The organism is Streptomyces sp. NPDC012510 (assembly GCF_042955065.1).
Lineage (GTDB): Bacteria > Actinomycetota > Actinomycetes > Streptomycetales > Streptomycetaceae > Streptomyces.
In genome coordinates this window covers 1-115,343 of sequence record NZ_JBIBEN010000013.1, presented here as the reverse complement: position 1 = coordinate 115,343, position 115,343 = coordinate 1, and the positions used below count along the sequence as shown (strand labels likewise).

Here is a 115,343-nt window from a genome sequence, read left to right as displayed (position 1 = left end):
AGCGACATGGCAACGGATTACGACACCCCACGCAAGACCGACGACGACGTCGACTCGGACAGCTTGGAAGAACTCAAGGCTCGCCGGAACGACAAGTCGACCTCCGCCGTGGACGTCGACGAGTTCGAGGCCGCCGAAGGCCTGGAACTGCCCGGGGCCGACCTCTCGAACGAGGAGCTGGCCGTCCGGGTGCTGCCCAAGCAGCAGGACGAGTTCACCTGCATGAGCTGCTTCCTGGTGCACCACCGCAGCCAGCTGGCCCGCGAGAAGAACGGTCAGCCGATCTGCCGCGACTGCGACTGAGGCAGGGTCGGCCGTGACTGGCTCGACCCCTCCTTGGAAGCGCCGCTCCCGCAAGGGGGCGGACCAGGGGCCGTACGACGGTTCCGACGGCGTGCGTGACGACGAGCGGGGCTCCTCCGACCAGGGAGCGGCCTCGCTCGAACGTGCGTCCGACACGGCGTCGGGGGGCGCCACGGATGAGCAGGGACGCCTGCCCGTTCCGGTGGACACTCCGGCGCCGGTCGCCACGCGACGCGCGGCCGCCGTCAGGGACGGCATCAGACAGGGCCTGAAGACCGGGGCCCGCAAGAGCGGTGAGGGAGCCAGAGCAGGGCTCGCCTACATCACCGAACGGATCATCGAGATCACCCCGCGGCTCCCCGTGCGCGATCTCGCCACCCTGCGCGCCCAGTTCCCGGGGCTGGGGCCAGAGCAGATCGCCGACAAGCTCGTCGCGGGGGCCGCGAACGCGTCCTCCACGGTGGGGGCGGGGGTGGGCGCCGCCGCGATGCTGCCGACGCCGCCCGCCATGCCCGCGGAGCTGGCCGCCGAGATCACCGGGGTCGCCGCGGTCGAGCTCAAACTCATCGCCGAGTTGCACGAGGTGTACGGCGTGCGGCCGCCGGGGAACCTGCTCCAGCGCAGCACGGCCTATCTGGATTCCTGGTCGGGGGAGCGCGGGATCGACGTGACCAAGCCGTCGACGTTCAACTCCGCGGTCGGTGGGCAGGTGAAGCGGCAACTGCGGCAGCAGATCATGAAACGGATGGTGCGGAACCTGCCGAACCTGATGCCGTTCCTGGTCGGGGCCGCGGTCGGGGCGGTGATGAACCGCCGGGACACCAAGCATCTCGCGGAACGGATCCGCAAGGATCTGCGGCGGACCCAGGTGCCGTGGGAGGCCTTGCCTGAACTACCACCGCTGGAGAAGCCGTCGGACCCCCTACGGATGGACAAGCTGCCAAAGGAACTCGGCGAAGGCTGAGCGGGATCCGGCGCCGGGACCCTCGGGTCGTGAAGTGTCGGTGCGGCCGCGATTTTGGTGGCTCGCCGAGGGCACCTGCCTGTCGCCGTCGATGTCGTGGTCGGTCGCCGGGCGGTGGTGGCGGCTGTCGGTGGCGGTGAGAGTTCGGCGAGAAAGCTCGTGCCGACGGGTGTCGAGCTGAGCGGCGAGGACGGTGGTCGGACAGCGGGGCCGGCGCCCTTTGACGAGCGCGGCATGGCGTTGTCGTCGTGGCGGCGGGGCGGTGCCTTGCGTCCCGTGGCCGGGGGATCGGTCGATGTCCCGGGTCGGCGAAACCGTGGTCGGGGCCGGGCGGGCCGCGAGTCGTCGTGGGGGTGCGGACCAGTGCCTCGTCAGGCGCCGGGCGAGCAGTGCTCACGGCTTCGTCCGGCGTGGCGCTCGTGGCTCACGGTTTCGTCCGGCGTGGCGCTCGTGGCGCTCGCGTTCGTCCGGGCGCCGGACGAGCGGCGCTCAGCCCTTCGTGGTGCTCACGCCTTCGTCTTCGCCGTCTCCAGGGCCGCTGCCAGGTGCTTCGGATCTCTCGTCGAGAGGTACAGGTACGGCGTCGGGTCGGCCGGGTCGGTGACCGGGATGCGCAGGGCCGTGGGAATGTAGGCGCGCAGGAGCATGAAGGCGTGCGGGTTGGCCTTGTGGGTCCGCCAGGCCTGGGCTTCCGCGCGGTCGAGGACCTCGGGCTCGCCGAGCGCGCTCACCGGGATCTTCGCCTCGCCCGCGATCAGGGAGTCGCCGACCACACGGATGCGGACGGAGCCGTAGGAGCTCGTCACGACCGCCGCGACCGCCGTGCCGCCCACCAGACCGCCGAGCAGCGGGAGCGTGCCGAAGGGCAGCAGGACCAGGGCCATCGAGACCCCGGTCAGGAAGCAGACGAGCCACCACGACAGGGGAGCGGTGAGGCGTTCTTCGTACGAAGAGGCGGAGAGCTGCATGGCGTCAAGCTTGGCACGCTGCCCGTCGGCCCCCGGAACAGGGGCGCTCGAGGGGAAACCCTGCCCGTAGGGACGATGGCCGGACGCTGACGGACGGGTAAGGTCTGCGGCTGTGAGAGGTACTTCCGCGACCCTGCGGCCCCCGGCGGACGCCACGGCGCCCGTACGGCATCCCGAGGCGCCCGCCCCCGGTGAGCTGCTAGGCGCGCACTACGGGCAGTGTTTCGGCTGCGGCGGCGAGCAGCCCCACGGGCTGCACCTGGAGGCCAGGGCCGGTGAGGGCGTCACTCTCACCGCCGAGTTCACCGTACGGCCCGCGCACCAGGGCGCCCCGGGCCTCGCGCACGGTGGAATCCTGGCCAGCGCGCTGGACGAGACCCTCGGCTCCCTCACCTGGCTGCTGCGCACCATCGCGGTGACCGGACGGCTGGAGACCGACTTCGTGCGGCCCGTGCCCGTCGACACCGTGCTGCACCTGAGGGCCGAGGTGACGGCGGTGGCAGGACGGAAGATCTACGCGACCGCCGAGGGACGCATCGGCGGCTCCGACGGCCCGCTCGCCGTCCGAGCCGACGCGCTCTTCATCGAGGTCAAGGTCGACCACTTCACCGACCACGGTCGCCAGGAGGAGATCCAGGCGGCCATGAACGACCCGGACCAGGTCCGGCGGGCCCGTGCCTTCGAGGTGAACCCATGAGCGGGAGCAGCACCCCCGTCGATGTGCTCGTCCGACGTGTGGACCCGGATGTCCCCTTGCCGAGCTACGCACATCCCGGCGACGCGGGCGCCGATCTGCGCACCACGCAGAGCCGGGAACTGAGGCCCGGCGAGCGGGCCGTACTCCCCACGGGGGTCTCCATCGCGCTCCCGGAGGGGTACGCGGCCTTCGTGCACCCACGGTCCGGTCTCGCCGCCCGCTGCGGCGTCGCCCTGGTGAATGCCCCGGGGACGGTTGATGCCGGGTACCGTGGGGAGATCAAGGTGATCGTGGTGAATCTCGACCCGCACGAACCCGTGCGGTTCGAGCGCTTCGACCGGATTGCCCAACTGGTCGTCCAGCAGGTCGAGAAGGTGCGCTTCCAGGAGGTGGCGGAGCTTCCCGGCTCGACGCGGGCCGAGGGGGGCTTCGGGTCCACCGGCGGTCATGCCGCCGTGGGCGACACAAGCAGCACAACGGGTGGGAATCGATACGCTTCGGTCGTATCCGACCGGGAAGGACAGTGACGTGTTCGGACGTCGCAAGAAGAAGGGTTCCGCCGAGGACGCGGCGGACGCGGCGAGCGAGGCCGAGCAGGTCGACGGCGTAGCCGGAGAAGTCGACCCTGAGGCGGACGAGGTGCGGGAGCGCGTACGCCTGGAGCCCGAGCCGCGGCCGGACGGGCCCTGGGACAGCTCCGAGGTGCGTGAGCCCGGCGAGGGCCGGGTGGACCTCGGCGGCATCTTCGTGCCCGGAGTCGACGGCATGGAGCTGCGGGTCGAGGTCGCGGGCGACGCGATCGTGGCGGCGACCGTCGTGCTGCGCGACAGCGCGGTTCAGTTGCAGGCCTTCGCCGCGCCCAAGCGCGAGGGCATCTGGGGCGAGGTCCGCGAGGAGATCGCCACCGGCATCACCCAGCAGGGCGGTGTCATCGACGAGGTCGAGGGCCCGCTGGGCTGGGAGCTGCGCGCCCAGGTGCCGGTGCAACTGCCCGACGGCACAGGTGGCTTCCAGGTCGTCCGGTTCGTCGGTGTGGACGGGCCCCGCTGGTTCCTGCGCGGAGTGATCTCCGGGCGCGGCGCGGTGGAGCCGCAGACCGCCGGACTGCTGGAGCAGATCTTCCGGGACACGGTCGTCGTCCGCGGTGACGGTCCCATGGCTCCGCGTGACCCGATCGTCCTGAAGCTGCCGAACGACGCGCAGATGGTCCCTGAAGGCGTTCAACAGGACGACCAGGGCGGGTCCCGCTTCGCCGGTGGCATGGGGCAGTTGCAGCGCGGGCCGGAGATCACGGAAGTCCGCTAGCCGCGTCGCCCCGCGGGGCCGCACAGATCTGTGGGTGTGCGGGGACTGGTCGCGCAGTCCCCCGCACCCCGTGCCGGGCCGTGTTCTGGGCCGTACTCTCCGGGTGCGGCCCTTTGCCGTGTGCGCGGTCCCTTCGGTGCCTCACACCAGGGCGCATCGCGTCGTGGGCGTATCAGGGTTGCGTCAAAGAGCGGCTCCCGTCCGCCTCGCGCCTCCTTTGCCGTAATTGTTGGCCGTAGGGTCGACGCTGTGCAGGGGGCGGTCACGGGAAGACGATGAGGGGCATGGGACACGGGAAGCTCCGGATCTACCTCGGTGCGGCACCGGGCGTCGGCAAGACGTACGCGATGCTGTCCGAAGCGCACCGGCGGGTCGAACGCGGCACCGATTGTGTGGTGGCCGTCGTGGAGCACCACGGTCGGCCGCGCACCGAGGCGATGCTGGACGGCCTCGAACGGATTCCCCGCCGGGAACTGGAGCACCGGGGCGCGATACGCACCGAGATGGACGTGGACGCCGTCCTCGGCCGGCGCCCCCGGGTGGCACTCGTCGACGAGCTGGCCCATACCAACGTCCCCGGCTCCCGCAACGACAAGCGCTGGGAGGACGTGCGGGAACTGCTCGCGGCGGGCATCGACGTGATTTCGACCGTCGACATCCAGCACCTCGAGTCGCTCGGCGATGTCGTCGAGTCCATCACCGGCGTACGGCAGGGCGAGACCGTGCCCGACGAGATGGTTCGGCGGGCCGACCAGATAGAGCTGGTCGACATGTCACCCCAGGCGCTGCGGCGGCGGATGGCGCACGGCAACATCCACCAGCCCGACGAGGTCGACGCGGCGCTGTCGAACTACTTCCGGCCCGGGAACCTGACCGCTCTGCGGGAGCTGGCGCTGCTGTGGGTGGCCGACCGGGTCGACGAGCACCTCAACGCGTACCGCAGCGAGCACGAGGTGTCGAGGATCTGGGGTTCGCGGGAGCGGATCGTGGTCGGGCTGACCGGCGGCCCCGAGGGACGGACCCTGATCCGCCGGGCCGCCCGGCTCGCCGAGAAGGGTGCGGGAGGCCAGGTCATGGCCGTGTACATCGCCGGCAGCGACGGACTCACGTCCGCCTCCCCCAAGGAACTCGCCGTCCAGCGCACGCTCGTCGAGGACCTCGGCGGCAGCTTCCACCACGTGGTCGGCGACGACATCCCGGCCGCGCTGCTGGCTTTCGCGCGCGGCGTCAACGCCACGCAGATCGTGCTCGGGGTCTCGCGGCGCAGGAGCTGGCAGTACGTGTTCGGACCGGGCGTCGGCGCCACCGTCGCCCGGGACTCCGGCCCCGACCTGGACGTGCACCTGATCACGCACGACGAGGCGGGCAAGGGGCGTGGGCTGCCCGTCGCCCGGGGCGCGCGGCTCGGGCGGGCGCGGATGGTCTGGGGCCGGCTGGTCGCGACGGCCGGCCCGCTGCTCCTCGCGTTGCTGCTGGCCACCCTCGAGACCGACCTGGGCCTCGCCAACGACATGCTGCTGTTCCTGTCGGTGACGGTGGCCGCTGCCCTGCTGGGCGGACTGCTGCCGGCTCTGGCCGCCGCCGTGCTGAGCTCGCTGCTGCTCAACTGGTTCTTCACCCCGCCGGTGCACAGCCTGACCGTCGACGACCCCGAGAACATCGTCGCCATCGTGGTCTTCATAGGGGTCGCGGTGGCGGTGGCGTCCGTGGTGGACCTTGCGGCCCGGCGCACCCAGCAGGCGGCCCGGCTGCGTGCCGAGTCGGAGATCCTGTCCTTCCTCGCGGGCAGCGTGCTGCGCGGGGAGAGCAGCCTGGAAGCCCTGCTGGAACGGGTCCGCGAGACCTTCGGCATGGAGTCGGTGGCCCTGCTGGAGCGCCGCGGCGACGCGGAGCAGTGGATCTGTGCGGGCAGCGTGGGTCGCCGGGAAGCCGTCGACCGGCCTGAGGACGCGGACGTGGACATGCCCGTCGGTGACCACAGGGCGCTCGCCCTCTCGGGGCGCGTCCTGCCGGCCGAGGACCGCCGGGTGCTGGCCGCGTTCGCCGCCCAGGCCGTCGTCGTCCTGGACCGCCGACGGCTCCAGCAGGAGGCCGACCAGGCCAAGGAACTCGCCGAGGGCAACCGCATCCGAACCGCGCTGCTGGCCGCCGTCAGCCACGACCTGCGCACCCCGCTGGCCGGCATCAAGGCAGCCGTGTCCTCCCTGCGCTCCGAGGACGTGGCCTGGTCGGAGGAGGACCGCGCCGAGCTGCTCGAAGGCATCGAGGACGGCGCCGACCGGCTCGACCACCTCGTGGGCAACCTCCTCGACATGTCCCGTCTGCGGACCGGCACGGTCACCCCGCTGATCCGTGAGATCGACCTCGACGAAGTGGTGCCGATGGCTCTCGGCGGCGTCCCCGACGGCAGCGTCGCACTGGAGATCCCCGAGAGCCTGCCCATGGTCGCCGTCGACCCAGGGCTGCTGGAGCGCTCGGTTGCCAACCTCGTAGAGAACGCCGTCAAGTACAGCCCGCCCGGCGTGCCCGTCCAGGTCTCCGCAGACGCACTCGGCGGCCGTGTAGAGGTCCGCGTCACCGACCGGGGCCCCGGCGTCCCCGACGAGGCCAAGGACCGCATCTTCGCCCCCTTCCAGCGCTACGGCGACGCCCCGCGCGGCGTCGGCGTCGGGCTGGGGCTCGCGGTGGCCCGAGGCTTCGCCGAGGCCATGGGCGGCACCCTCGAAGCCGAGGACACCCCTGGCGGCGGTCTCACCATGGTGCTCACCGTGCGCGAGGCGACGGGCGGTTGCGGGGCGGTTGGTGTGGGCGGAGAGGCGACGGACGGTTGCGGGGCGGTTGCCGCGGTGCGGGAGGTGACGGACGGTTTCGGTGCGGTTGGCCCGGCGGGGGAGGCTCCGCACGGCTCTGAGGCGGCAGGCGGGCCGAGGGAGTCGTCGGACAGTGCGCCGTTGTCGTCCGACCGGCGAGAGGGTCGGGCGGGCGCCGGACGGGGAGCGGTGGCGTACCCCGGGCCCGCCCGCCGGCCGCAGGGACTCGGCATGCCGCCGGGCAGCACGACCGGATCGGTAGAAAGGTGAACCGTATGACTCGGGTGCTCGTGGTCGACGACGACCCGCAGATCGTCCGCGCGCTCGTGATCAACCTGAAGGCCCGTGCGTACGAGGTCGACGCGGCCCACGACGGCGCGACCGCTCTCGAACTCGCGGCCGCCCGCCTCCCCGACGTCGTCGTCCTCGACCTCGGGCTGCCCGACATGGACGGCGTCGAGGTCATCAAGGGGCTGCGCGGCCGCACCCGGGTCCCGATCCTCGTCCTGTCGGCACGGCACTCCTCCGACGAGAAGGTCCAGGCCCTCGACGCCGGCGCCGACGACTACGTCACCAAGCCCTTCGGCATGGACGAGCTGCTCGCCCGGCTGCGCGCCGCCGTCCGCCGTGCCGAGCCCGTCGGCGGCGAGGAGGGCGACGTGATCGTGGAGACCGACGACTTCACCGTGGACCTGGCCGCGAAGAAGGTCACCCGAGGTGGCAAGGACGTCCGGCTGACGCCCACCGAATGGCATCTGCTGGAGGTGCTCGTCCGCAACACCGGCCGCCTGGTCGGCCAGAGGCAACTGCTGCAGGAGGTCTGGGGCCCGTCGTACGGGAAGGAGACCAACTACCTGCGGGTCTACATGGCCCAGCTACGGCGCAAGCTGGAGGGCGATCCGTCGCGGCCGAGGCACTTCATCACCGAGGCGGGCATGGGGTACCGGTTCGAGAAATGAGCCACTCGCCGCGGGCGCTTCCGGGATACCCGGGGCCCCCGACGCACGGGGGTGCGGGACTGTCGGCGGGCACCGGTACGCTTTTTGCTATGAGTGCTGTTCCTCGTTCCGAGAAGCCGGCAGGCCGGTTCCGGCGCATGCTCGACCGGCTCTCCTCGTCCCAGTCGGACCTGGAGTCGGAGGAGCTGCGCGAGGACGCCGACACCGCGGGCTGTACCCGCATCTGTGACTGCCACGACCGACAGATAGTGACGGTTACTGGTACCTTGCGCACGGTCACGCTGCGCCCCCGGGCCGGTGTCCCGGCTCTGGAGGCCGAGCTGTTCGACGGTTCGGCCGCTCTGGACGTGGTGTGGCTCGGCAGGCGCTCCATCGTCGGGATAGAGCCGGGGCGCAAGCTGATCGCATCCGGCCGGGTCTCGATGAGCCGGGGCCGTAGGGTGCTGTTCAATCCGAAGTACGAACTCAGACCGCTCGGACGGGAGTAGCCGGTGACGTCGCTCGACAAGCCGACGGAAGACGCGCAGCGCGACGTCCAGGACGCCCAGGGCGGACCGGACGGCTCTCACGACTCCAGGGCGGTGACCGAGGCCGCGCTCTTCGAGGCGTTCGGTGGCGTGCGCGGCATGGTCGAGACCGTGCTCCCGGGCCTGCTCTTCGTCTCCATCTTCACGATCAACAAGGATCTGCACGCGGCGGCTCTCGCAGCCCTGGGCATCTCCGTCCTGTTGGTCATCGTGCGGCTCGTCATGAGGGACACCGTCAAGCACGCCTTCAGCGGGGTGTTCGGGGTCGCCTTCGGTGTGGTCTTCGCGATGATGACCGGCGAGGCCAAGGACTTCTACCTGCCGGGCATGCTGTACACGCTGGGCCTCGGGCTCGCGTACATCATCACGACGCTGGCCGGTGTGCCGCTGATCGGTCTGATGCTCGGGCCGGTCTTCAAGGAAAACCTGTCCTGGCGGACTCGCAACCCCGGACGCAAGAAGGCGTACGCGAAGGCGAGCTACGCCTGGGGCGCGATCCTGCTCGGCAAGTGCGCGATCCTCTTCCCGCTCTACTGGTGGGCCGACACCACGCAACTGGGCTGGGTCCTCATCGCCCTGAAGATCCCGCCGTTCCTGCTCGCCGTCTGGCTGACCTGGATCTTCCTGGCCAAGGCGCCGGCGCCGATCGACGTCTTCGCCGAGATGGAGGCGGAGGAGCGGGCGGCGGAGGAAGAAGGGAAGGCCGCCGCCCAGTCTGCCGACTAGGCATCGGCGTGAGTGCGGGCCCACTGAGGGCCACTCCCGGGCACCTGCTGCGGCCCGACGACCTAGTCCTCAAACATCCTGAATCATCCTGAATCGTCCTCAAGCCCGGACGTACTGGACATGTGAAGGGGCGCCCCGAAACCGGTGCGCCCCTTCACTGTCGGCCCTGCGGCCCTGCGGGTCAGCTCGTCGCTTCCTCGCGGCGGACGGACAGCAGGTCCTCCAACTGTTCCTCACGGGCCTGGGCGGCCACGAAGAGGAGTTCGTCGCCCGCCTCCAGGGAGTCGTCCGGGCTGGGGGTGAGGACCCGGGTGCCGCGGATGATCGTGACCAGGGAGGTGTCCTCCGGCCACTCGACCTCGCCGACCCGCGTGCCGGCCAGGGCCGACTCGGGAGGCAGGGTCAGCTCGACCAGGTTCGCGTCGCCGTGGCTGAAGCGCAGCAGCCGGACCAGGTCACCGACGCTGACGGCCTCCTCGACCAGGGCCGACATCAGCCGCGGGGTCGACACCGCAACGTCCACGCCCCAGGACTCGTTGAACAGCCACTCGTTCTTGGGGTTGTTGACGCGGGCGACGACGCGCGGGACGCCGTACTCCGTCTTCGCCAGCAGGGAGACGACCAGGTTGACCTTGTCGTCGCCGGTCGCGGCGATGACGACGTTGCAGCGCTGGAGCGCCGCCTCGTCCAGGGACGTGATCTCGCAGGCGTCGGCCAGCAGCCACTCCGCCTGCGGGACGCGTTCGACCGAGATGGCGGTCGGCGCCTTGTCGACGAGAAGGACCTCGTGGCCGTTCTCCAGCAGTTCGCCCGCGATCGAGCGGCCGACCGCTCCGGCTCCGGCAATGGCGACCCTCATCAGTGACCGCCCTCCTCGTCGGGGCCCTCGGCGAAGGACGCCTCGACCTTCTCCACGTCGTCCGTACGCATCATCACGTGCACGAGGTCACCGTCCTGCAGCACCGTCTGGGAGGTGGGCAGAATGGCCTCTCCCAAGCGCGTCAGGAACGCGACGCGGACGCCGGTCTCCTCCTGCAACTTGCTGATCTTGTGTCCCACCCAGGCCGGGGAGGCGTGCACCTCGGCGAGCTGGACACCGCCGGTGGGGTCGCGCCACAGCGGCTCGGACCCGGCGGGCAGCAGCCGGCGGAGCATCTGGTCGGCGGTCCAGCGGACCGTGGCGACCGTCGGGATGCCCAGCCGCTGGTAGACCTCGGCGCGGCGGGGGTCGTAGATCCGGGCCGCCACGTTCTCGATGCCGAACATCTCGCGGGCGACCCGGGCGGCGATGATGTTGGAGTTGTCGCCGCTGGAGACGGCGGCGAACGCGCCCGCCTCCTCGATGCCCGCCTCGCGCAGCGTGTCGCGGTCGAAGCCGACGCCGGTGACGCGACGGCCGCCGAAACCCGAGCCCAGACGACGGAAGGCCGTGGGGTCCTGGTCGATCACGGCGACCGTGTGCCCCTGTTGCTCCAGGGTCTGGGCGAGGGTGGAACCCACTCGCCCGCAGCCCATGATGACGATGTGCACGACCGTCCTTCCGGTGTCAATAGCTACTGTTCAGCCGAAACGTCAAAATCAGGGTCTCAGACCGTCGCCCAAGCTACACACGCGCGGTCAACCAAGGGCACCCCTGTGCGGTTCCGGGTCACATCGTGGGACGTCGTCGGCTGATCCGGCGGACGCTGATCATCGTCAGGACGCCGAGTCCGACGAGGGAGGCGAGGGCGCCGATCAGCTCCGCGGTCGCGGCCTGCATGAGGTCTCCAGAGGGTGAGGGGACGGGGTCCGTCGTACGGAGTTCGTCGTGCGGAGGTTGTCGTGCTGAGGGTTGCTGAGTGTTGTCGTGCTGAGGTTCGGCGTACCGGGCTCGTCATACCGAGGTTCGTCATACCGGAGTTCGGCATACCGAGATTCGTCATATAGACATGAGGACGCCGTCCATTAGGCCGGAGGATGCGTGACATGGCGCACTTCCCGGTCGTCGACGGACGCTTTTCACCCCGGGGCCCGCCGGGATTTCACCCGGATGTGCCCAGAACCAGTCGGGGCGCTTACGATCCTCTGCGTGTCCAAACTGACCGACGTGCCCAAACGGATTCTGATCGGGCGCGCTCTGCGCAGCGACCGGCTGGGCGAAACGCTCCTGCCGAAGCGCATCGCACTCCCCGTCTTCGCCTCCGACCCGCTCTCGTCCGTGGCGTACGCACCCGGCGAGGTACTGCTGGTCCTCTCCATCACGGGCGTGTCGGCCTACCACTTCAGCCCCTGGATCGCCGTCGCGGTCGTCGTGCTGATGTTCACGGTGGTGGCGTCGTACCGGCAGAACGTGCACGCGTATCCGAGCGGTGGCGGCGACTACGAGGTGGCCAACACCAACCTCGGCCCCAAGGCCGGGCTCACCGTCGCCAGCGCGCTCCTCGTCGACTACGTCCTCACCGTCGCCGTGTCGATCTCCTCCGGCGTGGAGAACCTCGGCTCGGCCGTCCCCTTCTTCGTCGAGCACAAGGTGCTGTGCGCGATCGGCATGATCGTGCTGCTGACGCTGATGAACCTGCGCGGGGTGAAGGAGTCCGGGAAGCTCTTCGCGATCCCGACGTACGTCTTCGTCGCCGGTGTCTTCGCGATGATCGCCTGGGGCGCCTTCCGCGGTCTGGTCCTCGACGAGACCATGCGGGCGCCGACCGCCGACCTGGAGATCAAACCGGAGCACCAGGGGCTCGCCGGTTTCGCGCTGGTCTTCCTGTTGCTGCGGGCCTTCTCCTCCGGCTGTGCCGCCCTCACGGGTGTCGAGGCGATCTCCAACGGTGTCCCCGCCTTCCGCAAGCCCAAGTCGAAGAACGCGGCCACCACCCTCGCGCTGATGGGCTTCTTCGCCGTCACCATGTTCTGCGGCATCATCGGCCTCGCCATGATCACCAAGGTGCGGATGGCCGAGAACCCGGCGGTCGACCTGGTGCGCGACGGCATCCCGGTCGGTGACTCCTACGTCCAGAACCCGGTGATCTCGCAGGTCGCCGCCGCTGTCTTCGGTGACGGCACGTTCTTCTTCGTCCTGCTGGCCGCCGCCACCGCGCTGGTCCTCTTCCTCGCCGCGAACACCGCCTACAACGGCTTCCCGCTGCTCGGCTCGATCCTCGCCCAGGACCGCTACCTCCCGCGCCAGCTGCACACCCGCGGCGACCGTCTCGCCTTCTCCAACGGCATCGTGCTCCTCGCGGGCGCCGCCGTCCTCCTCGTGTGGATCTACGGCGCGGACTCCACCCGCCTGATCCAGCTCTACATCGTGGGCGTGTTCGTCTCCTTCACGCTCAGCCAGACCGGAATGGTCCGGCACTGGAACCGGCACCTGCGGACGGAGAAGGACCAGGCCAAGCGACGGCGAATGGTCCGCTCGCGTGCGATCAACGCCTTCGGTGCCTTCTTCACGGGCCTGGTGCTGATCGTCGTCCTCGTCACCAAGTTCACGCACGGCGCCTGGGTGGCCCTGCTCGGCATGGTGATCTTCTACGCGACGATGACGGCCATCCGTAAGCACTACGACCGGGTCGCCGCGGAGATCGCCGCGCCGGACGGCCCGAGCGACGACGTCGTACGGCCCTCCAGGGTCCACTCCGTGGTATTGATCTCCAGGATCCACCGCCCCACCCTGCGGGCACTCGCCTACGCCAAGCTGCTGCGCTCCCACTCCCTGGAGGCGCTCAGCGTCAACGTCGACCCGGCCGAGACCAAGGCCCTCCAGGAGGAGTGGACGCGGCGCGGCATCGACGTACCGTTGAAGGTTCTCGACTCGCCGTACCGCGAGGTCACGCGACCCGTGATCGAGTACGTCAAGGGGCTGCGCAAGGAGTCCCCGCGCGACGCGGTGTCGGTGATCATCCCCGAGTACGTGGTCGGCCACTGGTACGAGCATCTGCTGCACAACCAGAGCGCGCTCCGGCTCAAGGGCCGGCTGCTGTTCACGCCGGGTGTCATGGTGACTTCCGTGCCCTACCAGCTGGAGTCCTCCGAGGTCGCCAGGCGCCGGGCGCGCAAGCGGCAGGAGTGGACCGCGCCGGGTTCCGTCCGGCGTGGCCCGGCGGACGAGCGCTCCAAGGAGTCCTCGGCCAACAAGAGCTGACGCTCGTGGTCAACGGCCGGACGGCACCCACGTAGACTGGTGGGCTGTTGTCCGGCCGTTGCGCTTTTCCTCTCCTTGGAGTCACCCCACCATGCAGGCAGAACCGAAGAAATCGCTGGTGGGAGAGGAGTACGAGGTCGAGGTCGGCCCCGTCGCCCACGGCGGCCACTGCATCGCGCGTACCGCCGAGGGCCAGGTCCTCTTCGTACGGCACGCCCTGCCCGGCGAGCGGGTCGTGGCGCGGGTGACGGACGGCGAGGAGGGCGCGCGTTTCCTGCGGGCGGACGCGGTCTCGGTCCTGTCGGCCTCCAAGGACCGCGTCGAGGCCCCCTGCCCCTACGCCGGCCCCGGCCGCTGCGGCGGTTGCGACTGGCAGCACGCCAAGCCGGGCGCCCAGCGGCGGTTCAAGGGCGAGGTCATCGCCGAGCAGTTGCAGCGGCTCGCGGGTCTCACGCCCGAGGAAGCGGGCTGGGACGGCACGGTGATGCCGGCCGAGGGCGACAAGGTGCCGGCGGGCGAGGTTCCGGCGTGGCGGACGCGGGTGCAGTACGCGGTGGACGACTCGGGCCGGGCCGGGCTGCGCAGGCACCGCTCCCACGAGGTGGAGCCGATCGACCACTGCATGATCGCGGCGCCCGGTGTCTCCGAGCTGGGCATCGAGAAGCGCGACTGGACGGGCATGGCGTCGATCGACGCCATCGCCGCGACGGGCTCCCAGGACCGTCAGGTGATTCTTGAACCCCGGCCGGGTGCGCGGCTGCCGATCGTGGAGCTGGACAAGCCGGTGTCGGTGATGCGGGTCGAGGAGAAGGACGGGGGCGTGCACCGCGTCCACGGGCGCCCCTTCGTCCGCGAGCGCGCGGACGGCCGTACATACCGGGTGGGCAGCGGTGGTTTCTGGCAGGTGCATCCCAAGGCCGCCGACACCCTCGTCCAGGCGGTCATGCAGGGCCTGTTGCCACGCAAGGGCGACATGGCGCTGGACCTGTACTGCGGAGTGGGGTTGTTCGCCGGCGCCCTCGCCGACCGTGTCGGCGACAAGGGGGCCGTCCTCGGCATCGAGTCAGGCAAGCGGTCGGTCGAGGACGCGCGGCACAACCTCGCCGACTTCGACCGGGTACGGATCGAACAGGGCAAGGTCGAGGCGGTGTTGCCGCGGACGGGTATCACGGAGGTCGACCTCATCGTCCTGGACCCGCCCCGGGCGGGCGCGGGCCGCAAGACGGTCCAGCACCTGTCGTCCCTGCGGGCACGCCGTATCGCCTATGTGGCGTGCGATCCGGCCGCACTGGCCCGGGATCTGGGGTACTTCCGGGACGGGGGGTACCGGGTGCGGATGCTGCGGGCGTTCGATCTGTTTCCGATGACGCATCACGTGGAGTGCGTCGCCATCCTCGAACCGGCCGCAAAGGGCTCCTGACCTGCGGTTTTGTGCGTGCGTATTATGTGCGGTGTGGGCGTTACGGGCGATATCACGACGCTCGTGACGCTCATTTGCCGCTTGTTCTGATGCGGTGTCACCCAGCTCATCGTGCAGGTCATGCTGGGTGAGGAGGCGCGCTCCCGAGGGCTGGCTTTGCGGGAGCTTGAAGGGAAGTCAGCCGGGTTCAGGTGCCGTTGATTGCGGTGGCAGGCGCGCTGCTTCATGCGCTTCATGCCGTGATCGCGCGGTCGGGGCCTTCACAGATCTGTCCTGACTACGAGGATCGTGCGCTGGTGAGCCGGGAAGTCCGGTCGGCGCAGTCTTCCGGCTGCCCCGAAGGACCCGGACGTGCCCCTCTCCCCGATCCTGCTCGCCTTACTCGCGCTGCCGGCGGCCGGACGCGGCTCGCCCTTGGTATCACCCGGGACGTCGTTCTCGTCGACGGCGAGGCGGTCGCGTACGCCCAGGACGATGTCCCGGCCCCGGTGGCCGAGGGTTTCCGTGACAAGGCCGACTGGGACGCCCGTGCCGCCGGGCCCGCCTACCTCTGGTTCCGGATCCGGCCGGTGGCCGTCGAGGCGTGGCACGAGTACCCCGAGTTCCCGGACCGCCGGCTGACGACCGACGGCGTCTGGGTGACCAGGGCGGCGCAGGACGTCCGTCAGCAGTAGTCGTCCGGGGGCCCTGTCTCCACGTCCTGCTGCCGGGCGGCCTCGTCGGGTGTCCCCTGCGCTGTGGTCTCGGCGCGCCGGACATGCCGCCCTCTGCAGGGTGATCCTCTCCCCCCCCAGTTCCGAGCCCCGCCGGTGGAGTGAAGTGAACTGCATCACATGATGTCACGGCGGTGCGGGGCGCGGTGTCTTGAGGCCGAACGCCCCGAAGGAAGGGAGACAGCGCGACCGTGCTGTTCCGCTCACGCCTCGGGGAGCAGGCGAAACGACAGGAGCGAGACATGAACAAGCACCGCATCGTCGTGCTCGGGGCCGGCTACGCCGGGGCCTACGTGGCCGGGACCCTGGCCCGGCGGCTGTCCCCCCGCGATGTCGGGATCACCGTGGTCAACGCCGAGCCGGACTTCGTCCAGCGGCTGCGGCTCCACCAGCTCGCGGCCGGGCGGGAGATCGCGGCACCGTCGCTCGCCGAGGTCTTTGCGGGTACGGGGATCGACCTGCGCGTCGCCCGGGTCACCGCCGTCGACCCCGGGCGGCGGACAATGGCCCTGGACGACGGTCACGGTGGGTTCGAGCTCGGCTACGGCACGCTGGTCCACGCGCTCGGCAGCCACGGCGCCGACCACGGCGTCCCCGGGGTGGCCGAGTACGCCTTCGACGTGAGCGCCCGTCCCTCCGCGCTACGTCTGCGTGAGCGCCTGGAGATCCTGAGCGCCCGTGCGGGCGGCGGGAGCGGTGTGCTGGTGGTCGGCGACGGGCTGACCGGCATCGAGACCGCCACCGAGATCGCCGAGTCCCGGTCCGGGCTCGCGGTGACGCTGGTCGCCCGCGGCGAGCTGGGCGTCGCGCTCTCCGCCGGGGCCCGCGAGCATCTGCGCCGGGCCTGCGACCAGCTGGGCGTCACCGTCTTGGAGCACGTCACCGTCGAGGCCGTCGAGGCGGACCGGGTGCGGTGCGCCGACGGTAGGGTCCTGGCGTCCGACGCGACCGTGTGGACGGCCGGATTCATGGCCTGCCGGGTCGCCGCCACCTCCGGCCTGGAGGTAACCGAGAACGGCCGGATCGTCGTCGACCGCACCATGCTGTCGGTCTCGCACCCTGACATCTACGCCGTCGGCGACAGCGCCTTCGCCATCGGCGACAACGGGCGGCCGCTGCCGATGTCTTGCGCCTCGGCCGGCTACACCGGCAGGCAGGCCACGGAGGCGATCGTGGCCCGTTTGACCGGCCGCAAGGTCCCGAACGTCAAGCTGGACTACCACGGCAACCACATCAGCCTCGGGCGGCGGGACGGCATCCTGCAGATGGTCGACGGCGAAGCGCAGGCGAAGCCCACGTACGTGGGTGGCCGGAAGGCCGCGCGGATCAAGGCGGGCATCGTCCGGATGTCGCTGTGGGGTACCGAGCACCCGACGTTCGGCGTGCCGAAGCGCAAGCACCGCCTATCCTCCGCGCCGGACGCCGGGAAAACGGTCCGTACCCGGGAGCACGGAACCGCTGCACATGGCTGAGAACACCAGGGTCGTCGTGCACTCCGGTCCACGGGCGACCGTCGCCGGTCGCCGCCGGCCGAGCGCCGCGGGGCGTCGGCCATCGCGCGCCGGCGACCTGTCCAGGCATACGAAGAGGGAGGGGACCGAGCGATGACCGAGCACACCGCCGACCCGGCGACGGAGGTCTTCGTCGCCCACCGCAACCTGCTCTTCACCGTCGCCTACGAGATGCTCGGCTCGGCCGCCGACGCCGAGGACGTCCTCCAGGAGACCTGGCTGCGCTGGGTCCGGGTCGGACTGGAGCGGGTTGACGACCCGCGGGCGTACCTCGTCCGGATCACGACCCGACAGTCGCTCAACCGGCTGCGCGCCGTGAAGCGCCGCCGCGAGTCCTACGTCGGACAGTGGCTGCCCGAGCCGCTGCTCACCACCCCGGACGTGGCCGAGGACGTCGAGCTCGCCGAGAGCATGTCGATGGCGATGATGCTCGTCCTGGAGAGCCTCACACCGACCGAGCGGGCCGTCTTCGTCCTGAGGGAGGTCTTCGACGTCGAGTACGACGAGATCGCCGAGGCCGTCGGCAAGAGCCCCGACGCCGTCCGTCAGATCGCGCACCGCGCCCGACGGCACGTCGGCGCCCGCCGCCCCCGCAGGACCGCCTCCGCGAGCGAGGCCCGGGCCGCCCTGGAGTCCTTCCGGCGCGCCATCGAGACCGGGAACCCGCAGGACCTCCTCGACGTGCTCGCCCCCGACGTCGTCCTGCTCAGCGACGGCGGCGGCGTCAAACGGGCCGCGCTGCACCCGGTCGTCGGCGCCGAGAAGCTCGTCCGCTTCTGGCTCGGCGGCTCCGCCAAGGTCGAGGAGACCATCGCCTGGGAACTCACCGTCGTCAACGGCAGCCCCGCGCTCGCCGTGTACGTGGGCGGGGAGCTCGACGGCGTCATGGCCGCCCGCGTCGAGGACGCCCGCATCGCCGGGCTCTACTTCGTCCGCAACCCGGAGAAGCTGACCCACCTCACATCCGGGACCCCGCTCGCCCCCCGCTGACGGCGTCGGCTCGGACCCCATCCATCCACGGCACATACACGTTCTGGCCGAGGAGAGCCATGGATACTCAGGCCCCGCGCGCATCCGCGGCACCGCCGTCGCCCTGGCGGACGGTGGCCGGGGCGGTCGCGCTGCTCACGGTGGTCGTCAGCGTACTGCTCACGGCCTTCGCCTGGCCGTCGGTGCGGTCGTCCCTCCGCGACGTGCCGATCGCCGTCGCCGGGCCGCCCGCGGCGGTCGAGCGGGTCGGCTCGGCCCTCGACCGGCGGTTGCCGGGCGGCTTCGCGATCACCGAGGTCGCCGACACCGCGGCCGCCGAACGGCTGATACACGACCGGGAGGTGTACGGGGCGATCGACATCAGCTCCGGCACCCCGCAGGTCATCACCGCCTCGGCCGCCGCCCCGGCGGTCGCCCAGACTCTGCAGGGCATCGCGACCGGATTCGCTCAGGAGAAGGGGCAGAGCCCGAGCGGGACGGCCCCCGTCCGCGACCTCGTGCCCCTGCCGGCCGGTGACCCCCGAGGCGCCGGCCTGGCCGCCGGTGCCCTGCCCCTGGTCATGGGGGGCCTCCTCAGCGCGCTGGTGCTGACCCGACTCGTCCGCGGTATCGCACGCCAGGTCACCGGCACGCTCGCCTTCGCGGTCACCGGCGGCCTGGCCGTGACGGCGGTCCTGCAGTTCTGGCTCGGCTCCCTGGAGGGCTCCTACGCCGCCAACTCCGCCGCCGTCGCCCTGGCCGTCGCCGCCGTCTCCCTGAGCATCATCGGCCTGGAGTCACTCCTCGGGTACGCGGGCTTCGGCCTCGGCGCCGTCGTCATGATGCTCATCGGCAATCCCCTGTCGGGTACGTCGACCGCATCCGAGATGCTGCCCGGCTGGTCCGGTGAGCTCGGCCGACTGCTGCCGCCCGGCGCAGGCGCCCTGTTGCTGCGCTCCACCGCCTTCTTCGACGGCCGGGGCGCGGCTCACGCCGTGACCGTCCTGGTGATCTGGCTCGCGCTCGGTGCGGCGCTGTGTCTGGCAGGCGCCCTGCGCGTGCCGCGCCGCCGGCGCCGCGGTGCGACCGGGCCACGACGCCCCGCACATGCCGACGCTCTCCTTCCGGGCAGTCACCGCGGGCATACCGGCTGACCTCGCCCGCCCGCCACTGCACCCGCACCCGCTCTCCCTCCCGGCACCGAGTCAGACCAGCGCGCGGAGTTGGTCAGGGTTGAGCACGTTGTAGATGGACCGCACGCGCCCGTCAGGGGCGAGGTTCAGCGCGATGACGCCCCAGAGCCGCCCGTCGGCGAAGAGAAGGGCGGCCGGGGAACCGTTGAGCTCCACCGGCCGCGGTCGCAGGCCGGCCGGGAGCCGGAGGCCGTGGCGGCGACCAGGCGGAGGAACTTGACCCGGCCCTCGATGACGCGGAGCGCGGCGCGCGGCCTGCCGCCGCCGGCGCTCCACACTGGGTCGCCGGAAGCGAGGATGTCGACCGGTGCCGTGGCGCTCGTAATCGCGCCGCTGAACCGTGAGCACGGCGTGGGGTACCTGATCGCCGATCGTGATCCTGACCGTGATCACGGACGCGGCAGGGATCGCGATGCCGACCGTCGGCGGCAAGGACGAACTGTCGTCCTCCCTGCCGGTGCCGGGTGCGCCGGACGTGCCATTCACGCTCGACACGACGATGATCGCCCCGTACGCGTTCGCGACGGCACTGGTCGGCCCGATGGAGTCGCTGATGACCGCGAAGCTGGTCGACGACCACCGATACCCACTCCAACAAGACCCGTAAGTCCATCGGCCAGGGCGCCGCCAACATCGTCACCGGCTTCTTCGGCGGCATGGGCGGCTGCGCGATGATCGGCCAGACGATGATCAACGACGTGAAGGTCTCCGGAGCCCGCACTCGGCTGTCCACGTTCCTGGCCGGCGCGTTCCTGATGGCGTTGTGCATCGTCTTCGGGCCGGTCGTCTCCGACATCCCGATGGCCGCCCTGGTCGCCGTCATGGTGATCTTTGTCAAGCGGGTGCCCGCCTCGCTGAGGTCACCGCCGGGGCCGACCCCCATGGCACCACCGTCGTCGTCCGGGTCACTGGCGAGCTGTTCTTCGCCTCCTCGAACAAACTCGTCGGCCAGTTCGACTGCAGTGGCGATCCGAAGAACGTCGTCATCGACCTGTCCGCCGCGCACATCTGGGACGTGTCCACCGTGGCGGCCCTCGATGCCATCGAGACCAGGTACGCCCAGCAATCCGGGCGTGGGCGGCGAGGTCGGCGAGGGTCAGCGGTTCGCCGAGGCGTTCGAGGGCCCAGGCGCGGGTGGCGGCCGTGCTCGCGGCCTCGTTCTCGGGGACCGGCTGCTCGATGTACTGCGCCTGGCCGCCGTCCCGGAACGGCGGAACCACGCAGCGGCGGGCGACCGTGTTGGCCAGTCGGCTGCCGTGGTCCTTGCGCACGACGTGCAGGCAGACGTCGACGCCGGAGGCGGCTCCGGCCGAGGTCAGGATGGGGTCGTCGTCGACGAAGAGCACATCGGGGTCGAGAGCGATGTGCGGGAACATGCGCCGGAACCGGTCCGCCTGCCGCCAGTGCGTGGTCGCCTTGCGGCCGTCCAGGAGCCCGGCCGCGGCGAGCACGAAGGCGCCGGTGCAGATGGAGACGATGCGCGTGCCCGGCCGGATCCACCTGAGCGCGGCGGTGACCTCGTGCGGAAGCTCTGCGGTGACACGCGACGGCGAGATGGGCGCGACGACCACGGTGTCGGCCGTGGCCAGGGCCTCGGGGCCGTGCTCGGCGGTGATGGTGAAGTCCGCGTTGCTGCGCACCGGATGCCCGTCGACGGTGCAGGTCAGAACCTCGTACCGGCCGTCGGCTGCGCCGAAGATCCGGCTGGGGATGCCGAGTTCGAAGGGGTAGAACCCGTCGAGCGCCAGGACCACGACCCTGTGCACAGGCTGCATGGCACGATCCTATCGAAGGCTGGCCACCAGGCCATTTTCCAGGCGGACGCCCTCGGGGAAAGTGGGACACCATGAGCACTCAGCACACGATGCGCGCCATCAGCAGAGGACCAGGCGTACATCTATTTCGCCTGCCAGAGCGACAGGCTCTCCACCCCGACGACAGTGGCCCACGTCGTCATCGGCGTGGAGCACCGGGATCCATTTCATGAACCCGAGGGTGACATCAAGGCGTTGAAGGACGCCTACGCGACCGTGGCCCACTCCGTCTCGCTGGCCATGGGCAAGGAACTGCGCTGCGAGAAGAACGGTGGGCTGCCCGCGAGGCCCGTGCTGGATCCCGCGTAGCCGCTGACGTACGCGGGTACGGCCATGCTCAGGGGGCCCTTCCTGTCCGGATGAGGGCCGCCTGCTGTATGCGGTCCGCCACGGGCGAGCGGTGCACGGACCTCGTCTCCAGGGGGCACCGGCTCGCGCTCGCCCACGATTGTGACCCGGTCCGGCTCGCCGTACCGGACGGTGCGGAGAAGTCCTCCTGGGCGAAGACCGGTCGAGATGCGCGTCCCGGTCGCCCAGCCGCTCGTCGGCGGGCCGTGCTGACCCGCCAGGACCTGACCGGTGAACGCTGGGGTCACCCCTGGCCGACGGTGACGAGTGCCACATGTGGATCCTGCTGTCTATGCGGGCCCTGCTGGAGCTCAACAACCGCGTGTATATCGCACCCTCACGGCCGTGGAGTGCTGCCCGGCGACCAGGCTCGGCGGCTCGGCCGCGACGCTTCCCGGCACGATCCGCCGGAGGCTCCCGCCCAGCCGGGTATGAGCGAGACCCGGCTCGAGAGGGATCGGGAGGGCGCCCACCCAGAGGTGGGCTCCGGCGCCTCCGGCCACGGCCTCATCGCCCACATCCACCCCGACCATCGGGCATCCGCCGTCTCCTCCGGGCTCACACCTACCGGCGAACGGTACGAAGGCGAGATCCGGTGGCGCGCCGGAGTATCGGGCGATAACTCCACCGATCCATTACTCGAGAGTTGCTTGTTCTTTCCGGCAGGCAGTCGGATCCAGCCGATTCGCTACTCGTGCGTACGGGTGAGACGGGCGGCGCGAACGGACGGGTAATAGGCGTTCTCTGTCGATTGTTTCGTCATGTGCAACGGCCGATCTGGGGGTGCTGGGAGCTTGTTATTGGCCACGCCGGCTGTTCGAATGGCGTGCTGACCGCTGTCGCCGTCCGCTGTCCGAATGTTCGCCGTGGACGTTCTCATCTCGGTGCCCACCGGAAAACGTTTCGGAGGGTGTCTCGGTCCATCCGTACTGTGCACAGCGGAGACAGCGTGGTTTCGTGATCCCGCCGTTATCAGCGGAGGGACCATCAATGTTGAGCACGTCCAGTGGCAAAACGCCCCAACCGAGTACCGGTTCGCTTACAACGGAGGCCGCGATCCGCACACGGGTCGAGGTGCCGGTCCAAACTACCGACGGTTCCTGGCGGGCCGCTGAAATGATCAGTTTCACCGGGCTCGCCGACGGCCGGGAACACATCGCCGTCGTGTTCCCGGCCGAGAGCCCCGTACCCCTCGTACGCGTGCATTCGGAATGCCTCACGGGAGATGTGTTCGGCTCCGCCCGTTGCGACTGTGGACCGCAGCTGGCCGAAGGAGTGGACCAGTTCGCCGAGGAGGGGGGAATCCTGCTGTATCTCCGCCAGGAAGGGCGCGGTATCGGGCTGTACAACAAACTCGACGCCTACCGTCTGCAGGACCAGGGCCTGGACACGTTCGCCGCGAATCGGGAGCTGAACTTCTCGGACGACATGCGCGACTACCTCGTCGCCGCGCAGATGCTGAACGCCCTCGACGTACCGAGGATTCGACTGCGCACCAACAACCCCGACAAGGTCCGGCAGTTGGAGAACTACGGCATTGCCGTGGATGAGGTCGTTCCCACGGGCATCCACCAGAACGCCCGCAACGAGAACTATCTGCGGGTAAAGGCCGAGGTGGGCGGTCACACCATCCGACTTCTGGGAGAAGCCATATGATCCAGCATCGTGGACCCATCAGCGGAATCGCCGCCTGGCGGGACGAGTACGTGGCCACGGCCGGCTACGACAACCAGGTGATCTGCTGGGACCAGCGTACCGGCAGGGCGGTATCCCGCTCCTTCCATGACCATCTGGCCAACCAGTGCCAGTTCGCGCCGGACGGAAAACATCTGCTGACCTCGTCCAGCGACTACACCGCCCGCCTGTGGACCGTGCCGGACCTGCGGCTCGTCGCGGTCCTCGGAGACCAGGAGGACGACGTGGAGATGTCCGTCTTCCACCCCTCCGAAGAACTCGTCGCCACCGCCTCCCGGGACCACCGGGTGCGGGTGTACGACTTCACCGGCAAACTGCTGTACCGCTTCGAGGGGCACACCGCCGATGTCATCTCCGTCGAATGGGCCCGCGGCGTCGACGAGTTGATCTCCTCCAGCGACGACGGCACCATCAAACGCTGGTCGCTGGCGACCGGCGGGATGATCGACGACCTGGACATGGACGGCGTGGAGACCGACACCATCGCCATCTCCTCTTCGGGCACCATCTTCGCCGGCAACGACGAGGGCCAGATCATCGTCGTCGGACCCACCGAGCGCACCACGGTGCCCGCGCACGACGCGGGCATCAAGCGCCTCGTCCTCGACGACTCCCGCCACCTGCTGGTCAGCCTCTCCTACGACCGCACCATGCGGCTGTGGGACGTCTCCTCCGGCTCCCCCGAGGCCCGCGACACGACGGCCCTGCCGCACGACGTCTGGCCCCGCTCCTGCGCCTTCGCGGGCGGCACCCGCCTGGTCTTCGCCACCTTCGGCGCCACCTACCGCGGCTACGACTACCAGGCGCGCACCTGGGACACCGCCGTCGTGCCGGCCACCGGAGGCGTCAACGCGGTCCTGCCCGAGCGAGGCGGCTCCACGCTCACCATCGGCGACGCGGGCGTGCTGCGACGCGACGGCGAACCGGTCGCCGAGTCCGGCAGCCTGTGCAACTTCCTCACCCCGCTCGGCGGCCTGGTGCTCTCCGGCGGCCAGCTCGGCAAGGTCTTCGACGCGCTCACCGGCCGCGAGCTGTACCAGCACCGCTCCCCGCTGAACTGCGGCGTCGCCTTCGAGCGCGACGGCGAGAGCTACGCGGTGATCGGCGCCTACACCGGCGAGGGGCTGCTGCTGAAGCTGACCGGCGAGACCGTCGAACACGTCCGGGACCTGGAGCTGAACGTCAACGCGGTCAAGGATGTCGCCGTCTCCGGCGACTTGCTGTTCTCCGTCGCCGCCGACGCCTCCGCGACCTGGTGCCGCATCTCCACGCTGGAGAAGGTCGCCACGGTCGAAGACGCCCACGACAAGATCGCCAACGGCTGCACGGGCCTCGGTGACGGCTGGTTCGCCAGCATCAGCCGCGACCTGAAACTGCGGATCTGGAACCCCGACCGCACCGCCGACGTCGTGGACACGCCGCACACGCACTCCATCAAGTGCGTCGCCGCCGACACCGACGGCCGCCTGATCGCGACCGGCAGCTACGACGGCCACGTCGCGGTCTACGATCGGGCCGACGGCCGCTGGACCGTCGTCGACCGGCCCACCACCTCGGGCATCTCCTCCCTCGCCTACGACGCGGGCCGCAAGCTCTTCGTCGCGGGTTCGTACGACGGGCAGGTCTACACGGTCGCCGGCTGAACCACCCGCAGGAGCGGGGCCGTGCCGCTTTCCCGAAAGCGTCCCTTCTCCTGAGCTCCTGAAGGTGACCCTTCCCGCAGCCTCCCAGACGAAGGTGCCGGAGCGGCGCGCCCTCTCCGGCACCTTCGTGTGCACGGCCCCTCCCGCCTCCCCGGACGCCCCGTGCCCCGCGCAGACATACGACAGGACTTCATCACGCATGCCCGACCACCAGATAGCCGACCGGTACTCCGTCACCCCCGCATCCGCCCCGCAGCTCGACGAGTCGGCCTACGCGGACGTGCTGCGCACCGACTTCCAGGACCATTACGTCAACGGCCGTGACGTGTGGACCGACGAGAACGCCATGCGTGAAGCCCCTCGCGTGCTGCTCGGGGCCCTCGGCGACCGCACCGACGCGCCGCACGTCCTCGACATCGGCACCGGCCACGGCCGCGACGCCGCGATCCTGGCCGACGCGGGCTGCCGGGTCACCGGCATCGACCTCGTCGAGTCCCCGGAGTGGGCCGCGCTGAGCGCCCGCACCGAGGGACGCGCCCGCTTCGACACCCGCTCTCTGTCCGACCTCGCCGGCACGGCCGTGTATGACGCCGTCCTCGACAACGGGTGCCTCCACCACCAGCACCCCGACGGCTACCGCCGCTACCTGAACCGCGTCCGTGAACTCCTGCGCCCCGACGGTCTGTTCACGGTCTCCGTCTTCGAGTCGGCGAACGGCCCCGGCCGCCTCTACGCCAACGGTGCGCAGCGCCTGTACCGCGAGTTCACCGAGGAGGAACTCACCGGCCTGATCACCGCGTACGGCTTCACCCTCGTCGAGTTCCTGCTGATCCCCCGGAGCACGGCCGGCCTGCACTACCTGGTGGGCACCTACCGAGCCACGGGCACCCCCGCGACCCGCGAGGACCCCGGCACGGCCACGCCCGGGCCGGAGGACCGATGAGCGACAGCCGCGGGCAGGGCGCCCCGGCCCCCGCCCGGTGGAAACGCCGTGGGCCGCTCGCCGGTGCGGTCGCCGGGGCATTGCTGGGCGGGGCCCTGCTGGGCAGCGCCCCGTCGGCGGCGGCCCAGCCTGGTGAAAGGGTGTGGGCCGGGGCCTGGGGCACCGCGCCCGCTCCGGCCGCGCCGGACGGGGTCTCGCAGGCGGGGTTCGCGGACCGCACCGTACGGATGGTCGTGCACACCTCGATCGGCGGGGACGAGATGCGGCTCAGGCTGTCCAACGCGCACGGGACCGCACCGCTGGCACTCGGCCGGGTCACGGTGGGACGGGCCGAGTCGTCCGGGGCGGCGGTGGCCGTGCCCGGCAGCCTGCGTCCGGTCACGTTCGACGGCGCCTCCGGTACCACCGTGGCCGCCGGGTCGCAGACCGTCAGCGACCCGCTGCCGTACGACGTGCCGGCGGGCGCCGATCTGCTGGTGAGCGTGTACCTGTCCGAGCCGACCGGCCCTGCCACCTGGCACTGGCTGGCCCAGCAGACCAACTACCTGTCCGAACCCGGCGACCACACCGGCGAACCGGGAGCGGCGGCCTTCACCCGCGCCGAGACCTCCTGGTTCTTCCTGACCGGCGTCGACGTGCGCGGCGCGGGCACGCGCGGCACCGTCGTCGCGCTGGGCGACTCGCAGACCGACGGCTCCGGCTCCACCCCGAACGGCAACGGCCGCTGGACCGATGCCTTCGCCCGCCGCCTCGCCGCAGCTCCCGCGACGAAGGGCATCGGCGTCCTCAACAAGGGCCTCGGCGGCAACCGCGTCCTGCGCGACGGCACCGAGACCGAGCGCCCGCAGCGCGGCACCAGCGCGCTCGGCCGGCTCGACCGGGACGTCCTGGACCAGTCCGGGGTGTGCGCCGCCGTCCTCTACGAAGGCATCAACGACCTCCAGCTCGCCCCCTACGCGAGCGCCGAGGAGGTCCTGGCCGGGCTGCGCACCCTGGCCGGCCGGCTTCACGACCGCGGTGTCCCCGTCGTCGTAGGAACCCTCACCCCCTTCAAGGACTCGCCGCTGTGGACGGCCGAGGCCGAGACGGAGCGCGCCGCCCTCAACGCCGCGCTGCGCACCTCCCCGGAGTTCGACGCCGTGGCCGACTTCGACGCGGCCGTACGCGACCCCGCCGACCCGCAGCGGGTGCGCGCCGACTACGACTCGGGCGATCACATCCACCTCAATGACGCCGGCTACCGCGCGGTGGCCGACGCCGTGCCCACCGCACTGTTGAGCGCATGCGACCCGGCGAAACCCGCCCCGAGCCACGACGGGAGGACACCATGACCGACATCCCGGTGATGGCCAACCCCAACACCCTCTCCGACCGGGCCGCGATGGGGCTGCCCGACTCCTACGTCACCCGTACCGGCCCCTGGCCGCTGCGCGACCACCGCGACCTGCTCTCCGTACCGGCCGAGACCCTCGTCGCCGTCGCCGAGGACCCCGAGCTGTCCTTCGCTCGCCGGTACGCGGCGGGCACCTGCCTCGGCCTGGTCGGCGACCCGCGCATCCGCCCCGACGACCCGCCCATGGCCGACGTCCCCGCCTCCCGCGTCCGGCTCGGCCTGCAGGAGGACGGAGTCGGCCGGGTCACCGCGCGCTGGCGGCACGCCGGGGTGATCGAGGACTGGATCGCCAAGGAATGCCCCGAGTACGAGGCGGAGCTGCCCGCGTTCCGCATCGCGCTGCACCCGGTCACCAACGCCGAGTTCCGGCGCTTCCTGGAGGACACCGGCTCCACCGAACTGCCGACCTCCTGGCGCTTCGGCGTCTACCCCGACGGGCTCGGCAACCACCCCGTGTGGACGGTGTCGCCCGAGGCCGCCGATGCCTACGCCGCATGGCTCGCCGACCGCACCGGCCGCGCCTTCCGGCTGCCGACCGAGGCGGAGTGGGAGTACGCCGCCGCCGGACCCGAGGGACGGGAATTCCCCTGGGGCGAGGCGTTCGAGCCCGAGCACGCCAACACCGTCGAGTCCGGGCCGCTGGCCACCACCCCGATCGGCGTGTACCCGAAAGGGCGGTCGCCCTTCGGGGTGTACGACATGGCGGGCAACGTCGAGGAGTACACCGCCGACGACTATCTCCCCTACCCGGGCGGCAGCACCGTCACCGACGACCTCGCCGTCACCCGCGGCTCCTACCGCATCGCCCGCGGAGGCAGCTTCACGCGCTTCGGCGACCTCGCCCGCACTCGCCGCCGCCACGGCTGGTACGCACGCGACATCTACGCCATGGGCTTCCGCCTCGCGGAGACGCCGTGACGGGCCGGACGACAGGAGACGGGCCGGTCGCGCGGTCCGCGTCCCCGGCCGAGGAAGCCGCCATGCGCCGTGCCGTAGAGATCGCCGGGGCCGCGCTGGGGCGGACCAGCCCCAATCCCGCTGTCGGCTGCGTGATCCTCGGCGTGGACGGCACCGTGGTGGGGGAGGGGTTCCACCCGGGTGCCGGGCAGCCGCACGCGGAGGTCGAGGCGCTGGCCGTGGCCGGGGAACGGGCGCGGGGCGGGACCGCCATGGTCACGCTGGAGCCGTGCGCGCACACGGGCCGCACCGGTCCGTGCGCCGAGGCGCTGCTGCGTGCCGGGGTCGCCCGGGTCGTGTACGCGGTGCCGGACCCCAACCCGACCGCGGCGGGCGGCGCCCAGCGCCTGCGGGAGGCCGGGGTCGAGGTCGTCGGCGGCGTGCTGCGCGGCGAGGCCGAGCGCGGCAACGAACTGTGGCTGACCGCCGTACGCCGCGGAAGGCCCTGCGTGACATGGAAGTTCGGCTCCACCTTGGACGGCCGGTCGGCGGCCCCGGACGGCACCTCCCGGTGGATCACCGGCCCGGAGTCCCGCCAGGACGCGCACGCCCTGCGCGCCGCGCACGACGCGGTGCTGGTCGGCTCCGGGACCCTGCGCGCCGACGACCCGCACCTGGGCCTCAGACACGGCGTGCCGGGTCGGCCGCCGCTGCGCGTCGTACTCGACAAGGACGGCTCGATCACGCCGGACGCGCGCGTGCTCGACGACTCGGCGCCCACCCTCGTGGTGACCGGCCCGCACACGCCCAAGCCCGCCCTGCACGACCGGCACGAGGTGCTGCGGGTGCCGGTCACCGACGGCGCGCTCGACGTCGTCGTCCTGCTCGACGAGCTGTGGGCGAGAGGCGTGCGTTCGGTCCTGCTGGAGGGCGGCGCCCGCCTCGCCGCGTCTTTCGTCGCCCACGGGCTGCTGGACCGCGTCGTCGCCTACGTGGCCCCGCTGCTGTTGGGCGCCGCCGCCCGCCCCGTCCTCGACGACTTCGGAGCCCCCACCCTCATGGCGGGCCTGCGCCTGAGCCTGGGCGAAGTGACCCGTCTCGGCGACGACGTACGGCTGCTGCTGCGCACGCGGGACCTGCCGGGTGCCGGGGAAGGGGGCGTGCCGTGAGCCACCGGATCGCCGTGATCTACCACAGCCGACGCGGGACCGTGCGCACCCTGGCGGCGCTGGCAGCCGAGGGAGCGCGGGAGACCGGCGCCGAGGTGCAGCTGCTGAGGGTCGAGGAGGACGGACCCGCCCGCCGGGAGTGGCCGGAACGGGTGGCCGAGCCGGAGGACGTGGTGTGGGCGGACGGGCTGGTACTGGCCGGCCCCACCTACTACGGCACGGTGTCCTCACCCTTCAAACGGTTCCTGGAGTCGACCTCGCCGCTGTGGGCCCAGGGTCTGCTCGCCGACCGGGTGGCGACCGGCATCACCGTCTCCACCCAGCGCCACGGAGGCCGGGAGGCGACTCTGACCGCGCTGCACCACACCCTGTATCACTGGGGCTGCTGGATCGCCGGCTCCGATCCGGCCGACCCGGTCACCCGAGCGGCGGGCGGTACGCCGTACGGCCTGGCAGCCGACAACAGCCAGGGCGAACCGGCCCCGTCCGAGCGCGCGGCCGCCCGTGCCCTCGGCCGTCGGCTGGCCGAGCTCACGGCCCGCGCCCGCCCCGTGTCCTCCCCGCCGTCCCCGCCCGCGCCGGCGGCCCTCCCGGAGCGCCGGACGGTGGTGCCCGCGCCGGCCGGGCTCACGGAGCCGACGGCCGTGCCGCTGCCCGTCGGGTCCGTGCATGTCCCTCACACGGGGGCCTCTGCCTCGGGCACCGCCGGGCCGGTGCCCGGGCGGGAGGTGACGAGGGTGGGCGCCGTGCGCGCGGGGCTTCCCGACACCGTCCCCCGGCCCGTCCGGCTCGCCGTCGTTTACCACGGCGAGGACGCGACCACCCGGATTCTCGCGCAGGAGGCGGCTGCGGCCGCGCGTGCCGTGGGCGCTGGGGTGCGGCTGCGGCGCGTCGCCCGGGGCAGCGGGGTGCGGGACGCGGAGTGGCTGGGGCCGTGGGCTCCGCCCGCCGCCGTCGAGGACGTCGAGTGGGCGGACGCCGTGCTGTTCGGGGCGCCCGTCCGGCTCGGCGCGCCGGCAGCGCTGCTGCTGGAGTTCGTCCAGGCGCTGGAGCCCGCGGGCGGCGGCCGGGGCCCGCTGTGGGGCAAATCGGCCGGTGGCTTCGCCACCACCCCGGCGCCGCACGCGGGCGCCGAGACGGCCCTCCTCGACCTCGGTCACGTGCTGCTGCACGCGGGCGCGGTGCTCGTGCCGCCCGGCTACACCGACCCGGCGGTGGAGGCGGCGGGCGGCAACCCGTACGGCACTTCGTACTCCCGCACCGCCGGCGACCTGCCCAGCCCGCAGGCCAGGGCCGCAGTGGCCCACCAGGGCCGGCGCACCGTCCTCGCGGGCGACCTGCTGCGCCGCGCCCCGCGCCCGCCCGGCGCTTCGCCCGCCCCACCCGGTCCTGCCGGACCGCAGACATTCATAGGGAGCACGGCATGAGCGTGCAGCAGTACGACGGGATCGGCGAGACCTACGAGGGTTTCAAGTCGCTGCCGATGGCCCGCTGGGCGGAGTGCCCGAGCTTCCTCGCGATGCTCGGCGACGTGCGCGGGAAGTCGGTGTTCGACCTGGCCTGCGGAACCGGGTTCTACAGCCGTCAGATCAAGCGCCTGGGCGCCGCCGAAGTGCTCGGCGTGGACGTTTCCACCGAGATGGTCGCCGCCGCCCGCGCGATCGAGGAGCGCGCCCCGCTCGGGGTGCGCTACACGGTCGCCGACGCCACCGACCTGCCGGTCCCCGAGCGGCCGTTCGACGTGGCGAGCGCCGTCTACCTTCTCAACTACGCGCAGGACGCCGCCGAGATGGAGGACATGTGCCGGGCGGTACGCCGCAGCCTGGCACCCGGCGCCCGCTTCTTCGTGCTGACCCAGGCGCCCGCCTACCGGTTCGACGGTCCGTCCATGGCCAAGTACGGCTTCACGTACGAGCCCGTGGCCCACGGCCCGATCGGTCCCAGGGTCCGGATCGTCGCCCAGCTCGACCCACCCGTCGAGTTCGTCACCTCGTATCCGCACCGCGAGGTGTACGAGCAGAGCCTCACCCGGGCGGGTTTCCGCGACGTGACATGGGTGCCGTTGCACGTGTCGGAGGAGGGCCTGCGCGAGCGGGGCGAGGAGTACTGGGCGGACTTCCTGGGCAACCCGCCGCTGACCATGCTCCACTGCACGGCCGTCTGACGGGCGGAACTGCGAAAGCCTCGCCCGGCCGTCGTGACCGGGCGAGGCTTTCGCGGTTCCGCCGGGACGTCCCGCTCGGCGCGGTGGGCGCGCGACGGGCAAGGAGACACGCGCACTGTCCGCCAGGAGGGTCCGGACGGCAGCTCGGGGCGGTGTACGGCCCGCCCGCACTGTTGGCGGGCCGTACGGTGCCCGGCACGGCGCACCTCTCGGCCGGGCCGCGACCCGGCCGGGGGTCTCGTCACCTGGCGGCGGCCGGGGCCCTCAGACGCCGGGCGAGCACGATGCCGACCAGAGCGAGCAGCGCCGTGAAGCCGAACAGGGAGCCGAGCGCGACCCGGGTGCCCGCGTCGTAGTGCTCAGAGAGAGCGAGGGCCGCGCCGCCGAGACCGGCGATCACACCGGTGGCGAGGGTCTGCGCGAGCTGGAGTGCTCCGCTCATCTCGCCCTGGCGCTCGGCCGGGGTCTGCTCCAGCGTGTCGGTGGTGGCGGCGTTGAACGCCACGCCCATGCCGATACCGCCGATGGCCCAGCCCACGACCGCGAACCACGCCGGGAGGGCGTCGGTCAGGATCGACAGGGTGATCAGGCCCACACCGGCCAGCAGGACGGCGAAGCCGAGGGTCACGCTGGTGGTCCGCCCGCCCGGGGTGGCGTCCCGCTTTGCCTGCCAGGCCGAACCCACCACCCAGGTGATGGCGCCCGCCGACAGCCCGAGTCCGGCCGCCCACGCGCTCTGCCCGCGCAACTCCTGCAGGCCCAGCGGCAGATAGGCCTCGCTGCCGAAGTACACCCCGCACAGCAGACCCCGGATCACCACACCGGCGCCCAGTCCGGCGCGCGCCGTCAGCGTCCCCTCGGGGGTGACCCGGCGCAGCGCCGGCACGGCGACGGCGGCACCGGCCACCGCGAGGACGACGAGCAGGATCAGGTTCTCCAGCAACAGCGCCTGGAGCAGCACGCCGGTGCCCACCGTCAGCAGCACGGAGTTGGCCAGCGGGCCCTTCCACCACGGTTCGGCCGGGGTCGCCGTCCGTTCGCCCTGCGGGCGTTCGAGGCGGCGCAGAGCGGGCAGGGCGAGCAGCGCGGCGACCGCCACGATCGGCAGCATCAGCAGGAACACCGCGCGCCAGGTGGTGCTGTCCGACAGGGTGCCCGCCAGGACCGGGCCGATCAGCGACGGGATCGTCCAGGCCGAGGAGAGCAGGGCGAACATCCTCGCCCGCAGGTGCTCGGGGTAGGCCAGGCCGATGACCGTGTAGGCCATGGCCATCACGGCGCCCACGCCCAGGCCCTGGAGGAAACGGCCCGCCAGGAACAGCGGCCAGGAGCCGGCCGCGCCGGCCAGCGCGCAGCCCGCCGCGAAAACGGTCATGCCGACTACCGACGGGGTCCACGGGCCGCGCAGGTCGGCGGTCCGCCCGGCGAGCACGGTGCCGATGATGTTCGCGAGCATCAGCGCGGACAGACCCCACCCGTAGGCACCGAGTCCGTCCAGGTCCCGGGCGATGTCGGGCAGGACGGTGGCGACCCCGAGGGACTCGAACGCGACCATGCCCACGGACAGGATCACGCCGAGACTGAGCGCCCGGTACGGGCCGGAGAAGACGCTCTCCGTCCGTTTCGGCCGCGCGCTCTCCGGCTCGTTCGCGGGCCCGTCCAGGTCCTCCGGTAACTCGTCGATGTGTTGGGACATGAGGTCACCTCGTGTGAGAGAATTACTTTCCGATGCGGAACAGAATCGTAAAGGTACTGGAGACATGGTGAACACACCACAGGGCACGGAAGGCGGCGCCTCGCTCACGGCACAGCGCCCGAGAGGCCGCCCGCGCGACGAACGCATCGACACCGCCGTACGGAGCGCCGTGCTGGAGATCCTCAACGAGGTCGGCTACGGCCGGCTCACTCTGGAGGCGGTCGCTGCCCGCGCCGGCACCAGCAAGCCGACCCTGCGCCGCCGCTGGCGCTCCCGTCAGCACCTCGTGGTCAGCGCGCTCGTGCAGACGATGGGTTCCTCACCCACCCCCGACACCGGCTGCACCCACTGCGACCTCATCGCCGGCATCCGCACCCTGAGCCACGCCTTCACCACCACCGTCGGACGCCGCGCGCTGCCCGCGCTGATCGCGGACCTCGCCGACGACCCGGAGCTGGAGTCGGAGTTCCTCAACGAGCTGTTCCACCCGCGCCGCGCCGCCACGGCCGCCGCTCTGCGCCGGGGCATCCGGCGCGGCGACATCCGCGCCGACGCCGACATCGACCTGCTGCTCGACATGCTGGCCTCCACCGCCTACTACCGGGTGCTCTTCGGCCACCTGCCGCTCACGCCGACCCTGGCGGAGGACGTCGTGGAAGTCGTCCTCAGAGGCGTGGCCACCCCGCAGTGGCACAGCAACCACGGAGCCGTGGACAGCCTCTGAACCTGACCGCGCCGCCCGGACCGCGTACGGCGTCACGCGGGGCGCGGGAGCCACCACACTTCCGGGGCCAACGGGACGAGATAAGGGGTTTCGTGTGCTCAGCCGCGACTGTGAAGTGTCCGATTTGCAAAGGGTCCTGGCCTCCGCCGCGTCCGGCGCGGGAGCCAGTCTCCTGATCGAAGGGGGCGTCGGGTCCGGGAAGTCGTACCTGGTGCGGGCGGCCGTCAGGACCGCCCGTGCCCACGGATTCGAGACGATGTCCACGCGCGCCCGGCCCTCCGGCACCGCCCTGCCCTACGACGTGCTGCGCCAGATGCACGGCGTTCCGGTGTCCGCGGGACCCGGGGCGCCGCTCGCCGGTGAACTCACCGAGGGCTGGCTCGACCAACTTGTCGGCTCACTCGCCCTGCGTAAGCCGCTGCTGCTCGCGGTGGACGATCTGCACTGGGCCGACCAGAGCTCGCTGCACAGGCTGGAGCAGCTGATGGCCCGTCTCGAGGGGCTGCCGGTGGCGCTGGTGGGCACGCTCGCCCCGGGCATGGCCCCGCCCCGGGAGGAGCCGCGGGGAGACAGGAGGGGCACCCTCGCCCGTGTCGTCTCCGACTTCCACCAGTGCACCGTACTGTCCGGCCTGGCCCCGGACGCCGTCGGCTACCTGCTGGCCTCCTTCTTCGGCCGCCCCGTCGCCGAGAGCCTGGTGCACGCCTGCCACCGGGCCACCGGCGGCAACCCGTTGCTGACGCAGGCCCTGTTACGCGAACTCAGACGCGTCGGCACGGTCGGCGAACCGACCTGTGACCAGGTCGCGGCCCTCGGCTCGGTGGAGGTCGCCGAGACCGTCGTCGCCCGCTTCGAGGAACGTTTCTCCGGAGTCGGCCGGGCCTTGGACGCCGTCGCCGTCATCGGCCGAGCCGCCACCCCGGCCCTGGTCGCCGAACTCGTCGGCATCCCCTGTGCCGAGGCCGCCGACATGCTCCACGTCCTCGTGCGCTGCGGCGTCCTGCAGGAGAGCGGCGAGGGGGTCGCCTTCGCCCAGCCGATGGTTCCGGTCTCCTTCCTCGCCGCCCTGCCGCCCAGCGAACGCGCCCGGCTGCACGCGGCGGCGGCCCGCGCCCTGCACGCCCTGGGCGCCCCCGCGCACGAGGTCGTCCACCACCTGCGCCGCGCCACCCGCATCGGCGAACGCTGGGCCTACCGGCTGCTGTTCGACTCCGCCTGCGCCGCCCTGTCCCGGCACGACCTGGAGGAGGCACGCCTCCTCCAGGAACGGTGCGCCCTGGAGGACGACCCGGACGACCGGTCCGAACTGCTGCGACGGCTCAGCCGCGTCGAACTCGCCGCCGACGCGCCCGCCGTCGCCGCCAGTCGGCTGCGTGCCCTCGGCCGGCCGCGCGGTGGCGACGACACCGACGCCGTCGTCACCCTCGTCAATCTCGCCCTGGCGACCGCCCTCGACGGCGACCTGACGGGCGCCCGGCGCACCCTGCACGCCGCGCTCGCCGACTTCGGCCACCTCGACCCCCTCGACCCCGCCCAGGAACCGACCACCGGAGCCTTTGCCGTGCTGGGTGTGCTGGGCGTGCTCACCATGGCCGACGGAGCGGGCCGCGCTCTGCTGCCCGCCCCCAGGTCCGCGCCCGCTCCCGCCTCCGCCCCCGCACGCACCCCCTGGGTGCGCTGTGCCCAGGCGACGCTGTCCGCGCTCGCCGTCCGACAGCACGGCGGACGGCGCGAGGAAGCCGTCCGGTACGCCCGTCTCGGACTCGGTGAACCCACCGGGCCGGCGGACGTGCCCACCACCCCGTTGCGGCTGCTGCTCGCCCAGGTGCTGTGTGACGCGGGGGAGTACGACGAGGCGCTGGACGTCTGCCGCGAGCTGGCCGCGACCGCCCGGCAGGAGGGCGCGCGCACCATGGCGGCCCTCGCCGAGGTCACCCTGGCAGTGTGCTGCCACCGGGCCGGACGGCTGCGCGAGGCGGCCCGCGCCGCCCGCACCGCCCTCGCGGACGGGCCCCCCGGGACCTGGCTCGGTAGCGCCTTGGCCCGCTGCTGGCTCGGTGGCGTCCTCGTGGAGACCGGCGACCTCGACGGGGCGCGCCGGATGCTCCTCGACGACCTCGCACTCGCCTCCCTGCCCGCGTCCGCCCTGCCCGACCTGCTGCTGCACCGGGGACGGCTGCACGCGGCGCTGGGCAACACCGAGGCCGCCCTCGCCGACCTGGAGGAGTGCGGGCGGCTTCTGCGCGGCGCCCACGGCCGCTACCCCTGGCGCGCGACCGCCGCTGTCCTGCATGCCCACGCGGGCGACCCCGCCGCCGCGGAGCGGCTGGCCCGCGAGGAACTGGATGCGGCCCGCGCCTGGGGCGCCCCCCGCACCGTCGCCGTCGCCCTGCACACGCTTGCCCAGGTCACTCGGGGCGGGCAGAACGTCTCCCTGCTGTACGAGGCGGCCGGCCTGCTCGAGGGCTCCGGGGCCTGGCTGGAGCACGCCCGCGTCCTGCGCTCCCTGGGCCGCGAGTTACAGCGTCGACGCAAAATACGCAGCGCCCGCGAACAACTCCGCGCGGCCCTCGCCCTCGCCGAGAAGTGCGGGGCCTGGGCGCTCGTGGACGCGTTGCGCGACGACCTCGCCTCGGCCGGCGCCCGCCCCCGGCGCGGCGCGGAAACCGGCCTGAACGCCCTCACCCCGGCGGAGTACCGCACGGCCCTGCTGGCCGCCGAGGGCCTGACGAACCGCGAGATAGCCGACCGGCTCTACGTCACCCGGCGCACCGTCGAACTCCACCTCAGCCGCGTCTACCGCAAACTCTCCGTCTCCGGCCGCAGCGACCTCCCCGCCGCCGTCACCGACAGCCTTCCCGCCCCCGGCCAGCACCTCAACGGCATGGCACCGCTGCACGGTGCCCCTCACCCGATGACACTCCGGCCGGCCTCGTGAACGGGGGAGACGGCGAAGGAAGGTGCCGCGCGGGGCCACGAGGTGGCGCGGGCGGTGTGCTCAGGGCGGTTCCAGGAAGGCCAGGACCAGGTCGAGGCTCGGGGACTGGAAGACGGAGCCTAGGGACTCCTGGCGCAGGTCGGGCCACCCGTCGAGGCCGGCGACCAGGGCGGGCAGCACCCGGCTCACGCTCGTCGGGGTGAAGGCCTCGACGAGCGTCCCGATGCCGGTGAGGAGGTCGGTCCGCAGCGCGCCGGTGTCGGGCGTGGGCTCCCGGCCCAGCGCCGGGGCGACCGCCTGCGCGACCGGGTGCTGCTTCGACGGCCGGCGACGGGAGATCGCGGGCCGGTAGACCCCCACCCGGACGCGGCCTGGCTGATGGTGGTCCCCGCGTACCCGATCTCTTCCTGTGGTCCGAGCGTGGCGCGCAGCACGGCCCGGTCGATCCGCGGGTCCTTCTTCCGGCCGGCCGCGCGGTGGAGGGGGCGGTCGGGCTGCGGGGCACAGGGGCTGCTTTCCAGTGCGGTGCGAGGGGGGCGCTCTCCCCGTCCGCCCGCTGAGGCCCGACGCACCCACACATTGCTTCAGTACGGCGTGCATCGCCATTGCGATGTCGATGCCCACACCCAGATCGGAAGGTTTCCATGTCTCTCGACTCCCCCGCCTCCTCATGCGAAGCGGACCGTGCCTCCGCCCCTCCGTCTCCCTCCCGCGGAGGGCCTTTGCTGCTCGTCACCCTGATCCTGCTCGCGCTCAACCTCCGGTCGCCCATCACCTCCGTCGCCCCGCTGCTCAACCCCCTGCAGGCCGACCTGCGTCTCGGCGAAACGGCGATGGGCGTCCTCACTTCCCTTCCGGTGCTGTGTCTTGGCCTTTTCGCGTTCGTCGCCCCGAGGCTCGGCCGCCGCTACTCCCTACGAGCCCTGCTCACGCTCGCCCTCGTCGTCCTGACCGTCGGCGCGTTTGTGCGCGGCGGCACCTCGCCCGGCGCGCTGTTCGTGGGAACCGTGCTGGTCGCGGCGCCGATCGGCATCGCCAACGTGCTGATACCGGGCCTCATCAAGCGACGGTTCCCGCAGTCCGTGCCGAGGATGTCCGCGCTCTACTCCAGTGCCCTCACCTTCGGCGCCGCGGGTGGCCCGGCGGTGGCGGTACCGCTCGCCGAGGCGACCGGTTCGTCCTGGCGGACACCGCTGCTGATCCTCGTCGTCCCGCTCTCGGTGCTGACGGCCGTGGTGGTGCTGTTCGCCCTCGGCCGGGAGCCGCGCGTCAAGGAGACCCCGGTGGTGCGGGAGACCCCGGCACCGGACTCCGGCGGGCGGCCTTCGGGGCTGTGGCGCAACTCCCTGGCCTGGCAGGTGACCGTGTTCTTCGGCGCGCAGGCGCTCCTGTCCTACACCGTCTTCGGCTGGCTGCCGACCATCTGGCAGGACCGCGGCCTGAGCGCGACATCCGCCGGGCTCGCCCTGTCCCTGTGCAACGCCGTGGGCGTACTGGGCGCCTGGGTGCTGGCCGCCGCCGGGCGGCGCCTCGCGGACCAGCGGCCGGCCGGGGTGACCGTCGCCTGTCTGACGGCGTGCGGCCTCGTCGGGGTCGTACTGGGGCCGAAGGCCCTGCTCTGGCTGTCGGTCGCCGTCCTCGGTGTCGGTCTCGGCGCCGGATTCGCCCTCGCGCTCAGCCTGTTCGCCCTGCGCTCGCCGGACGCCCCGACGACCGCCGCCCTCTCCGCCATGGGCCAGGGCATCGGCTACCTGATCGGCGTCCTGGGCCCCCTGGGCGCGGGCGCGCTGCACGACGTCGCCGGCACCTGGACCTGGCCTCTGACCGTCCTGCTGATCACCTGCGCCGTCCAGATCGCGGTCGCCCTCACCGCAGGCAGGGCCCGCACGGTCACCGCCGTGCCGCGGTGACGGACAGCGGGCCCACGACCGTCGTCCAGCGGGAACACCGGGGGGAATCGGCCGGGCTCGTATCGTGGGCGGGACCGCCGCCGGGTGGCTCCCTACGGCCATCTGCTTCTGCACGTGAGCGCACCGGCCCGCACGGTCAGGATCGAGGTCACCGACACCCGTACCGAACGCACGCCGCACGAATCGGAAGCGCTGCCCGCCCCCGGCTCACAGGACACCGGCGGCCGGGGGCTGCTTCTCGGCACGGCGCTCGCCACCCGCTGGGCGGCGCTCGCCACCCGCTGGGGCCGGCACCTTCGGCCCGGGGGCCCGGGGGCCCGGGCCCGGGCAAGACCGTCTGGGCGGAGTGGGTGTGCACAACCCAGACGTGAGCCCGTGACCGCGGTGGAAGAATGTGGCGAGATGACCTCCAGCGACTACACCCCCTTCGCCCACCTCACCGCCCCCAACGCCCCTCTCTACCGCCAGGTCATGCGGGCCTTCCTCGCTGCCAAGGAGCGGTTCGCGGTGCATCTGCGGCCGGAGGACGTGTACGCCGCTCTGGACGCGGGGAGCCGGCCCGCCGAGCTCGAAGCGGTGACGCAGGCGCTGGACAAGCTCGTGGAGTGGGGCAACCTGCGGGCCGACCCGGACCACGCGCGGGTGACGGCGGTCGAGGACTTCTACCGCAGGCGGTTCATCTACCAGCTCACCCGGGCCGGTGAGGCGGCCGAGGCGGCGCTGGGGACGTACGACGAGGTGCTGGGCCGGCGCGGGGAACTCCAGGCGGTCGCGCTGCACGACATCGTCACGCAGCTTCGGGCGCTTTTGGTGATCGCCGCGGAGGACGAGCCCGACCCGGCCAAGACGTACGTGGCCCTGTCCGTGCTGACGGCGCGGTTCACCGATCTCGCCGACAACGCCCGTGCCTTCATGGGCTCACTGCAGCGCACCATCGACCTGCACGACATCGAGGTCGAGGCGTTCCTCGCCTACAAGGACCGGCTGATCCAGTACCTGGAGCGTTTCATCCAGGACCTCATCACCCTCGGCGGGCGGATCGCCCTGCTGATCGGGGAGCTGGAGGAGCAGGAGCGGGTCGGTCCGCTGCTGCGGCTCGCCGCCGCACGCGAGGCCGCCGACGCCGCTCCCGAGGAGGCCGAGCGGGCGGAGGCGGTGGCGTACCAGAGGTGGGTCGCGCGGTGGTCCGGGCTCGCCGAGTGGTTCGTGTCGGGGGAGGGACGGGAGTCGCAGGCCAGGCTGCTGCGCGGGCGGGCGCTGGGCTCGATCCCGCAGCTCCTGGCCGTCGTACGGCAGCTCAATGAGCGGCGGGCCGGACGCTCGGACCGCTCGGCCGACTTCCGTACCCTGGCGCGCTGGTTCGCCCAGGCGCCGGACGACGCGGCGCGGCACCGGCTGTGGCGGGTCGCCTTCGGGCTGCACTCCGCCCGGCACCTCACCGTCGACGCCGAGACCCTCGCCGAGCGGACGGCCTCCCCGGAGCCGGCCTCCACCCCGTGGAGCGAGGCGCGACCGCTGCGGATCAGCCCCCAGTTGCGCCGGACGGGCAGTTACGAGCGGCGTGGCAAGCCGCGCAAGGTGGCTGACCGGAGCGAGGCCAAGCGCCGGCTCGCCGAAGTCGCCGCCCGGCAGTCGGAGGAGACCAGGCGGGCCAGGGACCGGCTCGTGACGGGCGGACCGGTGCGGCTGTCCCGGCTCGGCGAACTCGACCCGCTCGCCTTCCAGCTGTTCCTGCGGCTGCTCGGCGACGCGCTCGCCACCTGGCGGCCGGGCACGACGACCACCGCGGCCACCAGTGGGGACGGATCGATGGAGATCCGGTTGACCGCCCTCGACGACGGATCGACGGCCGAAGTGCACACCGTCGACGGGGTGTTCAGCGGTCCCGACCATCTGATCCACATCGTCGACCTCACGTCGGGACACGGCGACCGCGCCGCACCGGCACAGGCACCGGCACCGGCACCGGTGCAGGCACCGGCACAGGCATCGGCACCCGTTTCCGTCCCTGCCCCCGGTCCCGGTCCCGGTCCCGTCCCCGACCCCGTCCCCGACCCCGACCTCGTCCCCGTCCCCGTCCCGCGACGGGACACCGCTGCCCAGCTCACGGAGGACCGATGAGCGGATTCCTCGCCGAGGTCCTCGACGGCCAGCGGCAGGCCGACCTCCAGAAGGCCGCACGCGCTCTGCTGAAGGAGCCGTTGCTCACTGCCGACGGACCGTACGCCGACGAGTTCCGCCTGGTGCGTCGGCACACCGCCGAGCTGCGGGAGTGGTTCGAACGCAACGTCGGCTGGACACTGCGCACGGACGCCGACGCCGCACGGCTGCGTAAGACGCCGGGCACCCTCACCGACGCCACGCACCCAGCGCGCGAGGCCGGCCGCAGCGCCCTGCCCTTCACCCGCCGCCGCTACGTCCTTCTCTGCCTGGCCCTGGCCGCGCTGGAACGGGGCGAGTCGCAGGTGGCGCTCGGACGCCTCGCCGAGCAGGTCGTCCTGGCCGCCGCCGATCCGGAACTCGTCGCCGCCGGGATCACGTTCACTCTGGAGCGGCGCGACGAGCGCCTCGACCTCGCGGCCGTCGTCCGCCTGCTGCTGCGGCTCGGGGTGCTGCGGCGGGTGGCCGGCGACGAGGACGCCTACGTCAGCGGATCGGGCGACGTGCTGTACGACGTGCGGCGGCGCGTGCTGGCCGGGATGCCGGCGTCCCTGCGGGGCCCGTCCATGGTCGAGGCCGAGGGCTTCGAGGAGCGCCTGGTGGAGATGACCGCCTGGACCGCCCTCGACAGCGACGAGCTCAGGTTCCGGGCGGTCCGCTGGAAGCTGACCCGCATCCTCCTGGACGACCCGGTGCTGTACTACGACGACCTGGCAGACGAGGAACTGGCCTACCTCACCCGGCAGCGCGGCTTCATCACCGCCCGCATCAACGAGCTGACGGGACTCGTCCCGGAGGTCCGGGCCGAGGGCATCGCCATGGTCGACCCGCTGGACGACGTCACGGACGTGCGCATGCCGGAACAGGGCACCCACGGGCACATCACCCTGCTGCTGGCGGGGCACCTGGCACGGGCGGACGGGCCCGTCCAACCGGCGGAGCTGGCGGCCCTCGTACGGCAACTGGCCGTGGAGCACGGCGGGTTCTGGTCCAAGTCGGCGAGGGAACCGGGAGCCGAGCCCGAACTCGTCGAGCGGGCGCTGACCAAGCTGGTGGCGCTGGGACTGGCCGAGCGCACCGAACGGGGCGTCGTACCGCGGCCGGCCCTCGCTCGGTACGCGGTCGGCGAACCCGTCGTCAGCGAACCCGGACGGGCCCGACGGCCCGCCGCCACGCCCTCATCGGCCGCGCATGGTCCCGCCCCCGCCGCCCCGTCCCGTCCCGTCCCTCGGGGCTCCGCCCCGGACCCCGTTCGCGCAGTTCCCCGCGCCCCTGGGGAGGGGCGCGGCGACGGGAACGGGTAAGGGCGGCGGGGGCGAGAACCCGCCTCGCCCGCCACGCCCGCCTCGCCCGCCACGCCCGCCTCGCCCGCGCAACCCGCGCAACCCGCGCAACCCGCGCAACCCGTGCAGCCGTGCAGCCGTGCAGCCGTGCAGCCGTGCAGCCGTGCAGAACGAAAGGTGAACCACCCAGTGACCGCGCTCCCCGCTCCCGCGCCCGGCCGGTGGCGGCCCCTGCGCATCGGACTCGTCGATCTCTTCCACTACGACATCGAGGAGTTCTGGTTCCGCGACGGCCGACTGCTGCTGCGCGGCAACAACGGCACCGGCAAGTCGAAGGTGCTCGCCCTCACCCTGCCGTTCCTCCTGGACGGCGACCTGTCCGCCCGCCGCGTCGAACCCGACGGCGACCCGGGCAAGCGCATGGAGTGGAACCTGCTTCTGGGCGGCGCCCACCCGCATCCCGAACGGCTCGGCTACACCTGGATCGAGTTCGGACGGCTCGACGCCGCCACGGGTGAGGCGCACTTCCGCACGCTGCTGTGCGGACTGAAGGCGGTCGCCGGACGTGGCATCGCCCGCCACTGGTACGCGGTCACCGACCAGCGGATCGGCGCCGGTCTCGACCTGCTGGACGCGACCGGGACGGCACTGTCCCGGGACCGGCTCGCGGAGGCGATCGGCGGCCACGGCATGGTCCACGACACCGCGAAGGCCTACCGCAGGGCGGTCGACGAAGCCCTCTTCGGGCTCGGGGAGCGGCGCTACGACGCCCTCGTCGACCTCCTGATCCAGCTGCGCCAGCCCCAGCTGTCCAAGCGCCCCAGCGAGGCAGCCCTCTCCCGGGCACTGACCGAGGCGCTGCCGCCGATGGACCAGGCGGTCGTGGCCGACGCGGCGGAGGCGTTCCGGTCGCTGGACGAGGAGAAGGAGGAACTGCGGGCGGCCCGCGAGGCCGAACAGGCGTCCTCGGCGTTCCTCGACCACTACCGCCGCTACGCCCGCCTCGCCTCCAGGCGCCGCGCCCGCCTGCCCCGCCGCGAACACGCCCGGTACGAGAACCTGCAGCGGGAACTCGCCAGGGCGCAGGCGGACCGGGACCGGGCCGAGGCGGACCGCGAGGAGGCCGGGGAGAGAGGCCGCGCCCTGGACGAGCGCGCCGCGCGGCTGGCCGCACAGGAAGCCACACTGCGGTCCCGGCCAGAGATGCGCGACGCCCGTGCGCTGGACCGGGCGGCGGACGACGCCTCCCGTACGGCCGGAGAGCTGAAGCGGGCCGAGGCGGACCGGCGTACGGCGGCCGAGGCGCACACCCGGGCCCTGGGTCGGCTCGCCACCGCGGACAACCGGCTCACGGCCGCCCGGGAGACGCTGGACGGCATCCGGGACCGGATGGCCGAGAGCGCCGCGGCCGCCCGGCTCGACGTCCCCAGGACGGAGGGAGCCCCCGACGCGGTTCTGCGCCGGGAGGCGGACGACGCGACCGCGAGCAGGCGGCGCGCCGTCGAGCACATGGCGGAACTCGCCACGCGCGCCGAGCAGGCCGAGGAGCGGCACCGTGCGGCTCGGCTGCGCGTCGACGAGGCCGACGAGGAGGTCGTGCACGGGCAGGAGCGGCTGGCCGAGGCGGAGGAGGACGTCGCCCTGGCGGGGCGGGCCCTGGTCGCAGCCGTGCGGGAGCGTCTTTCCGAGTGCGTCGAGCTGCGGGTGCCCGGGCTGCCCGCGGTCCTGGACGCCGTACAGGACTGGGCGAGCTCACTGGACGGGCCGCTGCCGGCCCGTACGGCGGCGAGCGAGGCGCATCGCGCCGCCGCTTCCCGCCTGGCCGACCGGGCGGCCGGACTGGCCCAACGCGAGGCGGCGACGGCGGAGCGGCAGCGGCTGGCGGCGGAGGAACTGACCGCCCTCGAAACAGGTGGGGAGCGCGGCCCCGCGGCTCCCCCGACGCGCACACCCGGCGTGCGGGACCGGGGCCCCGGCGCTCCGCTGTGGCGGATGGTCGACTTCCGCCCGCACGTCACCGAGGCCGACCGCGCGGGACTGGAAGCCTCGCTGGAGGCATCGGGTCTCCTCGACGCCTGGGTGCGGCCGGGCGGCTCCACGGTCGCGGCGGACGGCCATGACGTGCTGCTCGACCCGGTCGGGCTGCTCGGTGGAAGCGGCCTCGACCGCGCGCTGTGCCCGGCGGTCGACCCCGCCGACGCGGGCGCCGCAGCCGTGGGGGAGGAGGCGGTCGCTCGTCTGCTCGCCTCGATCGGGCTGGCCGCCGGCGACGGCGACGGGCACGGCGAGGCCGCCTGGGAGGCAGACGGCCACGACACCTGGGTCTGCGCGGACGGCCGCTTCCGCGTCGGCGCGCTCACCGGAAGCTGGGCCAAGGACAGCGCCCAGTACGTGGGGGAAGGAGCGCGGGAACAGGCGCGTCGTATCCGGATCGGAGAACTGCGCACCGAGATCGACGGCTTGACGGCGGAACGGGAACGACTGGCCGAGGAGTCCCGCGCCGTGGCCGGGCGCCGTGCCGTGCTGGACGCCGAACTCGCCGCACTGCCGGACGACGACGATCTGCGGCACGCTCACGCCCGCGTCACCGCCGCGGCCGAGGCGGTTCGCCGCGCCCGCACCCGGAGGGACGAACGGGCCGCGGAACTCGCTCCGGCGACGGCGGGCGCCGAGCGCGCGGCGACCGAACTGGCCGACACGGCGGCAGCCCTGAACCTCCCCACCGACCACACGGCACTCGGCGCCGTGCGCCAGGCGCTCGCCGACCACACCGCCCTCCTGGCGGCCCTGTGGCCAGCACTGCGCGAACGCGCCGATGCCGAACGGGCGGTGACCGGCGAACGGGAGGAGACCCACCGGGCCGAACTCCTCGTGTCCGAACTCGCGGAGCGTGCCACGGAGGCGGCTCGGGTGGCCGCGGCGGCGGACGAACACCTCACGACGCTCCGTTCCACCGTCGGCGCGGCCGTCGCCGAGCTGCAGAGGCAACTGAAGGAGACGGCCGAGGCGGCCCGGGTCTGCGAGCAGGAGCAGGGGCAGGCCCGCGCGGAGTACGGTGACGCCGACCGGCGGGCCAGCCGCGCCGAGGGACGCATCGAGCGGCTTGCCGAGGACGTCACCGAGGCGACCGCCGCGCGTGAGGAGGCCGTCGCGGCGCTCCAGCGGTTCGCGGCGACGGGACTGCTCGCCGTCGCGCTGCCCGACCTCGATGTACCGGCCGACGGGGGAGGGACATGGGCGGCGACCCCGGCCATCGCTCTCGCGCGGGCCGTGGAGTCACGGCTCTCCTCGATCGACGACACCGACGCGGCCTGGGAGCGCGTGCAGAAGCGGCTGAGCGAGGAGTTCGGCAGGCTCCAGGACGCGCTGTCGCGGCACGGCCACACCGCCACCGCCCGCCCGAGCGAGGACGGCATGCGCGTCGACATCGTCTACCAGGGCAGGGAACGGGCCGTGCCCGAACTCGCCGAGGCACTGGCCGTGGAGGTCGCGGAACTGACCCGCATCCTGTCCGCACGCGAGCGCGAGGTCCTCCAGACCCATCTGATCACCGAGGTCGCCGGGACGCTCCAGGAACTGATCGGCGCGGCCGAACGGCACGTGGCAGCCATGAACAGGGAGCTGGAGGAGCGCCCGACCTCCACGGGCATGAAGCTGCGGCTGGTGTGGAGGGCGTCCCGCCGGGCCCCGCAGGGACTGGCCCAGGCCCGCGAACGACTGCGTCAGTCCGCCGACGCGTGGGCGCCCGAGGACCGGGCCGCGGTCGGCGCGTTCCTCCAGGAGCAGATCGCCCACCGGCAGGCCGACGACAGCACCGGCAGCTGGCTGGAGGACCTCACCGCCGCCCTCGACTACCGGTCCTGGCACGAGTTCGGCGTCGAACGCCACCAGCACGGCAAGTGGGTCCCGGCCACCGGACCCGCCTCGGGCGGGGAGCGGGTACTGGCCGCGTCCGTGCCCCTGTTCGCCGCCGCATCCTCGCACTACGCGAGCGCGGGTGGCGCGCACGCCCCGCGCCTGGTCACCCTGGACGAGGCGTTCGCCGGTGTCGACGACGACTCGCGCGCCAAGTGCCTCGGTCTGCTGCGCGCCTTCGACCTCGACGTCGTCATGACCAGCGAACGCGAATGGGCCTGCTACCCCCAGGTGCCCGGCATCGCCATCGCCCAGCTCTCCCGCGTCGACGACATCGACGCCGTACTGGTGACGCGGTGGGAATGGGACGGCAGCGAACGGCGGCGTGGCACGGAGCCCGGTGATCGGCCAGACGCGCTCGGGGCGGCTGCCGGTACCGGCGGCTCCGACGAGAGGGCCGACGGGCCGGTGAGTCCTTCCGGTGAGCCAGGGCGGGCCGCCGTGGTCGACAGCGCCGGAGGACAGGGGCCCCTGTGGACGTGAACCGTTCGGCGACCCCACCTCACCGCGACGGAGGCCGGGCGGCTGCCCCACGCGCGGTCCCACGCGCGGTCCCACGCGCGACACCGCCGGACGCCACCGCGGAGGGCACGGCGGACGCCGCCGCGGAGGGCACCGCGGATGCGGCGTCGACCGGGCCGTCACCGGCGGAAGCCCGGACCGACGTCGATACCGAGCGCCTCCAACGTCTGCTCGGCGATCCCGGCCTTGCCTGGTTCGTGGACCGCGTACGACAACGCCTGGCCCGTGGCCGGCCGCTCACCGGCTCCGTCACCATGTCCGACCCCGATGAGTCCCAACGCCGCGCCGCCGAACGCCTGCTGGGACGGGCACCACGATCCGGTGGCTCCCTCGGCATGCGCCTCGCCACCGTGGACGAGATCCTGCGTCGCTCCGGTGTCAGCCCCGACGGGCTGGCGGCGGCCGTCATCGCCCTCACCGGTCCGGTCATACTCCACGCCGACACACGGAACAGGGAGGAACGGGCCTGGGAGGAGGCCTACGCCCCCCTCGTCAACCTCGACGCGGAGCTGGCCCGCTGGGCCGAGCGGATCCGCCGCGACGGTCTCGTTCGACGCCTCGCCCGTACACCGGAGGCAGCGGCCCCCTTGGTGGAGGCTGCCGTGCGCACGTTGAATGCGCTGCCCGCGTCACCTCCGACAGCGCGGGCGACGTTCGCGGCACGGAACCTCTCGGGCGCCCATGCCCTGGACGAGGGGACGCCGCTCGCCACTCTCGTGCTGTCCGGGATCCGTTGCCTCACCGGCTTCCCCGACGGCTCCGGTGCGCAGTGGCGTCGGGAGGCGTGGGCCTCGGCGGGCTTGCTCAAGGACGACCTGTCATCGACCGTCCTCACCCTCAATCTGCGCGGTACTCCAGCCCTCGACTGGATGGCCGACGCGGGGGAGCCGGCCGTCCTGACGCTCCGCTCCCTCACCCGTCTCGCACCGGTCGCCTCCGTTGCGGCGGCGGGAACCGTGCACATCTGCGAGAACCCGGCGGTGCTGTCCGCCGCCGCCGACACTCTCGGCCCTGCGTGTCCGCCGATGGTGTGCCTTCAGGGGCAGCCGTCGGCCGCCGCGCTCACCTTGCTGCGCGACCTGTCCACGCGGGGAGCCCGCCTCCTCTACCACGGCGATTTCGACTGGGGCGGTGTGCGCATCGCCGCGGCACTGGCGCGAAGCATCCCTTGGCGGCCGTGGCGCTACACGGCGGCCGATTACCGGGCGGCGGTGACCGCAGTGACCGAAGCCCCGGACCTGACGGGTCCGTCCGCCGCAACTCCCTGGGACCCCGCCCTCGCGGTCGCCCTCGCCGAACGCGGTGTCCGGGTCGAGGAGGAAGCGGTGCTGGACGACTTGCTCACGGACCTCGGACGCCCCGCTGAAGCGCATGTTGAGAGCGCGACCGGCGCAGATGCGGGCTAGTGGCAGCAGAAGCAGAGCATCGCCTATGTGGTGTGGCAATGGGGTTCCCGCACCTGGGTGCTCACCTTCACGCAGGTGGGGGCCGAAGGGGAGACGAAGGGTGCCGACCGCCTCGTGCCGCTGGCGCAGCGGATCAGCCCGCGGTTGCCTCGGTAGGAGCCGGCCCGCTGACCCGCGTGGTGGACCCGGACGGGGTTGAGGATGCGCGCCTGCACGGAAGCGGTGCACTGACGGGTCACCTTGCCAGGCGCGCCCTCATCGCCCGGCCATCGGGGGAAGCCCGATGGCCGGGCGCGTGCGTGCCGGGCATGCCGCCGCGCCTGCCCGGGCCGGTCGGGCGGGCGGCAGGGCGGCAGGGCGACAGTGCGGTCGGCAGGTCGGCAGGTCGGCAGGTCGGCAGGTCGGCAGGTCGGCAGGTCGGCAGGTCGGCCGGGCGGGTGGGTCAGCGCAGTCCGGCGAAGAGATCGTTCTCGGGCGTGGCCGCGCCGGTGGCGTCCTGGACACGTACGAAGGTCTCCATGCCCATCAGCTCGCCGAACCTCTCCTTGCCCATCCTGAGGAAGAAGATGTTCTCGCCCTGACTGGCGTGCGCGGCCAGCGCATCGAACTTCTGGCCGCTGAACGCGGTGGTGTCCACCCACGTGGTGATCTCATCGTCGGGGAGGCCGATCTCGGCCATCGCGGCGGCCTCGGCAGGATCCGGCTCCGGCATGTCCGGATGGAACTCGCGCATGATTTCCCCGAACCGCTGCATCCCCGAGCGGGGCATCGTGGTCCAGTACACCTTCGGTGTCAGCGCGGTCATCTCCAGCGCCGCCATCGTGATGCGATGGGCCTGGATGTGGTCGGGGTGGCCGTAGAAGCCGTTCTCGTCGTAGGTGACGACCACATCAGGTCGGTAGTGCCGCATGAGGTCCGCGAGTCGGGCCGCGCCTTCCTCCACGGGGGTCCGCCAGAAGGATCCGGGGGCATCGTTGCTCGGCCAGCCCATCATTCCGGAGTCGGCGTAATCCAGCATCTCCAGATCGCTGACCTTCAGGACGTCACAGCTCGCCTCAAGTTCTCGACGGCGCATCGAGGCGACCGCCGCCGGATCGTGTCCGGGATCGCCGGGCTTGACACCTCCCGGTCCGTCACCGCAACCGCCGTCGGTACATGTCACGAGAACCGTGCGGATGCCTTCCGCCGCGTACCGCGCGAGGACCCCTCCGGTTCCGGTGGCCTCGTCGTCGGGGTAGGCGTGTACTGCCATGAGCGTCAAGGGCCGGTCAGTCATGAAAACAGTCCTCCTGCAGAAATACGTCGTGGTACGGGTGCGCGGCGGGCGTACCGCGATCCTGGGACCCATCCTGGTGGGCGGACGGCCTCGTGGTCTCCGAGTTCCCCGCCCGTGCGGCGCCGTCCTCCGTCGATGCAACCGTGTCGACCGGACCGACTGTTCCCGGCGCGGCCGTTCGGCCTTCCAGGCGTCCGCGTTGCAACGCGGACGAGGTACCGGCGCGACCTGCGGGTCAGCGCCACGTCTACTCCGGTTTCCCTCCTGCACCAGTCATGAGATTCCGGCAGAAAGTGCTGCCGGCGTGAGGCATCGCCGACGGGCCGGTGTCCTACGGAGCAGCGGGGCTCTGCGGCTCAGGGTGCTTCGGGTGCTACGGGTGTGCCGTGCAGGGGTGAGGATTCGGCGGTGTGGGGTCGTGTCGCGGCGGGCTCGCTCGGCAGTGAGGGGGAGGCGGTCGGGGCTTGGGGGGTGGGTGAGCCGGTGGGTCGGGTCGAGGGGACGGCGGACGCGGGTTGTTCCGTGGGGCCGGGTGTGTCGGGGGTGCGGGACGCCGACGGGGTGGGAGTGGGGGAGGGGCTGGTCGCGGGGGGCGGGGCCAGGGGGACCGAGGGAGGCGCGGAGGTGTCGTTCGAGGCGAGATACAGGGGGAGGGCGATGAGGGCCGCGGCCGCGCAGGTGGCGGCGGTGCCGGCCGCGGCGCGGAGGAGACGGCGGCGGGCTGCGGCACGGCGGATCGTCTCGTAGCGGCCGGGCGGTGGGCGGAGGTGGTCGGACGGGGGCCGCAGGAGGACGGTGAGGGGGTCGTCGGTGTCGTGGGGGCCGCGCGGTTCGAAGTCCGGGCCCTCGTCAGGGCGTGTGATCAAGGCTTCTCCTCAGATGGGCGCGGAGCAGTTCGCGGGCCGCGTGGAGGTCGGCCTTGACGGTTCCTTCCTTGCGTCCGGTCAGCACGGACACCTCCCGGATCGGCATGTCAGCGTAGTAGTGCAGCAGGATCGGGACGCGCAGCCGTTCCGGAAGCGACCGCACGAGCAGACGGACCGAGGGATCGGACTGGTCGGCGAGGTCGGGCGACGGGCGCACCGCGGCCTCGGCGGTGGCACGGTGCATGGCTCTGCGTTCGCGTTCGAGCTTGCGCCAGTGGTCCCGGACGAGGTTCGCCGCCGTGACGTAGAGGAAACCGTGCGGCTCCGCCACGGACGTCCAGCGCGCCCAGAGCCGGGTGAAGGCCTCCGACGCGATCTCGTGAGCCGTCTCGTCGTCGTCGACCAGCCGACGGCACCAGCCGGCGAGGCGCGGATAGAGGGCGGCGAACAACTCGGACGCGGCCTTCTCGCGGGACCGTTTCAACGCTCTCCATGGTCGTGGTGGTGCGACAACCGGCGGGGCCGGGAGGGTGGTCGGGGGCAGGACCCGGGCGGTGGGCGGCTCGGGAGGTGTGGGGCCGCGGGCGGGGTCGGGTGAGTAGGCCGGGCGGTGCAAGGGCCGTCGGCTCACGGGGGTGTGGAGGTCAGTGTGGCGAAGACGATCACGTTGTCGCGGTACTCGTCGCCGGTGCGGGGACCGCCGCAGGTGATCAGACGCAGCGCGGGGCGGTCCACGTTGCCGTAGACCTCGTCGGCCGGGAAGTCGGCCTTGGCGACCGTCCGTACGCTGTCGACCGTGAACTCCGGTGTGGTGCCGTCCTCCAGGCGCACCTCGATCCGCTCACCCCGCCCCAGCCGCGCGAGACGGCGGAAGACCCCGTCCCCGTGGCGGCCGACCGTGACATGGCCCAGGATCACCGACGGGCCGGTCCGTCCCGGCGTCGGCGAGTGCTCGTACCAGCCCGCCCTGTCGTGCGCCGTGACCGGTGGCACCTCCACGGTGCCGTCCTGGGCCAACCCGAGCCGGATGACCGGGGTGTCGACGTCGATGGCCGGTATCAGCAACCTGACCGGGACCGTACGGCCGAGGGGGCGCGGGGCCCCGCCGGCGGACGGCGTGGACGGGGCCGGCGAGGTGCCGGTGCGGGGCGGCGCGGAGGGTGTGGTCGTGGCGTGACCGGTACGCGGGCTGTCGCAGCTCACCAGCAGTGAGGCGGTCGCCGCGGTGACGAAGGCGCGCCTGGAGAACAAGGTCACGCCCCGTTCGCCCGCCTGCGGCGTACCAGGACGACGGCCGCGCCGCCGCCGAGGAGCATCGCGGCGGCGCCCGTGCCGGCCAGCACGGCGCCGGTGCCGGAGTCCTCCGACTCCGTCGTCGCACCGGTGTCCGGCGCTCCGCTGGGGACGACGGAGACCTGGCTCGGAACCGGGCTCGCGTCACCGCCGCCGGGGGCCTGGGTGGGTGCGGCCTCGGTCGGGGCTTTGGTGGCCTCGGGGGTGGACGGGACCGGGCTCGGCTCGCTGGATGCCTCCTGGGGCACGGGGGTCGGGCTCGTACCGTCGGCGGACGCGGGCAGCGCGGTCGCCAGCACGGCGGTGAAGGCGAGTGCCGTGGCACGGAGGACGGTTCGGCGCATGAGTGGCTCTCTCTCGTCGGGTCGTCGGGTCGTCGGGTCGTTGGGTCCATCCGGTGCGTCGGGTCCGGGGAACCCGACGGCTCGGTGGCGGCCGCCCGGTCGGTTTCCCGGCGCGGACGGCGTCACCGTTCGAGCGGAGAGACGAGAGGGCCGTCGGTCGCGTTGTAAAGAGATGGCAAAGTCGCGGAGTTGGAGGGGCGTGCCGAGGGGAGGGGCGTGCCGATTGGAGGGCGCGCCGAGGGGGCATGCCGAGTCGGAGGGAGGGCGCCGAGTCGGAGTGAGCTCGCCGATCGGCCCTGGTACGGGGCGCCGGCCCGCGTGCGTCGTGACCGTGCGGGACGCCGATACCGTGCGCCGGGTGCTCCTCACACGAGGACAGCGACCTCGGTGCTGCTCGGCGGCTGGCCGGCGCTGTCGTCGGCTGCCGACGGTGAGCGTCCGGTACGCCCGCCCAGGACCTGGCTGACGGCCTCGGTCGCCGCCGCGGTGGTTCTCACGGTGATGCCTCTGGCCCGCCGCAACCACGCGTGCGGCGACCGCGAACTACAGGTGTTGCGTGCCGCCCGCACCGGTGCCTCGGTCGCCGAGATCGTCGCCGAGATCGTCACCGAGGTCCACCTGGCGCAGGACACCGTCCGCAACCACCTCTCCGCCGCGATGTCCAAGCCGGGCGCCCCCACCCGCCACGCGGCGGCCCCTCACACCTGGCAGCAGGGCTGGATCCGACCGCAGCCCCGAGCCGGAACCCCGGGGGCGAGGGTCCGACGGGCAGCCCGGTCAGTACACGTCCCGCACATACCGCTTCTCCGTCGCCAGTTGCTTCACATACGCGGCGGCCTCGCCCTCGGTCAGCCCGCCGTGTGTGACCGCGATGCCGCGCAGGGCCTGGTCGACGTCCTTCGCCATACGGGAGGCGTCGCCGCAGACGTAGAAGCGGGCGCCGTCCTGGAGCCAGTGCCACAGTTCGGGGCCGTGCTCACGCATCCGGTCCTGGACGTAGACCTTGGCCCGCTGGTCACGGGAGAAGGCGGTGTCCAACCTGCTGAGCACGCCTGCCTCCTGAAGCAGCGTCAGCTCCTGCTCGTAGTAGAAGTCCGTCGCCCGGTGCTGCTCCCCGAAGAACAGCCAGTTGGGCGCCCGGTGGCCGAGGGCCTGCCGTTCCTGGAGGAAGCCGATGAACGGGGCGACACCGGTGCCGGGGCCGACCATGATCATGGGGGTCACCGGGTCGGTCGGCGGTCGGAAGTGCGGTGAGCCCTGCACGAAGACCGGCACCTCCAGGTCCGCTTCGCCGTCCGCGAGGAACGGCGAGCAGACCCCGCCGCGCGGACGCCCCCGCAGGTTCTCGTACCGCACGACCGACACCGTCAACGAGACGTGGTGCGGATCGACGAGAGGGCTGGACGAGATGGAGTACAGCCGGGGCTGCAGCCGCTTGAAGGCACCGGCCCACTCGGGCGCGGAGGCCCGTACGGCGAACTCGGCCACCACGTCGACGGCCTGCCGCCCCCAGGACCACTGGGCCAGCCCGTCCTTGTTGTCCGGGCGCATCAGCTTCTTCAACTCACGGTTGTCCTTCGTCCTCTCGGAAACGAAGCGGAGCAGATCCGGAGTGATCCGGGTGACGTCGAGGTGCCGGTGCAGCGCCTCGGCGAACGGCACCTCGCCGACACCGCCCACCTCCACGGGGGTCGAGCCGTCCAGACCGGTCACCGCCAGCCACTCCGCGACGAGATCGGGGGAGTTGACCGGACGCACACCGAGCGCGTCGCCCGCCTCGTACGACAGTCCCGTCCCGTTCGTGTCGAAGGTGAACCGCCGCACCTCCTTGTCCGCACCGGGCAGGCTGAGCAGCCGGTTGCCGACCAGCCGGGCGGCGGTGGGCTCGGGTTTGGCGGAACGGGTGAGGCGGGCGGAGGCGTGCGAGCCGGGAACGACCCGCGACCCCGTCCCTGGATCCACGCCCACCCACACGCCTGGGCCCGGGCCCGCGCCCGTATCCGTGTCCGTGTTTGCGGCAGCAACCGTGTCCGGGCCGGTGTCGAGCGCGGTGATGACCTGGCCGAGCCACGCGTCCGCCGACGGCTCGTAATCAGGTTCGCAGTCCGTACGCGGGGCCAGGCGCACCGCGCCCAGTTCGTCGAGCCGGGCGTCCAGTCGGCGGCCGTGTCCGCAGAAGTCGTCGTAGGAGGAGTCCCCGAAGGCCAGCACGGAGTAGCGCACGCCGTCCAGGCGCGGGGCCTCCTGGCGTGAGAGCGCGTCCCAAAACCTGGAGCCGTTGTCGGGTGCGTCGCCGTCCCCGAAGGTGCTGGTGATCAGCAACAGGTCTGCCTCGCGCGGAAGTTGGTCGGGTACGACCTCGTCCATGCCGACGAGCGTCGCCCGGTGCCCGGCGGCCCCAAGGTGCTCGGCCGTCGCCGTCGCGAACTCCTCGGCGGTCCCGGTCTGCGAGGCCCACAGCACGACAACCTCACGCCCGGCGGGCTCGGCGACGGAGGGCTCCGCGCTCGGGGCCACCGACCGGGAGTACATCCCGGCGAGCACTCCGTTCACCCACACCGCGTGCTCGGGGCTGAACGGCGCGTCCACAGGCAGCACCGGTACCCCTTGCACTCCGGAACCGAGCCCGGCGAGAAACCCGGTGAGGTAGTGGCGCTCCTGGGCGGAGAGAACGGGCGGGGGAGCGGGCGCCAGCCCGAGGGCAGTCATGGCGGACCCGGGCGACGACATGGCGGGTGCGGCTGACGGCGTCACCGTTCCCAGTGATGACATGGCTGGTGCGGCTGACGTCGTCACCGCCCCTGAGGACGACATGGTGGCTCCGGGCGACGCCGTCACGGTCCCGGACGGAGCCGTCGAAGCTCCGGACGTCATCGTCGAAGCTCCGGGTGACGGCACGGCAGCCCCAGGAGACGACATCGCGTCGGACCCGGGTGACGGCATCGTGGGCGTCGGCGCGGTCGGTTCACCTCCGGCCGCAGCGGTTTCGGTTCCGTCCCGCACCACTTCAGCCTGTCCGGCGCTTGAGGACGAGGCCGCAGGCCGATGACGGGGGTCTGGGGGCGCAGCCCCCAGGGACGGGACGGGTGGGGGCGGCGGGGGCGACGAAACCCTGGTGAGCCCCACCGCACACACCTTCAACTCCGGTTGGAACGACAGCGGATCCACCGCGTCGCTCGTCACCGCGTTGATGCTCAGATACTCCCCGAACAGGTCGTTCCAGTGGAACGGCGCGAACACACACCCGGGCATCACCCGGTCCGACACCACCACCGGCAGCACGGCCCGCCCCCGCCGGGAGGCGACCTCCACGAAGTCCCCGTCCCGCACGTCCAGTTCACGCGCGTCCTGCGGATGCACCTCCACCAACGGCCCGGGGTTCAGCTTGTTGAGCTTGGCGACCTTGCCCGTCTTCGTCAGCGTGTGCCACTGATGCTGCAGGCGCCCGGTGTTGAGCACGAACGGATAGTCGTCGTCCGGCATCTCGGCGGCCGGCATGTGTGGCCGGGCGTGGAACACCGCCCGCCCGCTCGCGGTCGGGAAGAGCAGCCCACGCCCCCCACCACCGCTCCCATCACCGCCCTCGCCACCGACGCCGTCACCATGCTCACCGCCCCCGACGACGTACCGGATCGGATTCCGCGCCGGCCCGTCCTCCGCGGCCACCGGCCACTGCACGGACCCCGACCGCAGCCGCTCGTACGTCACGCCCCGCAGATCCCACCCGGTCTTCGGGTTCCACGCCCGCTTGATCTCCTCGAAGACCTCCTCCGCACTGTCGTACGAGAAACCCTTCTCGAACCCCATCTCCCGGGCGACGGCCGCGATGATCCGCCAGTCGGCCATGGCCTCGCCCGGCGGGTCGGCGGCGGGAGCGGCGAGCGTGAGGTTGCGCTCGCTGTTGATGAGCACGCCCTCGGACTCGGTCCACAGGGCGCCGGGGAGGACGACATCGGCGTACGCGTTGGTCTCGGTGTCGGCGAAGACGTCCTGTGTGACGACGAACTCGGCGGCTTCAAGGCCCTCGATGACGCTCTTCCGGTTGGCCACGGAGGCAACCGGGTTGGTGCAGATGATCCAGCAGGCCTTGATCTCACCGTCGGCCATCTTCTGGAACATCTCGACGGTCCCCTTGCCGACCCCGTCCTTGCGGAGGCTGTCCGGGGCCAGCCCCCACAGCTCCTCGACGAACGCCCGTTCCTCGTCCACGAGCACGGACCGCTGGCCGGGCAGCCCCGGCCCCATGTAGCCCATCTCGCGCCCGCCCATGGCGTTGGGCTGCCCGGTGAGCGAGAACGGTCCGCTGCCCGGACGGCAGATCGCGCCGGTCGCCAGGTGCAGATTGACCAGCGCGTTGGTGTTCCAGGTGCCGTGCGTGGACTGGTTGAGCCCCATCGTCCAACAGCTCGTCCATTCCTCCGCCTCGCCGATCAGCCGGGCGGCCTCCCGGATGTCGTCCGCGGGGATCCCGGTGATCCGGGCGACGGTCTCCGGCGGGTACTCGGCGAGGAAGTCGGGCATCGCCTCCCAGCCCTCGGTGTGGGCGGCGATGAAGTCGGGATCGGTGTGCCCGTTCGTGTGCAGCAGACGCAGCAGTCCGTTCAGCAGCGCGAGATCCGTGCCCGGACGTATCTGCAGGAACAGATCGGCCTTCTCGGCCGTAGCCGTCCGTCGCGGATCCACGACGATCAGCTTCGCGCCCGCCTTGACCCTGCTCATCACCCGCAGGAAGAGGATCGGGTGGCAGTCCGCCATGTTCGAACCGATGACGAGGAAGACGTCCGCCTTGTCGAGGTCCTCGTACGACCCGGGCGGCCCGTCGGCGCCCAGCGAGAGCTTGTAGCCGGTGCCGGCGCTGGCCATGCACAGCCGGGAATTCGACTCGATCTGGTTGGTCCGGATGAAGCCCTTGGCCAGCTTGTTCGCCAGGTACTGCGCTTCGAGGCTCATCTGGCCGGAGACGTAGAAGGCGAAAGCGTCCGGTCCGTGCTCGTCGATGATCGCGCGCAGACGGCGCGCGGTCTCGGCGATCGCGTCGCCGACGGGCGCGGGCACCGGCTCGTCACCCCGGTCGTCCCGCACGAGGGCCGTGGTGAGGCGGCCGGGGGCGGCCAGCATGTCGGCCGTGGTCGCGCCCTTGGTGCACAGGCGGCCGGAGTTCGCCGGGTGGGACTTGTCGCCGGTCGCCCTCAGGACCGTACGACGGCCGTCGGGGCCCATCCCGACGTCCAGGAGCATGCCGCAGCCGACGCCGCAGTACGAGCACACCGTCCGCACCTGGGTGGTGCTGGTGCTCCGCGGGTCCTGTGCGGCCACGGGCGGCCCCTCTCTGTAGGCGTCCGGCTGGTCGTCGGGCGGCACTCCGCTCGCTGACTGGTACGGCGGCCGGTCGGCTTCCGCTCAGCGTCCGAGTCACTCCCCCGACAGACCCGATCGTATGAATGACCCATTACATCAAAGTCACATGACGTGATCACGGGGCGTTACGCCTGCCACACACGGCCGCGCAAGGGGTTGTGAGGGCGGAATTCGGCCGTTGTGGCGGGCGGGGGTGTCGCGGTCCGTGTCGCTGTTGGGCCGAACGGGTGACCATGCGTAAGAATTGGCCGATGCAGTCATTCAGTGCGAGCCAGGGGGAGGGCCGGTGAACAGGGTGAACAGCCACGATGTCACCGACGAACAGTGGGAGGGGCTCGCCCAGGTCGTGCCGCTGCGGGGCCGGGACGCGTGGCCGTCCGCGGTCGGCCACCGGACCATACCGGAAGCGGAGACCGAGGCTCGACGCCGCTTTGTTGTCCTCCGCGTCAACGTCTTCGCGGACGCCCGTGAAGTGGCGGAAACGCTGATGGCGGGCATTCCCGTGCTGCTGGATCTGTCGGGCGCGGAGGCCGACACCGCCAAGCGTGTCCTCGATTTCAGCACGGGGGTGGTTTTCGGCCTCGCCAGCGGAATGCACCGGGTCGACCGGAACGTGTTCCTTCTCACGCCACCGGGCACCGAGGTGCGGGGGCTGATGGAGGGCGCGGGGATCCCCGGGGTGTGACACGCGGAGGTGAGCAGCTCCGGCCCGTCCGAGACGGCCCTGATCCGTCCGGCCGCTCTGGAGCGCCCCCTCGACCGGAAGCTTCCCATCGGCCGGAGTGCCGTCCAACGCCTGGGTGCTCCTGGCGGCCGGACTTCCCCAGCCGGTCGCACCCTTCCACTTCGGCTGGGTGCTCCCCCGTGGGTGAACGCTTCCCCATCAGCCCTCCGCACCCCGCCCACCCGGCGCGCCCGTCGTTTCCGACCGGACTGAAGCTCCCCACGCGCCCGTCGTTTCCAACGGAGCGGGGTGTTCCTGATCAAACTGGCGTTACCCGTGTGCCCGACGTTTCCGACCGGACGGGCGTTCCTGACCGGACTGGCGCTCCCCACACGCCCAACGCTCCCGACGGTGCCACCACTCCTGGCTGGACCGGCGTTCCTGTCCGGTCGGCGCACTTCGGGCTGGACCAGCGTTCTTGTCCGGTCGGCACTTCGGGCCGGGCCGGGTCCGCGAGAGGGTCGGTGCTCTCGGCCGGACCGGTGCTCCCGGCCGTGCCGGCGCCCTCGGCAGGACCGGCGCACACCGCCCGGCGCCCCTGGCCGTAGGGGCGCTCTGGGGTGGTTCGGGCGCTCCCTCGATCGTAGGAAGATCCATTCGGCGTAACGGTTTGCCTGGCGAACGGGCCCCTAGTGTCCGCATATGACCGTGTCATCCCTGTCGTCGGTGCTGCCGGGCGTGGGCGCCGCAGCGCGTCCGGAGCGGCCCAGCGTCACAGAACTCCGGCTCTCCGCCTTCGCCGGACATCGTGGCGCCCACTTCTCGTTCGGACCGCTGACCCTGCTCGCCGGGCGCAGCGGCAGCGGCAAGACCACCGCTCTGCGCGCGTACGAGGCGCTGGCACGACTCGGCGCGGGCGCCCGCATCGACGAGGCCTTCCCGGACGCGGCGAGCTGTGTGCCCGAGTGGGCCCGCCCCGATGCCCAGCGGCGGCGCGGCTTCCGCATCGGCTGTACGGCCGACGGCCCCGAGGGGCCCGTACGGCTCGACGTCGCCGTACAGGCCGAGCCCGAACTCCGCATCGTGGGCGAACGGTTGACGTCCGGCGGGCTGACGCTGCTACAGACGGCGCTGGTCGACCCCAGCCGCCCGGTCGTCCAGGCCGCCTGGCACACCGCCGGCACGTCCCCGGTCACCCGGGGCCCGCTGCCCGACGACCGGCTCGGCACCGCACTGCTCCCGCTCCGCGTCGCCGGCAAGACCGACGGCCAGCGTCAGGTCCTCGCCGCGGCCGAGCAGATGGTGGTCGCCCTCCGCTCGGTGTACGCCTGTGACCCCCGCCCCGGCCGTATGCGCGCCGCCGTGCCGCTCGGCTCCGGACGACTGCTCCCGGGCTGCGACAACCTCGCCGACGTGCTCTCGCGTACGCGGACGGAGTGCGGTCGGCGGCACGCGCTGCTCGTCGCCGCCCTCCGCGACGGCTGCACGGGGCCGGTCCTCGACCTGCTGGCCGAACCCCTGCGCGACGGCGCGGTACGGGCGGTGCTGGACCGGGGCGACGGAGTGCGGACGCCCCTGGGTCTCCTAGGGGACGGCGAGTTGCGGTATCTCGCGCTGGCCCTGGTGCTGTTCACCGGCCCCGGGGTGCTGGAGGTCGACCCGGTCGGGGAGGTGCCGGCCGCGCTCCAGACGCTCACGGTCCTCGCCGACGGCTTCGACCGCGCCCTCGACCCGAGGCAGGGCCTGGAACTGCTGCGGCTCGCGGCCCGGATGTGCGACCGGGGACACATCCGGCTGGTCGGCGCGGTGAGCGACGTGTCCCGGGCCGTCGGAGTGGCCGGGGTGACGGTGGTAGACCTGAACCGTGAAAGATCCTGAATCCGAGTCCGCCGGGACGCCCTCCGCCGGGACGCCCTCCGCCGGGACGCCCTCCGCCGGGACGCCCTCCGTCGGGGCGCCGTCCGGCGGGGCGCCGTCCGGCGAACGGGCGGCGGAGCTGGACGTGCCGACCCTGCAGCGTCGGCTCGCCGACTTCGCCGCCGCCCGCGACTGGCAGCCGTACCACACGCCCAAGAACCTGGTCTCCGCCCTGAGCGTCGAGGCGTCCGAACTCGTCGAGATCTTCCAGTGGTTGACGCCGGACGAGTCCGCGCGCGTGATGGCCGACCCGGAGACCGCCCACCGCGTGACGGACGAAGTCGCCGACGTATTGGCCTACTTGCTCCAACTGTGCGAAGTGCTGGACATCGATCCGCTGGCCGCACTGGACGCGAAGATCGACCGCAACGAGCAGAGGTTCCCGGCGCCGGAGAAACCCTGAGCGGCGAGCCCATCACCCTGCCATCACCCCGCCCCCCACCTCGATCGTCACTCTACGGAGTCAAAAAGTTATCCACAGTCGATTTGTTATCCACAGATTTCGGGCTTCCTCTGGCTTTCTGTATCACCGACCTTCACTGTGGGTAATGAATAGACAAGAGTTCGGGCGGACGTGTGAGAGCGCGTCGGGACAGTCGGGGGCAGCGCATGGACGCGGTGCGGCTCATCTTGGCGAGCAGGCGTGCTCTGGCGGGCAGCGTCGAGGGTTCTCAGATCATGGCCGAGGCGTGGCAGTCCTATGCCCTCGCCCAGGCCATCGGCAGCCGTCTCGCGGTCTCGGGCCCTCCCGAGCTGCGCGGCGAGGCCCTGGGGCTGACCGAGCTGGCGGGCAGCGGCTGCGGCATACTCGGGGCCCCGCCGCTCCGCGTGGGCGATTTACGCGCCGCCCAGCTCACCGAGTTGGGCGACGCCCATGAGTCGCTGCTGCGGCTCGGGGGCCTGCTGGGCGAGGTCGGTATCGCGCTCGTGGGACTGGCCAGCGGCGCCGACGACGAGGCGACGTACTGGCAGTGCATGGAGGCGATCGACGCGGCGGACGAGGCGCGGGACCGGGTGCTGGAGATGCTTCGGCGACTGGCGGTGAGAGACCAGGTCCTGTCGGACAGAGACGCGGCGGCGGGGTGAGTCGTTGCGCTGCGGATGGTTCGTGGTTGCTCGCGCGGTTCCGGCGCCCCTCGGAAGCAGGGGGCACCCCGGGCTTCTCAGGGGCGCGGGGAACTGCGCGACAAGCCCCCACCCGCCCGCAGCCGAACAACTCGCCCCAGAGGCCGGAGGCCGGAGGCCAGAGGGGCGAACGGACGCAAGCCCTGGACATGGCGAACGCCCGGCCGGAAAAAGGGTGGCCGGGCGTCGGGTTGCGTGGCTCGGGGAAGGTCAGGCCGTGTCGCTCTCCTCCGCGGCAGCGGCACGCGGCGCCGAGAGGTCCGCGTCGAGCTGGGACAGGTCCGCGTTCAGGGCAGCCATCAGCTCCTCCATCTGCTGGAGCAGACCCTTCGGCTGCGCAGGCACGGTCGCCTGCTCCGGCACGGCTTCCTGGGACATGTGACGGCCTCCTCGGCCCTCGCCCCCCGAGGGGGCACGTAGGTGAGCGCCCCGGCAGCGGCCGCCGGCGACGGGTGCCGGGCGGTCCGGCTCCTCCCGAGGAACGATCTCCGTTCCCGCCGGTCACTGGCCCGAGCCCGTCCCATGCTCCGGATCAACGGAATTTCACCCGACCGTGGCCCCGCGGCGCCGGTGGGACCGATGCCGTTGACCGACGGACGAGCATGCAGGATGGAGACATGGATCTTCGCATCTTCACCGAGCCCCAGCAGGGGGCGACCTATGACACCCTTCTCACCGTCGCCAAGGCCACCGAGGACCTCGGCTTCGATGCCTTCTTCCGATCCGATCACTACCTCAGCATGGGCTCGGTCGACGGCCTCCCCGGTCCCACCGACGCCTGGATCACCCTGGCCGGACTCGCCCGCGAGACCAAGCGCATCCGCCTCGGCACCCTGATGACCGCCGGTACCTTCCGTCTGCCCGGTGTGCTCGCCATCCAGGTTGCCCAGGTCGACCAGATGTCCGGTGGCCGCGTCGAACTCGGCCTGGGCGCAGGCTGGTTCGAGCAGGAGCACAAGGCGTACGGCATCCCGTTCCCCAAGGAGAAGGTCGCCCGCCTGGAGGAGCAACTGGCCATCGTCACCGGCCTGTGGGCCACCGAGGTCGGCAAGACCTTCTCCTACGAGGGCACCTACTACCAGTTGACCGACTCACCCGCCCTGCCCAAGCCCGCCCAGGCCAAGGTGCCCGTGCTCATCGGCGGTCACGGCGCGACCCGCACCCCGCGTCTCGCCGGTCGGTACGCCGACGAGTTCAACATGCCGTTCGGCACGATCGAGGACACCGAGCGACAGTTCGGCCGTGTGCGTGAGGCCGCCGAGAAGGCCGGCCGCAAGGGCGACGACCTCGTGTACTCGAACGCCCTGGTCGTCTGTGTCGGTAAGGACGACGCCGAGGTCGCCCGCCGAGCCGCCGCGATCGGTCGCGAGGTAGAAGAGTTGAAGGCCAATGGCCTCGCCGGCTCCCCGGCCGAGGTCGTCGACAAGATCGGCCGCTACCGGGCCGTCGGCTCCCGGCGTCTCTACCTCCAGATGCTGGACCTCGACGACCTGGACCACCTGGAGCTGATCTCCAGCCAGGTGCAGTCCCAGTTGTCGTAGCGAAGTCGCCCGACCGCGAGCCGAACCCCCACCCCCGGCATCCCCCGCGGCACCGCGCCCCACAAGGGCCGCGGTGCATGCCGAGGCGCCCCACCGGTGCGGCCGACGGGGGCGGGGCGGCCGGAGGGCCGGGGCGCCGAGGTGGTCGACGGGCGCGGGCTGCCGGCCCTGCTCCGAACGGGATCCCAAAATCCACACCGGTCGGCGACGCCGAGTACCTGGCGCACGGCTGAAGCAGCTCCGCGAGGTACCGACGCCTCGCTGACCGTCGCGGCCGGTGACGTCATCGGTGCCGGCCCCTTCCTCCCCGGTGCCCCTTCCTCCCCAGCCCCTTTCTCTCCGGCCTCTTCCAAGACGAGCCGACCGTCGAGTCCATGGAGAAGCTGCGCCTGGGCGTCACGAGCGCGGGCGACCACGAGTGCGGCGGCCTACCGGAAAATGCCTGAGGCAGCCCTGAGCCTTCGCTGTACGTTGGGCACCCATCACAGACACCCACCACGAGGCAACCCCACCGTGTTCCTGACGATCAGTACCACCGGTACCCCAGAGCGCCCCGCGACCGATCTCGGTTTCCTGCTGCACAAGCATCCCGACAAAACGCAGGCGTTCACCACCTCCTACGGCAAGGCCCACGTCCTCTACCCCGAGGCGGACGCCGAGCGGTGCACTGCCGCGCTGTTGCTGGAGGTGGACGCGGTGGCGCTGGTCCGGCGCGGCAAGGGCAAGGGCCGGGGCGGCGCACCCGACGCGGCGCTCGCCCAGTACGTCAACGACCGCCCGTACGCGGCCTCCTCCCTCCTCGCCGTGGCGCTGAACGACGTCTTCTCCAGCGCCGTGCGCGGCCAGTGCAAGGCCCGCCCCGAACTCCCGGAGCAGGCCCGCCCGCTCCGTGTCGAGATACCCGCGCTGCCCGCGCGCGGCGGCCCGGACCTCGTCGTCAAGCTCTTCGAGCCGCTCGGCTGGACGGTCACGGCCGAGGCGGTGGCGCTGGACGCCCAGTTCCCGGAGTGGGGCGCCTCCCGTTACGTACGGCTCGTCCTGGAGTCGGAGTCGCTGACGCTCGCCGAGGCGCTGCGCCACCTGTACGTCCTGCTGCCGGTCCTCGACGACGCCAAGCACTACTGGGTGTCGTCCGACGAGGTCGACAAACTGCTACGGGCCGGCGAGGGCTGGCTCCCGGACCACCCGGAACACAAACTGATCACCAGCCGGTACCTCTCCCGCCGCTGGTCGCTGACCCGGCAGGCCATGGAGCGCCTGGAACTCGTACGGCTGGCAGAGGCCGACGACAGCGAGGTCGAGGAGATCGACAACGCGGTCGAGGAGCCCGCGGACGACGAGGCAGAGGAGAAGCCGACGCCGCTCGTCGTGCAGCGCAGGGACGCGATCATCACCGCGCTCAAGGAGTCGGGTGCCGCCCGTGTCCTCGACCTCGGCTGCGGCCAGGGCCAGTTGGTGCAGGCGCTGCTCAAGGACGTCCGCTTCACCGAGATCGTCGGCACGGACGTGTCGATGCGCGCGCTCACCATCGCCGCCCGCCGCCTCAAGCTCGACCGCATGGGCGAGCGCCAGGCCTCCCGCGTCCAGCTCTTCCAGAGCTCCCTCGCCTACACCGACAAGCGCCTCAAGGGCTACGACGCAGCCGTGCTCTCCGAGGTCATCGAGCACCTCGACCTGCCCCGGCTGCCCGCCCTGGAGTACGCCGTCTTCGGGTCGGCCCGCCCCCGGACCGTCCTCGTGACCACCCCGAACGTCGAGTACAACGTCCGCTGGGAGACCCTCCCGGCCGGGCACGCCCGGCACGGCGACCACCGCTTCGAGTGGACCCGCGAGGAGTTCCGCACCTGGGCCACCACCGTGGCCGACCGGCACGGCTACGACATCGTGTTCGTCCCCATCGGGCCCGACGACCCCGAGGTGGGGCCGCCCACCCAGATGGGTGTGTTCACCCTCAGGACCATGAACGAGAAGGAGGCGAAGGCGGCATGAGCGAGACCACCGAAAGCACCGAGCGCACCGTGAAGGGGCGCACCCTGCCCGTCACCGACCTCTCCCTCGTGGTGCTGGTCGGCGCCTCCGGCTCGGGCAAGTCCACCTTCGCCCGCCGCCACTTCAAGCCCACCGAGATCATCTCCTCCGACTTCTGCCGGGGTCTGGTCTCCGACGACGAGAACGACCAGAGCGCGACGAAGGACGCCTTCGACGTGCTGCACTACATCGCGGGCAAGCGCCTCGCGGCCGGCCGCCGTACGGTCGTCGACGCGACCAGCGTGCAGCAGGAGTCCCGCAAGCAGCTGATCGAGCTGGCGCGCAAGCACGACGTGCTGCCGATCGCCATCGTGCTCGACGTGCCGGAGGAGGTGTGCGCCGAGCGCAACGCGGCCCGCACCGACCGCGCCGACATGCCGCGCCGCGTCATCCAGCGCCACACCCGCGAACTGCGCCGCTCCCTCAGGCACCTGGAGCGCGAGGGCTTCCGCAAGGTGCACGTCCTGCGCGGCGTCGAGGACGTCGAGAACGCCACCATCGTCACCGAGAAGCGCTTCAACGACCTCACCCACCTCACCGGCCCGTTCGACATAATCGGAGACATCCACGGCTGCGCGAGCGAACTTGAGGCCCTGCTCGGCAAGTTGGGCTACGTCGACGGCGTCCACCCGGAGGGCCGTACGGCCGTCTTCGTCGGCGACCTCGTCGACCGGGGCCCGGACAGTCCGGGCGTGCTGCGCCGTGTGATGTCGATGGTCGGCTCGGGCAACGCGCTCTGTGTGCCCGGCAACCACGAGAACAAGTACGGCCGTCACCTCAAGGGCCGCAACGTCCAGCACACGCACGGACTCGCCGAGACCATCGAGCAGATGGAGGGCGAGAGCGAGGAGTTCAAGAAGCAGGTACGGGAGTTCATCGACGGGCTCGTCAGCCACTACGTCCTCGACGGCGGACGACTGGTCGTCTGCCACGCCGGTCTGCCGGAGAAGTACCACGGCCGCACCTCAGGCCGGGTGCGCAGCCACGCCCTGTACGGCGACACCACCGGCGAGACCGACGAGTTCGGGCTGCCCGTGCGCTACCCATGGGCCGAGGACTACCGGGGCCGCGCGGCCGTCGTCTACGGTCACACCCCGGTACCGCAGGCCACCTGGCTGAACAACACCATCTGCCTCGACACCGGCGCGGTCTTCGGCGGCAAGCTCACCGCCCTGCGCTGGCCGGAGCGCGAACTGGTCGACGTACCCGCCGAGAAGGTCTGGTACGAGCCGGTGAAGCCGCTGGCCTCCGAGGCGCCCGGCGGGCACGAGGGCCGGCCGCTGGACCTGGCGGACGTGCACGGCCGTCGGGTCGTCGAGACCCGGCACGCGGGCCGGGTGTCGGTCCGCGAGGAGAACGCGGCCGCCGCCCTGGAGGTGATGAGCCGTTTCGCGGTCGACCCGCGTCTGCTGCCGTACCTGCCGCCGACCATGGCACCCACCGCCACCTCACACCTCGAGGGTTACCTGGAGCACCCGGCGGAGGCGTTCGCGCAGTACAAGGAGGACGGCGTCGCGCGGGTCGTGTGCGAGGAGAAGCACATGGGTTCGCGGGCGGTCGCCCTGATCTGCCGTGACGCGGACGCCGCCCGCGAACGCTTCGGCGCGGACGGCCCGACCGGGGCCCTCTACACCCGTACCGGCCGCCCGTTCTTCGACGACCAGGCACGCACCGAACTCGTCCTCGCCCGGGTCCGCGAGGCGATGACGGCGGCCGGGCTCTGGACGGAACTCGACACCGACTGGGTGCTGCTGGACGCCGAGTTGCTGCCGTGGTCGCTGAAGGCGTCCGGGCTGCTGCGCACCCAGTACGCGGCCGTCGGTGCCGCCTCCGGCGCGGTGTTCCCGGGCGCGCTGGCCGCCCTGTCGAGCGCGGCGGCCCGCGGAGTCGACGTCGGCGAACTGCTGGGCAAGCAGCGCGAGCGGGCCGCCGACGCCGCAGCGTTCACCGAGGCGTACCGGCGCTACTGCTGGCCGACCGAGGGCCTGGACGGCGTCCGGATCGCCCCGTTCCAGATCCTCGCCGTGCAGGGCCGCAGCCTGGCCGCCCTGCCGCACGACCAGCAACTGGCCCTCATCGACCGGCTCGTCGAGTTCGACGTCAGCGGACTGCTGCAGACCACCCGACGGCTCTTCGTCGACACCGGCGACGAGGGCTCGGTGCGGGCCGGCATCGACTGGTGGCTGGAGATGACCGGTCGCGGTGGCGAGGGCATGGTCGTCAAGCCGGTCGAGGCGGTCGTACGCGACGGGAAGGGGCGGCTGGTGCAGCCAGGCATCAAGTGCCGGGGCAGGGAGTACCTGCGGATCATCTACGGCCCGGAGTACACCCGCCCGGAGAACCTGGCCAGGCTGCGCGGCCGGTTCCTCAACCACAAGCGGTCCCTCGCCCTGCGCGAGTACGCCCTGGGTCTGGAGGCCCTCGACCGGCTCGCCGAGGGGGAGCCGCTGTGGCGGGTGCACGAGGCGGTGTTCGGGGTGCTGGCCCTGGAGTCGGAGCCGGTCGACCCCCGGCTGTGACCGGCCGGGCCCGCGCGCCAGGCGGCCAAAACCCGCGCGCGGGACCAGCCGGACCCGCGCGCGGGACCAGTCGGCCGGCGTGTGGGGCAGGTCGGGGCGGGTGGGGCCCACGTCCTGAGGCGACATTGCGGCTGATAATGTCGCAGGCAGGCGTGGCCGTGCACTGCGTTCGAATGGTCTCCGTGGTTCCCGTGGATCCGGCAGTGCTCGAGGGACGGTGATCGCAGCCGGTCGGCAGGCGATCGCTGTCACCCGAGTCGGTCCCATCGATTCCATCGGTCCCATTCGAAGCTATGTGGGGTTCCCCATGCGTCGCACCACCACGCGGTCCATATCGCGTTCCGTAACGCGGTCCGGGCGAGAGCGGTCGGCACTCGACGCCGCGTACGACGAGTGCCGTCGCCTGGTCCGTACGACCCGGCCCACCGAGCACGCCCTGATGGCGCTCATGCCCCCGTCCGCGCAGCCCGTGTGCTGGGCGCTGTACGCGGCCTTCGGTCACGCCGACGATCTGCTCGACCGCTCCGAGGAAGCCCCCGAGGAGCGGGGGCGTCAGCTCCGGGAGTGGCGGGTCGCGTTGGAGGCGGACCTGGCGAGCGGGACCAGCGACGACCCGATCCGCCTCGCGCTGACCGACGCCGTGTGGCACTGGGGACTGGACCTGGGAGATCTGCTGGGCGCGCTGGACGCGGTCCAGCGGGACGACGACCGCGAGGGCGTCGCGACCTGGGAGGAGTGGCGGGAGCGGGCCCACGCCCAGAACGTGAGCTGGCCCGAGCAGCTCATGCGGATGCTGGTACGGATGGGACTGCCCGTCCCCGTACGGCTGCGGGATCTGCCCGGCTTCACCCGCTTCGTGGAGGGGCTGTTCCTCACCGACATGCTGCGTGACCTCCCCGAGGACCTCGACAGCGGTCATGTGTGGTTCCCCGGCGAGGTGCTCGACCGTTTCCGGGTCACGCCGGCCGATCTGCTCTCCCGGCAGTGGACCCCCGCCGTGCGGGAGTTGATCGGCCATCTCGTGGACGAGGCCCGCGGCTGGCTGGAGACCTCGCGCCGGGCCCTGAGCGACACGCTGCCGCTGGGCCCCTCGATCGTGCTGGACACCACCGTCGAACTCTTCGGCGCCGAGCTGGACGCGATCCTGCGGGCCGGACCGGCCGTACTGCGCCGCCGGATCCGGGTCCCCGCGCACACCCGGTTGCGGATCCTCGGCCCGGCCCGGGCGAGGGCCGCCGTGGTGTGGCGACTGACCCTGCCCCCCGACCGGCTCACGGCCGGAGCCCCGGCGAGGACGGCCACCACGGACCGTACGGGCCTGCCTTCCCCCTCCGGCGGGACGGGCCCGGGCGAGCTCACCGGCCCCGAGCGGCACACCCCGAAGATCGCCGAGCCGCCCCTGCCGCCGCGCCCCCACCGCGACGGCGCGCGCCCGCCCGTCATAGCGGCGGCCCAACTGCCGCAGCACGTCGCGATCGTCATGGACGGCAACGGCCGCTGGGCCACGGGCCTGGGACTGCCCCGCGACGAAGGCCATCGCGCCGGAGCGGTCGCCCTGCGCGACGTCGTCCAGGGCGCCCTGGAGATAGGTCTGCCGCACCTCACGGTCTACGCCTTCTCCACCGAGAACTGGAAGCGCTCGCCCGACGAGGTCTCCAAGCTCTTCGCGATCATGCGCTCCGAACTCCTCGACGGCGAACTCCTCGACCACGACGTGCGCCTGCGCTGGGTGGGGTCCCCCGACGGCCTCCCGGACGACGTCGTGGAGGTCCTGCGCAGCCAGCAGCACGCCACCCGCGACCGTGCGGGCCTCACCCTCAACGTCTGCGTGAACTACGGCGGCCGCGCCGAACTCGCCCAGGCCGGCGCGGCGTTGGCCCGCGCCGCCCTCGCCGGCGAAGTCGACCCCGCGCGCGTCTCGGAACAACTCTTCGCCGCCCACCTGCCCCACCACGCGCTGCCCGACGTCGACCTCCTCTGGCGCACCAGCGGCGAGATACGCACCTCCAACTTCCTCCCCTGGCACGCCCACTACGCCGAACTCCACTTCACCGACCAGCCCTGGCCCGACGTGGACCGCCGCGACCTGTGGGAGGCCATCACCGCCTACACCCACCGCAAACGCCGCAAGGGCGCCGCGTCGGTGTCGGCGCCGGTGGACGGGGCCGAGTAACAGAGCCAGGGGGGCGCGGGTTCGTGGATGGGTGCGGGTGGGTGCGGGTGGGTGGGGGTTGCTCGCGCAGTTCCCCGCGCCCCTTGAAGGGGCGGCGGGGGCGCCCTCTCACGTCAGCCCACCAACCGCAACCGAACCGAAGCCACCCCCACCCGCACCGTCTGCCCCCACGTGAGCTCCAGCGCATCCCCCTCCATCCCGTCCCCGAACACGATCAACCGGTCCGACTCGACCGTCAGCCGCAGCCGAGCCGCCGCTGCCAACTCCCCGGCCACCAAAGACGTCCCGGTCGCCGGAGACGGCCACGCCTCGCGCACGAACCACAGCAGCCGGGCCTCGTCGCGCCCCGGAAGGCTCAGCGCACTGGCCCGTTCCTGCCAGACGGACCGGATCCACCCGCTCGCCCCGGTCCCCGTCCCGACGAGCACCCCGGACGAGGCCTGGGGCTCGACGGCACCCCTGTCGCCGTCGAGCCCCAGACGGTACCGAGCGGTTTGGTGCCCCGCCGCGCCGAGGTAGATCTCGTTGAGCGCCACCAGCCGCTGTGTGTCGTCGGCGACGGCCTCGACCATGGTCAACTCATCGGCCGAGCAACCCGGTTGAAGTGACGAGGCCAGCAACTTTCCGACCTGTTCGGGGCGATGGCGCACCAGCACCCCCGGATTGCGCCTGGGGTCGGGGTTGATCCCCACCACCGGCTGCCCCGCGAGGTACTTCGCCACATTGGCCACCAGCCCGTCCTGCCCGACCACGACCACCACGTCCTCGGGGGCGAACAGGAACCGGTCCAAGTCCCCCCGCTCGACCCGCGCCTGACGCCATGTCAGCGGAACCGAGGAGGCGGCCTCGGCCAGCGCCCCGCGTTCCCGCCGGTGCCGCTCGGCCACGTCCTCGATGTCCCGCCCCCGGGAGCGCAGGAAGAAGGAGGCCTGCCCGTGCGTACCGTGCCGGGCCACCAACTCCTCGTACTCGGTGGTGCGATGGACCAGCACCACCCGCGGCGCGAGGCTCACGCCTGGCCCCCGCGCGAACCACCTGAACCACCTGAACCGCCCGCCCCGCCCAGCTTCGCGAGCAGCCCGGTCAGCACATCCGGCGACACCGTCACACTCTCGATCCGCGGCAGGTTCTCCGCCAGCCGCGTCCCGGTCAGCGCGTGCAGCGTCGCCGCGTCCACCTCGGCGTGCACCCGCAGCCACGCCGCCTGTGCCTCGGCCCTCGCCTCACCGACGGCCCTTGCGGCAAGGGCCTCCGCCTCGGCCAGTTTGACCTGTCGCGTCGCCTCCGCGTCGGCGAGCCTGACGTTGCGCGCCGCCTCCGCCTCCGCGAGTTTCACGGTCCGCTCGGCCTCCGCCTCGGTCAGCCGCACGGTCCGGGCCGCCTCCGCGCCCGCCTTCACCGCGTCCGCCGCGGCCCTCTCCTCCGCCTCCCGTCGTGCGTTCGTGCCCCGCTGCTCGACCAACTGCTCCTCGCGGCGGGCGAGTTCGATCTGGCTGGCCAACTCGTTCTCGGCGATGGCCCGCTCCCGCTCGACGGCCACGGCACGGCGCTCGTACGTCGCCCGGTCCGCCTCCTGCTGGATCTGCTCCCGGGCCGGTGTGCGCAGGGCCCGCTCCACCTCGGGTTCGGGTCGCAGCGCCACCACGCGTACGGCCACGATCTCGATCCCGGTGGCCGGCAGCCGGGGCTCCGCCGCCAGCCCGCCGGCCACCCGCTCCCGGACCGCCGCGACCCCGTCGACCAGGGCCGACGCCAGCGTCGTACGGGCCAGGACGTCCAGAGCGTGCTGCTGGGCCGTCTCCGTCAGCAGCGTAGACAACTGCTCCAGGGGAGCGCCGCGCCACACCCCGGTGTCCGGGTCGACGGAGAAGTCGAGCCGGGCGGCGGCGATCGCCGGGTCGCTCACCCGGTACGTCACCGTCGCCTGTACCGCCACGTCCTGGAAGTCGGACGTACGGGCGTGGAAGGTCATCGCCAGCTCCCGGTCGTCCACCGGGATCTCGGAGAGCGCGGCACTCAGCGACCGGTACCAGAAGCTCAGCCCAGGGCCGTCGTGCACGAGTCGCCCGGAGCGGTGGTGACGGATGTGCGCGGTGGGCGCGCCGCGCAGATGCCGCCAGCCGAGCCGTCTGGTGATGTCGGCCATGGATGATCCCCCTCGTCGTCGTACGGATGCGCGCGAACCGGTCCGGTCCACTGCCGTGCCGGAGAACGGTTCGCGTCACTTAGACGATAATGGGGGATCCGCTTATCGTCAAGGGGACGAGATGAAGGGTTCCGATTCCGTCGACCGGCGGGTGAACACGCGCCCGAATGGTCAGGATGAGGACATGGGATTCCATGTCGACTCCGAGGCCGGGCGCCTGCGCCGCGTCATCCTGCACCGGCCGGATCTTGAGCTCAAAAGGCTCACCCCCAGCAACAAGACCACGCTGCTCTTCGACGACGTGCTGTGGGTGCGCCGGGCGCGCGCCGAGCACGACGGGTTCGCCGACGTGCTGCGCGACCGCGGGGTCGCCGTCCACCTCTTCGGCGACCTCCTCACCGACGTCATGCGGATTCCGCGAGCCCGGGAGCTCGTCCTCGACCGGGTCTTCGACGAGAAGGAGTACGGCCCGCTCGCCACCGACCACCTCCGCGCCGCCTTCGAGTCACTGCCCCTGCCGGAACTGGTCGAGGCGCTGATCGGCGGCATGACCAAGCGTGAGTTCCTCGACGCGCACATGGAGCCGGCCTCCGTCCGCTTCCATGTGATGGAGCTGGACGACTTCCTCCTCGACCCCCTGCCCAACCACCTCTTCACCCGCGACACCTCCGCCTGGATCTACGACGGGGTCTCCATCAACGCCATGCGCTGGCCGGCCCGCCAGCGCGAGACCGTGCACTTCGAGGCCATCTACCGGCACCATCCCCTCTTCCGCGACGAGACCTTCCACATCTGGTCCGAGGGGCAGGCCGACTACCCGTCCACGATCGAGGGCGGTGACGTGCTCGTCATCGGCAACGGTGCCGTCCTCATCGGCATGAGCGAGCGCACCACCCCCCAGGCCGTCGAGATGCTCGCCCACAAACTCTTCGCCGCCGGCTCCGCGCAGACCATCGTGGCCCTCGACATGCCAAAACGACGGGCCTTCATGCACCTCGACACGGTCATGACCATGGTCGACGGCGACACTTTCACCCAGTACGCCGGACTCGGCATGCTCCGCTCGTACACCATCGAACCGGGTGTCGGCGAGAAGGAGCTCAAGGTCACCGATCACCCGCCAGAGCACATGCACCGCGCGATCGCCGCCGCGCTCGGCCTCAACGAGATCCGGGTGCTGACCGCGACGCAGGACGTCCACGCCGCCGAACGCGAGCAGTGGGACGACGGCTGCAACGTCCTCGCCGTCGAGCCCGGCGTGGTCGTCGCCTACGAACGCAACGCCACCACCAATACGCATCTGCGCAAGCGGGGCATCGAGGTGATCGAGATCCCGGGCAGTGAGCTGGGGCGGGGTAGGGGCGGCCCGCGCTGTATGAGCTGCCCGGTGGAGAGAGCGGCGGTGTAGGCGGTCGGCCGCCGCAGTGCGCGACCGTCGAGAAGAGGGGGCCGTATATAAATGTGGAACATCGTATAGACTTCCAGTCCTCTTGCGCTGTCCGCTGTCCGCTGTCCCTTACCGTCCTCGAAACTGGAGCGCCCCATGGCGACTGTCCCCCACGCCCTCGCCGGGCGCCACTTCCTCAAGGAGCTGGACTTCACCGCGGAGGAGTTCCGCGGGCTGGTCGAGCTGGCCGTTGAGCTGAAGGCGGCCAAGAAGGCCGGGACGGAGACCCGGCACCTGCGGGGCAGGAACATCGCGCTCATCTTCGAGAAGACCTCGACGCGCACCCGCTGCGCGTTCGAGGTCGCCGCGGCCGACCAGGGCGCCAGTACGACGTACCTCGACCCCTCCGGGTCGCAGATGGGTCACAAGGAGTCCGTACGGGACACCGCGCGGGTCCTCGGTCGGATGTTCGACGCGATCGAGTACCGCGGGGACAGTCAGGCGAACGTCGAGGAGCTGGCCGCGTACGCCGGAGTGCCCGTCTACAACGGCCTCACCGACGACTGGCACCCCACCCAGATGCTCGCCGACGTGATGACCATGATCGAGCACTGCGACAAGCCGCTCGACGAGATGGCCTTCGCGTACCTCGGCGACGCCCGCTTCAACATGGGCAACTCCTACCTGGTCACCGGCGCGCTGCTCGGCATGGACGTCCGTATCGTCGCTCCCCGGGCCTACTGGCCGGCCGAGGAGGTCGTCACGCACGCGCGCAAGCTCGCCGAGCTCAGCGGGGCGAGGATCGCGCTCACCGAGCACATCCACGACGGGGTCGCGGGGGCCGACTTCATCGCCACAGATGTCTGGGTCTCGATGGGGGAGCCGAAGGAGGTCTGGGACGAGCGCATCGGGGCGTTGTCGCCATACGCCGTGACCATGGACGTGCTCCGTGCCACCGGGAACGCGGACGTGAAGTTCCTGCACTGTCTGCCGGCCTTCCATGACCTCGGCACGAAGGTCGGGCGTGAGATCCACGAGGCGCACGGGCTGGATTCACTGGAGGTGACGGACGAGGTGTTCGAGTCGTCGCACTCCGTCGTCTTCGACGAGGCGGAGAACCGGCTGCACACGATCAAGGCGGTTCTGGTGGCGACGCTGGCCTGACGCCGGGCCGCCTCACGCGTGGCGGCGCTGCGGGGGCACCGTCGGCAGCCGGAACCAGACCGCCTTGCCCGAGTCGGTGGGGCGGTGGCCGCAGGCGGAGCTGAGGGCCCGGATGAGGAGGAGGCCCCGGCCGTGCTCCTGCCAGGGGTCGGGCTCGATCGGGCCGGGGGTGGTGAGGTCGCCCGGGGGCGCCGGATCGGGGTCGTGCACCTCCACCTTGCAGCCGGACGGCAGCAACTCGACCACCAGCTCGATGAGGCCCTCCCCGGTCGCGTGCTCGATCGCGTTGGCGACCAGCTCCGCCGTGAGCAGCTCCGCCGTGTCGCAGTCCGTCCCGTGCTTCAGCTCGGCCAACGCCGTACGGACCAACGCGCGGGCCACGGGCACGGCCGCGGCGGTGTGCGGCAGCGCGATGCGCCAGGAGGCGGGGGCGGAGGGTTCTTGCAAGGCGGTGGATCCGTTCATGGAGCAGGTCATGGTCGTCCTGCTTTCAGCGTTACGAATGGTACGGCCCGGGCCGGCTGGGCCGCTCGGCGGGCGTCGTACGGGACCGTCGGCCCCGTTGCCGGGCGGTCTACCCATACCGACGCCGCGCCGCGCACGGCCGAGCCCGTCGTTACCGGTCTGTCGAACGTCCGTGACCCGGTCACGGACGCCATCATCCGCGTATAGCGCACTCGTGACGACAGTCAGATATCGGTGATAACTTCGTGGGGCAGGGAAGTAGCCGCAGCGTCGAGGTAGCCCCCGAGGAGGCCGCCCGTCATGAGTCCCTTCACCGGCTCCGCCGCCCGCACCTCCGACTGGCGGCATCTGAGGTGCGCGATCACCGACGGCATCGCCACCGTCACCCTCGCCCGCCCCGAGAAACTCAACGCCCTCACCTTCGGCGCCTACGCCGACCTGCGCGACCTCCTCGCCCAGCTGTCACGGGAGAGGTCCGTACGCGCCCTGGTGCTCGCCGGTGAGGGCCGGGGCTTCTGCTCCGGCGGGGACGTCGACGAGATCATCGGCGCCACCCTCGCCATGGACACCGCCGAGCTCCTCGACTTCAACCGGATGACCGGGCAGGTCGTACGGGCCGTACGCGAATGCCCCTTCCCGGTGATCGCCGCCGTCCACGGGGTAGCGGCGGGCGCCGGCGCGGTCCTCGCCCTGGCCGCCGACTTCCGCGTCGCCGACCCCACCGCCCGCTTCTCCTTCCTCTTCACACGCGTGGGCCTGTCCGGCGGCGACATGGGCGCCGCCTACCTCCTGCCCCGCGTCGTCGGCCTCGGCCACGCCACCCGCCTCCTCATGCTCGGCGACCCCGTCCGCGCCCCCGAGGCCGAACGCATCGGCCTCCTCACCCACCTCACGGACGAGGGCGACGCCGACACCGCCGCCCAGGCCCTCGCCCGCCGCCTGGCAGAGGGCCCGGCCCTCGCGTACGCCCAGACGAAGGCCCTGCTGACAGCCGAACTCGACATGTCCCTGTCGGCCGCCGTGGAACTCGACGCGGCGACCCAGGCCCTCCTGATGACCGGCGAGGACTACCAGGAATTCCACGCGGCGTTCACAGAGAAACGCCCCCCGAAGTGGCAGGGCCGCTGATGCCGACCCAGCCGGTCATACCGTCCTCGGGGGCAGCCATTCCAGATGCGCGGGGCGGAGTCGACACGCGGCTCCGCCTCGGGGCGCGACCAGCCCCCACTCACCCGCGGTCTCCAGGGCACCCCACCCACCCCACCCACCCCACCCGAATCGCGATCATCGGCGGCGGCCCCGCCGGTCTCTACGCCGCCGCCCTCCTCAAACGCCTCGACCCCACCCGCGACATAACCCTCTGGGAGCGCAACCCCCCGGACGACACCTTCGGCTTCGGCGTGGTCCTCTCCGACGAAACCCTCGGCGGCATAGAACACGCCGACCCCCAGGTCTACGAGGCCCTGCAAGCACACTTCACCCGCTGGGACGACATCGACATCGTCCACCGCGGCACCCGCCACACCTCCCAAGGGCACGGCTTCGCCGCCCTCGGCCGCCGCACCCTCCTGAAGATCCTCCACGCCCGCTGCCGCGCCCTCGGCGTGGACCTCCGCTTCGGCACGGAGGCCCCGTACCCCTCCTGGCTCTGCGAGACCTACGACCTGGTCATCGCGGCGGACGGCGTGCACAGCGCGACCCGCGAGGCGTACGCGCAGGTGTTCCGGCCGGCCGTCGAGACGCACCGCTGCCGTTACATCTGGCTCGCCGCCGACTTCGCCTTCGAGGCGTTCCGTTTCGAGATCGCCGAGACCGAGCACGGCGTGACGCAGCTGCACGGCTACCCTTACGCGCCCGACGCGTCCACCGTCATCGTGGAGATGCGCGAGGAGGTGTGGCGGGCCGCCGGGCTGGACCGGGCGGACGAACGGGAGTCGGTCGAACGGTGCGCGAAACTCTTCACGGACGCGCTCGGCGGACGGCCCCTGCGCTCCAACAACTCCACCTGGACGACCTTCCGCACGGTCGTCAACGAGCGCTGGTCGCACGGCAACCTGGTCCTGCTCGGCGACGCCGCGCACACCGCGCACTTCTCCATCGGTTCCGGTACGAAGCTGGCCGTCGAGGACGCGCTGGCGCTGGTCGCGTGTCTGCGGGAACAGCCCGATCAGGAGCGGGCGTTGCGGGCGTACGAGGAGGAACGGCGCCCGGTGGTCGCCTCCACCCAGCGCGCGGCACGGGCCAGTCTGGAGTGGTTCGAGAACATCGGGCTCCATCTCGGCCGGCCCTCCCGGCAGTTCGCCTTCAACCTCCTCACCCGCAGCCGCCGTGTCACCCACGACAACCTCCGCCTGCGCGACGCGCACTTCACCGGCGCGGTGGAGCGGGAGTTCGGCTGCCCGCCCGGCACGCCCCCGATGTTCACCCCCTTCCGACTGCGCGGTCTGACCCTGCGCAACCGGGTCGTCGTGTCACCGATGGACATGTACTCGGCCACCGACGGCATCCCCGGTGACTTCCACCTCGTCCACCTGGGCGCCCGTGCCCTCGGCGGCGCCGGGCTCGTGATGACCGAGATGGTGTGCGTGAGTCCCGAGGGACGCATCACCCCCGGCTGTGCCGGACTCTGGAACTCCCGGCAGGCCGAGGCCTGGCGCCGCACGGTGACGTTCGTGCACGAGCAGGCGCCGGGCACGGCCATCGGCGTCCAGCTCGGCCATTCCGGCCGCAAGGGTTCGACCAAGCCGATGTGGGAGGGCATCGACGACCCCCTCGACACGGGCAACTGGCCCCTGGCGGCGGCGTCCCCCCTCCCGTACAAGCCGGGAAGCCAGCTCCCGCGTGAGCTGTCCCGAGCGCAACTCACCGACATCCGCGAGCAGTTCACCGCAGCCGCCGTCCGCGCCGCTCGCAGCGGCTTCGACCTCCTCGAACTCCACTGCGCGCACGGCTACCTGCTCTCCGGCTTCCTCTCACCGCTGACGAACCGCCGCACCGACCGGTACGGCGGTTCCCTCGACCACCGGCTCCGCTTCCCGCTCGAAGTCTTCGACGCGGTGCGGGCGGTGTGGCCCGAGGAACGCCCCATGACGGTCCGGATCTCCGCCACGGACTGGGCGGACGGCGGCACGACGGTGGAGGACGCCGTGGAGATCGCCCGCGCCTTCGCGGCCCACGGCGCGGACGCGATCGACGTCTCGACCGGCCAGGTCGTCGCCGACGAGCGCCCCGAGTACGGCCGCTCCTACCAGACGCCGTTCGCGGACCGCGTCCGGCACGAGACGGGGGTACCGGTGATCGCCGTAGGCGCGATCTCCTCCTGGGACGACGTCAACTCCCTCCTCCTGGCGGGCCGCACGGACCTCTGCGCCCTGGGCCGACCCCACCTGTACGACCCCCACTGGACCCTCCACGCCGCCGCCGAGCAGGGGTACGAGGGGCCCGGGGTGACCTGGCCGGCCCCCTACCGAGCGGGCAGCCGCCGCCCCAACACGGGCCGCACGGACGCCCCGAAGCCCCGCCTGACGCTGTCGCCGTAGACCTGCTCATCGCGCGGCTTTGCCGCCCTGGCGGGGCGCGGCTCAGCCACGGGGGCCGCGCATCCGCGGGCCGGTGGTGACGGTGTGCGTGCGCGGTTCAGGTGTCCACCCCGGCGAAGGCCGCCCCCGCGTCCCGCAGCCGCGTGTGCAGGGACCGGAACACGGCTGCCGAGCGCACACCCGGCCAGTCCGCCGGCAACAGCGCGGCGGGCAGGCCCGGATCGGCGTACGGCAGATGGCGCCAGGAGTCCAGGGTCAGCAGGTAGTCCCGGTACGCCTCCTCCGCCGGGGTGTCGGCGCGGTGCTCCCAGCCGTGCAGCACGGGCGCGTGCCGGTCGAGGAACGCCTCGTGCTGCTTGGCGATCCCGGCCAGGTCCCACCACCGTGCCACCGCCTCGGCGGTCGCCGCGAACCCCAGGTGCTCGCCCCGGAACAGGTCCACATACGGGTCGAGCCGCAGCCGGGTCAGGGTGTGCCGGGTCTCCTCGTGCAGCCGGGCCGGTGCGATCCACACGCCCGGCGCGGCCGTCCCGAAGCCCAGCCCCGCCAGCCGTGACCGCAGCACGTGCCGCTTCTGCCGCTCCGACTCCGGCACCGAGAAGACGGCCAGCACCCAGCCCTCGTCCTGCTCGGGCGCCGTCGCGTAGATCCGCCGGTCGCCGTCCTCCAGCAACTGGCGCGCGTCCTCGGACAGCGCGTACCCGGCCGCCCCCGCCGCCGTGCGGGCGGGCAGCAGCAGTCCGCGCCGCTTCAGCCGGGACACCGAGGAGCGGACGGAGGGCGCGTCGACACCCACGGCGGCGAGCAGCCGGATCAGCTCGGAAACGGGCACGGGCCCCGCAACCGAACGGCCGTAGGCGCCGTAGAAGGTGACGATGAGCGAACGTGGTGCGTGCTGTTCGGACACGTTGATCATTTTAGGTCTTCCGCATCACTCCTGGTCACCTAGGGTGCGCAGGCGGAACCGCTGCAGCTTCCCGGTCGCCGTGCGCGGCAGTGCGTCCAGGAACACGATCTCGCGCGGACACTTGTACGGCGCCAGCTCGGACCTGAGGAACGCGCGCAGTCGTTCGCCGTCCCGGCCGGCCCCCGCCGCGACGACCACGTACGCGACGACGACCTGCCCGCGCGCCTCGTCCGGCCGCCCCACCACCGCCGTCTCCGTCACGTCCGGATGGCGCAGCAGAGCCTCCTCGACCTCGGGGCCGGCGATGTTGTAACCGGCCGAGATGATCATGTCGTCGGCGCGTGCGACAAAGCGGAAGTACCCGTCCGGCTCGCGGACGTACGTGTCACCCGTGACGTTCCAGCCGCCCCGCACGTACTCCCGCTGCCGCTCGTCCGCCAGGTAACGGCACCCCACCGGGCCGCGCACGGCGAGCAGCCCCTGCTCTCCGTCGGGCACCGGCTTGCCGTCCGTGTCCTGCACTCGCGCCCGCCACCCCGGTACGGGCACCCCCGTCGTCCCCGGTCGTACGGCGTCGTCCGCCGCGGAGATGAAGATGTGCAGCAACTCGGTCGCGCCGATGCCGTTGATGATCCGCAGCCCGGTCCGCTCGTGCCAGGCCCGCCAGGTGGCCTCGGGCAGGTTCTCGCCCGCCGAGACACACCGCCTGAGCGACGAGAGGTCGTGCCCGTCCGGCCCGTTCAGCTCGCCCAGCATCGCCCGGTACGCCGTCGGCGCGGTGAACAGCACCGACACCCCGTGTTCCGGGATGGCCGGCAGCAACTGCGCGGGCCCCGCCCGTTCGAGCAGCAGGGCGCCCGCGCCGGCCCGCATCGGGAAGACGACCAGACCGCCGAGGCCGAAGGTGAAGCCGAGCGGGGGAGAGCCGGCGAACACATCGTCCGGCCGGGGCCGCAGCACATGCCTGGAGAAGGTGTCCGCGACCGCGAGCAGGTCGCGGTGGAAGTGCGCACACCCTTTGGGCCGCCCGGTCGTGCCGGACGTGAACGCGATCAGCGCCACGTCGTCGGCCGCGGTGTCCACCGCCTCGTACGGCCCCCGCGTGCCGTTGGCCACCGCCAGGCGGAGCAGATCACCCGGCCCGTCCCCGCCGTAGACGGTGATCCCTAGCCCCGGCGCGTCCGCCTTCACGAGGTCGTCCACGGACCGTATGTCGCACAACGCGTGCGACACCCGCGCCAGTGCGCAGACCGTCGCCAGTTCGTGGGGCCGCGCCTGCGCGAGCACCGTCACGGCGACCGCCCCCGCCTTCAGCACCGCGAGCCAGCACGCGGCCAGCCAGGGCGTGGTGGGCCCGCGCAGCAGGACCCGGTTGCCGGGCACCACGCCGAGCGTGGACGTCAGGGTGTGGGCGATCCGGTCGACGTGGACGCGGAGTTCGCCGTACGTCCACGTCTCGCCGGCGGGGGTGCGGAAGACGGGTCGGCCCGGGTCGCCCCCGTCGAGCAGTTCGGCGGCGGCGTTGAGACGGTCCGGATAGCGCAGCTCGGGGAGGTCGAAGGACAGCTCGGGCCACTGGTCCGGCGGGGGGAGACGGTCGCGGGCGAAGGTGTCGACATGGGCGGTGACCCTGGAGTTCATGACGTTCGCCCCCTGCTGTGGTCCCTGCGGTGGTGGGCTCGCATGGCGTGGTGGGCTCGCTGTCGCGCACCAGCGAGCGTATCGCCGTGGTGACGGCAGTCAATAGTTCGCGATAGCCTGCGCAGTGGCCCAGTGGGGGAGAAGGGACCGGCAATGACCGCATTCTCGCTCGAACCGGCACAACTCGCCTGGCGTACCGAGCTCCGCGCCCTGGCCGTCGAACGACTGCGTCCCCTCGCCGACAAGGGCGAGCCCGGCCGGGTCAACCGCCCCCTCGTCACGGAACTCGGCCGACTGGGTCTGCTCTCCCGACTGTTCACCTCGGGCGCGCTCGACCTCTGTCTGATGCGCGAGTCACTGGCGTACGTCTGCACGGAGGCCGAGACGGCGCTGGCCCTCCAGGGCCTGGGCGCCCACCCGGTCCACGCCCACGGCACCGAGGCCCAGCGGGCCCGCTGGCTGCCGCCGGTCCGGGACGGCGACGCGGTCGCGGCCTTCGCGCTCAGCGAGCCGGGGGCGGGTTCGGACGCGGCGGCCCTGTCCCTGCGCGCGGAGCCCGACGGCCTCGGACGCTGGCGTCTGACCGGCGAGAAGTGCTGGATCTCCAACGCCCCCGAGGCCGACCTCTACACCGTCTTCGCCCGTACCACCCCGGGCGCGGGGGCCCGTGGCGTGACCGCCTTCCTGGTCCCGTCCGACCGCCCCGGCCTTACCGGTACCCCCCTCGACCTGCTCTCCCCGCATCCCGTCGGAGCCCTCGAACTCGACGCCGTCCCCGTCACGGCCGACGACGTCCTCGGCGCCCCCGACCGGGGCTTCCGTGTCGCCATGGCCACCCTCAACCTCTTCCGTCCGAGCGTCGGCGCCTTCGCCGTCGGCATGGCCGAGGCCGCGCTGGACGCCACGCTCGCGCACACCTCCCGACGGGAGGCATTCGGCGGCAGGTTGCGCGACCTCCAGACGGTCGCCCACCAGGTCGCCGAGATGGCGTTGCGCACGGAGGCGGCCCGGCTCATGGTCTATGCGGCGGCGACGGCGTACGACAGCGGCGACCCGGACGTGCCCCGGCGGGCCGCCATGGCGAAGCTGCTGGCCACGGAGACCGCCCAGTACGTCGTCGACGCGGCCGTGCAGTTGCACGGGGCGCGAGCCCTGAGGCGCGGGCATCTGCTCGAACACCTCTACCGGGAGGTGCGGGCTCCACGGATCTACGAGGGGGCGAGCGAGGTGCAACGGGCCGTCATCGCGAAGGAGTTGTACGCGAAGGAGTTGTACGCCGGAGAGGAGTCCGGGCACGCTGCGTGGAACTCCGCGGCGGAGCGGGGGCCGGTGTGAGCACCGAGCGGGTGAATCCCGCGCAGTTGTCGCCGCCCACCGGCTTCTCGCACGCCGTGGTCGCCACCGGGAGCCGGGTCGTGTTCCTGGCGGGGCAGACCGCGCTCGACGGGGACGGCAAGGTCGTGGGGGAGACGCTGGAGGAGCAGTTCGAGCAGGCGCTCGGCAATCTGCTGGCCGCGCTGGAGGCGACCGGCGGCACACCGGCCGACCTCGCCCGCGTCACGGTCTACGCCACGGACGTCGCCGACTACCGGGTCCATGCGCCCCGGCTCGGGGCCGTCTGGCGGAGGTTGGCGGGCCGTGACTATCCCGCGATGGCGGTCGTCGGTGTCGTACGGCTCTGGGACGAGCGGGCCCTGGTGGAACTCGACGGCTTCGCGGTCCTGTCCTAGCCGTCCACCCGGTCGTGCTGTGGCTGTGGCTGTGGCTGTGGCTGTGGCTGTGGCGATGGCCGTGGCGGTGGCCGTTCCGTGGCCGCGTGGGCGGCTCAGGCCGCGACGGCGAGACGGTGCGGGGCGACGATGCTGCCGTCGGGCAGGATCTCACCGGTGTCGTCGAAGACGATCGCCCCGTTGCACAGCAGGTTCCAGCCCTGCTCGGGGTGGAAGGCGACGATGTGCGCAGCGTCGCGGTCCGTGCTGTCGGCCGGGGGGCACAGGGGCTGGTGGGAACACATGGCGCACCTCCACGTCGTCGTGGTGCCGGCGGCGGTTCACCGCCTCGCACCACCGACGATGCCCTCGCCCGCGACCCGTCGCCAGCCCCTTCCACGAGACGTGACAGCACCCGGACGTGCTGTGACAGGACGCGGACATAACCGCGGACGCGCGGGCCGCACCGGTAGGGAGGACGGCGGAACCGACGCGCCGACCCAGGGGTGATGATCACCGGCGCGCCCCGCCCCGGCCGGGTACCTCTGGAACCCCGTCCAAGGAGGTATCCCATGTCCTGGTCCCGCGCCCTTTCCCAGGTCCCCCGCGTGCTCGGCGCCGCCGCCGGTGCCGCGCTGCTGCTGTTCTCCACCGCCCCGTCCGCCGGCGCCACGATCGAGCCGTTCGAGACGGTGACGATCGACCCCACCGGGTACGTCGCCCCGGACGGCGCCCTCACCCTGTCCGGCACGTACCGCTGTCTCGGCGGCAACGGCCCCGTCTTCGTCTCGTCCTCCCTGCAGCAGGGCGACAGCCGTGTCCGCAAGGGGGTCGGCGGTACCTCGGCGGTCTGCGACGGCGCCGACCACACCTGGACCAACACGGACAAGGCGGACCCGGGTCGCTTCCTGCCGGGCCGGGCCCGGGTGGAGGCCACCCTCATGGAGCTGTCCGGCGGCGGTCTGCCGCTGTCCAGGTTCCACGCGGTCAAGCAGCAGGACATCACCCTCGTCGAGGGCTGAGACAGCGCGAAGGCGGCTCCGTGGTCGGTGTCACCGGAGCCGCCTTCCCCTGGGGGCCTTACTTGAGCAGGTGCACCCGCTGGGTCGTCAGGTCGTAGCGGGCGCCGACGATGGCGACCTTGCGGGCCTTCAGCTTGGCGGCGAGGTCGGGGTCGGCCGTCAGCTTGGAGCGGACGAGGCGGACGTTCGCGTCGATGGTCGCGGCGACCCGGGCGTCACCGGTCACGCTGTGGTCGATCGCCGGAGCGATCTCGTCGGCGATGAACTGGATGCCGCTCGGCAGCTCCTCGCCGCTCTCGTCCACCGCGACGGCGGCCTTCACGGCTCCGCAGGACTGGTGACCGAGCACCACGACCAGCGGGATGTCCAGTTCCAGCACGCCGTACTTGACGCTGCCGAGCACCGACTGGTCCAGCACCTCGCCCGCGCTGCGCACGGTCATCAGGTCGCCGAGGCCCTGGTCGAAGACCAGCTCCGGGGGGACACGGGAGTCGATGCAGCCGAGGATGAGGGCGAAGGGGTGCTGACTGGTGGTCAGCGCCTTGCGCACGGTGGCGTCCTCGTCGGGATGCCGTTCGTTGAAGGTCCGCCAGCGGCGGTTGCCCTTCGACAGAGCCGTCAGCGCCTCTTCGGCCGTGGTGGGCCGAGCGCCGACGGAGGGGGCGGCCGCGGGGGTGGCGCGGGTCTTGCGGGTCACGGGCTCGGCGTCGGCCGGGAAGGCACCGATGGCGAGGCCGCCACCGAGGACCGCCGAGCCGGCCAGAGCGGCGCGCAGGAGCGAACGCCGGCCGCGCGGCTTCGCGTGGGATATCGGGGCGTCGGCGGAGTCGGTCGCCTCGGCGCCGTTACCTCTGTTGGGTTCTGCGTCAGAGTTCACGAGCAGGAACGTACGCCCGGCTCAAACGTCCAAACGTTCACGTTGCGGAATCATGGACGAGCGTTGATCAATCATGGCCGGTCCTTGAATCGTTCTTGGCCTCCTGAGGGAAGGTATTTGGTCAGCCGGTCTCCTGCCGTTCGCTTCGTGGCTGGAGCACTTTCCGGAAAGGGTGATCTCCCGAGCTGGATCGGGCGGTGCGCGCAAACCCTGAGCGGAGCGAGGGGCCGGACAGCCGGACGCGGCGGGCGGCACCGCGCCCGGGCCACGGCCGTCGTCCAGCTCCTCGCGTCCTCACGTCAGGTGTGCGAAGACCACCAAATTCTCCGTGTAGTCCTTGACCGTGCGGTCGTAGGCACCCGCACAGGTGATCAGCCGCACCTCGGGCCGACGTGCGTCCCCGTACACCCGCTCGTCGGGGAAGTCGTCCTTCTCGAACGTCTCCGAGCCGTCGACCACGAAGGTCAGCCTGGTCCGGTCGGCCCGTACGACGTGGAAGACGTCGCCCTTCTTCAGCTCGCTCAGCTCCGCGAAGACGGCCGGTGAGGTCGCCGTGTCGACGTGCCCGGCGATGATCGAAGTGCCCGTCTCTCCGGGAGCGGCGCCCTCGGCGTGCCAGCCGACGAGGTTGGTGTCGTCCGGGGGCGGGGCTTCGAGCTGCCCGGAGCGGCCGACGGCGAGGGGCGTGAACGGGGCGTCCACCCGGATCTTCGGGATGTGCAGCCGCACCGGACGGGACCTGGACGGGGGCTGTCCCCGTCCCTCCGGGCGTGCGGCGGGGGACGCCTTCTCGGATGCGGATGCGGATGCGGATGCGGCCTGCGGGGCGTGCCGGGCGTGCGGCGGGCCGGAGGCGTTGGACGAGGAGTTCTCACCACCGAGCAGACTCATCGCCAGGATCAGTAGGGCCACGGCGCACAGCACGGTCAGATTGCCGCGGTTGCCGGGGCGGCCCGGCAACGGACCGGTGCCGGGGGGAGAAGGGTGGGCTGCCATCGGACACCACCTCACCAGATACGGCAGCAGGAAGGAACGAACGAAGGAACGAACGAAGGGGCGGAGGACGGGCGGGGGAGGGCGGGGGCACGAACCCGGCCGGGCCGCCACACGACACGCGGTGTGGCGGCCCGGCTATCGCGTCAGGTATCGCGCCTGGCATGGCTCAGGCCACGCTTCCGGCCGTCTTCCTGCGACGCAGTGCGTACAGGCCCGTACCGGCCACCGCGAGGACGGCCATCCCGCCCGCGGTCACCGCCGGCGAGGCGAGCGCGCCGCCACCCGTGTGCATGCCGCCGTGGGGCTTGTCGTGCTCGCCCTTCCACGACTCCTTGCCGCTCTCGTCCTTCCAGGACTCCTTGTCCTGCTGGCCGCTCCAGGACTCCTTCGTGGACTCGCCCTCCTTGTAGGAGTCCGGCTTGGCGGCCCGCTCGGAGTCCCACTCACCTCCGTTGTTCAACGAGCTCAGCGCACCGCCACCCGTGTGAACCCCGCCGTGCGGACGGTCGTGGCTGCTGTCCTTGTCGTGCTCCTTGCTGTAGCCATTGTCCTCGTGGTGCCACTTGTCACCGTCGGCGAAGGCGCCGGGTGCGGTGACGGCGAGGACGGCGGTGGCCGCCGCGGTGACGAGAAGCATGCGAGCAGATCGCATCTGATGGTCCTTCCGCCGCAGCCGGGCAGCTGGTGCTTCGTCAGCTGACTTGACCCGGCTTCGACGTGATCCACCGTCAGTCCGATCCCGTTCCCCCACCACTCGGGGCGCTCAGCCGGGTGAACCGCCCGCCTCCGCCGGCTCCCCGAACGCCTCCAGGATGCGCTCGGCGGCCAGGGCGGCCGTCAGCTCACCGTCCCGGACCCGTTGTTCCAGCGCGGGGGCGAGGGCCCGGACGCCCGGATGGGTGCGCAGCCGGCCGAGGAGCTCGTCGCGGACCATGGCCCAGGTCCAGTCGACCTGCTGGTCACGACGCCTGGCGGTGAGCCGGCCGGAGGAGTCCAGAAGAGCCCTGTGCTGCTCCAGGCGCTCCCAGACGGTGTCCAGGCCGGTGGACTCGCGGGCACTGCAGCTCAGCACCGGCGGCGTCCAGAACGCCTCCTTGCCGTGCATCAGCCGCAGGGCGCCCGCCAGCTCCCGCGCTGCCGTCCGGGCGTCGCGCTCGTGCGGGCCGTCCGCCTTGTTGACGGCGAGGACGTCGGCCAGTTCCAGGACGCCCTTCTTGATGCCCTGGAGCTGGTCGCCGGTCCGGGCGAGGGTGAGCAGCAGGAAGGAGTCGACCATGTCGGCGACCGCCGTCTCGGACTGCCCGACGCCGACGGTCTCCACCAGCACCACGTCGTAACCGGCCGCCTCCATCACCACGATCGACTCACGGGTGGCCTTGGCGACCCCGCCGAGCGTGCCGGCCGTGGGGGAGGGCCGCACGAAGGCCGCCGGGTCGACGGCCAGACGCTCCATCCGGGTCTTGTCGCCGAGGATCGAGCCGCCCGTGCGGGTCGACGACGGGTCCACCGCCAGCACGGCCACCCGGTGCCCGAGCGAGGTCAGCATCGTGCCGAACGCGTCGATGAACGTCGACTTCCCGACGCCCGGCACCCCGCTGACCCCGATCCGTCGCGCCCGGCCGCTGTGCGGCAGCAGCGCGGTCAGCAACTCCTGCGCCAGTGCTCGGTGCTGGGGCCGGGTGGACTCGACGAGGGTGATGGCGCGGGCGACGATCGCCCGCTTCCCGTCGAGCACACCCTCGGCGTAGGCGTCGACATCGATCACAGGCCGTGCCCGAGGTCGTCCGAGAGCCGCCTCACCAGGTCGTGCGCCGCGTCCGGGATCACCGTGCCGGGCGGGAACACGGCCGCCGCGCCCATCTCCAGCAGCGTGGGCACGTCCTGCGGGGGGATCACCCCACCCACCACGATCATGATGTCCTCGCGCCCCTCCTCGGCCAGCTGTTCCTTCAGCGCCGGTACGAGGGTGAGGTGCCCGGCGGCCAGCGAGGACACCCCGACGATGTGCACGTCCGCCTCGACGGCCTGACGGGCCACCTCGGCCGGCGTCTGGAACAGCGGGCCGACGTCCACGTCGAAGCCCAGGTCGGCGAAGGCGGTGGCGATCACCTTCTGGCCCCGGTCGTGGCCGTCCTGGCCCATCTTGGCGACCAGGATGCGCGGCCGGCGGCCCTCGGCCTCGGCGAAGGCACCGACCAGCTCACGGGTGCGCTCCACGGACGGGGACTCGCCTGCTTCGTTGCGGTACACGCCGGAGATCGTACGGATCTGGCTCGCGTGGCGGCCGTACACCTTCTCCAGGGCGTCGGAGATCTCGCCGACGGTGGCCTTGGCGCGGGCCGCGTCCACCGCAAGCTCCAGCAGGTTGCCCTCGCCGCCGGCCGCCCGGGTGAGCGCGTCCAGCGAGTCCTGGCACGCGCGCTCGTTCCGCTCGGCGCGCAGGCGGCGCAGTTTCCCGATCTGCTGGGCACGGACGGAGGAGTTGTCGACCTTGAGGACGTCGATCCGCTCGTCGTTCTCCACGCGGTACTTGTTGACGCCGATCACCGGCTGGCGTCCCGAGTCGATACGTGCCTGGGTGCGGGCCGCGGCCTCCTCGATGCGCAGCTTGGGGATGCCCGCGTCGATGGCCTTGGCCATGCCGCCCGCACGCTCGACCTCCTGGATGTGCTGCCAGGCGCGGTGCGCGAGGTCGTACGTCAGCTTCTCCACGTAGGCACTGCCGCCCCACGGGTCGATCACCCGCGTGGTCCCGGACTCCTGCTGGAGCAGCAACTGGGTGTTGCGGGCGATGCGCGCCGAGAAGTCGGTGGGCAGGGCGAGGGCCTCGTCGAGGGCGTTGGTGTGCAGCGACTGGGTGTGGCCCTGGGTGGCCGCCATCGCCTCCACACACGTACGCGTGACGTTGTTGAAGACGTCCTGGGCGGTCAGCGACCAGCCCGAGGTCTGCGCATGGGTGCGCAGGGAAAGGGACTTGGAGTTCTTCGGGTCGAACTGCTTCACCAGCTTCGCCCACAGCAGGCGGGCCGCCCGCAACTTGGCGACCTCCATGAAGAAGTTCATGCCGATCGCCCAGAAGAACGACAGCCGGGGCGCGAACGCGTCCACGTCCAGGCCGGCCTCCCGGCCCGCCCGAATGTACTCGACCCCGTCCGCCAGCGTGTACGCCAGCTCCAGGTCGGCCGTCGCACCCGCCTCCTGGATGTGGTAGCCGGAGATCGAGATGGAGTTGTAGCGGGGCATGCGCTGGGAGGTGAAGGCGAAGATGTCGGAGATGATCCGCATCGACGGCTTCGGCGGATAGATGTAGGTGTTGCGGACCATGAACTCCTTGAGGATGTCGTTCTGAATGGTCCCGGCCAACTTCTCCGGTGGTACGCCCTGTTCCTCGGCCGCCACGATGTAGAGGGCGAGCACGGGCAGCACCGCGCCGTTCATCGTCATCGACACGGTCATCCGGTCCAGCGGGATGCCGTCGAAGAGCTGACGCATGTCGTAGATCGAGTCGATTGCCACGCCCGCCATGCCGACGTCACCGGTCACCCGTGGGTGGTCGCTGTCATAGCCCCGGTGCGTGGGCAGGTCGAAGGCGACCGACAGGCCCTTCTGGCCGGCCGCCAGGTTACGGCGGTAGAACGCGTTGGACTCCTCGGCCGTGGAGAAGCCCGCGTACTGCCGGATCGTCCAGGGCTGGTTGACGTACATCGTGGGGTACGGGCCCCGCAGATACGGGGCGATGCCCGGGTAGGTACCGAGGAAGTCCAGGCCCTCCAGGTCCTGACCGGTGTAGAGCGGCTTGACCGGGATGCCCTCCGGGGTCTCCCAGAGCAGGTCGTCGCCGTCGGTGGCCTTCTTCACGGCCGTACGCCACTCGTCGGCGCCGCCGACGACGGCCGGGGCACCCAGCTCGATCCCGGAGAAGTCGGGCACGGAAGGGCTGGACATCAGGACACTCCCATGCGGTCGAGGGTGGCGGACAGGACGGCCACGGCGTCGCAGTCGGCGAAGACGTACGCGTCGACGTCGGCGTACCGCCCGGGGCGGCCGGCGAGGAACACGTGCGAGGCGCCGGCGGCCTTCAGCTCGGCCGCCACGGTCGCGGCCCGCTCCTCGTAGACTGCGTCGCTGGAACACAGGCAGATCTCGCCGGCGCCGCTCTCCTCGAACGTGCCTTCGGTGACGGGCTCGATGCCGCCCGCCTGGAAGAGGTTGGCGGCGAAGGTCGTCCGGGCGGTGTGGGCGGCGGCGGGGCCGAGGGAGGCCAGGTAGATCCGGGGCCGGGAGCCGGTGGCGGCCAGGTGGGCGTCCGAGCGGGCGCGCAAGGCCTCGTACGCCTCGTCGCGGTGGACGCGGGGGAGACCGCCGGACGGCGGCTCGGGCGCGGGCTCGCGGACGACCGGCTCCTCGCCCAGGTACGGGAACTCGCTGACGCCGGTGATCGGTTCGCGTCGCTGGGCGAGCCCGCCGGTGCGCGCTTCCCATGTGGCGGCGAGATCAGCCCCGACGCTCCCCGAACGCAGCGCCGCCGCCTGGCCCCCCGCGCGCTCGATCCGCTGGAAGTACTCCCAGCCGGCGTGGGCGAGTTCGTCCGTCAGCCGTTCCACGTACCAGGAGCCGCCCGCAGGGTCGATCACCCGGGCGAGATGGGACTCCTCGATGAGGATGGTCGAGGTGTTGCGGGCGATGCGCCGGGCGAACGCGTCCGGCAGCCCGAGCGTGTGGTCGAAGGGCAGCACGGTGACGGAGTCGGCGCCGCCCGTTCCGGCGGCGAGCGTGGCGACGGTCGCGCGCAGCATGTTCACCCACGGGTCGCGGCGCGTCATCATCAGCGGCGACGTCACCGCGTGCTGCCGCTGCGCCCCTGCGGCGGGCGCCCCGCACACCTCGGCCACCCGGGCCCACAACCGGCGCGCGGCTCGCAGCTTGGCGATGGTCAGGAACTGGTCGGCGGTCGCCGCATACCGGAACTCCAGTTGCGCACAGGCCTGTTCGACGCTCAGCCCGACCTCGGTCAGCTCCCGCAGATACGTCACACCGGTCGCCAGCGAGCAGCCCAGCTCCTGAGCCGCCGAGCCCCCCGCCTCGTGGTACGGCAGGGCGTCCACGGTCAGCGCCCGCAGCCCCGGGTACTCCTCGGCGCACAGCCGGGCGAGGTCGGCGACAGGCGCGAAGTCGTCCGTGTGTCCGGTGCGGGCCTCGTGGCCGAGCGGGTCCGCGCCCAGGTTGCCGCGCGCCGCCTCCTTGGTGACGCCCCGCTCCGCGTACAGGCGCAGCAACTCCCGTGCGGCGGACCCGGTCTCGGCGCCCGCGTCGAGGACGACCGGCGCGAGGTCGAGGTGGACGCCGTCGAGGACCCGGGCGACGGAGGACACCGGCAGGCCGGACTCGCCCAGCACCAGCCACAGGGAGGTGACGCCGTTTTCCAGGTCCGTGAGTACCGCGCCGCCGTCCGCCGCGATGTGCCGCTGGCGTACGTCCCAGCCGCTGACGGTGTTGCCCTCGGCACGGCCTCCGCGTACGAAGGGGGCGAACCCGGGGAAGCCGGCAGGGGGAGGGGGCGCGGTGTCGTGTGCGGAGTGGAGAGGTCGGGTGCGCAGCCCGTCCTCCAACGCGGTGGACAGGGCTTCCTCGGCCTGAGCGCCCTCGAGTTCCTTGCCCGACTTGCGTAGCACGCCCGCGACCAGGCGCTGCCACTGCTCGTGCGTCGCGTCAGGGAACTCGGCGGCCAGCTCAAGCCCGTCGTCAGGCAGGACCGTCATGGGATCGGATGCTAGGCCAGACGCGCGAAGGCGCAGCGGGGACTTGGCTGTGACCTTTCCCTCAGCCGCCGCATGTATGACGCCGTGCTCGCGGGGGCCTTGGTGGGTGGGTCACGTACCCGTCGCGTGCTGAACGGGGTGGGGCCCGGGGGCGTATTTCGTGCCACGCGGCCCGTGCGTCCCCGACGGCACAGCCCCCGGGCCGACCGAGGACAGGAGCGACCACCATGGCCGAGAAGTACTTCACGGTGTCCGGCATGAGTTGCGGCCACTGCGCCACGAGTGTCACCGAGGAGGTCGTCGCGGTGCCCGGCGTCACCGGGGTCGATGCCGATGTGAGGGCCGGGCTGGTGACCGTGCGCGGGGAGACGGTGGACGACGAGGCCGTCCGCGCGGCGATCGTCGAGGCGGGCTACGAGGTCGCGGAGGTCGTGCGGCGGGCCGCGGCCTGAGCCGGAAGGAAAGGCGCGGGAACATTGCCGGAACACGGCAATGAACCGGCCCCCCTACCCGTGTCAGCATCCTCGTAAGCCGGAGACCGGCGGCAGGGCGGGAGGGGGCGGCGCGTATGGCCTGGTTCTTCGGACTCGGCATCACGGGGGTCGTGCTGCTCGCTCTGTCGCTGGTCTTCGACGGGGTGCTCGACGGTGTCCTGGACGGGTGGTTGCCGCTGCCGGACGTCGCGGGGTTCGTGGCGGCGACCGGCTTCGGCGGGGTCCTCGCGACCGAGGTGCTGGATGTGGGCCCGGTGGTCGCCACCGGTTGCGGTGCGGGACTGGGGGCGGGCGCGGCCTGGCTGACGTACCGCTTCGGCCGGGCCCTGACACACGACCGGACGGCCGCCGCGCCACGCGGGACCGATCTGGTGGGCACCTCGGGCAACGTGGTGACCGCGATTCCGGCCGACGGGTTCGGTGAGGTACTGCTCCGGCTCGCCGGGCAGCCGGTCAAGCTCGCGGCGCGCAGCACGGCACCGGTCGCGCGGGGCACCGAGGTGTGGGTGGAGGCGGCACCGACCGCCACCTCCGTCGTCGTGCGCCCAGTGGACCGCTGAGCCGGCTCCACATCTGTCGTGTTCCGGTCCAGTCCGGTCCAGTCCGGTCCGGTCCGGTCCACACCCATTCCATTCTCATTTAGGTGATCCGGGGGCAAGTGTCATGAGTCCTGTCGTTCTCGCGGTGGCGGGAGTTCTCGTACTCCTCGTCCTGCTGGCTCTGGTCGTGGTCACCCGCTACAAGGTGGCGGGCCCCAGCGAGGCGTTCATCGTCACCGGCCGACGCGGCAAGCAGGCCACTGATCCGGACACCGGGCGGGTGTTCACCGACAACAGCGGGCAGAAGGTCGTGGTCGGCGGCGGAGTGTTCGTCGTGCCGTTCGTGCAGCAGCGGTTCACCCTGGACCTGTCGTCACGGCACATTCCGGTGGCGGTGCGCGGCGCGGTCACCCTGCGCGGGATCAAGGCGAACCTGGAGGGTGTCGCCATCGTCAAGGTCGGCGGCACCGAGGACTCGATCCGCGCCGCCGCGCAGCGGTTCCTGATGCAGCAGGACGGCATCGTCGGCTTCACCCAGGAGGTGCTGTCGGGTGCGCTGCGGGCCATCGTCGGCCGGATGTCCGTGGAGGACGTCATCCGCGACCGGGCCGTGTTCGCCGGTCAGGTCGCCGAGGAGGCGGAGGCCAGTCTGTCGGGGCAGGGCCTCGTCCTGGACGCCTTCCAGATCCAGGACATCACCACCGAGGGCTCCTACCTGGAGGACCTCGGCCGTCCGGAGGCCGCCCGCGCCAGGCAGGAGGCCGACATCGCCGAGGCCGTGGCCCGGCGCGCCGCCGAACAGGCCCGGCTGAAGGCCGAGGAGGAGATCGCGGTCGCCCAGCGGACCTTCTACCTCAAGCAGGCCGAGATCAAGGCCGAGACGGACTCGGCCGCCGCCCAGGCGAACGCCGCCGGGCCGCTCGCCGAGGCCGCCCGGCAGCAGGACATCCTCACCCAGCAGGAGAAGGTCGCCGAACGGCAGGCGGCGTTGAAGGACCGTCAGCTCGACACCGAGGTCCGCAAGCCGGCCGATGCCCAGCGGTACGCGGCTGAACAGGAGGCCGAGGCCAGGCGGGTGGCCCGGGTCAAGCAGGCCGAGGCCGAACGGCTCGCCGAGATCGCGGCCGCCCAGGCGGAGGCCGAGCGGGCCCGGCTGACCGGTGAGGGCGAGAAGCAGCGGCGTACCGCGCTGGCGGAAGCGGAGGCTGTCGAGGGACTCCGGCAGGGCGAGTCCGAGCGGGCCCGGCGCGCGGCGATCGCGGAGGCGGTCCGGCTGGAGGGCGAAGCCGAGGCGGCTGCGATCGGCGCGAAGGGCGCGGCCGAGGCCGAGGCCATGCGGCAGAAGGCCGACGCGTTCGCACAGTACGGAGACGCGGCGGTCCTGCAGATGCTCGTCGAGGTGCTGCCGCAGGTCGTCGCCAAGGCGGCCGAACCGCTCGCGGCGGTGGACAGGATGACGGTGATCTCCACGGACGGTGCCGCCCGGATCCCCCGCGCGGTCGCCGAGAACGTGGCCCAGGGGCTCGAACTCCTCGGCTCCACGACGGGTGTTGACCTGGCGGAACTGCTGAAGGGGCTGTCGCGGCGCGATGCCGTGCCGAGCGAGCGGGGGAACGGGGAGCGGGCGGAACGGGCGGCACGGCACGGCGACAACGGCAAGGTCGCGATAGCCGAGTGACGGAATGAGCCTGCGGAAAAGGGAAATGGTTAGTGCTTTACCGATTGTGTGATTTCACCTTTTCGGATTGCGCTAGACTCCTTTACCAAGCGCTTACGCTCTGTTGAGCGCTCATTGGCTCAGTCGTTGAGTGGTGGTCGGTGGTTCAGCCGACGGTGATGGGGGGCGTGACATGGGGCGAGTGATCCGCGTGCGCGTGCTCAACGCCGCTCGCGATGCCGTTCCCGATACCGGGCCCGCCGTGGGCCCGGGCGACCGTCCCGCGCGCTGACGCCCCGGCAGCGCGTGCTTCGAACCTCGCGCCTCGCACCCGCACCTCGAACCTCGCTGCCGTAGCTGAGATTCATCGACTGCCTGATCCGCTCGTAGCGACCGGTTGACGGCCCGTCACGCATTCGACCGGCACTGCGGGAAACTCGCGCGCCTGCACGACACCGAGATCCGGCGGATCCGGTCGGCTGACCGGGGCCGCCGGAATCTGCCGCCCGCACCCGCACCCGCACCCGCACCCTGGACGCGCACCCACACCTGCCACAGGCACAGACGCCGTCACCGCACTCGTCAACGGAGGACAGACGCCCGTGCATAACACCACCGCCATGCTCATCGAACTCGGGGCGATCATCCTCGGCCTGGGACTGCTGGGCCGCTTCGCCGGACGGGTGGGCTTCTCACCCATACCCCTCTATCTCCTCGTCGGACTCGCCTTCGGCCAGGGCGGTGTCCTCCCCCTCCAGGCCAGCGAGGAGTTCATCGCCACCGGTGCCGAGATAGGCGTCATCCTTCTGCTGCTCCTGCTCGGCCTGGAGTACAGCGCCTCCGAACTCGTCACCAACCTCAAGACCCAGTACCCCTCCGGTGCGCTCGACTTCGCCCTCAACGCCGCGCCCGGCGCCGCGATGGCACTGCTGCTCGGCTGGGGGCCGGTCGCCGCCGTCGCCCTGGCGGGCGTCACCTGGATCTCCTCCTCCGGCGTCATCGCCAAGGTCCTCGGCGATCTGCGCCGGCTCGGCAACCGCGAGACCCCGGTCGTGCTGAGCATCCTGGTGCTGGAGGACCTCTCCATGGCCGTCTACCTGCCGATCCTGACCGCCCTGCTCGCCGGGGTGAGCCTGGCGGGCGGTGCCCTCACCCTCCTGATCGCCCTGGGCACGGTGGGTGCCGTCCTCTATCTCGCCCTGCGCCACGGCCGGCTGATCAGCCGTGCGGTCTCCTCCGAGAACGCCGAGATGCTCCTCCTGGTCGTCCTCGGGCTCACGCTCGTCGTCGCCGGGATCGCCCAGCATCTGCAGGTGTCGGCGGCCGTGGGCGCGTTCCTGGTCGGGATCGCGCTGTCCGGGGAGGTCGCCGAGGGGGCCAGCAGCATCCTCACGCCGCTCCGGGACCTGTTCGCCGCCGTGTTCTTCGTCTTCTTCGGCCTGCACACGGATCCCGCGGACATACCGCCCGTCCTCCTGCCGGCGCTCGCGCTGGCCGCCGTCACCGCCCTCACGAAGGTCGCGACCGGCTACTGGGCCGCGCGCCGGGCCGGCATCTCGGTCAAGGGCCGCTGGCGGGCGGGCGGAACGCTGGTTGCCCGGGGTGAGTTCTCCATCGTCATCGCCGGGCTCGCGGTCGGCGTCGAACCCCGCATCGGTCCTCTCGCCACGGCATACGTCCTCATACTGGTCGTCCTGGGCCCCCTCACCGCCCGCTGGACCGAACCCATGGCCCGCCGCTTCATCCGCCGCCGGCCCCCCATGTCTCAGGAGGCCCTCACGACCGAGCCCCAGCCCGCAGAGGCCGTACACGCGAACGCCTGAGGAGGCCCACGCATGCGCCCGTTCGAGCACGACAGAAGACAGGGTTCGGCCTCGACGCCGGTGGGAGGGCGAGAAGGGCGAGGTCGGACGGCGGCGGAGTGTGGCGAGGCGGAGTGCGGCGAGGCAGTGTGTGGTCAACCAAGGGGCGGTCGGTCAGGGCGTGAACGGTCAGGAGGGGTCGGTGAGGGCGTGAACGGTCAGGGCACAGCGGGGCAGAGGGCGGTTGGCGGGGTGCGGCTGGCCGGGGTGCGGCGGGTGGGCGTGCGTTCGGGCAGGGCGCGGATGGCCGAGGCTCGGCCGCTGGAGGCGTGGTGGGTGGGGGTGCGCTGGGGCGAGGCGCCACCGGCGATGGCCCGCCCGGTCCCACCGGCGATGGCCCGCCCGGTCCCACCGGCGATGGCCCGCCCGGTCCCACCGGCGATGGCCCGCCCGGTCCCACCGGCGATGGCCCGCCCGGCCCCACCGGCGATGGCCCGCCCGGCCCCACCGGCGATGGCCCGCCCGGTCCGACTGCCCAAGGCCCGACCGGCCCGACCGACCGAGCCGTGGTTGCCCGGCGCGTCACGGCGCAGGGCGTCGTGGGGCAGAGGATGACCGGTCGTAGCACCGTCGACGGAAGCGTGACCGGTCGTAGCATCGTCGACCAGAGTGTGACCGGTCGGGGCGCGGCAGGTCGCAGCGAGGCCGGCCAGGGCGCCGAGGCCGCTCGGAGCGCGACCCACCAAGGCGCGACCAGTCACAGCGACGGCGGCCACGAAACAGCCGCCCCCAGCACAGCCGCCGCGTTTCTCGATGGGTTCGAGCGGATTCTCGCGGAGGCCGCGCCCACCGGGCGGCGGCTGACCCGCGACGAGGTGGAGTCCCGGCGGGCGCTCGGGGCGCGGGCGGCGGAGGCAGGGCACGGGTGGCGTTCGCTCGTCCGTGCGCATCTCGTGGCCGGTCGCGAGAACTGGCCGCGAGGGGCCGACCCGGACAGCGTCCTCACGGTCGTCGAACAGGCCGTGGACGCTTTCGCCGACGGCTACGAGCGGGCCCAGCGACTCGTGGTCCGCAAGGAAGAGGCCACCCGCCGGGAGTTCATCGACGACCTCCTGCACGGCCGCGGTGACCAGGGCCAACTCGCCGCCCGTTCCGAACGGTTCGGTCTGCGCCTGTCCCGCGCCCACGCGGTCGCCGTGGCCGAGGGCCCCGAGAAGTACGACGAGACCGACCCCGTCCCCCGACAGGTGGCGAGCGCACTGTTCACCCGGTTCGAGAACCGCCGCATCCTGTTCACCACCAAGGACGGCCGGATGGTGTGCATCGCCCCCGGCGACCAGGACGACGTCCTCACATACTTCGCCAAACACTCCTACGCCGCCACCGGCCGGGGCCAGGTCGCCATCGGCCGCTCCCGCCCCGGCACGGTCGGTATCGGCCACAGCTACGAGGAAGCCCTCAACGCCTTGGACGTGGCCCAACGCATGGGCTTCGACGAGCCGTTGCTGCGCGCCGCCGACCTGCTGGTCTTCCCCGTGCTGGCCCGTGACCGCCAGGCGCTGGTCGACCTGGTGAGCAGCACGCTCGTCCCGTTGGAGCAGGCGCGGGGCGGGGCGGGGCCCCTGCTCGACACCCTCACGGCGTACTTCGACACCGGTTGCGTGGCCGCCTCGGCCGCACGGCGGCTCTCCCTCAGCGCGCGTGCGCTCACCTATCGACTGGAGCGGGTCCACACTCTCACCGGCGCCGACCCTGCCGACCCTGCCGACCGCTACACCCTCCAGACCGCGGTCCTCGGCGCCCGCCTTCTCGATTGGCCGAGGAGACCCTTGAACTCCACGCAGAGACAGCCGTAGACAGACACGCCCTGCAGCGGCGGATGCGCCCTGCCCGATGGACCGCGCCCTGCCCGGCGCGGTCCGTCCGAGAGTCGGCCCTCACGGGGCGGTGGTGCTCTCGGCGAACTGGTCGGTGTCGAAGAGTTCGTTGATGTGGCCGCCCAACTGGGACCAGTGCCGTCCGGAGAGTTCGGCGGCCGCCCTCCGGGGTGGTCGGCGGCCGCGAGGGGAACCGCGTGGAAGTGGTCGTCGGCGGCCAGGGAACCCACGATGTCGTCGGCGGCGACAGCGCGTGCGAAGTCGCGGTTGGCGTCGCGCATGACCGTCAGGGTCCTGCTCGGTCATGACCGGAACGGCCGTTTCGAGGGCCGGCCGGTCGAGGGAGCGCAGAACGGCGAGCGTCTTCTCGACCTCGCGGCGGTCCAGGGTGGCGACACGGGTGTGGACACCGGGCTTGGCTTCGACGAGCCCCATGTCCGCCAGCCGGCGAGCGCCTCGCGCACCGGCGTACGGCTGAGTCCCAGCCGCTCGGCCAGCTCGCCGTCCCTGACCTTCTCGCCGGGGGCGAGCTCGCCGCGCACGATGGAGTCACGCAGCCGATGGAAGACCTCGTCACTGAGGAGGCGGCGGGGCACGGGGCTGTCGAGCGACATCTCGCGTACGGTACATCGGCTCGTTCCAACTCGGCCGGCTGACGCTGTCGCAGATCCCGTCGCCGGCGCAGCTCAAGGCCCGCCGCGAGTACGCGAACCGCGTCAGCGCGATCACACCGATCCACCCGTGATCCTTCTCGGCGCCGACGGCTGCACCGATGCTCCGACAGAGGCCGGAAGACAGCGTGAACCCCGCGCTCGTGGCAGCCGTGTGATCGGTGAGCAACCATTCCGGCGAGCTGATGGTCATGTCCGTGCCACCCGCGTACCGGGTGGGCATTGTCAGCCCCGCCTCGGGACGTTCCTGAGGCGCTGGAACACGGGGGAAACGCTTCATGCATCACCGCACAACCGTGGCAGGCCTCGCCGGGGCCCTCGCCCTGTCCGCGCTCGCGGTTCCCGGGGCCGCCCAGGCAGACGAGGTCTCGGGCGACATCAGGATCACGAAGGTGGTCGTCAACGGAGGGACGAACATCGTCCTGGGGACCACGGGCGTGAAGACGTTCACCATCGCGGTGACCGCCACGGACGACTCGGGCATCGAGGTCGGAAGAACCTTCCCGGTCATGTGGCACACGCCCCTCCCGAACGGCGACTATCACGGTCTCGTGACGCCCGACGACATCGCGGGCACGTGCGTGCACCACAGCTTCACCACGACCACCTGCACCTACACACTGGAGATGAACCCGCGCATCGACCCCCAGGACAACACCACGGCCGGGACCTGGACCGTGAGGGCCCACGCCCTGGCCAACGACGGTGACCACATCACCAAGGATTCCGCCGCGAAGGCGAAGGTCCTGCGCAACTCCAGGCTGACGGTCAACGCCTCGCCGGAACCGGTGACGAAGAACAGGACGATCACCGTCACGGGCGCCCTGACCCGCGCCAACTGGGAGACGTACAAGTACGGGGGCTACACGAAGCAGCCGGTGAAGCTCCAGTTCAAGAAGAAGGGCACCAGCACCTACAAGACCCTCAAGACCGTCACGACGGACAGCAAGGGCAACCTGAGGACGACGACGAAGGCCACGGCGGACGGCTACTTCCGCTACTCGTTCGCCGGCACGTCCACCACCCCGGCGGTTGCCTCCGCGGCGGACCACGTCGACGTGAGGTAACTCCCGGGAGGGTCATCCACTCCAGCAAGCGCGGAAGGCTCAGGCCGGAGACCCTCCGGTCCGGGCCTTCTCGAGCCCTGGCTGTTTCCACCCCCCGGCTGTTTCCCGGTCGACGGGCCGGTCCTCCGCTGCACCCCTTCCCGCTCTCCAAGTTACTTCCGTCTGGCCGTCTGGCCGTCTGGCCGTCTGGCCGGCATGACGGCGTCACGCCGATGCCGTCGACGATCGGCATCAGATCACTTCGTCCAACTCGGCCCGCATCTCGGATGCCTCGCCGTCGCGTGCGACGGCCTGCGCGAGCAGCATCCGCAGTACGAGCACGATGAGCGCGACCCCCAGGATGGCCACGCCGACCCCGGCCATGATGACGGTGACGCCCGGGTCGGCCCGCTGGCTGGGCGCGTTGAGGGCCGTGACCGCGAACCACACCAGAGCAGCCGCCACGATCGAACCGATCACGAGGTCCACGTACCGGAAGGCTACGGGGGAGAACACGGTTCCACGTCGCACCATCGTCACCAGCCGCCACACGCACACCCCGGCGACCTGGGCCGACACCATGCCCAGGATCGTGACCAGGCGCAGCGGGGTCAGCGGGAGCGACCCGTCCTCCGGGTCGGTGGCCAACGCCCACACCATCGATGCCTGCACGAACACGGTGCCGGCGAGCACCACCACGAGTACGGCGCGCAGCGCACCCACGGTCAGCTTTCCCATGACCCATCCTCCCATCGAATCGCGATGGGAATCTATCGAAAGTCGATAGGTAGAGCAAGAGGTGGGACGCACCCTGGGCAGGTGCCGATCCTCTGGCGTCGAGCCGGTCGAAAGTAGGGTCGCCGACAGCGGGACCGTACTTTGGGCCGGTGTCGGGAAAGGCGCGTAAAACCAGGATGAGGGCATGTCACATGCAGATTTCCCTCCGGTAATCCAAGCAGAGGGCCTGACGAAGAAATACGGCCGCCGCGGCAGGCCGGCCCTGAGCGACGTGAATTTCACCGTCCCCTCCGGGCGTGTCATCGGTCTGGTCGGGCCGAACGGGGCCGGTAAGTCGACTCTGCTGCACCTGGCCTGCGGGCTGATCGAGCCGACATCCGGGTCGTTGTCCGTGCTGGGATCGCGTCCGGCGGCGAACGCCTCACACCTGGCCCGGGTGGGCTTCGTCGCGCAGAGCACTCCGGTGTACGGCTCGTTCACCGTGGCGGAACACATGAAGCTCGGCGCGAGGATGAACCCCGCGTGGGACCACGCCCTGGCCGAGCGGCGTATCCGTCAGGTTGGTCTGGACCCCCTGCAGAGAGCGGGGCGGCTCTCGGGTGGTCAGCGCGCGCAGCTGGCGCTGACCGTCGCGGCGGCCAAGCGGCCTGAGCTGCTGATCTTCGACGAGCCGGCGGCGGCTCTGGACCCGCTGGCCCGCAAGGGGTTTCTGCGGAACCTGATGGAGTTCGTGCTCGAACTCGGCGCCGGCGCCGTGCTCTCCTCTCATCTGCTCGGCGACATCGAGCAGGTCTGCGACTACCTCGTCGTCCTGTGCGACTCACGGGTGCAGGTGGCCGGCGATACCCGGGACCTGTTGGCCGGGCATGCCCGACTCGTCGTGCCTCGGGGCGAGTCGGACCATCTGCCCGCCGGGGTCGAAGTGATCTCCGTTGAGCACGGTGGCGAACACAGCAGCGCGGTCGTCCGCATCGACATCCCGCCCGCGTCGCTGCCGTACCCCGTTGAGCCGGTCTCGCTCGAAGAACTCGTTCTCGCCTACATGACCCGGGCGGCCGCGGTGCCCGGGGCCCGGGTCGACTCCGCAGCCGGGGGGCCCTTGCGATGATGTGGCTGAACTGGCGGCAGTTCCGAGTCCAGGCGCTGGTCGGCGTCGGCGCGCTGGCCTTTGTCACCGCGTATCTGGTCCACCTGGGCGCGGACATCCGCGACGGTCACGAGGTCTACCGAGCCCATTGCCAGAGTGCGGCCGAATGCGCCCGGGCACGAAGCCGATTCCTCAGCGCCCACAAGGACACGCTGTTGCTCCTCGCGGCCGGGCTCGGCCTGATCCCCGCCGTCATCGGCACGTTCTGGGGCGCGCCGCTGATCGCCCGGGAGCTCGAGAACGGCACCCACCGCCTGGTGTGGAACCAGAGCGTCACCCGCCCGCGATGGCTCCTCACGAAGGTCCTGCTCGTGGGCCTGGCCGCCATATTCCTCACCGGTGCGTCGGCTGCCCTGCTCACCTGGGCGGCACACCCGTTCGACGAGGTCAGCGGAAGCCAGTTCAGCACCTTCGAATTCGGCGCGCGCAACATCGTCCCGATCGGCTACGCCGCGCTGGCCTGCACCTTCGGCACCGTCGTCGGGCTCCTGCTGCGCCGGACCCTGCCCGCGATGGCTGTGACACTCGTCGTCTTCCTCGCCTTCCAGTTCTTCTTCCCCACCATGGTGCGCCCCGGCCTGATGCCGGCGGACAAGGCCACGTTGCCGATGTCAGCCCAGGCGATCAACGAGGCGCGGAGCCTGGGCAGTATCGCGGGTGGCTCCGTCATCGAGGGGGTGAGGATCCCGGGCGCGCCCGACGCGTGGATCGCCGAGACGAGCCCGCTGCGCACCGCCGACGGCAAGACGCTCGACGGGACCACGTTCAACGACTGCATCGACTCCCCGCCCAGGACCGGCGCGGGCGGCACGTTCGGCGATGCGGCGGTGTGCCTGGCCACGTACGATCTCCACGTCGACGTCCGCTACCACCCCCGCAACCGCTATTGGGCGTTCCAGTGGCTGGAGACAGCGATCTACCTGACACTCAGCGCAATCCTCACCGGCTTCGGCCTCTGGCGGATCCGACGCAGAGTGAGCTGATCCGCTTGTGAACCGGCGCGGTCCGGGCGCCGCAGGGGCCATCCCCGCGGCGCCCGTCGGGAGTTGCCCGGGTTCACCGCGGGTCTGTCCGACAGCATGTGAGCTGGGGGAAAGCGCCACGACCCTGGGAGCGGTTCACTCGGAGGTGCTTTCGACGACCCGGTTCTCCCAGGCCCAGACAGCGATTTCGGTCCGGTTGCGCACCCCGAGCTTGTTCTGGATCCCCGACAGGTGACTCTTGACCGTGCTGAGGGAGATGAACAGTTCTGCGGCGATCTCCTGGTTGGTGCGGCCACGTGCGATGGCACGCACGACCTCAAGTGCCCGTCCGGACAACGGGGGTGACTGCCCAGCACGGCCGCGGGACATCGTCTCGGTCCGGTTCAGGTGCTTCAGCAGCCGGAGGGTGACCGACGGCGAGACCAGCGCCTCGCCGTTGTGAGCGGCACGGACTGCCTCGATGAGCAGGGCGGGTCCGGCGTCCTTGAGGACGAATCCCGCCGCGCCGCCACGCAGGGCGCCGTACACGTACTCGTCGAGGTCGAAGGTGGTGACCACGATGACCCGGATCGGATCGCTCACCCCCGGACCGGCCAGCGCGCGGGTGACGTCGATGCCGTCGAGCTTGGGCATCCTGATGTCCACCAGGCACACGTCCGGCCGTAACTGCCTGGCCATCGCGATCGCCTCGGCCCCGTCCGCGGCCTCCCCGGTGACGGCGATGTCGGGCTGGTCCTCCAGGATCAGCCGCAGGCCTCGGCGGATCATCGCCTGGTCGTCGGCGAGCAGGACCTTGATGGTCATCCAGGCTCCTTGGCGGGAACAGGCAGGGTCGCCCGCACGGACCAGCCGCCCCCGGGTTGGGGACCGGCGCACAGCGAGCCGCCGAGCGTCTCGACGCGCTCGCGCATCCCGATGAGACCGTACCCCCCGCGGTGGTGCGGCCGGGCGGAGTTCGGCAGGGCGTCGTCGGTGACCTCGACGGTAACGGCTTCGGTGTCGTGGCCGACGGTGACGTCGATGGCACGGGCGTGCCGTGCGTGCCGCAGAACATTGGTCAGGGCCTCCTGAACGATGCGGTACACGGTGCTGGTCACCTCCGGCGGCCAGTCCGTGTCGTCGTCCGGCGCGCTCAGACGCACGTGCGGTCCCTGGCGGCTGAAGCGCTCGACCAGCGCGCTCAGCCCCTCCGGTCCGGGCGAGGCGGCTGCGGCATCGTCGGTGTCGCGTAGCAGCCCGACGACACGGCGCATCGCGGCCATGGCTTCGGACCCGGCGGTCTCGATCTCGCTCAGCGAGTCCGACACCTTCTCCGGGGCGCGCCGCGCGACGACATGGGCGGCCTGCGCCTGGATCAGCATCCCTGTGATGTGGTGGGCCACGATGTCGTGCAATTCCCGGGCGAGTGCCAGCCGTTCGGCCCGACGCACCTCTTCGGCTGCGGCTTTCGCTCTGCCGTCGTACCTGCGCAGCGCCAGCCCGACGCCGACGGAGACCAGCCAGGCCGCGGCGGCGATGGCCGGAACCGCCGACGGCGGTCGGACGGCGAACTGAACGGCGATCACCAGCAGTCCGGCGCTCGCGACAGCCCCGGCCCTCACCATCGGCAACAACCTGACGGCGGAACCGGTGAGCACCGCCAGGCCCAGGGCGACGGCGGGTCCGAGCCCGGCGGGGAACCGGGTGCCCGGCAGGAGCGGAACGAGGACCGCCAGCGCCGTGACGACGAGGCCGACGGCCGCCGTCCAGGCCGGCTCCCGATGACGCATCAGCGCCAGCGCGCACAACACCACGGCGGTGGCGGCGCCGGGAACCCAGGACGCTGCCCCCCAGGTCTGCGCGAGGGCGAAGGACTGGGTGGCGATCGCCGCAAGGAACACGACACCGAGCCCGACGGTCGAGATGCCCCTGAACCATCGGCCCGGAATGATCACGTTGATCAGATTAGCGAATTCCCGCCCGCGATCCGCGCTGTTCGGCGGCGCCGCGGGCCAGATGCCGGGCGGCTCCGAGGTCCTGGCGGCGGACTGGGCGGCGCTCACCGCGTCCACAGCTCTCCGGCCCCTACGACCGCCGCGAATCGGCCCAGAACCCCTGCGACGCAGAGGAGTTGGCGCCCGGGCAACGGTCGAGACAGCGCAACGCCGGCCCCGCCACGAGGGCGGCGACCATCCCCATCGTGGCCAGGCTCGTCACGCCGCTCCATCCGCCGAACCAGGTGACCCCGGTCACCGCGACGCCGCCCACGGCGATCCCGGCGGCCGATCGTGTCGGCAGCGTTCTGATCGCGTAGGCAACGTGCACCGACAGGGCCAGCGCCGTGATGGGGGCGGGCTCCTGCGGCAGCCTTTCATCGCTGATGAGGGACACCACCACGGCGAGGGCGGTCACGGCCAGGCTCGCGACCGCGGTCAGCACCTTCTGCCGCTCGCGCATCAGCGTGAGGCCGCCCACGGTGATCGAGACGGCGGAGCCGAACACCCAGGACGCTCCGCCCCAACTGCCCATGAGCATGAACGTGGTGAAGACGATCCCGAGGGCGAACACAAAGCCGAGCCCTGCGTTGAACACCCTCCCAGCCGACCTTGTCGGCCGAACCCCTGTATGCATGATGCTCAGGCTAGAAAGCCGAAGCACATCGCGGGACCGGCCGAAAGTACGGATAAGCGTCGGCGAAGCTGTACTTCGGGCCGGTTCCGCCCGACGCCGGTCAGTCGGAGGTTTGGCCCGAGAGCCCCGCCAGGAAGTCCAGCAGACGTCGGTTTACCTGATCAGGGGCCTCCTCCTGGATCCAGTGCGACACCCCGGGCAGGATGTCGGCGCCGCGCAGGTCGGTGACGTGGCCGTCCATCAGCGACGGTGGCATGAACCGCAGCACCTGGTCCTTCTCGCCGCCGATGAACAGGGCGGGCTGGTCGACGGTGCGCCCGTCGTAGCGGGCAAGCAGCTCCCAGTTGCGGTCGAAGTTGCGGTACCAGTTCAGCGGCCCGGTCCAGCCGTTCCGCTTCAGCGCGGCAGTCACCACCTGGTGATCCTCGGGGGAGCGGAAGGTGAGGGCATTGGTGGCCGGACCGTTGCGCCACCCCTCGCGGTCCAGGATCCAGCGGCCGTTGAGCGCGCGTTCGACGTCGGCGTTGAAAAGCGCGTCGGCCACTCCGGGTTCCTGGAGCCAGAGCATGTAGAAGTCCTCGCCCATCGTCTCGCGCCAGTGTTGGGTGGGCGGTACGGGAGTGCGTGGTACGTAGGGGACCGACAGCCCGGCGACGGCCCGGACCCGGTCCGGGTGGATGAGTGCCGTGTACCAGGCGACCAGCGCACCCCAGTCGTGCCCGACCACGACCGCCTGCTCCAGGTCGAGCGCGTCCAGCAGTCGCACCACGTCGCCTGACAGGTGTTCGATGTCGTACGCCTGGACACCGCTCGGGATGGAGGTGTCGCCGTAGCCGCGCTGGTCCGGGGCGATGGCCCGGTAGCCGGCCTCGGCCATGGCGGCCATCTGGTGCCGCCAGGTGAGCCACAGTGCCGGATGGCCGTGCAGGAAGAGCACGGCAGGGCCGGTGCCGAGCTCGGCGACATGCATCTTGATCTCGCCGAGGTCGACGTGGCGGTGGGACATTCCGGTGAGTTCAAGGGCGTTGGTCATAGCGTCTCCGGTGAGGGGTGTCTCATCGATTCGGTTCAGCCGCACGGACGGCTTCTGAAGCGCCGCGGGCTGGCGGGTTTCGGGTCGAGGCTGAATCGCTGCGGCCGTCGAGGATGAGGTGGAGTTTCGCCCGAAGTGCCGAAGGCCGCGCGGTGGCGAACATCCGGCGCGGGAGTCATGTGGGCGATCCCGCACAGCCATAATATGCATTGCTAGTGCATTCATGCACTAGCAATGCACTAATCGGGGCGGCGATCACGCGATCGTGCCCGACGACGGCGAACCGTTCGATCCGAGTGATCTCATCGCCGCGGTCTGGCCCTCGGCCATGCTCCGCTTGGAGTGGCTCAGATGCTCGGCATCGCCCGGGAGGGGGCTTGATGCCGCCGTATCCGCGGAGATCTGTCGTGACGACGATGTGCCACTGGGTCAGGACGGGCGGCACCGGGTCCCACACCGGGCGCGCTGTGCGGGCCGGAGAACGTGCGATCCGTGGTCACCGTCTCATCTTGAGCCCATTGGTGTACCGGTGAAGTACTCGCGGATCATCGTGGCGTTCGACTCCAGCAGGTGGTCACGGATCGCGGTCTCCGCGCGGCTCGCGTCTCCCGCGGCGATGGCGTCGGAGACCGCTTCGTGTGCCGCGCGTTCGTCGTCGGAACGGATGTGGTCCTCGATCCCGGGCACGAGATGGTGAAGGCGGCAGACCTCGTTGGTGAGCCGCTCGACGATACCGACGGCCCGTCCGTTCCGGGAGGCCCGCACACAGGCCAGGTGGAAGCCGGCGGCCGCGTCGACGCGGGCGCCGAGGTCGGCGTCCGCGGCGAACTGCCGGGCCATGTGGTCGCGCAGCTCGACCACCAAGTCGGCGTTGACGTTGCGTGCGGCAGCGGCGAACAGCGGCGGCTCGAGCAGTAGACGCAGGTCCATGACCTCGCGGATGTCCTGGTAGCTCAGGCTGGTGACCATGTACCCCTTGCGGGGCAGCACCGTGACCAGCCCCTCGACCGCCAGCAGCTGGAGCGCTTCGCGCACAGGGGTCTTCGAGACGCCGTACTGCTGCGCGAGCCCGGTCTCGATGACGACCCCGCCGGGAGGAAGCTCCGCTCGCAGGATCTGGCGCCGCAGTTCGTCCCGGATCCGCTCGGTCTGGGACCGGCGATCCTGAGATATGCCAGCGGAGCGATTTCTGCTGCCTGGACCTTCACCCATGTGACCTCCCCTCATCTCAGGTAGTGAGCAGGACTCCATGTTAGGGGACGTGGCTCCACCCCCGCCGGAACCTCTACTTTTCGTACGGTGGACATGAGTGAGATCTTTGAAATATATTACAGGTGTCGAAGGGAGGCGTCGTCATGGCTGTCGGCTTCACCAGCCTGCCCGTGGCCATCGGGGCAGGGCCACGGACGGCATCGGAGCGGAGGTCGCCGCGGCCGACGAACTGGTCGCGCTGTGCTCGCGTGGTTTCGGGCGGCCGGACCTGCTGGTCAACAACGCGGGCATCGGCATTCCAGTGCCCCGTCGTGACCTGCGGGCGGGCACGCCCGAGTTCATCGAGCGCATACGGCGGATCAATCCGCCGGCGCCGTGGCATCCGATCGGAGCCGCCGAGTCCTTTCCGGACGAGGCGGAGGGATCGGTGGTCAAGGTGACTTCTGTTGCGGGTACGACCGTCTCCGGCAGCAGCATCCCGTATGCGGTGAGCAAGGCCGCACTCGAGCACCTGGCCAGATGTCTGACTGTGGCGCTCGGCCCAGCCGTCCGGGTCGACGCGGTCGCGCCGGGCCACATCGAGACGGACCGCACCCGTGGCCGGACGGAGGTTCGCGACCACGTCCTGAAGCACGCCCCGGCGGCAGGGCGCGGCGCTCTGGCAGATGTTGCCGATGCGGTCCTCGGCCTCGTCGGATCGCGTTACACCACAGGTGCCGTCCTTCCCGTCGACGGTGGATTGGGGCCGGCGTGACCACGCGCACCGTCTGTGTCCCTGATGCCGAACGGCGCGCCGGTCTCCTCGAGCTCGGAGCGGACCGGTACGCCGACCTGATCGTGTGGGACGGCACCACGCCGGCACCCGAGGGAATCGAGAGAACGTCGTTCCTCCTGGCGCCGTACCGCATCGAGCCCTTCAGCGCCGACCGGTTGGCGCTGATGCCCGGCCTCGAGGCGATCCAGCTCATGTCCGCCGGATTCGAGACCTGGGAAACGGTCTGTCCGCCCGGCGTGGCGCTCTGCGCGGGCCGGACCCTGCACGGATCGTCGACGGCCGAGGTCGCCGTAGCCGGAATTCTCATGCTGCTGCACCGGCACCCCGAACTGCTCCGGCAGCAGTGGGAAGGGACGTGGCGTGCGCAGCCGAGGGCCGGCCTCCAAGGGCGGCGAGCGGTCGTCGTCGGCCCCGGGGACATCGGGCGTACGGTGGCGTCCGTCCTGGAGGCCTTCGGCGCTCGAGTGACGCTGGTGGGCCGCACGGCCCGGGACGGCGTGCTGGGCCAGGCCGACCTGCGCGCCCTGCTGCCCCAGCAGGACGTCGTCGTGCTGACGACGCCATTGACCGAGGAGACCAGAGGGCTGGTCGACGCCGAGTTCCTCGCCCGCCTGCCGGAGGGCGCCATCGTCGTCAACGTCTCGCGTGGTCCCGTCGTGGACACGGACGCGCTCGCCGACGCGCTCGAGCGGGAGCAGGTCCGCGCGGTCCTCGACGTGACCGATCCCGAGCCGCTCCCGCCCGATCACCGTCTGTGGCGCATGCCCGGCCTCATCCTCACCCCCCATGTGGGCGGCGCGGCGGCCGGCTGGGAGCGGAGGGCGGACGCCCTGGTCATCGAGCAGCTCGAACGCTGGTCGGCCGGCCGGGATCTGCTGCATCGCGTCAGGTAGCCCACATCACTGCACAGCCCAGCGACAGCTGCGACCGGGACCGATGCCGGCCTCCACGACGGAGCCGTGCTGCCTGCCTCGGCCAGGCCAACGGGCTCTCCAGGCTTCAAGGGAGCGGAATCTGTTGAGATATCTGCGTCATAGCATCGGGATGCTCATCCTGAAAGGCGGGCCATGTCGCAACGCGGAGTGAGCCGCGACGGGGGAGCGGCCTTCAGGGACCCGGGTCAGGACGGAATGCTCCACCGGGCGTTTCTGCGCGGGACGGGTCTCGGCGCTGAGGACGTCCGGCGGTCACCGGTGATCGGGATCGCCACGTCCGCGAGTGACCTGAACCCCTGCAACCTGGGCACCACGGCGCTCGTCGAGCGGATCAAGGAAGGTGTTCGGTCCGCGGGTGGTCTGCCCCTGGCCTTCCCGACCATCTCCGTCTCCGAGCCCTTCACCCGCCCCACCAGCCTCTACCTCCGCAATCTGCTCTCGATGGATGTCGAGGAGATGATCGCGGGCTCTCCCGTCGACGGAGTGGCGCTCGTCGGGGGATGCGACAAGACGGTTCCGGCACAGATCATGGGAGCGCTGAGCGCGGGAAAGCCGGCCGCCGTGCTGACCGCGGGACCTCGGACGCCGACGTCCTTCGGCCGGCATGAGAACTTCACCATCGACGACATCTGGCCGGTGTGCGAGGCCCGCCGTACCGGTGAGGTCGGTGACGAGGAGTGGGCGCAGCTCGAACGCTGGGCGATCGGCGGCGTGGGCACCTGCAACGTCATGGGGACCGCGATCACCATGGCGGCGGTCGCGGAAGTGCTCGGGTTCGCACTCCCGGGATCGTCGCTGCCGCCGGCGACGAGCGACGTCCGTGAGGAACTGGCCTTCCGTACGGGAGAGGCGATCGTGGCCGCGACGCGAGCCGGCCGGACCCCGGGTGAGCTGGTGTCGATGAAGTCACTGGAGAACGCTTTCCGCGCGGTCAACGCCCTGGGCGGTTCGACGAACGCCGTCATCCACCTGGAGGCGATAGCGGGCCGAGCGGGCCACGTCCTCGGCATGCGCAGATTCTCTCAGTGGTCGGCGACGACGCCCCACGTCGCCGACGTGCGGCCGAGCGGCCGGTACTCACTGGCCGCGCTGGAGACCGCCGGCGGAATACCCGCGGTGCTGAACCGCATCCGGGACCAGGTGCACCTCGACACGGTCACGATCACCGGCCGGACCTGGAAGGAGCACCTCGACGGCCGCGACTTCCCGTCCCACCAGGCGATCGCGGGCAGCGTCCCGCTGGCGTCCCGCGGCGGCCTCGTCGTCCTGCACGGCAACCTCGCCCCGCGTGGTGCCGTCCTGAAGGTCGCCGGCGCCCACGACGAGCGGCTGCAGCGGCATCGCGGGCGCGCGGTCGTCTTCGAGGGACTCGCCGATCTCAACGCGCGCATCGACGACCCCGATCTCCCGGCCGACGCCGACAGCGTGCTGGTGCTGCGCGGGATGGGAGTGATCGGGGCGCCCGGGATGCCCGAGGTCGGCCACATTCCGGTACCGGCCAAGCTGCGCGGGGCCGGTGTGCGCGACATGCTGCGCATCTCCGACGCACGGATGAGCGGCACCGCGACCGGCACGGTCGTCCTCCACGTCACGCCGGAGGCCGCGGTCGGCGGCCCGCTCGGACTGGTGCGCGACGGAGACGAGATCGAGCTGGACGTGGCGGCGGGCACCATCCGGGTGGTGCTCAGCCCGGAGGAACTCGCCCGCCGGCGCAGTGCCGTGCCGCCGCCCCAGCCTCCGCGTGGCTACGCGTGGTTGCACCACCAGCACGCTCTCCAGGCCGACCAGGGGTGCGATTTCGACTTCCTGCGCCCCGACTTCCGGACGCGGACGGATGCGGCTGGATGAGGAGGCGCTGATGCGCCCCGCCTCCGGTGCCGTGTCGAACAGACCAACGTTTTGCGCTGACTTGCAGAAGGAGCGAAGCGATATGCAGATACAACGGGATGTCATGGTGGAGACCCGCGACGGGTCGCTGATCGCCGTGAACGTCTTCCGGCCCGACGGCGACGCGCCGGTGCCGGTGATCGCCTCGATGAGCCCGTACGGGAAGGACGTGCACTGGCCGGAGCGCTACCCGCTCTACGAGGTCGCCGACCAAGGTGACCACGCCGTGTGGGAGACCCCCAGCCCCGAGTGGTGGACAGCGCGCGGATACGCCGTCGTCCGCGCCGACACCAGGGGAAGCGGGAAGTCGCCCGGGCGGCTCGACCTCGACAGCCCCAAGGAGATCGAGGACTTCTACGATGTGATCGAGTGGTGCGGGACCCGGCCGTGGTCGACGGGGAAGGTCGCGTCGAGCGGCATCTCGTGGTACGCGGTGATGGGCTGGCGTGTCGCGGCGCTGCAGCCGCCGCACCTCGCCGCGGTGGTGGCGTGGGAGGGGCTCACCGACTGGTACCGCGAATCCGGCAGGCAGGGCGGTATCTACGCCAACGGAGGCCAGGAGGGCTGGTGGCAGACGCAGATCGAGCCCCAGCGGAGCTCCGAGGACTTCTCCGACCTGCCCGCGGAGCTGAGGTCGCGTGAACTCCTCGACGACTGGTACCGCGAACGAACCGTCGATCTGTCACAGGTGACCGTGCCGGTGCTGTCGGCCGGCAACTGGGGTTCCATCCACCTGCACCTGCGCGGCAACATCGAGGGCTGGCTCGGCGCGGCGTCGGAGCACAAGTGGCTGGTCGTCCACGTCGGCTCCCACATCGACCCCTACTACTCGGACTGGGGCAAAGAGCTGCAGTCGCGCTTCCTGGACCGCTTCCTCAAGGGCGACGAGACGGCGATGGACGGTGTCCCGCCCGTGCGGCTCGCGATCCGCCGCGGACACGAGACCGAGTGGCGTGACGAGCAGGAGTGGCCCCTGGCCCGGGCCCAGTGGCGCCGGCTCTACCTCCACAAGGAGACGCTGGACTGGGAGGCACCGACGGAGGAGACGCTGCCGTATCCGGCCACCTTCGACTTCGTGGCGACCGAGCGCCTGGAGCTGACCGGTCCGGTCGCGCTCCGGCTCTGGGTCTCGCACGTGGCGGACGACCTCGACGCCTTCGTCCGGCTGGAACAGTACGACGTGAACGGTGAACGCATCCCCGCGATCGGCCCGCACGGCAAGTTGACACCGGTGCCGATGGCGATCGGCTGGCTGCGCGCGTCCCACCGCAAGCTCGATCCCGAGCGCAGCCTTCCCTACCGTCCCTGGCACACCCACGACGAACTCCAGCCCCTCGAGCCGGGGGTGCCGACGCTGCTGGAGGTCGAGTTCTGGCCGACGTCGCTCACGCTCGAGCCGGGGCAGCGGCTTCAGCTGCAGCTCCTCACGAACGACGACGACCTCCACCCGAGGCTCGCCCACAACGACCCGGCCGACCGGAAGAGCGCGGAGGGTGCGACCGTCCACTCCGGCGGCGAGCACGCCTCGCACCTGCTCGTGCCGGTGATTCCGAGCTGACGAGGCACCTGCCGCGAGGGGCCGTTCCGCCGCACATCCCGCACCTCTGGGCCAACGTAGTGAGGAGTCGCACTCCACACCGCGGTCGGCAGCGACTGACCGTGCAGACGTCGTCTGCCGGCGCTGTGCCGTCCGCGGTCGGCCGCACGTCCGAGCGGCTCGTCATGTCCAGGGAGAGTAGGCGATTCGGCGGGGTCACCTCCGCCGCGCTCATCGGCCCTGCCGGGGCCGCGATCACCCCCGGTTCGTGAGCGTGTCGCGGCTCAGCGCGGCCGGCCGGCGCCCGCTGGAGTCTCGACGCGGTCCTCATGGCGCCTGTGGGCGGCGCGGGAACCCTCTTCGGACCCGTCCCGAGCATGCTGATCATCCATCACGGACCAACCTGGCAACTGGAGGCGTAGCAGATCCTTTCACTGGACATCGAGGGGCTGCTCCTCATCCTCATCCTCATCCTTGGCACATCCGGGCACAGTCGCCCCAGACCTGATGGACATGCCGGTCGCATGTCAACAGTAGGAGGTTCGAGTGGTCGTCCGTACGTCGGCCGATGTCTCCAGACACGTCCCCAGGCTTCGTGAGATCCGGCCACTACTCAGGCTGCAGATGCCCCGCGTCAGCCGCCGGAGCCGGCTGGAGCGAGCCGCGACCATCGAGGACCTCCGGGCACTGGCCAGGAAGAGGATTCCGCGCGCGGTGTTCGACTACGTCGACGGCGCCGCCGAGTCCGAGGTGAGCGCCGCCCGTGCGCTCGAGTCCTTCGCCAGGGTGGAGTTCCTCCCCCGGGTGCTGCGTGGCCTGGAGACCCCCGATCTGTCGACCAGCCTGCTCGGCTCGGGCTCCTCCCTGCCGGTGATCCTGGCCCCCACCGGTTTCACCCGCATGATGCACCACGAGGGCGAGCTCGCAGCGGCTGCAGCAGCTGCCGAAGCGGGCATCCCCTATGTGCTCTCGACGCTGGGCACCATGCCTCCGGAGCGCATCGCCGTGCCGGCGTCCGACCGGTGGTTCCAGGTCTACCTCTGGAAGGACCGTGCGACGACGCGCGCCTTGGTCGACCGCGCGGCCGAGAGCGGATTCCGGGCGCTCGTCCTCACCGTAGACACCCCGGTCGCCGGAGCCCGGCTCCGTGATGCCCGCAACGGCTTCAGCATCCCGCCCGCACTCACGGCCCGGACCCTGCTCGACCTGGCGCGCCACCCGGCATGGTGGTGGAACGTCCTGACGACCGAGCCCCTCACGTTCGCCGCGCTGACCAGCACGGAAGGTGAGCCGTCGGCGATGGTGAACCGGATCTTCAACCCCGGTGCCAGGCTTGAGGACCTTCAGTGGCTGCGCCGGATCTGGGACGGCCCGCTGGTCGTCAAGGGAGTGCTGAGCGCTCAGGAGGCGAGCCGCGTGGTGTCGGCCGGAGCCGACGCGGTGATCGTGTCGAACCACGGCGGCCGGCAGTTGGACCGCGCCGCCACGCCGTTGGAGGCCCTCGGTGAAGTCGTTCAGGCCGTCGGGTCCCAGGCGGAGGTGTACATGGACGGCGGTGTCCGGTCCGGCGCCGATGTCGCAGCGGCGGTCGGCCTCGGGGCCCGCGCCTGCCTGATCGGCAGGTCCTACCTCTTCGGGCTGATGGCAGGCGGCAGGCCCGGAGTGCAGCGCGCGCTCGACATCCTCACAACCGAACTTTCCAGAACCATGTCGCTCGCCGGTGCGGGGCGCCTGGACGAGCTCGCGGAGGGCATCGTCAGGCTGCGCCGGTGACCGTACACAGAGAGGAGCCCGTTGACGATGCAATTCGTTACGTACAGAAGCCGTGAGGGCGAACGAGTCGGCGTACTCAAGGACGGTGTCGTCCACGGACTCGACGAGGGAGTGCGGCTGATCGACCTGCTGGGTGATGACGGCACGCGCCTTCGCTCGGCCGGTGAATCCGCCCTGCGGGATCCGCGAGAGATCCTGCGACTGGACGCAGTGTCGCTCGCACCACCGATTCCGCAACCCCCCGCTGTGCGGGACTTCGTCACCTTCGAACAGCATGTGTCGGGTACGGCCGCCATCGCCGTCGAGAACGCGGCCGTTCCCGCGCTGTGGTACGAGATCCCCACCTTCTACTTCTCGAACCCGCACTCAGTCATCGGGGCGAGGGACGACGTTCCGCTGCCACCCGGATGCGAACGCTTCGACTTCGAACTCGAAGTGGCCGCCGTCATCGGTCGTGAAGGCCGGAATCTGTCACCAGAGGCTGCCGCCGACCACATCGTGGGCTACCTGGTGATGAACGACTGGTCCGCTCGTGACCTGCAGTGGCGCGAGATGCAGCTCCATCTGGGACCGGCGAAGGGGAAGGACACCGCGACGACCCTGGGACCCGCACTCGTGACGGCAGACGAACTGGAGAGCCGACGCAGCGGCACCTCCTTCGACCTGACGATGTCCGCCGCTGTGAACGGAAACGTCGTCGGCACCGACATCCTGTCTCACATGTACTGGTCCTTCGAGGAACTGGTGGCGTACGCCAGCCGCGGAACCAGGGTCCTCCCCGGGGACATCATCGGCTCGGGCACCTGCGGCAGCGGCTGCCTGGCGGAACTGTGGGGGCGCAACGGGATCGACAGCATTCCGCCCCTTCAGGCCGGAGACGAGGTCACACTCTCCGTCGAGCTCCTGGGCGAGCTGAGCAACCGCGTGACCAACGGCGATCCAGTCCAACCCCTGCGAGCCCAGCGGCACGTTTCGGACGAGGACCCGCAGACGTGACGAGGCACCACCCATCAAGAGGAGCGAGAGTCATGCCCACACCCCCCACCCGGGTCATCACCGGACACGACGGAGGGACGGCCATCGTGACGTCGATGGGCCCGCCGGCCAACGTCTTCGAGATACAGACTGTTCCCGGCGTCGTGTTCTACGAGCTCTGGAACACCACGTCGACTCCGGTGGTCATCGACAACGGCCCGGATCCGACCGACACCCCGCTGCAGATCAAACCGCCCTCGAACGGCACGGTCATCCGCATGATCGACTACCCGCCCGACTCGGAGACGTTCCTCGCGAGGTCGGCCGAAGAGATGCGTGAGACGTTCCGGGAGATGGGAGAAACGGACGTCACCCCGAAGGCTTCTGAAGCACGCCACCCCGGGATGCACCGGACGGAGACGGTCGACTACGCCGTCGTGATCTCAGGGGAGATCACGTTGATCCTCGACGACAGCGAGACAGACCTCAAGACGGGGGACGTGGTCATCCAGCGCGGAACGAACCACGCGTGGGCGAACCGCAGCGGTGCACCCGCTCGCATGCTCTTCGTCCTGATGGACGGTCAGTACGATCCGGCTCTGGCCGCCCACTTCTCCCCGTGACCCGAGTGCGGCCAGGTCGGCGAAGTACGGACACGGCGCCCCGCCCACAGATCGCCGACGTCGAGGAGGTCACCCCTGGCCGACGCCCACTCCCACAGCCGTGGCGCCGAGCGCATCGGCAGCACCGGCACGTAAGCGTCGGTGGCCGCATGTCCGCCCCCCTGGGATCAGCCGGTTCCGGGGATGTTCAGCTGGCCGCCCACTCGGGCTGGGTCATGTCTGTGTTCTTGTTCGTCATGTTCGCTGTCTCTTGTTTCTGGTCCTTCTGGTACTTCTGATCCTTCTGGTGATCTGGGTTGTTCTCGGTCCGTGTCGCAGATGTCCGGTCATCGGTCGTAGGCGAGGCGGGCCTGGCGGGGCACCGGGCCGAAGGCGCCGGCGTGGAAGTCGGTGAACGCCTTGGTGATCTCCACCTTGGTGTTCATCACGAACGGGCCGCCGACGGCGACGGGTTCGCGCAGGGGAATGCCGCTGTAGACCATGACTCGGGCGGGCTGTTCGGGGTCGA

97 protein-coding genes and 1 pseudogene are annotated in these 115,343 nt (G+C 71.6%); 62 read left to right on the top strand and 36 right to left on the bottom strand.

Going from position 1 to position 115,343, the window contains the following annotated elements; translation table 11 throughout:
- Positions 1-6 precede the first annotated feature (6 nt).
- A complete protein-coding gene (locus ACFY9I_RS24385) occupies positions 7-303 on the top strand; it encodes a DUF4193 domain-containing protein (RefSeq protein WP_005481602.1) in 297 nt (98 codons plus the stop codon).
- Positions 304-316: 13 nt separating this feature from the next.
- Positions 317-1,267: a hypothetical protein gene (locus ACFY9I_RS24380; RefSeq protein WP_391004967.1), complete on the top strand. Its 951-nt coding sequence runs from the start codon at positions 317-319 to the stop codon at positions 1,265-1,267.
- Positions 1,268-1,773: 506 nt separating this feature from the next.
- Here the strand turns inward: ACFY9I_RS24380 and ACFY9I_RS24375 are convergent.
- Positions 1,774-2,235 carry a DUF3093 family protein gene (locus tag ACFY9I_RS24375; protein WP_391004965.1) on the bottom strand — a complete coding sequence of 154 codons (462 nt, stop codon included), beginning with the start codon at positions 2,233-2,235 and terminating at the stop codon, positions 1,774-1,776.
- A gap of 112 nt (positions 2,236-2,347) precedes the next feature.
- Here ACFY9I_RS24375 and ACFY9I_RS24370 point away from each other — a divergent pair, with 112 nt between their 5' ends.
- The 7 genes from ACFY9I_RS24370 to ACFY9I_RS24340 all read left to right on the top strand — a co-directional run bounded on the left by ACFY9I_RS24370 (position 2,348) and on the right by ACFY9I_RS24340 (position 9,259).
- A complete protein-coding gene (locus tag ACFY9I_RS24370) occupies positions 2,348-2,932 on the top strand; it encodes a hotdog domain-containing protein (protein WP_391004963.1) in 585 nt (194 codons plus the stop codon).
- Positions 2,929-3,459, top strand: a complete 531-nt coding sequence (gene dut / locus ACFY9I_RS24365; protein ID WP_391004961.1) for a dUTP diphosphatase — start codon at positions 2,929-2,931, stop codon at positions 3,457-3,459. Before ACFY9I_RS24370 ends, dut begins: the two co-directional genes overlap by 4 nt.
- 1 nt (position 3,460) lies before the next feature.
- Positions 3,461-4,237, top strand: coding sequence for a DUF3710 domain-containing protein (locus ACFY9I_RS24360; protein ID WP_391004959.1), 777 nt, complete (start codon positions 3,461-3,463; stop codon positions 4,235-4,237).
- Positions 4,238-4,521: 284 nt separating this feature from the next.
- Positions 4,522-7,317, top strand: a complete 2,796-nt coding sequence (locus ACFY9I_RS24355; protein WP_391004957.1) for a DUF4118 domain-containing protein — start codon at positions 4,522-4,524, stop codon at positions 7,315-7,317.
- Positions 7,318-7,322: 5 nt separating this feature from the next.
- Positions 7,323-8,006 carry a response regulator gene (locus tag ACFY9I_RS24350; RefSeq protein WP_391004955.1) on the top strand — a complete coding sequence of 228 codons (684 nt, stop codon included), beginning with the start codon at positions 7,323-7,325 and terminating at the stop codon, positions 8,004-8,006.
- 89 nt (positions 8,007-8,095) lie between these two features.
- Complete coding sequence (locus tag ACFY9I_RS24345; RefSeq protein WP_391004953.1) at positions 8,096-8,494, top strand: OB-fold nucleic acid binding domain-containing protein; 399 nt, start codon at positions 8,096-8,098, stop codon at positions 8,492-8,494.
- Positions 8,495-8,497: 3 nt separating this feature from the next.
- Positions 8,498-9,259 carry a DUF3159 domain-containing protein gene (locus ACFY9I_RS24340; RefSeq protein ID WP_391004951.1) on the top strand — a complete coding sequence of 254 codons (762 nt, stop codon included), beginning with the start codon at positions 8,498-8,500 and terminating at the stop codon, positions 9,257-9,259.
- A 181-nt stretch (positions 9,260-9,440) separates the two neighbouring features.
- Here the strand turns inward: ACFY9I_RS24340 and ACFY9I_RS24335 are convergent, their stop codons facing one another.
- Positions 9,441-10,118, bottom strand: coding sequence for an NAD-binding protein (locus ACFY9I_RS24335; protein ID WP_391004949.1), 678 nt, complete (start codon positions 10,116-10,118; stop codon positions 9,441-9,443).
- Positions 10,118-10,789 carry an NAD-binding protein gene (locus ACFY9I_RS24330; RefSeq protein ID WP_391004948.1) on the bottom strand — a complete coding sequence of 224 codons (672 nt, stop codon included), beginning with the start codon at positions 10,787-10,789 and terminating at the stop codon, positions 10,118-10,120. Before ACFY9I_RS24330 ends, ACFY9I_RS24335 begins: the two co-directional genes overlap by 1 nt.
- A 538-nt stretch (positions 10,790-11,327) precedes the next feature.
- Between ACFY9I_RS24330 and ACFY9I_RS24325 the strand changes: the two genes are divergently transcribed.
- The 6 genes from ACFY9I_RS24325 (at position 11,328) to ACFY9I_RS24300 (ending at position 19,146) form a co-directional block, all read left to right on the top strand.
- Positions 11,328-13,379, top strand: coding sequence for an amino acid permease (locus tag ACFY9I_RS24325; protein WP_391004946.1), 2,052 nt, complete (start codon positions 11,328-11,330; stop codon positions 13,377-13,379).
- A 91-nt stretch (positions 13,380-13,470) separates the two neighbouring features.
- Positions 13,471-14,799, top strand: a complete 1,329-nt coding sequence (locus ACFY9I_RS24320; RefSeq protein WP_391004944.1) for a TRAM domain-containing protein — start codon at positions 13,471-13,473, stop codon at positions 14,797-14,799.
- A gap of 296 nt (positions 14,800-15,095) precedes the next feature.
- Positions 15,096-15,473, top strand: a complete 378-nt coding sequence (locus ACFY9I_RS24315; RefSeq protein ID WP_391004942.1) for a pyridoxamine 5'-phosphate oxidase — start codon at positions 15,096-15,098, stop codon at positions 15,471-15,473.
- Positions 15,474-15,754: 281 nt separating this feature from the next.
- On the top strand, positions 15,755-16,984 hold the full coding sequence (locus ACFY9I_RS24310; protein WP_391004940.1) for an FAD-dependent oxidoreductase: 1,230 nt from the start codon (positions 15,755-15,757) through the stop codon (positions 16,982-16,984).
- A 132-nt stretch (positions 16,985-17,116) separates the two neighbouring features.
- Positions 17,117-18,013, top strand: a complete 897-nt coding sequence (locus ACFY9I_RS24305; protein WP_391004938.1) for an RNA polymerase sigma-70 factor — start codon at positions 17,117-17,119, stop codon at positions 18,011-18,013.
- Positions 18,014-18,072: 59 nt separating this feature from the next.
- Positions 18,073-19,146, top strand: a complete 1,074-nt coding sequence (locus ACFY9I_RS24300; RefSeq protein WP_391004936.1) for a hypothetical protein — start codon at positions 18,073-18,075, stop codon at positions 19,144-19,146.
- A 51-nt stretch (positions 19,147-19,197) separates the two neighbouring features.
- Here ACFY9I_RS24300 and ACFY9I_RS24295 read toward each other — a convergent pair whose 3' ends face one another.
- On the bottom strand, positions 19,198-19,341 hold the full coding sequence (locus ACFY9I_RS24295; protein WP_391005201.1) for a hypothetical protein: 144 nt from the start codon (positions 19,339-19,341) through the stop codon (positions 19,198-19,200).
- Positions 19,342-19,555: 214 nt separating this feature from the next.
- Here ACFY9I_RS24295 and ACFY9I_RS24290 point away from each other — a divergent pair.
- A pseudogene (locus ACFY9I_RS24290) lies at positions 19,556-20,251 on the top strand (SulP family inorganic anion transporter); the annotation flags it as partial.
- Here the strand turns inward: ACFY9I_RS24290 and ACFY9I_RS24285 are convergent.
- Positions 20,169-20,960 (bottom strand): DJ-1/PfpI family protein, encoded by a 792-nt coding sequence (locus ACFY9I_RS24285; protein ID WP_391004934.1) that lies wholly within the window; start codon positions 20,958-20,960, stop codon positions 20,169-20,171. The pseudogene ACFY9I_RS24290 and the gene ACFY9I_RS24285 overlap by 83 nt on opposite strands.
- A 165-nt stretch (positions 20,961-21,125) precedes the next feature.
- On the opposite strand from ACFY9I_RS24285, the gene ACFY9I_RS24280 reads away from it, so the two are divergent.
- The 9 genes from ACFY9I_RS24280 (at position 21,126) to ACFY9I_RS24240 (ending at position 31,251) form a co-directional block, all read left to right on the top strand.
- On the top strand, positions 21,126-21,308 hold the full coding sequence (locus ACFY9I_RS24280; RefSeq protein WP_391004932.1) for a hypothetical protein: 183 nt from the start codon (positions 21,126-21,128) through the stop codon (positions 21,306-21,308).
- Between the two features lie 1,029 nt (positions 21,309-22,337).
- Positions 22,338-23,003, top strand: coding sequence for a GTP cyclohydrolase II RibA (gene ribA, locus ACFY9I_RS24275; RefSeq protein ID WP_391004930.1), 666 nt, complete (start codon positions 22,338-22,340; stop codon positions 23,001-23,003).
- Positions 23,000-24,685, top strand: coding sequence for a WD40 repeat domain-containing protein (locus ACFY9I_RS24270; protein WP_391004928.1), 1,686 nt, complete (start codon positions 23,000-23,002; stop codon positions 24,683-24,685). The genes ribA and ACFY9I_RS24270 overlap by 4 nt, the downstream gene beginning before the upstream one ends.
- 199 nt (positions 24,686-24,884) lie before the next feature.
- Positions 24,885-25,628: a methyltransferase domain-containing protein gene (locus tag ACFY9I_RS24265; RefSeq protein WP_391004927.1), complete on the top strand. Its 744-nt coding sequence runs from the start codon at positions 24,885-24,887 to the stop codon at positions 25,626-25,628.
- A complete protein-coding gene (locus tag ACFY9I_RS24260; RefSeq protein ID WP_391004925.1) occupies positions 25,625-26,959 on the top strand; it encodes a GDSL-type esterase/lipase family protein in 1,335 nt (444 codons plus the stop codon). The genes ACFY9I_RS24265 and ACFY9I_RS24260 overlap by 4 nt, the downstream gene beginning before the upstream one ends.
- Positions 26,956-27,939 carry an SUMF1/EgtB/PvdO family nonheme iron enzyme gene (locus ACFY9I_RS24255; protein WP_391004923.1) on the top strand — a complete coding sequence of 328 codons (984 nt, stop codon included), beginning with the start codon at positions 26,956-26,958 and terminating at the stop codon, positions 27,937-27,939. Before ACFY9I_RS24260 ends, ACFY9I_RS24255 begins: the two co-directional genes overlap by 4 nt.
- 62 nt (positions 27,940-28,001) lie before the next feature.
- The gene (gene ribD, locus ACFY9I_RS24250) at positions 28,002-29,087 is read left to right on the top strand and encodes a bifunctional diaminohydroxyphosphoribosylaminopyrimidine deaminase/5-amino-6-(5-phosphoribosylamino)uracil reductase RibD (RefSeq protein ID WP_391004922.1); all 1,086 of its coding nucleotides are present in this window, start codon (positions 28,002-28,004) and stop codon (positions 29,085-29,087) included.
- Positions 29,084-30,514 carry an NAD(P)H-dependent oxidoreductase gene (locus ACFY9I_RS24245; protein ID WP_391004920.1) on the top strand — a complete coding sequence of 477 codons (1,431 nt, stop codon included), beginning with the start codon at positions 29,084-29,086 and terminating at the stop codon, positions 30,512-30,514. Before ribD ends, ACFY9I_RS24245 begins: the two co-directional genes overlap by 4 nt.
- The gene (locus tag ACFY9I_RS24240; protein ID WP_391004918.1) at positions 30,511-31,251 is read left to right on the top strand and encodes a methyltransferase domain-containing protein; all 741 of its coding nucleotides are present in this window, start codon (positions 30,511-30,513) and stop codon (positions 31,249-31,251) included. Before ACFY9I_RS24245 ends, ACFY9I_RS24240 begins: the two co-directional genes overlap by 4 nt.
- A 241-nt stretch (positions 31,252-31,492) precedes the next feature.
- Here the strand turns inward: ACFY9I_RS24240 and ACFY9I_RS24235 are convergent, their stop codons facing one another.
- Positions 31,493-32,947 carry an MFS transporter gene (locus ACFY9I_RS24235; protein ID WP_391004916.1) on the bottom strand — a complete coding sequence of 485 codons (1,455 nt, stop codon included), beginning with the start codon at positions 32,945-32,947 and terminating at the stop codon, positions 31,493-31,495.
- 64 nt (positions 32,948-33,011) lie between these two features.
- Between ACFY9I_RS24235 and ACFY9I_RS24230 the strand changes: the two genes are divergently transcribed.
- Both ACFY9I_RS24230 and ACFY9I_RS24225 read left to right on the top strand, forming a co-directional pair.
- The gene (locus ACFY9I_RS24230; RefSeq protein ID WP_391004914.1) at positions 33,012-33,671 is read left to right on the top strand and encodes a TetR/AcrR family transcriptional regulator C-terminal ligand-binding domain-containing protein; all 660 of its coding nucleotides are present in this window, start codon (positions 33,012-33,014) and stop codon (positions 33,669-33,671) included.
- 94 nt (positions 33,672-33,765) lie between these two features.
- A complete protein-coding gene (locus tag ACFY9I_RS24225; RefSeq protein WP_391004912.1) occupies positions 33,766-36,609 on the top strand; it encodes an AAA family ATPase in 2,844 nt (947 codons plus the stop codon).
- Positions 36,610-36,669: 60 nt separating this feature from the next.
- Here the strand turns inward: ACFY9I_RS24225 and ACFY9I_RS24220 are convergent, their stop codons facing one another.
- The gene (locus ACFY9I_RS24220) at positions 36,670-36,969 is read right to left on the bottom strand and encodes a hypothetical protein (protein ID WP_391004910.1); all 300 of its coding nucleotides are present in this window, start codon (positions 36,967-36,969) and stop codon (positions 36,670-36,672) included.
- A gap of 362 nt (positions 36,970-37,331) precedes the next feature.
- On the opposite strand from ACFY9I_RS24220, the gene ACFY9I_RS24215 reads away from it, so the two are divergent.
- From ACFY9I_RS24215 to ACFY9I_RS24195, 5 genes are all read left to right on the top strand, one after another.
- Positions 37,332-38,519, top strand: coding sequence for an MFS transporter (locus ACFY9I_RS24215; protein ID WP_391004909.1), 1,188 nt, complete (start codon positions 37,332-37,334; stop codon positions 38,517-38,519).
- A gap of 402 nt (positions 38,520-38,921) precedes the next feature.
- Positions 38,922-40,640, top strand: a complete 1,719-nt coding sequence (locus tag ACFY9I_RS24210) for a TIGR02677 family protein (protein WP_391004907.1) — start codon at positions 38,922-38,924, stop codon at positions 40,638-40,640.
- Complete coding sequence (locus tag ACFY9I_RS24205; protein WP_391004906.1) at positions 40,637-41,983, top strand: TIGR02678 family protein; 1,347 nt, start codon at positions 40,637-40,639, stop codon at positions 41,981-41,983. Before ACFY9I_RS24210 ends, ACFY9I_RS24205 begins: the two co-directional genes overlap by 4 nt.
- Positions 41,984-42,151: 168 nt before the next feature.
- On the top strand, positions 42,152-46,360 hold the full coding sequence (locus tag ACFY9I_RS24200) for a TIGR02680 family protein (RefSeq protein WP_391004904.1): 4,209 nt from the start codon (positions 42,152-42,154) through the stop codon (positions 46,358-46,360).
- A complete protein-coding gene (locus tag ACFY9I_RS24195; RefSeq protein WP_391004902.1) occupies positions 46,351-47,805 on the top strand; it encodes a TIGR02679 family protein in 1,455 nt (484 codons plus the stop codon). Before ACFY9I_RS24200 ends, ACFY9I_RS24195 begins: the two co-directional genes overlap by 10 nt.
- Before the next feature lie 442 nt (positions 47,806-48,247).
- On the opposite strand, the gene ACFY9I_RS24190 is transcribed toward ACFY9I_RS24195, so the two are convergent.
- The 7 genes from ACFY9I_RS24190 to ACFY9I_RS24160 all read right to left on the bottom strand — a co-directional run bounded on the left by ACFY9I_RS24190 (position 48,248) and on the right by ACFY9I_RS24160 (position 56,900).
- On the bottom strand, positions 48,248-49,081 hold the full coding sequence (locus ACFY9I_RS24190) for a PIG-L family deacetylase (RefSeq protein ID WP_391004900.1): 834 nt from the start codon (positions 49,079-49,081) through the stop codon (positions 48,248-48,250).
- A gap of 356 nt (positions 49,082-49,437) precedes the next feature.
- Positions 49,438-49,947 (bottom strand): hypothetical protein, encoded by a 510-nt coding sequence (locus tag ACFY9I_RS24185; protein WP_391004898.1) that lies wholly within the window; start codon positions 49,945-49,947, stop codon positions 49,438-49,440.
- Positions 49,931-50,431 (bottom strand): sigma-70 family RNA polymerase sigma factor, encoded by a 501-nt coding sequence (locus tag ACFY9I_RS24180; RefSeq protein ID WP_391004896.1) that lies wholly within the window; start codon positions 50,429-50,431, stop codon positions 49,931-49,933. The genes ACFY9I_RS24185 and ACFY9I_RS24180 overlap by 17 nt, the downstream gene beginning before the upstream one ends.
- A 143-nt stretch (positions 50,432-50,574) precedes the next feature.
- Entirely contained in the window at positions 50,575-51,204 is a 630-nt protein-coding gene (locus ACFY9I_RS24175) for a class F sortase (RefSeq protein WP_391004894.1), read from the bottom strand.
- Positions 51,201-51,584, bottom strand: a complete 384-nt coding sequence (locus ACFY9I_RS24170; protein ID WP_391004892.1) for a sortase-dependent protein — start codon at positions 51,582-51,584, stop codon at positions 51,201-51,203. Before ACFY9I_RS24170 ends, ACFY9I_RS24175 begins: the two co-directional genes overlap by 4 nt.
- 365 nt (positions 51,585-51,949) lie before the next feature.
- Positions 51,950-52,081 (bottom strand): hypothetical protein, encoded by a 132-nt coding sequence (locus tag ACFY9I_RS24165; RefSeq protein ID WP_391004890.1) that lies wholly within the window; start codon positions 52,079-52,081, stop codon positions 51,950-51,952.
- Between the two features lie 280 nt (positions 52,082-52,361).
- Positions 52,362-56,900 (bottom strand): molybdopterin-dependent oxidoreductase, encoded by a 4,539-nt coding sequence (locus tag ACFY9I_RS24160; protein WP_391004888.1) that lies wholly within the window; start codon positions 56,898-56,900, stop codon positions 52,362-52,364.
- A gap of 337 nt (positions 56,901-57,237) precedes the next feature.
- Here ACFY9I_RS24160 and ACFY9I_RS24155 point away from each other — a divergent pair, with 337 nt between their 5' ends.
- The 4 genes from ACFY9I_RS24155 (at position 57,238) to ACFY9I_RS24140 (ending at position 60,609) form a co-directional block, all read left to right on the top strand.
- Positions 57,238-57,627 (top strand): cell division protein SepF, encoded by a 390-nt coding sequence (locus ACFY9I_RS24155; protein ID WP_391005189.1) that lies wholly within the window; start codon positions 57,238-57,240, stop codon positions 57,625-57,627.
- 681 nt (positions 57,628-58,308) lie between these two features.
- Positions 58,309-59,484 (top strand): ATP-binding protein, encoded by a 1,176-nt coding sequence (locus tag ACFY9I_RS24150; protein WP_391004887.1) that lies wholly within the window; start codon positions 58,309-58,311, stop codon positions 59,482-59,484.
- A 118-nt stretch (positions 59,485-59,602) separates the two neighbouring features.
- Positions 59,603-59,926 (top strand): MazG-like family protein, encoded by a 324-nt coding sequence (locus ACFY9I_RS24145; protein ID WP_391005188.1) that lies wholly within the window; start codon positions 59,603-59,605, stop codon positions 59,924-59,926.
- A gap of 206 nt (positions 59,927-60,132) precedes the next feature.
- Positions 60,133-60,609 carry a DUF6099 family protein gene (locus ACFY9I_RS24140; RefSeq protein WP_391004886.1) on the top strand — a complete coding sequence of 159 codons (477 nt, stop codon included), beginning with the start codon at positions 60,133-60,135 and terminating at the stop codon, positions 60,607-60,609.
- 249 nt (positions 60,610-60,858) lie between these two features.
- Here the strand turns inward: ACFY9I_RS24140 and ACFY9I_RS24135 are convergent, their stop codons facing one another.
- On the bottom strand, positions 60,859-61,026 hold the full coding sequence (locus ACFY9I_RS24135) for a hypothetical protein (protein WP_391004884.1): 168 nt from the start codon (positions 61,024-61,026) through the stop codon (positions 60,859-60,861).
- Between the two features lie 239 nt (positions 61,027-61,265).
- On the opposite strand from ACFY9I_RS24135, the gene ACFY9I_RS24130 reads away from it, so the two are divergent.
- The 4 genes from ACFY9I_RS24130 to uppS all read left to right on the top strand — a co-directional run bounded on the left by ACFY9I_RS24130 (position 61,266) and on the right by uppS (position 68,909).
- Positions 61,266-62,189: a TIGR03560 family F420-dependent LLM class oxidoreductase gene (locus ACFY9I_RS24130; RefSeq protein ID WP_391004882.1), complete on the top strand. Its 924-nt coding sequence runs from the start codon at positions 61,266-61,268 to the stop codon at positions 62,187-62,189.
- A 513-nt stretch (positions 62,190-62,702) separates the two neighbouring features.
- Positions 62,703-64,178 carry a 3' terminal RNA ribose 2'-O-methyltransferase Hen1 gene (locus ACFY9I_RS24125; RefSeq protein WP_391004880.1) on the top strand — a complete coding sequence of 492 codons (1,476 nt, stop codon included), beginning with the start codon at positions 62,703-62,705 and terminating at the stop codon, positions 64,176-64,178.
- Positions 64,175-66,736 (top strand): polynucleotide kinase-phosphatase, encoded by a 2,562-nt coding sequence (locus tag ACFY9I_RS24120; RefSeq protein ID WP_391004878.1) that lies wholly within the window; start codon positions 64,175-64,177, stop codon positions 66,734-66,736. The genes ACFY9I_RS24125 and ACFY9I_RS24120 overlap by 4 nt, the downstream gene beginning before the upstream one ends.
- A gap of 307 nt (positions 66,737-67,043) precedes the next feature.
- Complete coding sequence (gene uppS, locus ACFY9I_RS24115) at positions 67,044-68,909, top strand: polyprenyl diphosphate synthase (RefSeq protein WP_391004876.1); 1,866 nt, start codon at positions 67,044-67,046, stop codon at positions 68,907-68,909.
- Between the two features lie 113 nt (positions 68,910-69,022).
- Here uppS and ACFY9I_RS24110 read toward each other — a convergent pair whose 3' ends face one another.
- Both ACFY9I_RS24110 and ACFY9I_RS24105 read right to left on the bottom strand, forming a co-directional pair.
- Positions 69,023-69,922, bottom strand: coding sequence for a hypothetical protein (locus tag ACFY9I_RS24110; RefSeq protein WP_391004874.1), 900 nt, complete (start codon positions 69,920-69,922; stop codon positions 69,023-69,025).
- Complete coding sequence (locus tag ACFY9I_RS24105; RefSeq protein WP_391004872.1) at positions 69,919-71,055, bottom strand: SPFH domain-containing protein; 1,137 nt, start codon at positions 71,053-71,055, stop codon at positions 69,919-69,921. Before ACFY9I_RS24105 ends, ACFY9I_RS24110 begins: the two co-directional genes overlap by 4 nt.
- A 184-nt stretch (positions 71,056-71,239) precedes the next feature.
- Between ACFY9I_RS24105 and ACFY9I_RS24100 the strand changes: the two genes are divergently transcribed.
- Both ACFY9I_RS24100 and argF read left to right on the top strand, forming a co-directional pair.
- The gene (locus ACFY9I_RS24100) at positions 71,240-72,463 is read left to right on the top strand and encodes an arginine deiminase (RefSeq protein WP_391004870.1); all 1,224 of its coding nucleotides are present in this window, start codon (positions 71,240-71,242) and stop codon (positions 72,461-72,463) included.
- Between the two features lie 135 nt (positions 72,464-72,598).
- Positions 72,599-73,606: an ornithine carbamoyltransferase gene (gene argF / locus ACFY9I_RS24095; RefSeq protein WP_391004869.1), complete on the top strand. Its 1,008-nt coding sequence runs from the start codon at positions 72,599-72,601 to the stop codon at positions 73,604-73,606.
- Between the two features lie 12 nt (positions 73,607-73,618).
- Here argF and ACFY9I_RS24090 read toward each other — a convergent pair whose 3' ends face one another.
- Positions 73,619-74,083: an ATP-binding protein gene (locus tag ACFY9I_RS24090; protein WP_391004867.1), complete on the bottom strand. Its 465-nt coding sequence runs from the start codon at positions 74,081-74,083 to the stop codon at positions 73,619-73,621.
- 288 nt (positions 74,084-74,371) lie between these two features.
- On the opposite strand from ACFY9I_RS24090, the gene ACFY9I_RS24085 reads away from it, so the two are divergent.
- Positions 74,372-75,199, top strand: coding sequence for an enoyl-CoA hydratase family protein (locus ACFY9I_RS24085; protein WP_391004865.1), 828 nt, complete (start codon positions 74,372-74,374; stop codon positions 75,197-75,199).
- Positions 75,199-77,610, top strand: coding sequence for a bifunctional salicylyl-CoA 5-hydroxylase/oxidoreductase (locus ACFY9I_RS24080; RefSeq protein WP_391004864.1), 2,412 nt, complete (start codon positions 75,199-75,201; stop codon positions 77,608-77,610). The genes ACFY9I_RS24085 and ACFY9I_RS24080 overlap by 1 nt, the downstream gene beginning before the upstream one ends.
- A 97-nt stretch (positions 77,611-77,707) precedes the next feature.
- Here ACFY9I_RS24080 and ACFY9I_RS24075 read toward each other — a convergent pair whose 3' ends face one another.
- On the bottom strand, positions 77,708-78,526 hold the full coding sequence (locus ACFY9I_RS24075) for a PaaX family transcriptional regulator C-terminal domain-containing protein (protein ID WP_391004862.1): 819 nt from the start codon (positions 78,524-78,526) through the stop codon (positions 77,708-77,710).
- Between the two features lie 15 nt (positions 78,527-78,541).
- The gene (locus tag ACFY9I_RS24070) at positions 78,542-80,158 is read right to left on the bottom strand and encodes an AMP-binding protein (RefSeq protein WP_391004860.1); all 1,617 of its coding nucleotides are present in this window, start codon (positions 80,156-80,158) and stop codon (positions 78,542-78,544) included.
- Between the two features lie 153 nt (positions 80,159-80,311).
- Between ACFY9I_RS24070 and ACFY9I_RS24065 the strand changes: the two genes are divergently transcribed.
- Positions 80,312-81,493, top strand: coding sequence for an acyl-CoA dehydrogenase family protein (locus ACFY9I_RS24065; RefSeq protein ID WP_391004858.1), 1,182 nt, complete (start codon positions 80,312-80,314; stop codon positions 81,491-81,493).
- Entirely contained in the window at positions 81,490-81,888 is a 399-nt protein-coding gene (locus ACFY9I_RS24060) for a Rid family hydrolase (protein WP_391004856.1), read from the top strand. Before ACFY9I_RS24065 ends, ACFY9I_RS24060 begins: the two co-directional genes overlap by 4 nt.
- 95 nt (positions 81,889-81,983) lie before the next feature.
- Here the strand turns inward: ACFY9I_RS24060 and ACFY9I_RS24055 are convergent, their stop codons facing one another.
- A complete protein-coding gene (locus ACFY9I_RS24055) occupies positions 81,984-82,172 on the bottom strand; it encodes a DUF5999 family protein (protein ID WP_391004854.1) in 189 nt (62 codons plus the stop codon).
- 267 nt (positions 82,173-82,439) lie between these two features.
- On the opposite strand from ACFY9I_RS24055, the gene ACFY9I_RS24050 reads away from it, so the two are divergent.
- Positions 82,440-82,889, top strand: a complete 450-nt coding sequence (locus ACFY9I_RS24050) for a DUF6299 family protein (protein WP_391004852.1) — start codon at positions 82,440-82,442, stop codon at positions 82,887-82,889.
- Between the two features lie 58 nt (positions 82,890-82,947).
- Here ACFY9I_RS24050 and ACFY9I_RS24045 read toward each other — a convergent pair whose 3' ends face one another.
- The 6 genes from ACFY9I_RS24045 to ACFY9I_RS24020 all read right to left on the bottom strand — a co-directional run bounded on the left by ACFY9I_RS24045 (position 82,948) and on the right by ACFY9I_RS24020 (position 90,521).
- Positions 82,948-83,766: a carbonic anhydrase gene (locus ACFY9I_RS24045; RefSeq protein ID WP_391004850.1), complete on the bottom strand. Its 819-nt coding sequence runs from the start codon at positions 83,764-83,766 to the stop codon at positions 82,948-82,950.
- Between the two features lie 294 nt (positions 83,767-84,060).
- A complete protein-coding gene (locus ACFY9I_RS24040; RefSeq protein WP_391004848.1) occupies positions 84,061-84,762 on the bottom strand; it encodes a class F sortase in 702 nt (233 codons plus the stop codon).
- 166 nt (positions 84,763-84,928) lie between these two features.
- Positions 84,929-85,414, bottom strand: coding sequence for a hypothetical protein (locus ACFY9I_RS24035; protein WP_391004846.1), 486 nt, complete (start codon positions 85,412-85,414; stop codon positions 84,929-84,931).
- Positions 85,415-85,525: 111 nt separating this feature from the next.
- The gene (meaB, locus tag ACFY9I_RS24030; protein ID WP_391004844.1) at positions 85,526-86,527 is read right to left on the bottom strand and encodes a methylmalonyl Co-A mutase-associated GTPase MeaB; all 1,002 of its coding nucleotides are present in this window, start codon (positions 86,525-86,527) and stop codon (positions 85,526-85,528) included.
- A complete protein-coding gene (gene scpA, locus ACFY9I_RS24025; protein ID WP_391004842.1) occupies positions 86,524-88,707 on the bottom strand; it encodes a methylmalonyl-CoA mutase in 2,184 nt (727 codons plus the stop codon). Before scpA ends, meaB begins: the two co-directional genes overlap by 4 nt.
- Positions 88,707-90,521, bottom strand: a complete 1,815-nt coding sequence (locus ACFY9I_RS24020) for a methylmalonyl-CoA mutase family protein (RefSeq protein ID WP_391004840.1) — start codon at positions 90,519-90,521, stop codon at positions 88,707-88,709. The genes scpA and ACFY9I_RS24020 overlap by 1 nt, the downstream gene beginning before the upstream one ends.
- 227 nt (positions 90,522-90,748) lie before the next feature.
- Between ACFY9I_RS24020 and ACFY9I_RS24015 the strand changes: the two genes are divergently transcribed.
- The 4 genes from ACFY9I_RS24015 to ACFY9I_RS24000 all read left to right on the top strand — a co-directional run bounded on the left by ACFY9I_RS24015 (position 90,749) and on the right by ACFY9I_RS24000 (position 95,034).
- The gene (locus ACFY9I_RS24015) at positions 90,749-90,973 is read left to right on the top strand and encodes a cation transporter (protein WP_391004839.1); all 225 of its coding nucleotides are present in this window, start codon (positions 90,749-90,751) and stop codon (positions 90,971-90,973) included.
- Positions 90,974-91,089: 116 nt separating this feature from the next.
- Positions 91,090-91,575, top strand: a complete 486-nt coding sequence (locus tag ACFY9I_RS24010) for a hypothetical protein (RefSeq protein WP_391004837.1) — start codon at positions 91,090-91,092, stop codon at positions 91,573-91,575.
- 103 nt (positions 91,576-91,678) lie between these two features.
- Positions 91,679-93,232, top strand: a complete 1,554-nt coding sequence (locus tag ACFY9I_RS24005; RefSeq protein WP_391004835.1) for an SPFH domain-containing protein — start codon at positions 91,679-91,681, stop codon at positions 93,230-93,232.
- Positions 93,233-93,813: 581 nt separating this feature from the next.
- Positions 93,814-95,034 (top strand): cation:proton antiporter, encoded by a 1,221-nt coding sequence (locus ACFY9I_RS24000; protein WP_391004833.1) that lies wholly within the window; start codon positions 93,814-93,816, stop codon positions 95,032-95,034.
- A 197-nt stretch (positions 95,035-95,231) separates the two neighbouring features.
- Here the strand turns inward: ACFY9I_RS24000 and ACFY9I_RS23995 are convergent, their stop codons facing one another.
- Positions 95,232-95,552: a hypothetical protein gene (locus ACFY9I_RS23995; protein ID WP_391004832.1), complete on the bottom strand. Its 321-nt coding sequence runs from the start codon at positions 95,550-95,552 to the stop codon at positions 95,232-95,234.
- A 102-nt stretch (positions 95,553-95,654) separates the two neighbouring features.
- Here ACFY9I_RS23995 and ACFY9I_RS23990 point away from each other — a divergent pair, with 102 nt between their 5' ends.
- Positions 95,655-96,869, top strand: a complete 1,215-nt coding sequence (locus ACFY9I_RS23990; protein ID WP_391004830.1) for a helix-turn-helix domain-containing protein — start codon at positions 95,655-95,657, stop codon at positions 96,867-96,869.
- 323 nt (positions 96,870-97,192) lie between these two features.
- Here the strand turns inward: ACFY9I_RS23990 and ACFY9I_RS23985 are convergent, their stop codons facing one another.
- On the bottom strand, positions 97,193-97,504 hold the full coding sequence (locus tag ACFY9I_RS23985) for a GntR family transcriptional regulator (RefSeq protein WP_391004828.1): 312 nt from the start codon (positions 97,502-97,504) through the stop codon (positions 97,193-97,195).
- Between the two features lie 335 nt (positions 97,505-97,839).
- Here ACFY9I_RS23985 and ACFY9I_RS23980 point away from each other — a divergent pair, with 335 nt between their 5' ends.
- Complete coding sequence (locus ACFY9I_RS23980) at positions 97,840-98,628, top strand: calcium-binding protein (RefSeq protein ID WP_391004826.1); 789 nt, start codon at positions 97,840-97,842, stop codon at positions 98,626-98,628.
- 231 nt (positions 98,629-98,859) lie between these two features.
- Here ACFY9I_RS23980 and ACFY9I_RS23975 read toward each other — a convergent pair whose 3' ends face one another.
- Entirely contained in the window at positions 98,860-99,345 is a 486-nt protein-coding gene (locus ACFY9I_RS23975; protein ID WP_391004824.1) for a DUF2975 domain-containing protein, read from the bottom strand.
- Between the two features lie 271 nt (positions 99,346-99,616).
- Between ACFY9I_RS23975 and ACFY9I_RS23970 the strand changes: the two genes are divergently transcribed.
- A complete protein-coding gene (locus tag ACFY9I_RS23970; RefSeq protein WP_391004822.1) occupies positions 99,617-100,453 on the top strand; it encodes an ATP-binding cassette domain-containing protein in 837 nt (278 codons plus the stop codon).
- Entirely contained in the window at positions 100,450-101,475 is a 1,026-nt protein-coding gene (locus ACFY9I_RS23965; RefSeq protein WP_391004820.1) for an ABC transporter permease subunit, read from the top strand. The genes ACFY9I_RS23970 and ACFY9I_RS23965 overlap by 4 nt, the downstream gene beginning before the upstream one ends.
- A 135-nt stretch (positions 101,476-101,610) precedes the next feature.
- Here ACFY9I_RS23965 and ACFY9I_RS23960 read toward each other — a convergent pair whose 3' ends face one another.
- From ACFY9I_RS23960 to ACFY9I_RS23940, 5 genes are all read right to left on the bottom strand, one after another.
- Positions 101,611-102,279 carry a response regulator gene (locus tag ACFY9I_RS23960; RefSeq protein WP_391004819.1) on the bottom strand — a complete coding sequence of 223 codons (669 nt, stop codon included), beginning with the start codon at positions 102,277-102,279 and terminating at the stop codon, positions 101,611-101,613.
- Positions 102,276-103,409, bottom strand: coding sequence for a histidine kinase (locus ACFY9I_RS23955; RefSeq protein ID WP_391004817.1), 1,134 nt, complete (start codon positions 103,407-103,409; stop codon positions 102,276-102,278). The genes ACFY9I_RS23960 and ACFY9I_RS23955 overlap by 4 nt, the downstream gene beginning before the upstream one ends.
- Before the next feature lie 130 nt (positions 103,410-103,539).
- Positions 103,540-104,046: a metal transporter gene (locus ACFY9I_RS23950; RefSeq protein ID WP_391004815.1), complete on the bottom strand. Its 507-nt coding sequence runs from the start codon at positions 104,044-104,046 to the stop codon at positions 103,540-103,542.
- Between the two features lie 139 nt (positions 104,047-104,185).
- Positions 104,186-105,118 (bottom strand): alpha/beta fold hydrolase, encoded by a 933-nt coding sequence (locus tag ACFY9I_RS23945; protein ID WP_391004813.1) that lies wholly within the window; start codon positions 105,116-105,118, stop codon positions 104,186-104,188.
- Between the two features lie 504 nt (positions 105,119-105,622).
- On the bottom strand, positions 105,623-106,330 hold the full coding sequence (locus ACFY9I_RS23940; RefSeq protein ID WP_391004811.1) for a GntR family transcriptional regulator: 708 nt from the start codon (positions 106,328-106,330) through the stop codon (positions 105,623-105,625).
- A gap of 97 nt (positions 106,331-106,427) precedes the next feature.
- Here ACFY9I_RS23940 and ACFY9I_RS23935 point away from each other — a divergent pair, with 97 nt between their 5' ends.
- The 7 genes from ACFY9I_RS23935 to ACFY9I_RS23905 all read left to right on the top strand — a co-directional run bounded on the left by ACFY9I_RS23935 (position 106,428) and on the right by ACFY9I_RS23905 (position 114,835).
- Positions 106,428-107,084 carry an SDR family oxidoreductase gene (locus tag ACFY9I_RS23935; RefSeq protein WP_391004809.1) on the top strand — a complete coding sequence of 219 codons (657 nt, stop codon included), beginning with the start codon at positions 106,428-106,430 and terminating at the stop codon, positions 107,082-107,084.
- Complete coding sequence (locus ACFY9I_RS23930) at positions 107,081-107,998, top strand: NAD(P)-dependent oxidoreductase (protein WP_391004807.1); 918 nt, start codon at positions 107,081-107,083, stop codon at positions 107,996-107,998. Before ACFY9I_RS23935 ends, ACFY9I_RS23930 begins: the two co-directional genes overlap by 4 nt.
- Before the next feature lie 174 nt (positions 107,999-108,172).
- Positions 108,173-109,888: a dihydroxy-acid dehydratase gene (locus ACFY9I_RS23925; RefSeq protein ID WP_391004805.1), complete on the top strand. Its 1,716-nt coding sequence runs from the start codon at positions 108,173-108,175 to the stop codon at positions 109,886-109,888.
- An 82-nt stretch (positions 109,889-109,970) separates the two neighbouring features.
- Positions 109,971-111,485 (top strand): CocE/NonD family hydrolase, encoded by a 1,515-nt coding sequence (locus tag ACFY9I_RS23920; RefSeq protein WP_391004803.1) that lies wholly within the window; start codon positions 109,971-109,973, stop codon positions 111,483-111,485.
- A 603-nt stretch (positions 111,486-112,088) separates the two neighbouring features.
- The gene (locus ACFY9I_RS23915; protein ID WP_391004801.1) at positions 112,089-113,237 is read left to right on the top strand and encodes an alpha-hydroxy-acid oxidizing protein; all 1,149 of its coding nucleotides are present in this window, start codon (positions 112,089-112,091) and stop codon (positions 113,235-113,237) included.
- Between the two features lie 27 nt (positions 113,238-113,264).
- The gene (locus ACFY9I_RS23910; protein WP_391004799.1) at positions 113,265-114,233 is read left to right on the top strand and encodes a fumarylacetoacetate hydrolase family protein; all 969 of its coding nucleotides are present in this window, start codon (positions 113,265-113,267) and stop codon (positions 114,231-114,233) included.
- A gap of 32 nt (positions 114,234-114,265) precedes the next feature.
- Positions 114,266-114,835 carry a cupin domain-containing protein gene (locus tag ACFY9I_RS23905; protein WP_391004797.1) on the top strand — a complete coding sequence of 190 codons (570 nt, stop codon included), beginning with the start codon at positions 114,266-114,268 and terminating at the stop codon, positions 114,833-114,835.
- 326 nt (positions 114,836-115,161) lie between these two features.
- Here ACFY9I_RS23905 and ACFY9I_RS23900 read toward each other — a convergent pair.
- A partial coding sequence (locus ACFY9I_RS23900; RefSeq protein WP_391004795.1) for a pirin-like C-terminal cupin domain-containing protein occupies positions 115,162-115,343 on the bottom strand: 182 nt, incomplete at its 5' end.

Bases quoted from the DNA above. Each gene is read 5' to 3' on its own strand.
- ACFY9I_RS24190 (WP_391004900.1), bottom strand. From the start codon at position 49,081: ATGACTGACCGGCCCTTGACGCTCATGGCAGTACACGCCTACCCCGAC.
- ACFY9I_RS23945 (WP_391004813.1), bottom strand. From the start codon at position 105,118: ATGACCAACGCCCTTGAACTCACCGGAATGTCCCACCGCCACGTCGAC.
- ACFY9I_RS24320 (WP_391004944.1), top strand. From the start codon at position 13,471: ATGCAGGCAGAACCGAAGAAATCGCTGGTGGGAGAGGAGTACGAGGTC.
- ACFY9I_RS24080 (WP_391004864.1), top strand. From the start codon at position 75,199: ATGCCGACCCAGCCGGTCATACCGTCCTCGGGGGCAGCCATTCCAGAT.
- ACFY9I_RS24230 (WP_391004914.1), top strand. From the start codon at position 33,012: ATGGTGAACACACCACAGGGCACGGAAGGCGGCGCCTCGCTCACGGCA.
- ACFY9I_RS24345 (WP_391004953.1), top strand. From the start codon at position 8,096: ATGAGTGCTGTTCCTCGTTCCGAGAAGCCGGCAGGCCGGTTCCGGCGC.
- ACFY9I_RS24055 (WP_391004854.1), bottom strand. From the start codon at position 82,172: ATGTGTTCCCACCAGCCCCTGTGCCCCCCGGCCGACAGCACGGACCGC.
- ACFY9I_RS24015 (WP_391004839.1), top strand. From the start codon at position 90,749: ATGGCCGAGAAGTACTTCACGGTGTCCGGCATGAGTTGCGGCCACTGC.
- ACFY9I_RS24170 (WP_391004892.1), bottom strand. From the start codon at position 51,584: ATGCGCCGAACCGTCCTCCGTGCCACGGCACTCGCCTTCACCGCCGTG.
- ACFY9I_RS24150 (WP_391004887.1), top strand. From the start codon at position 58,309: ATGACCGTGTCATCCCTGTCGTCGGTGCTGCCGGGCGTGGGCGCCGCA.
- ACFY9I_RS24335 (WP_391004949.1), bottom strand. From the start codon at position 10,118: ATGAGGGTCGCCATTGCCGGAGCCGGAGCGGTCGGCCGCTCGATCGCG.
- scpA (WP_391004842.1), bottom strand. From the start codon at position 88,707: ATGTCCAGCCCTTCCGTGCCCGACTTCTCCGGGATCGAGCTGGGTGCC.
- dut (WP_391004961.1), top strand. From the start codon at position 2,929: ATGAGCGGGAGCAGCACCCCCGTCGATGTGCTCGTCCGACGTGTGGAC.
- ACFY9I_RS24300 (WP_391004936.1), top strand. From the start codon at position 18,073: ATGGATACTCAGGCCCCGCGCGCATCCGCGGCACCGCCGTCGCCCTGG.
- ACFY9I_RS23925 (WP_391004805.1), top strand. From the start codon at position 108,173: ATGTCGCAACGCGGAGTGAGCCGCGACGGGGGAGCGGCCTTCAGGGAC.
- ACFY9I_RS23910 (WP_391004799.1), top strand. From the start codon at position 113,265: ATGCAATTCGTTACGTACAGAAGCCGTGAGGGCGAACGAGTCGGCGTA.
- ACFY9I_RS24050 (WP_391004852.1), top strand. From the start codon at position 82,440: ATGTCCTGGTCCCGCGCCCTTTCCCAGGTCCCCCGCGTGCTCGGCGCC.
- ACFY9I_RS24235 (WP_391004916.1), bottom strand. From the start codon at position 32,947: ATGTCCCAACACATCGACGAGTTACCGGAGGACCTGGACGGGCCCGCG.
- ACFY9I_RS24120 (WP_391004878.1), top strand. From the start codon at position 64,175: ATGAGCGAGACCACCGAAAGCACCGAGCGCACCGTGAAGGGGCGCACC.
- ACFY9I_RS24375 (WP_391004965.1), bottom strand. From the start codon at position 2,235: ATGCAGCTCTCCGCCTCTTCGTACGAAGAACGCCTCACCGCTCCCCTG.
- ACFY9I_RS24265 (WP_391004927.1), top strand. From the start codon at position 24,885: ATGCCCGACCACCAGATAGCCGACCGGTACTCCGTCACCCCCGCATCC.
- ACFY9I_RS23905 (WP_391004797.1), top strand. From the start codon at position 114,266: ATGCCCACACCCCCCACCCGGGTCATCACCGGACACGACGGAGGGACG.
- ACFY9I_RS24270 (WP_391004928.1), top strand. From the start codon at position 23,000: ATGATCCAGCATCGTGGACCCATCAGCGGAATCGCCGCCTGGCGGGAC.
- ACFY9I_RS24035 (WP_391004846.1), bottom strand. From the start codon at position 85,414: ATGCGATCTGCTCGCATGCTTCTCGTCACCGCGGCGGCCACCGCCGTC.
- ACFY9I_RS24130 (WP_391004882.1), top strand. From the start codon at position 61,266: ATGGATCTTCGCATCTTCACCGAGCCCCAGCAGGGGGCGACCTATGAC.
- ACFY9I_RS24005 (WP_391004835.1), top strand. From the start codon at position 91,679: ATGAGTCCTGTCGTTCTCGCGGTGGCGGGAGTTCTCGTACTCCTCGTC.
- ACFY9I_RS24100 (WP_391004870.1), top strand. From the start codon at position 71,240: ATGGGATTCCATGTCGACTCCGAGGCCGGGCGCCTGCGCCGCGTCATC.
- ACFY9I_RS23965 (WP_391004820.1), top strand. From the start codon at position 100,450: ATGATGTGGCTGAACTGGCGGCAGTTCCGAGTCCAGGCGCTGGTCGGC.
- ribA (WP_391004930.1), top strand. From the start codon at position 22,338: ATGTTGAGCACGTCCAGTGGCAAAACGCCCCAACCGAGTACCGGTTCG.
- ACFY9I_RS23915 (WP_391004801.1), top strand. From the start codon at position 112,089: ATGCCCCGCGTCAGCCGCCGGAGCCGGCTGGAGCGAGCCGCGACCATC.
- ACFY9I_RS24010 (WP_391004837.1), top strand. From the start codon at position 91,090: ATGGCCTGGTTCTTCGGACTCGGCATCACGGGGGTCGTGCTGCTCGCT.
- ACFY9I_RS24355 (WP_391004957.1), top strand. From the start codon at position 4,522: ATGGGACACGGGAAGCTCCGGATCTACCTCGGTGCGGCACCGGGCGTC.
- ACFY9I_RS24350 (WP_391004955.1), top strand. From the start codon at position 7,323: ATGACTCGGGTGCTCGTGGTCGACGACGACCCGCAGATCGTCCGCGCG.
- ACFY9I_RS23980 (WP_391004826.1), top strand. From the start codon at position 97,840: ATGCATCACCGCACAACCGTGGCAGGCCTCGCCGGGGCCCTCGCCCTG.
- ACFY9I_RS24205 (WP_391004906.1), top strand. From the start codon at position 40,637: ATGAGCGGATTCCTCGCCGAGGTCCTCGACGGCCAGCGGCAGGCCGAC.
- ACFY9I_RS24240 (WP_391004918.1), top strand. From the start codon at position 30,511: ATGAGCGTGCAGCAGTACGACGGGATCGGCGAGACCTACGAGGGTTTC.
- ACFY9I_RS24040 (WP_391004848.1), bottom strand. From the start codon at position 84,762: ATGGCAGCCCACCCTTCTCCCCCCGGCACCGGTCCGTTGCCGGGCCGC.
- ACFY9I_RS23920 (WP_391004803.1), top strand. From the start codon at position 109,971: ATGCAGATACAACGGGATGTCATGGTGGAGACCCGCGACGGGTCGCTG.
- ACFY9I_RS24210 (WP_391004907.1), top strand. From the start codon at position 38,922: ATGACCTCCAGCGACTACACCCCCTTCGCCCACCTCACCGCCCCCAAC.
- ACFY9I_RS24065 (WP_391004858.1), top strand. From the start codon at position 80,312: ATGACCGCATTCTCGCTCGAACCGGCACAACTCGCCTGGCGTACCGAG.
- ACFY9I_RS24385 (WP_005481602.1), top strand. From the start codon at position 7: ATGGCAACGGATTACGACACCCCACGCAAGACCGACGACGACGTCGAC.
- ACFY9I_RS23940 (WP_391004811.1), bottom strand. From the start codon at position 106,330: ATGGGTGAAGGTCCAGGCAGCAGAAATCGCTCCGCTGGCATATCTCAG.
- ACFY9I_RS24020 (WP_391004840.1), bottom strand. From the start codon at position 90,521: ATGACGGTCCTGCCTGACGACGGGCTTGAGCTGGCCGCCGAGTTCCCT.
- ACFY9I_RS23975 (WP_391004824.1), bottom strand. From the start codon at position 99,345: ATGGGAAAGCTGACCGTGGGTGCGCTGCGCGCCGTACTCGTGGTGGTG.
- uppS (WP_391004876.1), top strand. From the start codon at position 67,044: ATGCGTCGCACCACCACGCGGTCCATATCGCGTTCCGTAACGCGGTCC.
- ACFY9I_RS24140 (WP_391004886.1), top strand. From the start codon at position 60,133: ATGGACGCGGTGCGGCTCATCTTGGCGAGCAGGCGTGCTCTGGCGGGC.
- argF (WP_391004869.1), top strand. From the start codon at position 72,599: ATGGCGACTGTCCCCCACGCCCTCGCCGGGCGCCACTTCCTCAAGGAG.
- ACFY9I_RS24105 (WP_391004872.1), bottom strand. From the start codon at position 71,055: ATGGCCGACATCACCAGACGGCTCGGCTGGCGGCATCTGCGCGGCGCG.
- ACFY9I_RS23985 (WP_391004828.1), bottom strand. From the start codon at position 97,504: ATGTCGCTCGACAGCCCCGTGCCCCGCCGCCTCCTCAGTGACGAGGTC.
- ACFY9I_RS23960 (WP_391004819.1), bottom strand. From the start codon at position 102,279: ATGACCATCAAGGTCCTGCTCGCCGACGACCAGGCGATGATCCGCCGA.
- ACFY9I_RS24255 (WP_391004923.1), top strand. From the start codon at position 26,956: ATGACCGACATCCCGGTGATGGCCAACCCCAACACCCTCTCCGACCGG.
- ACFY9I_RS24260 (WP_391004925.1), top strand. From the start codon at position 25,625: ATGAGCGACAGCCGCGGGCAGGGCGCCCCGGCCCCCGCCCGGTGGAAA.
- ACFY9I_RS24090 (WP_391004867.1), bottom strand. From the start codon at position 74,083: ATGACCTGCTCCATGAACGGATCCACCGCCTTGCAAGAACCCTCCGCC.
- ACFY9I_RS24135 (WP_391004884.1), bottom strand. From the start codon at position 61,026: ATGTCCCAGGAAGCCGTGCCGGAGCAGGCGACCGTGCCTGCGCAGCCG.
- ACFY9I_RS24075 (WP_391004862.1), bottom strand. From the start codon at position 78,526: ATGATCAACGTGTCCGAACAGCACGCACCACGTTCGCTCATCGTCACC.
- ribD (WP_391004922.1), top strand. From the start codon at position 28,002: ATGCGCCGTGCCGTAGAGATCGCCGGGGCCGCGCTGGGGCGGACCAGC.
- ACFY9I_RS24085 (WP_391004865.1), top strand. From the start codon at position 74,372: ATGAGTCCCTTCACCGGCTCCGCCGCCCGCACCTCCGACTGGCGGCAT.
- ACFY9I_RS24310 (WP_391004940.1), top strand. From the start codon at position 15,755: ATGAACAAGCACCGCATCGTCGTGCTCGGGGCCGGCTACGCCGGGGCC.
- ACFY9I_RS24070 (WP_391004860.1), bottom strand. From the start codon at position 80,158: ATGAACTCCAGGGTCACCGCCCATGTCGACACCTTCGCCCGCGACCGT.
- ACFY9I_RS24305 (WP_391004938.1), top strand. From the start codon at position 17,117: ATGACCGAGCACACCGCCGACCCGGCGACGGAGGTCTTCGTCGCCCAC.
- ACFY9I_RS24285 (WP_391004934.1), bottom strand. From the start codon at position 20,960: ATGCAGCCTGTGCACAGGGTCGTGGTCCTGGCGCTCGACGGGTTCTAC.